The sequence below is a fragment of the Streptomyces sp. NPDC048643 genome (assembly GCF_040650615.1).
Classification (GTDB): Bacteria; Actinomycetota; Actinomycetes; order Streptomycetales; family Streptomycetaceae; genus Streptomyces.
The window spans coordinates 55,781-171,123 of the sequence record NZ_JBEZHO010000005.1 but is presented as its reverse complement, the minus strand read 5'-3'; the positions used below and the strand labels follow the sequence as shown (position 1 = coordinate 171,123).

Annotated in this window: 86 protein-coding genes and 1 pseudogene (2 of these 87 running past the window's edge); 44 read left to right on the top strand and 43 right to left on the bottom strand. The window is 72.0% G+C overall.

Going from position 1 to position 115,343, the window contains the following annotated elements; genetic code table 11:
* From AB0C62_RS07375 to AB0C62_RS07360, 4 genes are all read left to right on the top strand, one after another.
* Positions 1 to 890, top strand: the 3' portion of a protein-coding gene (locus AB0C62_RS07375) for a MerR family transcriptional regulator (RefSeq protein ID WP_362970445.1). Its footprint begins 184 nt before the window's first position; only the last 890 of its 1,074 coding nucleotides appear in the window; its start codon lies off the left edge, out of view; the stop codon is at positions 888 to 890.
* A gap of 270 nt (positions 891 to 1,160) precedes the next feature.
* A complete protein-coding gene (locus tag AB0C62_RS07370) occupies positions 1,161 to 1,580 on the top strand; it encodes a TOBE domain-containing protein (protein ID WP_362970443.1) in 420 nt (139 codons plus the stop codon).
* A gap of 113 nt (positions 1,581 to 1,693) precedes the next feature.
* On the top strand, positions 1,694 to 2,338 hold the full coding sequence (locus AB0C62_RS07365; RefSeq protein WP_362970441.1) for a molybdopterin-dependent oxidoreductase: 645 nt from the start codon (positions 1,694 to 1,696) through the stop codon (positions 2,336 to 2,338).
* Positions 2,339 to 2,443: 105 nt separating this feature from the next.
* Entirely contained in the window at positions 2,444 to 2,998 is a 555-nt protein-coding gene (locus AB0C62_RS07360) for a putative immunity protein (RefSeq protein ID WP_362970439.1), read from the top strand.
* A gap of 34 nt (positions 2,999 to 3,032) precedes the next feature.
* On the opposite strand, the gene AB0C62_RS07355 is transcribed toward AB0C62_RS07360, so the two are convergent.
* A complete protein-coding gene (locus AB0C62_RS07355) occupies positions 3,033 to 3,923 on the bottom strand; it encodes a LysR family transcriptional regulator (RefSeq protein ID WP_362970437.1) in 891 nt (296 codons plus the stop codon).
* 99 nt (positions 3,924 to 4,022) lie between these two features.
* Between AB0C62_RS07355 and AB0C62_RS07350 the strand changes: the two genes are divergently transcribed.
* The gene (locus tag AB0C62_RS07350) at positions 4,023 to 4,388 is read left to right on the top strand and encodes a nuclear transport factor 2 family protein (protein WP_362970435.1); all 366 of its coding nucleotides are present in this window, start codon (positions 4,023 to 4,025) and stop codon (positions 4,386 to 4,388) included.
* A gap of 79 nt (positions 4,389 to 4,467) precedes the next feature.
* Here the strand turns inward: AB0C62_RS07350 and AB0C62_RS07345 are convergent, their stop codons facing one another.
* Positions 4,468 to 5,265, bottom strand: coding sequence for a spermidine synthase (locus tag AB0C62_RS07345; protein ID WP_362970433.1), 798 nt, complete (start codon positions 5,263 to 5,265; stop codon positions 4,468 to 4,470).
* Positions 5,266 to 5,499: 234 nt separating this feature from the next.
* Between AB0C62_RS07345 and AB0C62_RS07340 the strand changes: the two genes are divergently transcribed.
* Together AB0C62_RS07340 and AB0C62_RS07335 are read left to right on the top strand one after the other, a co-directional pair.
* Positions 5,500 to 7,329, top strand: coding sequence for an alkyl sulfatase dimerization domain-containing protein (locus AB0C62_RS07340; protein WP_362970431.1), 1,830 nt, complete (start codon positions 5,500 to 5,502; stop codon positions 7,327 to 7,329).
* A gap of 103 nt (positions 7,330 to 7,432) precedes the next feature.
* Positions 7,433 to 8,275, top strand: coding sequence for a TRIC cation channel family protein (locus AB0C62_RS07335; protein WP_362970429.1), 843 nt, complete (start codon positions 7,433 to 7,435; stop codon positions 8,273 to 8,275).
* Positions 8,276 to 8,296: 21 nt separating this feature from the next.
* On the opposite strand, the gene AB0C62_RS07330 is transcribed toward AB0C62_RS07335, so the two are convergent.
* The gene (locus AB0C62_RS07330) at positions 8,297 to 9,214 is read right to left on the bottom strand and encodes a LysR substrate-binding domain-containing protein (RefSeq protein WP_362970427.1); all 918 of its coding nucleotides are present in this window, start codon (positions 9,212 to 9,214) and stop codon (positions 8,297 to 8,299) included.
* A 140-nt stretch (positions 9,215 to 9,354) separates the two neighbouring features.
* Here AB0C62_RS07330 and AB0C62_RS07325 point away from each other — a divergent pair, with 140 nt between their 5' ends.
* Positions 9,355 to 10,371, top strand: coding sequence for an aldo/keto reductase (locus AB0C62_RS07325; protein ID WP_362970425.1), 1,017 nt, complete (start codon positions 9,355 to 9,357; stop codon positions 10,369 to 10,371).
* Between the two features lie 34 nt (positions 10,372 to 10,405).
* The gene (locus AB0C62_RS07320; protein ID WP_362970423.1) at positions 10,406 to 10,837 is read left to right on the top strand and encodes an SRPBCC family protein; all 432 of its coding nucleotides are present in this window, start codon (positions 10,406 to 10,408) and stop codon (positions 10,835 to 10,837) included.
* A gap of 91 nt (positions 10,838 to 10,928) precedes the next feature.
* Here the strand turns inward: AB0C62_RS07320 and msrA are convergent, their stop codons facing one another.
* Positions 10,929 to 11,441 carry a peptide-methionine (S)-S-oxide reductase MsrA gene (msrA, locus tag AB0C62_RS07315; protein ID WP_081222451.1) on the bottom strand — a complete coding sequence of 171 codons (513 nt, stop codon included), beginning with the start codon at positions 11,439 to 11,441 and terminating at the stop codon, positions 10,929 to 10,931.
* Positions 11,442 to 11,761: 320 nt separating this feature from the next.
* Here msrA and AB0C62_RS07310 point away from each other — a divergent pair, with 320 nt between their 5' ends.
* Positions 11,762 to 12,625: an MHYT domain-containing protein gene (locus tag AB0C62_RS07310; RefSeq protein ID WP_362970420.1), complete on the top strand. Its 864-nt coding sequence runs from the start codon at positions 11,762 to 11,764 to the stop codon at positions 12,623 to 12,625.
* 143 nt (positions 12,626 to 12,768) lie between these two features.
* Entirely contained in the window at positions 12,769 to 13,584 is an 816-nt protein-coding gene (locus AB0C62_RS07305) for an alpha/beta fold hydrolase (protein WP_362970418.1), read from the top strand.
* 70 nt (positions 13,585 to 13,654) lie between these two features.
* Here the strand turns inward: AB0C62_RS07305 and AB0C62_RS07300 are convergent, their stop codons facing one another.
* The 8 genes from AB0C62_RS07300 to AB0C62_RS07265 form a co-directional block, all read right to left on the bottom strand.
* Entirely contained in the window at positions 13,655 to 15,967 is a 2,313-nt protein-coding gene (locus tag AB0C62_RS07300; RefSeq protein ID WP_362970416.1) for a family 43 glycosylhydrolase, read from the bottom strand.
* A gap of 16 nt (positions 15,968 to 15,983) precedes the next feature.
* Complete coding sequence (locus AB0C62_RS07295; protein ID WP_362970414.1) at positions 15,984 to 17,435, bottom strand: sulfatase-like hydrolase/transferase; 1,452 nt, start codon at positions 17,433 to 17,435, stop codon at positions 15,984 to 15,986.
* Positions 17,432 to 18,409 (bottom strand): aliphatic sulfonate ABC transporter substrate-binding protein, encoded by a 978-nt coding sequence (locus AB0C62_RS07290; protein WP_362970412.1) that lies wholly within the window; start codon positions 18,407 to 18,409, stop codon positions 17,432 to 17,434. The genes AB0C62_RS07295 and AB0C62_RS07290 overlap by 4 nt, the downstream gene beginning before the upstream one ends.
* 64 nt (positions 18,410 to 18,473) lie before the next feature.
* Complete coding sequence (locus AB0C62_RS07285) at positions 18,474 to 19,277, bottom strand: ABC transporter ATP-binding protein (protein ID WP_362970410.1); 804 nt, start codon at positions 19,275 to 19,277, stop codon at positions 18,474 to 18,476.
* The gene (locus tag AB0C62_RS07280) at positions 19,274 to 20,080 is read right to left on the bottom strand and encodes an ABC transporter permease (RefSeq protein WP_362970408.1); all 807 of its coding nucleotides are present in this window, start codon (positions 20,078 to 20,080) and stop codon (positions 19,274 to 19,276) included. The genes AB0C62_RS07285 and AB0C62_RS07280 overlap by 4 nt, the downstream gene beginning before the upstream one ends.
* Before the next feature lie 31 nt (positions 20,081 to 20,111).
* Entirely contained in the window at positions 20,112 to 21,428 is a 1,317-nt protein-coding gene (locus AB0C62_RS07275) for an ROK family protein (RefSeq protein ID WP_362970406.1), read from the bottom strand.
* 196 nt (positions 21,429 to 21,624) lie between these two features.
* Entirely contained in the window at positions 21,625 to 22,461 is an 837-nt protein-coding gene (locus AB0C62_RS07270) for a formylglycine-generating enzyme family protein (RefSeq protein WP_362970670.1), read from the bottom strand.
* A 238-nt stretch (positions 22,462 to 22,699) separates the two neighbouring features.
* The gene (locus tag AB0C62_RS07265) at positions 22,700 to 23,308 is read right to left on the bottom strand and encodes an ATP-binding protein (protein WP_362970404.1); all 609 of its coding nucleotides are present in this window, start codon (positions 23,306 to 23,308) and stop codon (positions 22,700 to 22,702) included.
* Positions 23,309 to 23,528: 220 nt separating this feature from the next.
* On the opposite strand from AB0C62_RS07265, the gene AB0C62_RS07260 reads away from it, so the two are divergent.
* Positions 23,529 to 24,125, top strand: coding sequence for a TetR/AcrR family transcriptional regulator (locus tag AB0C62_RS07260; protein WP_362970402.1), 597 nt, complete (start codon positions 23,529 to 23,531; stop codon positions 24,123 to 24,125).
* A 15-nt stretch (positions 24,126 to 24,140) separates the two neighbouring features.
* Here the strand turns inward: AB0C62_RS07260 and AB0C62_RS07255 are convergent, their stop codons facing one another.
* Positions 24,141 to 25,802, bottom strand: a complete 1,662-nt coding sequence (locus tag AB0C62_RS07255; RefSeq protein WP_362970400.1) for a sigma-70 family RNA polymerase sigma factor — start codon at positions 25,800 to 25,802, stop codon at positions 24,141 to 24,143.
* A 466-nt stretch (positions 25,803 to 26,268) separates the two neighbouring features.
* On the opposite strand from AB0C62_RS07255, the gene AB0C62_RS07250 reads away from it, so the two are divergent.
* Positions 26,269 to 27,687 carry a DEAD/DEAH box helicase gene (locus AB0C62_RS07250; RefSeq protein WP_362970398.1) on the top strand — a complete coding sequence of 473 codons (1,419 nt, stop codon included), beginning with the start codon at positions 26,269 to 26,271 and terminating at the stop codon, positions 27,685 to 27,687.
* Positions 27,688 to 27,795: 108 nt separating this feature from the next.
* Here AB0C62_RS07250 and AB0C62_RS07245 read toward each other — a convergent pair whose 3' ends face one another.
* Entirely contained in the window at positions 27,796 to 29,319 is a 1,524-nt protein-coding gene (locus AB0C62_RS07245; protein WP_362970396.1) for a methionine--tRNA ligase, read from the bottom strand.
* A 474-nt stretch (positions 29,320 to 29,793) separates the two neighbouring features.
* On the opposite strand from AB0C62_RS07245, the gene AB0C62_RS07240 reads away from it, so the two are divergent.
* Positions 29,794 to 32,157 carry a discoidin domain-containing protein gene (locus AB0C62_RS07240; protein ID WP_362970394.1) on the top strand — a complete coding sequence of 788 codons (2,364 nt, stop codon included), beginning with the start codon at positions 29,794 to 29,796 and terminating at the stop codon, positions 32,155 to 32,157.
* An 87-nt stretch (positions 32,158 to 32,244) separates the two neighbouring features.
* Here the strand turns inward: AB0C62_RS07240 and AB0C62_RS07235 are convergent, their stop codons facing one another.
* Complete coding sequence (locus AB0C62_RS07235) at positions 32,245 to 33,264, bottom strand: aldo/keto reductase (RefSeq protein ID WP_362970392.1); 1,020 nt, start codon at positions 33,262 to 33,264, stop codon at positions 32,245 to 32,247.
* A 185-nt stretch (positions 33,265 to 33,449) separates the two neighbouring features.
* On the opposite strand from AB0C62_RS07235, the gene AB0C62_RS07230 reads away from it, so the two are divergent.
* Entirely contained in the window at positions 33,450 to 34,040 is a 591-nt protein-coding gene (locus AB0C62_RS07230; protein WP_362970390.1) for a helix-turn-helix domain-containing protein, read from the top strand.
* A 295-nt stretch (positions 34,041 to 34,335) separates the two neighbouring features.
* On the opposite strand, the gene AB0C62_RS07225 is transcribed toward AB0C62_RS07230, so the two are convergent.
* Positions 34,336 to 35,112, bottom strand: coding sequence for a polysaccharide lyase family 7 protein (locus tag AB0C62_RS07225; RefSeq protein WP_362970388.1), 777 nt, complete (start codon positions 35,110 to 35,112; stop codon positions 34,336 to 34,338).
* Positions 35,113 to 35,606: 494 nt separating this feature from the next.
* On the opposite strand from AB0C62_RS07225, the gene AB0C62_RS07220 reads away from it, so the two are divergent.
* Positions 35,607 to 36,068 (top strand): SRPBCC family protein, encoded by a 462-nt coding sequence (locus AB0C62_RS07220; RefSeq protein WP_362970386.1) that lies wholly within the window; start codon positions 35,607 to 35,609, stop codon positions 36,066 to 36,068.
* Between the two features lie 9 nt (positions 36,069 to 36,077).
* Here the strand turns inward: AB0C62_RS07220 and helR are convergent, their stop codons facing one another.
* The 3 genes from helR to AB0C62_RS07205 all read right to left on the bottom strand — a co-directional run bounded on the left by helR (position 36,078) and on the right by AB0C62_RS07205 (position 41,302).
* Positions 36,078 to 38,234 (bottom strand): RNA polymerase recycling motor ATPase HelR, encoded by a 2,157-nt coding sequence (gene helR, locus AB0C62_RS07215; RefSeq protein ID WP_362970384.1) that lies wholly within the window; start codon positions 38,232 to 38,234, stop codon positions 36,078 to 36,080.
* 337 nt (positions 38,235 to 38,571) lie between these two features.
* Complete coding sequence (locus AB0C62_RS07210) at positions 38,572 to 40,152, bottom strand: cation acetate symporter (protein WP_362970382.1); 1,581 nt, start codon at positions 40,150 to 40,152, stop codon at positions 38,572 to 38,574.
* A 355-nt stretch (positions 40,153 to 40,507) separates the two neighbouring features.
* Positions 40,508 to 41,302: an SDR family oxidoreductase gene (locus AB0C62_RS07205; RefSeq protein WP_362970380.1), complete on the bottom strand. Its 795-nt coding sequence runs from the start codon at positions 41,300 to 41,302 to the stop codon at positions 40,508 to 40,510.
* Positions 41,303 to 41,546: 244 nt separating this feature from the next.
* Here AB0C62_RS07205 and AB0C62_RS07200 point away from each other — a divergent pair, with 244 nt between their 5' ends.
* The 5 genes from AB0C62_RS07200 (at position 41,547) to AB0C62_RS07180 (ending at position 44,738) form a co-directional block, all read left to right on the top strand.
* On the top strand, positions 41,547 to 42,020 hold the full coding sequence (locus AB0C62_RS07200; protein WP_362970378.1) for a carboxymuconolactone decarboxylase family protein: 474 nt from the start codon (positions 41,547 to 41,549) through the stop codon (positions 42,018 to 42,020).
* Between the two features lie 130 nt (positions 42,021 to 42,150).
* On the top strand, positions 42,151 to 43,074 hold the full coding sequence (locus AB0C62_RS07195) for an RNA polymerase sigma-70 factor (RefSeq protein WP_362970376.1): 924 nt from the start codon (positions 42,151 to 42,153) through the stop codon (positions 43,072 to 43,074).
* A 209-nt stretch (positions 43,075 to 43,283) separates the two neighbouring features.
* The gene (locus AB0C62_RS07190) at positions 43,284 to 43,913 is read left to right on the top strand and encodes a ParA family protein (protein ID WP_362970374.1); all 630 of its coding nucleotides are present in this window, start codon (positions 43,284 to 43,286) and stop codon (positions 43,911 to 43,913) included.
* Positions 43,910 to 44,152 carry a hypothetical protein gene (locus AB0C62_RS07185; protein WP_362970372.1) on the top strand — a complete coding sequence of 81 codons (243 nt, stop codon included), beginning with the start codon at positions 43,910 to 43,912 and terminating at the stop codon, positions 44,150 to 44,152. Before AB0C62_RS07190 ends, AB0C62_RS07185 begins: the two co-directional genes overlap by 4 nt.
* A 151-nt stretch (positions 44,153 to 44,303) precedes the next feature.
* On the top strand, positions 44,304 to 44,738 hold the full coding sequence (locus AB0C62_RS07180; RefSeq protein ID WP_362970370.1) for an HGxxPAAW family protein: 435 nt from the start codon (positions 44,304 to 44,306) through the stop codon (positions 44,736 to 44,738).
* Positions 44,739 to 44,752: 14 nt separating this feature from the next.
* On the opposite strand, the gene AB0C62_RS07175 is transcribed toward AB0C62_RS07180, so the two are convergent.
* From AB0C62_RS07175 to AB0C62_RS07165, 3 genes are all read right to left on the bottom strand, one after another.
* Complete coding sequence (locus tag AB0C62_RS07175; RefSeq protein ID WP_362970368.1) at positions 44,753 to 45,265, bottom strand: MarR family transcriptional regulator; 513 nt, start codon at positions 45,263 to 45,265, stop codon at positions 44,753 to 44,755.
* Between the two features lie 182 nt (positions 45,266 to 45,447).
* Positions 45,448 to 45,708 (bottom strand): hypothetical protein, encoded by a 261-nt coding sequence (locus AB0C62_RS07170; protein ID WP_164370868.1) that lies wholly within the window; start codon positions 45,706 to 45,708, stop codon positions 45,448 to 45,450.
* A 113-nt stretch (positions 45,709 to 45,821) separates the two neighbouring features.
* Positions 45,822 to 46,664 (bottom strand): alpha/beta hydrolase, encoded by an 843-nt coding sequence (locus tag AB0C62_RS07165; protein WP_362970366.1) that lies wholly within the window; start codon positions 46,662 to 46,664, stop codon positions 45,822 to 45,824.
* Between the two features lie 70 nt (positions 46,665 to 46,734).
* Here AB0C62_RS07165 and AB0C62_RS07160 point away from each other — a divergent pair, with 70 nt between their 5' ends.
* Complete coding sequence (locus AB0C62_RS07160) at positions 46,735 to 47,214, top strand: MarR family transcriptional regulator (RefSeq protein ID WP_362970364.1); 480 nt, start codon at positions 46,735 to 46,737, stop codon at positions 47,212 to 47,214.
* Positions 47,215 to 47,260: 46 nt separating this feature from the next.
* Here the strand turns inward: AB0C62_RS07160 and AB0C62_RS07155 are convergent, their stop codons facing one another.
* Positions 47,261 to 47,668, bottom strand: coding sequence for a YrdB family protein (locus AB0C62_RS07155; RefSeq protein ID WP_362970362.1), 408 nt, complete (start codon positions 47,666 to 47,668; stop codon positions 47,261 to 47,263).
* A gap of 126 nt (positions 47,669 to 47,794) precedes the next feature.
* On the opposite strand from AB0C62_RS07155, the gene AB0C62_RS07150 reads away from it, so the two are divergent.
* Positions 47,795 to 48,328, top strand: coding sequence for a GNAT family N-acetyltransferase (locus AB0C62_RS07150; RefSeq protein ID WP_362970360.1), 534 nt, complete (start codon positions 47,795 to 47,797; stop codon positions 48,326 to 48,328).
* Positions 48,329 to 48,367: 39 nt separating this feature from the next.
* Here AB0C62_RS07150 and AB0C62_RS07145 read toward each other — a convergent pair whose 3' ends face one another.
* Both AB0C62_RS07145 and AB0C62_RS07140 read right to left on the bottom strand, forming a co-directional pair.
* Entirely contained in the window at positions 48,368 to 49,561 is a 1,194-nt protein-coding gene (locus AB0C62_RS07145) for an MFS transporter (protein WP_362970358.1), read from the bottom strand.
* Positions 49,562 to 49,765: 204 nt separating this feature from the next.
* Positions 49,766 to 52,312 (bottom strand): PA14 domain-containing protein, encoded by a 2,547-nt coding sequence (locus tag AB0C62_RS07140; RefSeq protein WP_362970668.1) that lies wholly within the window; start codon positions 52,310 to 52,312, stop codon positions 49,766 to 49,768.
* A 216-nt stretch (positions 52,313 to 52,528) separates the two neighbouring features.
* On the opposite strand from AB0C62_RS07140, the gene AB0C62_RS07135 reads away from it, so the two are divergent.
* The 5 genes from AB0C62_RS07135 (at position 52,529) to AB0C62_RS07115 (ending at position 58,303) form a co-directional block, all read left to right on the top strand.
* Positions 52,529 to 53,542: a LacI family DNA-binding transcriptional regulator gene (locus AB0C62_RS07135; protein ID WP_362970356.1), complete on the top strand. Its 1,014-nt coding sequence runs from the start codon at positions 52,529 to 52,531 to the stop codon at positions 53,540 to 53,542.
* A gap of 143 nt (positions 53,543 to 53,685) precedes the next feature.
* On the top strand, positions 53,686 to 54,786 hold the full coding sequence (locus AB0C62_RS07130; protein ID WP_267051852.1) for an ABC transporter substrate-binding protein: 1,101 nt from the start codon (positions 53,686 to 53,688) through the stop codon (positions 54,784 to 54,786).
* 1 nt (position 54,787) lies between these two features.
* Positions 54,788 to 56,329 (top strand): sugar ABC transporter ATP-binding protein, encoded by a 1,542-nt coding sequence (locus AB0C62_RS07125; protein ID WP_362970354.1) that lies wholly within the window; start codon positions 54,788 to 54,790, stop codon positions 56,327 to 56,329.
* A complete protein-coding gene (locus AB0C62_RS07120) occupies positions 56,322 to 57,284 on the top strand; it encodes an ABC transporter permease (protein ID WP_362970352.1) in 963 nt (320 codons plus the stop codon). Before AB0C62_RS07125 ends, AB0C62_RS07120 begins: the two co-directional genes overlap by 8 nt.
* Positions 57,281 to 58,303: an ABC transporter permease gene (locus AB0C62_RS07115; protein WP_362970350.1), complete on the top strand. Its 1,023-nt coding sequence runs from the start codon at positions 57,281 to 57,283 to the stop codon at positions 58,301 to 58,303. The genes AB0C62_RS07120 and AB0C62_RS07115 overlap by 4 nt, the downstream gene beginning before the upstream one ends.
* Positions 58,304 to 58,420: 117 nt before the next feature.
* Here the strand turns inward: AB0C62_RS07115 and AB0C62_RS07110 are convergent, their stop codons facing one another.
* The 5 genes from AB0C62_RS07110 to AB0C62_RS07090 all read right to left on the bottom strand — a co-directional run bounded on the left by AB0C62_RS07110 (position 58,421) and on the right by AB0C62_RS07090 (position 61,893).
* On the bottom strand, positions 58,421 to 59,050 hold the full coding sequence (locus tag AB0C62_RS07110; RefSeq protein ID WP_362970348.1) for a class I SAM-dependent methyltransferase: 630 nt from the start codon (positions 59,048 to 59,050) through the stop codon (positions 58,421 to 58,423).
* Between the two features lie 154 nt (positions 59,051 to 59,204).
* Positions 59,205 to 59,789 carry a hypothetical protein gene (locus AB0C62_RS07105; protein WP_362970346.1) on the bottom strand — a complete coding sequence of 195 codons (585 nt, stop codon included), beginning with the start codon at positions 59,787 to 59,789 and terminating at the stop codon, positions 59,205 to 59,207.
* A 76-nt stretch (positions 59,790 to 59,865) separates the two neighbouring features.
* Positions 59,866 to 60,069, bottom strand: a complete 204-nt coding sequence (locus AB0C62_RS07100) for a cold-shock protein (RefSeq protein ID WP_037622929.1) — start codon at positions 60,067 to 60,069, stop codon at positions 59,866 to 59,868.
* A gap of 404 nt (positions 60,070 to 60,473) precedes the next feature.
* Positions 60,474 to 61,070, bottom strand: coding sequence for a lamin tail domain-containing protein (locus AB0C62_RS07095; protein WP_362970344.1), 597 nt, complete (start codon positions 61,068 to 61,070; stop codon positions 60,474 to 60,476).
* A gap of 370 nt (positions 61,071 to 61,440) precedes the next feature.
* Complete coding sequence (locus tag AB0C62_RS07090; RefSeq protein ID WP_362970342.1) at positions 61,441 to 61,893, bottom strand: DUF1801 domain-containing protein; 453 nt, start codon at positions 61,891 to 61,893, stop codon at positions 61,441 to 61,443.
* Positions 61,894 to 62,057: 164 nt separating this feature from the next.
* On the opposite strand from AB0C62_RS07090, the gene AB0C62_RS07085 reads away from it, so the two are divergent.
* Positions 62,058 to 62,666 (top strand): TetR/AcrR family transcriptional regulator, encoded by a 609-nt coding sequence (locus AB0C62_RS07085; protein ID WP_362970340.1) that lies wholly within the window; start codon positions 62,058 to 62,060, stop codon positions 62,664 to 62,666.
* A gap of 36 nt (positions 62,667 to 62,702) precedes the next feature.
* On the opposite strand, the gene AB0C62_RS07080 is transcribed toward AB0C62_RS07085, so the two are convergent.
* Complete coding sequence (locus tag AB0C62_RS07080; protein ID WP_362970338.1) at positions 62,703 to 63,941, bottom strand: MFS transporter; 1,239 nt, start codon at positions 63,939 to 63,941, stop codon at positions 62,703 to 62,705.
* A 361-nt stretch (positions 63,942 to 64,302) separates the two neighbouring features.
* Between AB0C62_RS07080 and AB0C62_RS07075 the strand changes: the two genes are divergently transcribed.
* Positions 64,303 to 65,811 (top strand): hypothetical protein, encoded by a 1,509-nt coding sequence (locus AB0C62_RS07075; protein ID WP_362970336.1) that lies wholly within the window; start codon positions 64,303 to 64,305, stop codon positions 65,809 to 65,811.
* A gap of 52 nt (positions 65,812 to 65,863) precedes the next feature.
* Here AB0C62_RS07075 and AB0C62_RS07070 read toward each other — a convergent pair whose 3' ends face one another.
* Complete coding sequence (locus tag AB0C62_RS07070; RefSeq protein WP_362970334.1) at positions 65,864 to 66,013, bottom strand: hypothetical protein; 150 nt, start codon at positions 66,011 to 66,013, stop codon at positions 65,864 to 65,866.
* Positions 66,014 to 66,737: 724 nt separating this feature from the next.
* On the opposite strand from AB0C62_RS07070, the gene AB0C62_RS07065 reads away from it, so the two are divergent.
* The 6 genes from AB0C62_RS07065 (at position 66,738) to AB0C62_RS07040 (ending at position 75,292) form a co-directional block, all read left to right on the top strand.
* Complete coding sequence (locus AB0C62_RS07065) at positions 66,738 to 68,027, top strand: ABC transporter substrate-binding protein (RefSeq protein WP_362970332.1); 1,290 nt, start codon at positions 66,738 to 66,740, stop codon at positions 68,025 to 68,027.
* Between the two features lie 52 nt (positions 68,028 to 68,079).
* On the top strand, positions 68,080 to 69,021 hold the full coding sequence (locus AB0C62_RS07060) for a sugar ABC transporter permease (protein WP_362970330.1): 942 nt from the start codon (positions 68,080 to 68,082) through the stop codon (positions 69,019 to 69,021).
* Positions 69,022 to 69,037: 16 nt separating this feature from the next.
* Positions 69,038 to 69,865 (top strand): carbohydrate ABC transporter permease, encoded by an 828-nt coding sequence (locus tag AB0C62_RS07055; RefSeq protein WP_362970328.1) that lies wholly within the window; start codon positions 69,038 to 69,040, stop codon positions 69,863 to 69,865.
* Positions 69,862 to 70,908: a LacI family DNA-binding transcriptional regulator gene (locus AB0C62_RS07050; RefSeq protein ID WP_362970326.1), complete on the top strand. Its 1,047-nt coding sequence runs from the start codon at positions 69,862 to 69,864 to the stop codon at positions 70,906 to 70,908. Before AB0C62_RS07055 ends, AB0C62_RS07050 begins: the two co-directional genes overlap by 4 nt.
* Before the next feature lie 71 nt (positions 70,909 to 70,979).
* Positions 70,980 to 72,914 (top strand): cellulase family glycosylhydrolase, encoded by a 1,935-nt coding sequence (locus AB0C62_RS07045; RefSeq protein ID WP_362970324.1) that lies wholly within the window; start codon positions 70,980 to 70,982, stop codon positions 72,912 to 72,914.
* Positions 72,911 to 75,292 carry a glycoside hydrolase family 3 N-terminal domain-containing protein gene (locus AB0C62_RS07040; RefSeq protein WP_362970322.1) on the top strand — a complete coding sequence of 794 codons (2,382 nt, stop codon included), beginning with the start codon at positions 72,911 to 72,913 and terminating at the stop codon, positions 75,290 to 75,292. The genes AB0C62_RS07045 and AB0C62_RS07040 overlap by 4 nt, the downstream gene beginning before the upstream one ends.
* Positions 75,293 to 75,384: 92 nt before the next feature.
* On the opposite strand, the pseudogene AB0C62_RS07035 reads toward AB0C62_RS07040, so the two are convergent.
* The 3 genes and pseudogenes from AB0C62_RS07035 to AB0C62_RS07025 all read right to left on the bottom strand — a co-directional run bounded on the left by AB0C62_RS07035 (position 75,385) and on the right by AB0C62_RS07025 (position 78,785).
* Positions 75,385 to 76,072: pseudogene (locus tag AB0C62_RS07035) on the bottom strand (M24 family metallopeptidase).
* A gap of 31 nt (positions 76,073 to 76,103) precedes the next feature.
* On the bottom strand, positions 76,104 to 76,547 hold the full coding sequence (gene cynS / locus AB0C62_RS07030) for a cyanase (RefSeq protein ID WP_362970320.1): 444 nt from the start codon (positions 76,545 to 76,547) through the stop codon (positions 76,104 to 76,106).
* A 192-nt stretch (positions 76,548 to 76,739) separates the two neighbouring features.
* Positions 76,740 to 78,785, bottom strand: a complete 2,046-nt coding sequence (locus tag AB0C62_RS07025) for a BTAD domain-containing putative transcriptional regulator (protein ID WP_362970318.1) — start codon at positions 78,783 to 78,785, stop codon at positions 76,740 to 76,742.
* Between the two features lie 208 nt (positions 78,786 to 78,993).
* On the opposite strand from AB0C62_RS07025, the gene AB0C62_RS07020 reads away from it, so the two are divergent.
* Positions 78,994 to 79,875, top strand: a complete 882-nt coding sequence (locus tag AB0C62_RS07020; protein WP_362970316.1) for an alpha/beta hydrolase — start codon at positions 78,994 to 78,996, stop codon at positions 79,873 to 79,875.
* A gap of 24 nt (positions 79,876 to 79,899) precedes the next feature.
* Here AB0C62_RS07020 and AB0C62_RS07015 read toward each other — a convergent pair whose 3' ends face one another.
* Complete coding sequence (locus tag AB0C62_RS07015; RefSeq protein ID WP_362970314.1) at positions 79,900 to 80,391, bottom strand: NUDIX domain-containing protein; 492 nt, start codon at positions 80,389 to 80,391, stop codon at positions 79,900 to 79,902.
* A 96-nt stretch (positions 80,392 to 80,487) separates the two neighbouring features.
* Between AB0C62_RS07015 and AB0C62_RS07010 the strand changes: the two genes are divergently transcribed.
* Positions 80,488 to 81,066 carry a hypothetical protein gene (locus AB0C62_RS07010; RefSeq protein ID WP_362970312.1) on the top strand — a complete coding sequence of 193 codons (579 nt, stop codon included), beginning with the start codon at positions 80,488 to 80,490 and terminating at the stop codon, positions 81,064 to 81,066.
* Between the two features lie 49 nt (positions 81,067 to 81,115).
* Here the strand turns inward: AB0C62_RS07010 and AB0C62_RS07005 are convergent, their stop codons facing one another.
* The 5 genes from AB0C62_RS07005 to AB0C62_RS06985 all read right to left on the bottom strand — a co-directional run bounded on the left by AB0C62_RS07005 (position 81,116) and on the right by AB0C62_RS06985 (position 105,739).
* Entirely contained in the window at positions 81,116 to 81,343 is a 228-nt protein-coding gene (locus AB0C62_RS07005) for a hypothetical protein (protein ID WP_362970310.1), read from the bottom strand.
* A 36-nt stretch (positions 81,344 to 81,379) separates the two neighbouring features.
* Entirely contained in the window at positions 81,380 to 81,607 is a 228-nt protein-coding gene (locus tag AB0C62_RS07000) for a hypothetical protein (protein WP_362970308.1), read from the bottom strand.
* Positions 81,604 to 83,178, bottom strand: a complete 1,575-nt coding sequence (locus tag AB0C62_RS06995) for an amidohydrolase (protein WP_362970306.1) — start codon at positions 83,176 to 83,178, stop codon at positions 81,604 to 81,606. Before AB0C62_RS06995 ends, AB0C62_RS07000 begins: the two co-directional genes overlap by 4 nt.
* 7 nt (positions 83,179 to 83,185) lie before the next feature.
* Positions 83,186 to 83,401 carry an MbtH family protein gene (locus AB0C62_RS06990; RefSeq protein ID WP_355876299.1) on the bottom strand — a complete coding sequence of 72 codons (216 nt, stop codon included), beginning with the start codon at positions 83,399 to 83,401 and terminating at the stop codon, positions 83,186 to 83,188.
* Between the two features lie 105 nt (positions 83,402 to 83,506).
* Positions 83,507 to 105,739, bottom strand: a complete 22,233-nt coding sequence (locus tag AB0C62_RS06985) for a non-ribosomal peptide synthase/polyketide synthase (protein ID WP_362970304.1) — start codon at positions 105,737 to 105,739, stop codon at positions 83,507 to 83,509.
* 189 nt (positions 105,740 to 105,928) lie between these two features.
* Here AB0C62_RS06985 and AB0C62_RS06980 point away from each other — a divergent pair, with 189 nt between their 5' ends.
* The 3 genes from AB0C62_RS06980 to AB0C62_RS06970 are packed head-to-tail and all read left to right on the top strand — an operon-like array spanning position 105,929 to position 108,954.
* Positions 105,929 to 106,954: an iron chelate uptake ABC transporter family permease subunit gene (locus AB0C62_RS06980; RefSeq protein ID WP_362970666.1), complete on the top strand. Its 1,026-nt coding sequence runs from the start codon at positions 105,929 to 105,931 to the stop codon at positions 106,952 to 106,954.
* Between the two features lies 1 nt (position 106,955).
* On the top strand, positions 106,956 to 108,068 hold the full coding sequence (locus AB0C62_RS06975) for an iron chelate uptake ABC transporter family permease subunit (protein ID WP_362970302.1): 1,113 nt from the start codon (positions 106,956 to 106,958) through the stop codon (positions 108,066 to 108,068).
* 4 nt (positions 108,069 to 108,072) lie between these two features.
* Complete coding sequence (locus AB0C62_RS06970) at positions 108,073 to 108,954, top strand: ABC transporter ATP-binding protein (protein WP_362970300.1); 882 nt, start codon at positions 108,073 to 108,075, stop codon at positions 108,952 to 108,954.
* Positions 108,955 to 109,044: 90 nt separating this feature from the next.
* On the opposite strand, the gene argB is transcribed toward AB0C62_RS06970, so the two are convergent.
* Positions 109,045 to 109,872, bottom strand: coding sequence for an acetylglutamate kinase (gene argB, locus AB0C62_RS06965; protein WP_362970664.1), 828 nt, complete (start codon positions 109,870 to 109,872; stop codon positions 109,045 to 109,047).
* 62 nt (positions 109,873 to 109,934) lie between these two features.
* A complete protein-coding gene (locus AB0C62_RS06960) occupies positions 109,935 to 110,882 on the bottom strand; it encodes a methionyl-tRNA formyltransferase (protein WP_362970298.1) in 948 nt (315 codons plus the stop codon).
* An 85-nt stretch (positions 110,883 to 110,967) separates the two neighbouring features.
* On the opposite strand from AB0C62_RS06960, the gene AB0C62_RS06955 reads away from it, so the two are divergent.
* The 3 genes from AB0C62_RS06955 to AB0C62_RS06945 all read left to right on the top strand — a co-directional run.
* On the top strand, positions 110,968 to 112,326 hold the full coding sequence (locus AB0C62_RS06955) for a SidA/IucD/PvdA family monooxygenase (RefSeq protein WP_362970296.1): 1,359 nt from the start codon (positions 110,968 to 110,970) through the stop codon (positions 112,324 to 112,326).
* 152 nt (positions 112,327 to 112,478) lie between these two features.
* Positions 112,479 to 114,173: an ABC transporter ATP-binding protein gene (locus AB0C62_RS06950; RefSeq protein ID WP_362970294.1), complete on the top strand. Its 1,695-nt coding sequence runs from the start codon at positions 112,479 to 112,481 to the stop codon at positions 114,171 to 114,173.
* Positions 114,170 to 115,343 carry the 5' portion of an ABC transporter ATP-binding protein gene (locus AB0C62_RS06945; RefSeq protein WP_362970292.1) on the top strand. It continues 677 nt past the right edge of the window, so the window shows 1,174 of its 1,851 coding nt (coding positions 1-1,174); the start codon lies at positions 114,170 to 114,172; its stop codon lies off the right edge, out of view. The genes AB0C62_RS06950 and AB0C62_RS06945 overlap by 4 nt, the downstream gene beginning before the upstream one ends.

The following is a 115,343-nucleotide window of genomic DNA, read 5'->3' as shown; positions in this document are numbered from 1 at the left end:
TGCCCCTGGCCCGCATCCAGCACGTCTGCGCGCTGGAGCCGTCCGAGGCGGTGCCGGAGATCCGGCGGTACTGGGCCGAAGTCGAGGCCGACACCGCGGCCCGGCGCGATCTCGCCTCCTTCCTCGTCGACCACCTGTCACGGAAGGACCCCGCCATGTCCGCCAACACCCAGCCCCTGAGCATCCGTTACGCCGCGCTGTCCGACACCGGCCTCGTCCGGGAGAGCAACCAGGACACCGCGTACGCCGGTTCCCGTCTGCTCGCGGTCGCCGACGGCTTCGGCCGTGCGGGCGCCACGGCCGGCGCGGCCGCCGTCGAGGCGCTCAAACCGCTCGAAACCGCGGGGTTCGCCGCGGGTGATCTCCTCAACGTCCTCGAAGAGGCCGTCGAGCAGGCCAAGTCCGCCGTCAACGGCGTAGCCGGTGATGGTTCGTCAGCAGCGGGGTCCGGCACCACGCTCACCGCGATGCTCTGGACGGGCTCGCAACTGGCCCTCGTCCACATCGGCGACTCCCGGGCCCATCTCCTGCGCGAGGGCGAGCTGTTCCAGATCACCCACGACCACACGATGGTCCAGTCGATGGTGGACGACGGGCGCATCACCCCTGAAGAGGCCGTCTCCCACCCGCAGCGAGCGCTGTTGCTCCGGGCGCTCGGTCACGGGTCCGACGGCACGCCCGACCTGCGCCTGCACGACGCCCGGCCGGGTGACCGCTATCTGCTCTGCTCCGACGGACTGTCCGCCGTCGTGGAGATCGGTGAACTGCGCCGGGTCCTCACCGAGGTGCCCGATCCCGACCACGCGGTCCGCGAACTCGTCGGCCTCGCCAACGGGTTCGGCGGCCCCGACAACGTCAGTTGCGTGGTCGCCGACGTGGTGGCGGCGTAGTCGTCGGGGCGAAGCGGGGGAGGTACGGCCGGTTGGTCTCACCGGATCGACCGGCCGTGCTTCTTCGACAGGCTGCGCGGACTCCCCGCCTCTGGCCCGGCCGACGGCTGTCCCTCATGTGCGAGGGCAGGGCAACACACAGGTGGCGGATGCGAGGCAGGTCCCGACGGGCCCCGCCGAAGCGGCTAGCTTGGGGGTGCGGCGCGGACACAAAAACCCGCAAAGCACCCGTTCTCCCGTCCCCCACCTCCCACTGTGAGGCGTTTCGTCATGAGCCTGAGCATCCGCAACCAGATTCCCGGCACCGTCACCGCTGTCACCACCGGCGAGGTGATGGCGACCGTGAAGGTGCGCCTGGACGGCGGCCGGGACCTCACCGCGGCGATCACGCTGGAGGCCGTCAAGGACCTGGGGCTCGCCGAGGGGTCGCCGGTGCGCGCCATGATGAAGTCCACCGAGGTCGCGCTCGCCACCGGCCCTGTCGAGGGCCTGTCCATCCGCAACCAGCTGCCCGGCACGGTCAGCGACGTCGCCACGGGCGGAGCGATGGCCACCGTCAAGGTCACCGTCGACGGGGGCGAACTGACGGCGGCCATCACCAAGGACGCGGTCACCGACCTGGCGCTCGCGCCCGGCTCGTCGGTCGTCGCCCTGATCAAGTCGACCGAGGTGTCCCTCGCGACCGCCTGACCCGGCCGGGGACGCGCGGTATCGGTCCGGGCCTGTGCCTCACGGCAGGTGAGCATCCAGGCCACGCGGGGAAGGCGGTCGTCACCGAGCACCGGCGACGAAAGGACACCCGCGTGGCCAGAGACCGACACAGCGCAGTCGAGGCCGCCGCCGACCTGGCCCGACGCATTCCTCCCGGTCAGCACCATGTGAACGGCTGGCCCGTCTCGCACTACGGGCCTGTCCCCCGCTTCCGCCCCGAGCGCTGGAACCTCCGGGTCTTCGGCGCCACCGCGGGCGGCGTCGAACGCACTTGGACCTTCGAGGAACTGACCACCCTGCCGCACGCGACGGTGGTCGCCGATCTGCACTGCGCCTCCGGGCCCACCTCCACCGACCACGAGTGGTACGGGATCCCCGCCGCGGCCCTGCTGGAGCTGGTACCACCCGCCCCGGAGGTCACGCACGTCATGACGTGGGCCGAGTACGGGTACACCTCCAACGTCCGTCTGGCCGACTTCACGGCACCGCAGACCCTGCTGGTCACGCACCACGACGACGAGCCCCTCACCGCCGAGCACGGGTTCCCGCTGCGTCTGGTCGTGCCGCACCTGTACGGCTACAAGAGCACCAAGTGGCTCCGCGCCGTCGAGTACCTCACCGAGGAGCGCCGGGGCTTCTGGGAGGACCGCGGCTACCACAGCATCGGTGACCCGTGGCGGGAGCAGCGCTACGCGCACCAGGAGTCGGACGGCGGCAGGACGAGGCCGAGCATCTGAACCACCACCCTCACGGGCTGCCAACGCCCCGGTAGAAGGGGCGAGTTCGGGGACCAGGTCGGCGCGGTTCCGCACCGAGGGCCGGTCCGAGGGAGGATGGCGCCCGTGCCGAACAAGCCGAACGCCCCGGAGACCATCGAGCTGTCCGAGGACGAACTCCGTGTGATCGCGGGATACGCGGCCGACTGCGCGTGCCCGGTGCTGCCGCTCTTCGAACGGGACCTTCCCTCCGACACGCGCCCCCGTGACGCCGTCGACGCGGCCCGCGTCTTCGCGGCGGGCGGACGGCGCACCGGCGCTCTGCGGCAGAGCGCCTGGGCGGCGTTCAAGGCGTCCCGCGAGCCGTCCCTCTCCCCCGCCGCGGCCGACGCGGCCCGTGCGGCGAGCCATGCGGCCGCCGCCGCGTATCTGCATCCCAAGGCGAGTGCTCATCAGGTGAAACACATCCTGGGCGCCGCGGCTCACGCGGCGAGGGCGGAAGAACTCGCGTCGGCAGCAGGCACCGAAAGCACAGGCGCCGCCGCGGAGGCCCTCGCACGGGCTCGCGATCACGCGCCGACCGCGGTCAGGACCGTGCTGGGCCGTCTGCCGGTCGCCCCGCCCGGAGGCGGGCCGGTCGGCGAACTCGTCCGGGCTCTCGACGCGGTTCTCCGCACCTGAGTGTGGCCGGGGCGGCACCCCGCCACGGAAACGCCTAGGCGGCGGCGGGCTTCCCGAACGCCCGTCGGCCGTGGACGAGGAACTCCCGTACCGACGCGTTGTCCGAGCCCCTCCAGACCAGGGCGAGCAAGGCGGGTGCCTCGACGTCGTCGATGGTCCGGGCGGTGAGCCGGTCGCGGTGTTCCGCGGCCATCGAGTCGCTGAGGACGGCGACGCCGAGCCCGCGAGCGGCCAGGTCGACGATGGCGTCCGCGGCGCTGGCCTGCAGCGCGATCGCCGGCTGGAGGCCCTGTGCGGCGCAGGCGCGGTCGAAGACGGTACGGAGGCCCGTGCCGACCGGCATGCACACGATGGGGTGAGCGGTCAGGTCGCGCAGCCTCACCCTTCGCCGTTCCGCGAGCGGATGTCCGTGCGGGACGGCCGCGACGAGCCGCTCGCTGATGATGGTCAACGTCTCCAGTCCGTCGGGGGCGGTGGTCGCGGTGCCGACCAGGGCGAGATCGACGACGCCGGCGCGCACCCCTTCGACCAGCCGGTCGGAGGTGTCCTCCAGGAGGGAGATGTCGACGCCGGGATGGGCCTCGTGGAAGGCGGCGAGGGCGTCGAAGAGCGGGGCGATCGTGCAACCGGTGACCATGCCGACCGTGAGCCGGCCCCGGATGAGCCCGGTCACCTGCCCCACCGCCTGGCCCACCGCCTCGGCCGCCGCGAGTGCGGCGCGGGCCGGTCCGAGTGCCGCCTTTCCCGCGACGGTGAGGGTGGCGGTACGTCCCGAGCGGTCGAAGAGCTCGGCACCGAGCTCGTGCTCGAGCCGGCGGATCTGAGCGCTGACCCCGGACTGGCTGATGTGTACGCGCTCGGCCGCCCGCGTGAAGTTCTGCTCCTCGGCGACCGCGACGAAGTACTCCAGCTGCCTCAAGTCCATGACTGGTAATTCTAGCTCCCAGCACATCCATCTGTTGGACTTCTGATCGCCGGGAGACCACGCTGGAGGGACACCGGACGAAACGAAGCGGAGAATCCCATGTCGGAGCATGCGAAGGCCCAGCGGCCCGAGGACCTCACCCGACTGTTCGTCGAACGGTCCAACGCCGGTGACGCGGCCGGAGTCGCCGCCCTGTACGAGGAGGGCGCGGTGATGGCCTACCCGCCCGGCGCGTTCACGGTGGGTCGCGAGGCGATCCGCGCCCTGTGGGAGAAGGTGCTGGCCGGTGGCCCGCGCTTCGAGCCGGAGCAGCCGCTGCCGACGCTGGTCAGCGGCGACATCGCACTGACCTCGACGCCACCGAGGGACGGGGCCGGTGCGCGGGCCCAGGTCGTCCGCCGTCAGCCGGACGGAAGCTGGCTGCGCCTGCTGGACCAGCCCGAGTTCGCCCCACCGGTCCGGTAGGGCGAGCGCCCACGACGTCCCGGAGAGGACCTCCGCGTCGAGCGGTGCGTCGGAGCCGGGCCGCCTGTCGGATCGGCCGTCAGTCGCGGCGGCGGGCGACGTACACGGTGTTCGCCGCGGTCCCGCCCTGGAGCGGGTTGTCGAAGTCGACGACGTGGGCGGCGGTGTCCGTGAAGACCTGGGCGAGGACGGCGCCGAACTCCTCGTCCGGCGGGTCGTTCGACCACAGCGCGAACACGCCGCCGGGATGCAGCAGGTCGGCCAGGGCCGTCAGACCGGGCACACCGTAGAGCGCGGCGTGGCTGGGGTGCAGCACGTGGCGCGGCGAGTGGTCGACGTCGAGCAGGATCGCGTGGAAACGGCGGCCGGGGTTCTCCGGATCCAGCCCACGGGGCGCGGCGTCGGCTGCGACGGCCGTGTCCTGCGTGGAACCGGCGTCTTCCGACGGCACGGAACCACCGGTCGCCGCATCGCCCGTCACCATGGCGAAGAAGTCCCCGCGCACCAGGCGGCAGCGCGGGTCCGTCGACAGTCCCGTGCCGAGCGGTACGAGTCCGCGCCGGTGCCAGTCGATCACTTGAGGCAGGGCGTCGACGACGACCAGGGAACGCACCCTGGGGTCGTCCAGCGCGGTCCGGGCGGTGTATCCGAGGCCGAGGCCGCCCACGACGACGTCGAGCGGACCCTCGGCCAGTTCCGCCAGGCCGAGCCGGGTCAGTTCGACCTCGCCCTCGGTGAAGAGGCTGGACATCAGGTACTCGTCGCCGAGCTTCACCTCGAAGACGTCCTCCCCCGACGAGGGATCGCGTCGGCGACGGAGGCTGATCTCGCCCATCGGGGTGGGCTGCCAGTCGAGTTCCTGGAAACGTGCGCTCATCCGGTGTCCTGCTCCCCGTCGAAGGTCAACTGCCGCAGGCGGGTTGAGGTACGCCGCAGGAAGGCACCGTACCGGCAGGTCAGGCCCGGATGCGCGCGGGGACCCCCGAGCGGTGCTCTTCGGGTGGAGCGGTCGCACGACCGTACGCATCGGGTCGGTCCGCCCGGAACGCACCGGCCCGGACCGGTGGGGCAGTTTGTTTGGGTTGACGCAGGTCCGAGTTATTCATGTCGTATGAGCACTCTCGACTACGCCGACAGGTCCGACTTCGACGACGCCGAGCGGGGTTTCGTCGCCGCTCTGGAGCCGGCGGTCATCCGTGCCGAGGACGGCCGGGTGGTCTGGGACGGCGACGCGTACGCGTTCCTGGACGCGGAATGTCCGGACACCGCGCACCCGAGCCTGTGGCGGCAGAGCCAGCTGTGCAACAAGCAGGGGCTCTTCGAGGTGACCGAAGGCATCTACCAGGTCCGGAACCTGGACCTGTCGAACATGACGCTGGTCGAGGGCGACACGGGTGTCATCGTCATCGATCCGTTGATCTCGGCCGAGAACGCCGCCGCCGCGCTGGCGCTGTACCGCGAACACCGGGGAGAGCGCCCGGTCACGGGGCTGATCTACACGCACTCGCACGGCGACCACTTCGGCGGCTCGCGCGGTGTCCTGCCGCACGGCCACGCGCCGGTGCCGGTGATCGCCCCGGCCGGCTTCCTGGAGCACGCCGTCGCGGAGAACGTGTACGCGGGCGGCGCGATGACCCGCCGCGCCGTGTACATGTACGGCGCCGAACTCGACAAGGGGCCCGCCGGGCAGATCAGCGCCGGGCTCGGCATGACGACGTCCAAGGGCACCATCACCCTCGTACCGCCGACGCTCGACATCACGCACACCGGGCAGGAGGAGACCGTCGACGGGGTGCGGATCGTCTTCCAGATGACGCCGGACACCGAGGCGCCCTCGGAGATGAACTTCTCCTTCCCGGACCGGCGGGCCCTGTGCATGGCGGAGAACGCCACGCACAACATGCACAACATCCTGACCCTGCGCGGCGCGGTCGTGCGGGACACCCGGATCTGGGCGCACTACCTGAACGAGACGATCGCCCTGTTCGCCGACCAGGCCGACGTCGCGTTCGCCTCCCACCACTGGCCGACCTGGGGCCGTGATCGGATCGTCGAACACCTCGCCGGGCAGCGCGACATGTGGGCCTATCTGCACGACCAGACCCTTCGCATGACCAACCAGGGGCTGACCGGCACCGAGATCGCCGAGCGGATCGAGCTGCCTCCGGCCGTCGCGAACCGGTGGGCCAACCGCGGCTACTACGGTTCCATCAGCCACAACGCCAAGGCCATCTACCAGCGTTACATGGGCTGGTTCGACGGGAATCCCGCGCACCTGTGGGAGCACCCGCCGACCGAGCTGGCCCAGCGCTTCGCCGCCGACTACGGCGGCGTCCCCGCACTCGTCGCCAAGGGTCGGGAGTACGCCTCCGCGGGCGACCTGCGTTTCGCCGCGACGCTCCTCGGACACGCGGTCTTCGCCGCACCGGACGACGCGGACGCCAAGCAGGCGCTCGCCGGCGTGTACGAGCGGCTCGGTCACGGCTGCGAGAACGGCCCGTGGCGGAACTTCTACCTGATGGGCGCGCAGGAACTGCGGGGCAGCGTCGCGCACACCACGCTGGACTCGACGAACCCCGAGATGGCCATGGCGCTGACCGTCGACATGCTCATCGACTCGCTCGCGATCCGCGTCGACGGTCCGCGCGCCTGGGACGAGAAGCTCACCATGACGTGGCACCTCACCGACGAGGGGCGCACCTGGCGAATCCAGCTGTCCAACGGGGCGCTGACGTACCGCAGTACCGAGACCGCGACCGGCGAGGCGGGCGCGGCGCCGTCGGCCGACCTCACCCTGACCCTGACGAAGCCCCGACTGCTCGCGCTCCTCGCGGGCCAGGGGATGGACGGCGTACAGGTCCAGGGCGATCCACAGGTCTTCGCCACGCTCGTGGGTCTGCTCGACACTCCGGACCCCGACTTCGCCATCGTCACCCCCTGAGCGTGCCCGTCCGCACGTGGCCCGACCGCCTCACGTCCGCTTCCGGCGAGGCGGTCGGGCCCGGTGAGAGCAGCGCCTCGCCCCAGCCGACCGGGGGAATCCTGTGAGCGCGACGCAACTGGCCCTGGGAACCGTCGGCTTCGCGTCGTTCGAGTTCACCGGCGGCGGCACCCTGATCAACCTCGTGGCGGCGACCACCAACGCGCTCAACGGAGCCCTGCTCGCCCGGCGGCCCGACCACTACAAGAACTTCACCGTGATCGGCATCCTGCTCATGGCGCTGCTCGGCGGGATCGGCGGCGGAGTGAGCCGGGACGTGCTGGTGGGCCGTGTGCCGGCCGCGCTGACGAACTCCTCGTACATCACGCTGTGTCTGATCGCCGGGGTCATCGGCCATCTCCTGGCCTACGACAAGGGGCAGTTGTTCCGTGAGGGGCTCTTCCAGTTCGTCACCTCGTTCGCGCTGCCCTGGTACGCCATCGTCGGCGCGCAGACGGGCGTGGAGGTGGGTCTGCCGGTCCTGGGTTCGCTGGCGCTCGCCGTGGTCGGCCCGACCGCGGGGCGGTTCCTCATCGACGTGTCGTGCGGTGTGCCGCCGAAGCAGTTCGTCCGGGGGGAGTGGTTCGTCGCCATCGCCGCGCTCACGGGCGCGGTGTGGATCGTCCTGGACCAGGCGGGGCTGCCCCGGGCCGCGAGCGCGCCCCTGGCGTTCCTGGTCGGTTTCGCCGTCCGGCTGACCGCGCTCTATCGCGGCTGGGAGGAGCCGCTGGCCGCCGAGCCGGCCGGTGTCTACCGGCACGACGACGGACGTCCGCTGCTCGGCCGCAAGATCGCCGGCAAGTCCGTGCGCGAGATGCGGCTGCTCGGTCTGACCGTCGAACCCGACCCGGACGCCGAGGCGCGTCCCGGTGGCCCGGCGCGCGACCCCGGTGCCGGCCGACCGTAGAGCGGCGCAGAACCGTCGGGATCAGGCCGTCGTCTCGGCTCGTGGGGCGCCGCGATCCGCGAGGACCGTCGCACGGAACTCCGCCACGACGGGCCGCAGATCGACGCGGTGCCAGGCGGCCCACAGCTGGATGGACCCTTCGTACCAGGGCAGTTCACGGACGGCGACACCGTCGGCGGTGCCGCGGACCATGCTCCGCTGGATGAGCGCGAGGCCGAGGCCGGAGGCGACCAGGCCGAGCGCGGTGAGGGGGTCGGCCGCGTCGAGTCGGATGTCCGGGGCGAAGCCGGAGGCGACGCAGGACGCGACGAACGTGTCGCGCCATGCCGGGTCCTGGGCGTCGCCGACCGCGATCCAGGGTTGGCCGTCGAGCGCCTCGGGGGTCAGGTCGTCCTGCGCCGCGAGTGGGTGCTCCGCGGGCAGGACGAGGAGCAGCGGGTCCCGGAGCAGGGGAGCCGCGTCCAGGTCCGGGTCGTCGTCGCCGGGCGGGGTGCGGACGAGCGCGATGTCCAGGCTGCGCTGACGCAGGCCCTCGAACTGTGCGGCCGACTCCTGGTCGTAGAGCGCGACATGGATGCCGGGGCGGTGTTCGCGCAGGGTCCGCAGCGCGGAGGGCAGGACGCCGGTGTGCATGGCGTCGGCGACGTAGCCGATGCACAGGCCGCCCTCCTCGCCCCGGCCGAGGCGCCGGCCGAGGTTCTCCAGGCGGTCCGCGTGGCGCAGCAGGGCGCGCGCCTCGGTCAGGAAGACCCGGCCGTCGGAGGTGAGCCGGATGCGCTGCTGGCTGCGTTCGAACAGGGTGAGCCCCAGGTTCTTCTCCAGCTGGGCGATCTGCCGGCTGAGCGGCGACTGGGAGATGTGCAGCCGCTCGGCGGCGCGGCCGACGTGTTCGGCCTCGGCCACGGCGACGAAGTAGCGCAGTTGTCGCAGGTCAAGCATGTAGGACCTCGGAGGACTCAAGTGTGTCCGAGCAAGTCTTGGACAGTCTCATGTAGGGATCCTAACCTCGAACACGCAAGGCCGACGGATCGACCATCCGGCCCCTTATCCGTCCGAACCACCATTGCGAGGATTCCTTCATGAGCATCACGTCCCTTCTGCCCGGAGCGCTCGGTTTCGGCACCGCGCCGCTCGGCAACATGTTCCGTGCCATCCCCGACGAGGAGGCCGCGGCCACCGTCGAGGCAGCCTGGGACCAGGGCATCCGCTACTTCGACACGGCCCCCTTCTACGGGGCGGGCCTCTCCGAGATCCGCCTCGGCGAGGTGCTGGCGCGGCATCCGCGCGAGGACTTCGTCCTGAGCACGAAGGTCGGCCGCGTGATCCTCGACGAGACCGAGGACCCGGGGGCCCGTGACCTCGGCGAGAAGGGCGGCCTCTTCGAACACGGCCGGCCGAACAAGATGGTCAACGACTACTCCGCCGACGCCACCCTGCGGTCCATCGAGGACAGCCTGAAGCGTCTGCGGACCGACCGCCTCGACATCGTGTGGGTGCACGACGTCGCCCAGGACTTCTACGGGGACGAGTGGCTCGCGGCGTACGAGAGCGCCCGCACCGGCGCCTTCCGAGTGCTGCAGAAACTGCGCGAGGAGGGGGTCATCAAGGCCTGGGGGCTGGGCGTGAACCGGGTGGAGCCGCTGGAGCTCACCCTGGACCTGGACGAGCCGAAGCCCGACGCGTTCCTGCTGGCCGGCCGGTACACGCTGCTCGACCACGACCGCGCCCTCCAGCGTCTGCTGCCGTCCGCCGCGGCGCAGGGCGTCGACGTCGTGGTCGGCGGCCCGTACAGCTCGGGCATCCTCGCCGGCGGCGCGCACTTCGAGTACCAGCAGGCACCCGCGCACATCGTCGACAAGGTCGAGCGGATCAAGGCGGTGACCCGGCGGCACGGCGTCGGCATCAAGTCCGCCGCGCTGCAGTTCTCCCTGGCCCACCCGGCGACGGCCGCCGCGATCCCGGGCGCGACCAGGCCGAGCCGTATCGCCGAGGACGTGGCGGCTCTCGGCGAGAGCATCCCGGCCGGATTCTGGGCCGAGCTGCGCGAGGAGCGGCTGATGGCCGAGGACGCCCCCGTGCCCGTCACCGCCGCCTGACCCACATCACCCCCACGCTTCGAAGGAGACCCCCGTGGCCACGACCACCGCGTCCATCGACATCGACGCCTCGCCCGACCGCGTCTGGCAGCTCGTCGGCGGCTTCGGTTCGCTGCCCGACTGGCTTCCCTACATCCCCGTCAGCGAGCTGAGCGAGGGTGGACGGGTGCGCCGCCTGGAGAACGAGGACGGTGAGGTGATCGTCGAACGCCTCCAGACCTTCGACGACGAGCACCGCACCTACGGCTACTCCATCCTGCGGGCCCCGTTCCCGGTCACCGGCTACCGGTCGACGCTCACCGTGCACGAGACCGGTGAGCCGGGCAGGGCCCGCGTGGAGTGGTCCGGCTCCTTCACCCCCGACGGCATCAGCGACGCCGACGCGGTGGCCCTGTTCCACGGCATCTACACGCAGGGCCTCGCCGCGCTCGTCCAGACCCTCGCCTCTGCCGCGGCAGCCCGGTAGGAAGTCCGCGACGGGACGCGAACGGACCTCTCGGAGCAGCCGAAAGCCCCCGTACCGGCAGCGCGTGCCGGTACGGGGGCTTCGGTCGGACTCAGGCCTGCGCGCGCTTCGGCAGCCGCCAGTTCGGGCGGACGAAGTGGCAGGTGTATCCGTCGGGGTAGCGCTGGAGGTAGTCCTGGTGCTCCGGCTCCGCCTCCCAGAACGGACCGGCCGGCACGACCTCGGTCACGACCTTGCCGGGCCACAGACCGGAGGCGTCGACATCGGCGATGGTGTCCTCGGCGACCCGCTTCTGCTCGTCGTCGAAGTAGTAGATCGCGGACCGGTAGCTGAGACCGATGTCGTTGCCCTGCCGGTTCTTCGTCGACGGGTCGTGGATCTGGAAGAAGTACTCCAGGATCGTCCGGTAGTCGGTCTTCGTGGGATCGAAGGTGATCTCGATCGCCTCGGCGTGCGTGCCGTGGTTCCGGTACGTCGCGTTCGGGACATCGCCTCCGCTGTATCCCACCCGCGTGTCCAGGACACCCGGGAACGTCCTGATCAGCTCCTGCACGCCCCAGAAGCAGCCGCCCGCCAGCAGCGCCTTCTCCTCGTTCCGGCTCATCGCACACACCCTTCTTCCGTCTTTCCGTCAGGCTCGCACGGCTGCCGTCGCACACACCCCCGGCGGTCGTTCTCCCCCACCGCCGCGACGACACGGCCATCGCTCTGCACAAGGCGTCGAAGCCGCACGAAATTCCCGGTCCGGGCTCTGCAGCACCCTCTCCGGACCCCACCCGGCCTCCCGTCAGGACCGTCGCTCCGACACCGAACCGATAACGATCGTGCAAGTTTCAATAACTACCGCCGGTAAGGCCTTGCTGACAGTGGCTGAAAAAGGGCTCAATGTCGTTCCTCATAGGCAGATAAAGGATCAGGGAGCGGATGAACGGAACGATCGACGGGTTCAGTTACGGGCTGGTCACACCAGTGGCGGCCTACGTCATGGCCTGCGTGGGTTCGGCACTCGGACTGCGCTGCGTGGTCCGCACGATCCACCACGAGCCCGGCTGGCGGACGGGCTGGCTCGCCCTCGGAGCCGCCTCGCTGGGCTGCGGCATCTGGACGATGCACTTCATCGCCATGACCGGCTTCTCCGTACAGCAGACATCCATCACGTACGACATACCGCTGACCATCCTCAGCCTGGTCGTGGCGATCGTCGTGGTCTCGGCGGGCGTCTTCATCGTCGGCAGTCGCGGGGCCACCCGAGCCTCTCTGGCCGTGGGCGGCAGCATCACCGGTATCGGCGTCGCGACCATGCACTACCTCGGCATGTTCGCCATGCGGCTCAACGGCGACCTGCGCTACGACACGGTCACCGTGGCGCTGTCCCTGGTCATCGCCCTGGTGGCGGCGACAGCGGCGCTGTGGGCCGCCGTCTCCGTGCAGGGCTTCCTGCGTTCGCTCGGAGCCAGCCTCGTGATGGGACTGGCGGTCACCGGCATGCACTACACCGGCATGGCCGCGGTGAGCGTCCACCTGCACAACACGTCCACCCAGGTCGCGAACGGCCAGTCCGGCGCCTCGCTCCTGCTGCCGATGCTGATCGGCCCGGTCATCTTCCTCATCCTCGCCGGGGCGATCGTCATGTTCGATCCGGTCCTGATCCTGGGCGAGGGCGAGTGGAACAAGTCCGCCCGCGAGCGCTCCAGGTCCGCGGGCGGGAACGGCCCCGACTCCCCCGTCGCCGCCGAGCAGCAGGACCTCTTCGCCTCGCACGACACGCGCCGGCCCGGCGGCCGGTAGCCACAGGGCCCACAGCCGGTCACCCCAGCCCCCGGTGCACCGGCACCGCCCCGTCGCGTCCGCCCGACACCCCGCCCGCCGGGCGGTCTCGGGACCAGGAGACGATCTTGGGTTGCGACGATCTTGAAGCTAGGGTGCGCGCCATGACCTCACTGGCGCTGCGTGGCACGACGATCCACTACGACGACTCCGGTCCGGCCACCGGACTCCCCGTGCTACTGATCCACGGGCATCCCTTCAACAGGACCCTGTGGGCACCCCAGGTGGCCGCCCTCGTCGCCGCCGGACATCGTGTCGTCACCCCGGACCTGCGCGGCTACGGCGACAGCGGGGTCCAGGAGGGTTCCGTACACCTCCAGGCGTTCGCCGACGACCTCGTCGGGCTGCTCGACCACCTGGGCATCGACCGGGCCGTGGTCGGCGGGGTGTCGATGGGCGGACAGATCGCCATGGAGATGCAGCGAAGTCATGCCGGGCGGGTGCGCGCCCTCGTGCTGTCGGACACCTCGGCACCGGCCGAGACGGACGAGGGGAAGGCCGTCCGCAACAGGATGGCCGACCGGCTCCTGGCCGAGGGGATGGACGGTTACGCGGGCGAGGTCATCGGCAAGATGCTCGCCGCGTACAACGTCACCGCGATGCCCGACGTGGCCGCTCGCGTGCTCGCCATGATGCGTTCCACCGATCCCCGGGGTGCCGCGGCTGCTCTGCGCGGCCGGGCCGAACGGCCCGACTACCGCGACACGCTCGCCGCCGTCCGGTCCCCGGTCCTCATCGTCGTCGGAGCCGACGACGCGTACACACCGGTCGCCGACGCCGAGGCCCTTCGCGCCCTCGTCCCGCACGCGGTCCTGACCGTCATCGACGGCGCCGGCCACCTGCCGGGCGCCGAACGGCCCGACCGGTTCAACACCGCGCTGCTGGACTTCCTCACGACACGGGTGACCGCCGCCGGGTGAACGACACGGTCCTACGACGGTGGCCCGCATCCCCGTGGGGAGGCGGGCCACCGTCGGCCGGACGCCCGGATCAGGGGGCGTAAGCGTAGGTGCGCAGGTAGTCGAAACGGGCCGTGGCGCCCGCCGTGTCGAGCGAGACGAGACCGATCCTCAGCGCCTGCTCCCGGGGCAGCGACCACACCCCCGTCCACGTCCAGTGCACACCGTCGGTGCTGGTGGCGGCCCGCACCTCGTGCTCTCCGCCCGCGGTGTCGGCGTGGTACGCGAGCCGCATCCAGAGGGTGTCCGCGACGGGCCCCCCGAACATCGGCCCGTAGGCCACCGCGGTCGGCGGTGTGGTGGTGGGCCGGGCACCCTCCTTGGCGAACTCGGTGACGTGGGTGACCTTTCCGGCCGTGTGGCTCAGCGGCAGCACGGCGTGCACGAGCTTGAAGTAGCGGTCGTCGTTCCCGTAGAGGACGAGCCCCGCCTGCTGGTTGCCCGGCCCGTTGGTCAGCCGCAACCGGGTCTCCACGACGAAGTCGCCGGCGGGGGCGTCCCGGGCGAGGACGGAGGCCATGTTCGTGCCGAGGTTCAGCTCGGCGTTCTGGGTGGGCCAGGACAGGGCGCCGTCGCCGGTCGTGACCCCGGCGGCCGGACCTCGTACCCAGGTCCAGGCCGAGGACAGGGCCGCCGACTCGAACTCGTCGCTGTACGCGGGCAGCGGGGCACCCGGCGACGGGTCGGCGACCCGCTGGGTGACCGGGGTGTAGAGCGGCGCCGCGCCCACGTTGTCGGCCGAGGCTCCGGCGCCCCTGGCCGCCACGCCCACCTTCCCGGACCGGGCCGCGGCGGCCGGGAGGGTACGGGTCTGGGTGGCGACGGCGTCGTGCAGCCGGTCGGCGCTGACCTCGACGGTGAGGCGGGTGCCGCGCAGTTCGGCGGCGACGTTGCGCCACGCGGTCCACTGGAAGCCGGACGGCAGTGCCGTGATCTGCTCCCCCGCACTGACGCCGTCCACGCGGACGTCGGTGACCAGGGCGTTGCGGTTCCGGTCGAGCCAGGCCGCGACGTGGTTGCCGGTGTCCTGGTACGCGAGGACCAGGCCCGCCGCGCCGCCCGTGCTCGTCACCCGCAGGTCGGCCTCGGCGCGGGTCCGGGCGGGAGCCTGCGCGGAGGTGACCAGGTAGGCGGGGTCGGTGCCGGCGGAGTGGGTGACGAAGGTGCCGGAGTCCTGTTCGGTGGCCGTGGTCCAGCCGGCCGTGCCGGAGCCCTGGGGCTGCCATGCGCCGAGCGACCCGTCGTTGAAGGTGGAGCCGGCCGCCCAGGTGGTGACCGGGGACTGCTGCGCGGTGGAGGAGGGTCCGGCTCCGGCCCGCAGGACGGGCCACCCGTCGATCCAGTCGAGCCGGTCGATCGCCATGGGCCGTCTGCTGAGGGTGCGGTCGATGCCGGGGACCGGGTCGAGGTCGGGGTCGTTCGCGGGGATGGCGTGGTAGACGAGCCAGTCCTGCCCGGCCAGGTCGGTCTGGAGGGCGTTGTGGCCGGGCCCGATCCAGCGGTCGCTGCCGCCGACGACGATGCCGCCCTTGCTGACGGGAGACATCAGGTCGACGCCCCGGTCGTCGGTGAAGGGGCCCGTCGGGCTGGTCGCGCGGCCCACCTTCACCTGGTAGCCGCTGTAGGCGCCGTCGCAGCAGCCCGCGTCCGAGTAGAAGAGGTAGTAGTAGCCGTCGCGTCGGACGACGAAGCCGCCCTCCACGCGCCGACCCTGCGCGACCTGGGTGACGGCGCCCTCGACGCGGGTGCGGTCGCCGTTCATCCGGGCGACGCAGATCGTGTCGTAGCTGCCCCAGTACAGATACGGCCGGCCGCCCACGTCGGTGAACTGGGCCTCGTCGATGTCGCCCGTGGCGCATCCGCTGTCGGCGGGCAGTACCGCGCCGCCGTCGGTCCACGGACCGGTCGGGGTGGGAGCGGTCGCCACTCCGACGGTGTCCTTGTCCGGCACGGAGTAGAAGAGGTTGTAGTGGCCGTCGGTGTAGCGGATGTCGGGGGCCCAGAGCCGGGAGCCGCCGTGCCAGGCGGGCTGGGTCTGTGGGGTGAAGACCTCCCCCGCGTACGTCCAGTGGGTGAGGTCGGCCGACTTCAGGACGGGAAGGATCCGTTCGGACGTCTGGCCCCGCGTCTGGAACACCGGGTTCTGGGTTCCGTAGGCGTACCAGTAGCCGTCCTTGCCGCGGATCATGGAGGGGTCGGGAAAGGTGTCGACGGTGCCTGCGGTCACGGGGTTCGTGTAGGTCGCGGTGGCGGCGGTGGCGGTCCCGGCGGGCGGGAGCACCGCGAGGAGGAGACCGGCGAGTGCGGCGGCGACGGCCGCGGTGCGGCTCGTTCTTCGGTTCACGGTCGGCGGGACCTCTCTACTCGAAGGCGCTCAGGGTCGGGTCGTGGTCGGAGGCACCGATGTCGAACATGGGCGTCATCCAGTGGTAGAAGTTGTCGCCGCGCTCGCGCAGCAGGTCGTAGAGCCGACGCGTCAGGCGCCGTGTCACTGGGGCGAGTTCGGGGTCCGGGTAGCGGTTGGCGAGTTCGTGCGGGTCGGCTTCGAGGTCGTACAGCTCGTTGACCGACTCGGGGTTGACGACGAGCTTGTACCGGTCGTCGCGGAGCATGCGCTGCGGGTAGGGGAAGTGGTGGCCGTGGAACTCGGCCAGCAACTCCGCGGGCCAGAACGGGTGTTCGCCGCGCACGAGTGGAAGCAGACTGCGGCTGTCGGTGGCGGGCGTGGTGTCGCATCCGGCCAGGTCGAGGATGGTGGCCGTGCAGTCGGTGAGACTGACGAACTCGTCCCGCACCTGCGGCTGCCGGCCGGGGACGCGGATGATGCCGGGGATCCGGTAGATGTCCTCGTACATCGCGGGGCCCTTGTCGTGCAGGCGGTGGGCGCCGGTGAACTCGCCGTGGTCGGCGGTGAAGAAGACGGAGGTGTCGTCACCGAGGCCGAGTTCGTCGAGCCGGGTGAGGATGCGGCCGATCTGTTCGTCGACGAGGGTGACGTATCCCCAGTAGACGGCGATGAGTTTGCGGGTCACCTCCAGCGGCATGGTGTCGAAGGTCCAGTGGGCGCTGTAGTTGCGCTGCACGGGTGGTTTGCCCTCGAAGGTCTCGGCGATCGAGGCGGGCAGTTCGACGAGTTCGGGGTCGTACATGTCGTAGTAGGTGTCGGGGAGCAGGTAGGGCAGGTGCGGGCCGAAGAAGTGGGTGGCCAGGTAGAAGGGGCGGCCGTCGGCGGCGAACGTGTCCAGTTGCTCGATGGCCCGGGTGGCGAGGTAGTGCTCGAAGGTCGCCTCGGGCGGTTGGCGGAGGCGGGCCGCGAGCAGGTTGCCGGGGTTGCCGTTGGGTGTCGTTCCCCGCACCGGATCGGTGATGCGGTACGGCGGCAGCCCCCGTTCCTCCAGGTAGGCCAGGTAGTCGGGGTGGTCGACGGGGTTGTGCCAGCCGGGCAGGTCGGGCCCCTCGAAGCCGTAGGAGGCGGCGTTGCGACGGGTGCCGACGTGCCATTTGCCGACCAGGCCCAACTGGTAGTCCCGCTCGGCGAGTGCGCCGGGGAAGGTGTAGGCGTCCTCGCGGAGGTCCTCCAGATAGCCCACGTTCCGCTCCTGGTTGGCGAGGAGCCGGTGCCGGAACGGTGCCTGGCCGGTGAGCAGGCTGGCGCGGGCCGGGGTGCAGATGGCGGTCGGGGTGTAGAAGCGGTCGAAGCGGGTTCCGGTGGCGGCGAGCCGGTCCAGGTGGGGGGTGGCGACGTGCGGGTTGCCGTAGCAGCCGAGCGTGTCCACCCGGTGCTGGTCGGTCATCAGGAACAGCAGGTTCACGAGGCGGCCTTGGTGTAGGCGGCGCCCGCGTAGAAGGAGTCGGTGGCGGGGGCCTTCTTCAGCTGGCCGGTGCTGACGAAGAAGTCCGTCATGCCGTCGAGCCAGGTGCCGACCGTGCCGTCCTTGGTCTTGGCGGCCAGTTCGGCGGTGGTGAGGGTCTTGACGTGGCTCGCGTCCGCCTTGACCTTGTCCTGCGGGACCTTGAGGAGCTTCGCGGTGAGGGCGACGGTCTCGTCGGGGTGGGCGGCCCGCCAGTCGTTGGCCTCCTGGAGCACCTTGACGACCTTGGCGTCGGTGGCCGCGTCGGCCTTCGCACCGGTGACGAAGGCGGTGGGGAAGGATCCCCCGATGTCCTCGGTGCTCGCGACCTCGACGAGGTCGGGCACCTTCTGCTTGATGGTGTCGATCAGCGGGTAGTTGATGCCGGCACCGTCGATCTGACCGGAGGAGAAGGCCGAGACGATGGTGGGTGCGTCCATGGCGACCTTCTTGATGTCGTCCATGGTCATCCCGGCCTTGCGCAGTGCGAGGTTGAGGATCATCTCGCCGGAGGTGCCCTCGGGCACGCCGACCTTCTTCCCCTTCAGTCCGGCCATGGAGGTGATCCCCGGCTTGGCGATGACCCGGTCCGCGTAGGTGAGGGTGTCGATCGCGATGATCCGGGCCTTGCCCGAGGCGGGCAGCCAGATCGCGCCGGGGCCGATGTAGCCGTAGTCGAGGTCACCGCTGCCGAGTGCCTGGATCTGGATCGGACCATTGACGAACGTCTTGTACGAGGCGGACAGGCCGTGCTTCCGCCACAGGCCCCGCTCGTCGGCGATGGCGAGGAGGCCGGCGCCGTTGTAGTCGGCTATGTAGCCGAACCGGATCTTCGCCGCGTCCCCGTCGCCGTCGTCGGAGGAGCAGCCCGTCACGGAGAGCGTGAGGGCTGTCGCGGAAAGTGACGCCATGAAGGTACGTCGGGACATGCTCATGACAGATAGGACCTTTCGAGGCGGGTGTGCTGTGCCGGGCTCGGGGGGGTGTGGTGTCGGCGCGTCAGGCCGGGGGGCCGGACGGGGTCTGGTGGTACACGGCGTGCCAGACCTCGTTGCGCAGCCGGGCGAACTCGGGCGAGAGCCGCAGCTCCTCGGTGCGCGGATAGGGCAGGTCCACGTCGACGATCCGGTGGATCCGGCCCGGCCGCGCCGCCATCACGACGACGCGTCCGGCGAGGTGGACGGCCTCGTCGACGTCGTGTGTGACGAACAGGACCGTCCGGCGCTCGCGGGTCCAGGTGTGCAGCAACTGGTCCTGGAGCTGCACACGGGTCAGGGCATCCAGCGCTCCGAACGGCTCGTCCATCAGCAGTACTTCGGGGTCGACCGCGTACGCCCGGGCGATCGCGCAGCGCTGTTTCATGCCGCCGGACAGCGTCTTGGGCAACGCGTCGGCGAAGTCGGTGAGTCCGACCAGCTCGATCGCGTGGTCGGCCTTGCGGCGGCGTTCGGCGGCGGACAGCGAGGTGAGCTTGAGGCCGAACTCGACGTTGCCGCGCACGGTGAGCCAGGGGAACAGGGCGTACTGCTGGAAGATGACGCCGCGTTCCGGTCCGGGGCCCCGTACCTGCGCCCCGTCCACCAGGACCTGCCCGACGCTCGGCTCGGTCAGGCCCGCCGCCATGTTGAGCAGGGTGGACTTGCCGCATCCGGAGGGGCCGACGACGGTGACGAACTCGCGGTCGGCGACGTCCAGCGACACCCGGTCGAGAGCGGTGAACTCCCCGGACTTGAGGCGGAAGTTCTTCCCGGCCTCGCGGAAGGAGATCTTGGTGGTCCCGGTGAGGACGCCTTCGTGGGTCATCGTCGCTCCTGCCAGACCGTCAGGTGACGTTCCGCCCAGAGCAGCAGACGGTCCATCACCAGTCCGATCAGCCCGATGGTGATCAGTCCGACGAAGATCGTCGGCAGGTCGTAGTAGGTCTGCGCGTGCATCATCTCGTAGCCCAGGCCCTTGTCCGCGGCGATGAGTTCGGCGGCGACCACCGTCGCCCAGGACGCGCCGAGCCCGATCCGCATGCCGACGAGCAGGAACGGCGACGCCGCAGGCACCACCACTTTGAGGAAGATCACGCGGTCCGGAGCACCCAGCACCCGGGCGGCGTTGATCAGGGTGGCGTCCACACCGACCACCCCCTGGAACGCGGCGACCACGCTGGAGAGGAAGGCGGCCAGGAAGATGACGAACACCTTCGGGGTCTCGCCGATGCCCATGAGCACGATCGCCAGCGGGATGATCGCCAGCGGCGGCACGGTCCGGAAGAACTGCACGTACGGCTCCAACAGGGCGCGGGCGAGCGGGTACCAGCCCATCAGGAAGCCCACCGGTACGGCGAGCAGGGTGCCGAGCGCGAAGCCGAGGAACACCCGGCGCAGACTCGCCAGCGCGTCGTCCGCGAGGGTGCCGTCGCGCAGCATCTCGGCGGCACGGGACGCCACCGACAGCGGCCCGGGGACGTCGACCAGGTGGGCCGTGGTGGCCAGGGCCCACACGGCGACGCCGACCGTGAGCGCGGCGAGGTTCAGCAGCAGCGGCCCTACGGTTCGGCGCTCCCGGCGCGGTGCGGAGGCCGGGGGCGTCTTGTCGGGGGCGGTGATCACGGCCATGTCGGGCTCGGCGGGGCTGGGGCGGTCACGTTCACTCCACGGATTCCGATGCGGGGTAGCGGGTCAGCAGGGGCGACTCGTGCAGCACGAGCGCGATGGCACCGAGCGCGCCCGCCGCCTCTCCGAGCGCTGCGGCCCGCAGGTCGAGGAGCGGCCGGGAGACCGGCATGAGGTGGGCGGCCAGGGTCCGTTCGACGGGCCCGAGGAGAGCGGGGCCGGCGGCGGCCAGTTCCCCGCCGAGGACCGTGACCTCCGGGCCGAGGGCGTTGCAGACGGCCGCGAGGACGGTGCCCACGCGGCTTCCCACGTCGTCCAGCACCCGGCGCGCGGCGGGGTCGTCGGGGAGGGTCGCGAGGAAGGCGGGCAGGTCGGCGGCCGAGGGGTGGGCGTCGACCACGGCACCGATCGAGGCGACCGTCTCCAGGCAGCCTCGCTTGCCGCAGGAGCAGGGCCGTCCGTCGGGGTCGGCGGTGATGTGCCCGAGCTCCCCGGAAAGGCCGTGCGCGCCCCGGTGCAGGGCACCGCCGACGACGAGGCCGCCGCCCACACCGTGGGACAGCCGTACGTACAGGACGTCCTGGACGCCGGCGGCGGCGCCCCAGGTGGCCTCGGCCAGCGCGGCGAGCCGGGTGTTGTTGTCGAGGAGGACCGGGACACCGAAGCGTTTGCGCAGCAGCACCGCCAGGTCGGCGTGGCTCTCGTCGGGCGCTTGCGGTGCCGCGAACGAGCCGTCCTGGAAATCCAGTTGAGGTCCGTGGTCCGTCCCGGCGGGCTGCCGGGCCGCCTGAGCCGTCCTGAGCCGGGCCTGCGACGGGACGCCCGGCCGCGGTGGTCCGGCGTCCTGAACCGTCCGCCCGGTGCCGGTCCTTCGCTCGTTCACCGGTCCCACGACGCCGACGCCGATGCCGCTCAGCGCTCCGAGTCGGAGCCGGCCTCCGGCCAGTTCGCCGACCAGCCGTTCCGCGAGGGCGACGCGCTCCTCCCGGCCGAGATCCGCCGCGTGCGGAGCGCTCGCCGAACCGATGACCTCGTGGGCGACGTTGACGGCGGCGACGTGCACCGCGCGCCGGGCGAAGTCGATGCCGATCGCCTGCCCGGCTCCCGGGTGCAGGCTCAGCGCGTCGACGGGGCGCCCGCGCCGTCGCTCGGCCGCGGCGGGCGGTGTGGCCACGACGGCGCCGCCGTCCACGAGGGCGGTGACGATGTCGTAGAGGGTCGTGCGGGACAGTCCGCTCAGCCGCCCCAACTGGCCCCTGCTGAGCGGGCCGTGCGTGCGCAGCAGGCGCAGGACGAGCTCCTCGTGGCCCCGGCGCAGCCGTGCCAGCGGGCCGTCGTGGTCGTGTGGCATGAGGCACAGGATGGAAGCGCCGCACCTTTACGTCAACAGCCCGGAAAAAATCAGGACCATGACTCCGGGCCAAGGAGAAGGAGGGAATGCCCAGGTCATCCCGGGTACGGCGGCTGCGCCGCGGTCCGGTGAGGCTTCATGAGGCTGCAATGTTCCGGTGACAACCGGCGGGCCGGCGGCGGGGTCCGGCCGCCCGTCACGCGTCCCGGGCACAGCGGAAACCGAGGTTTCCCGTACTGCTGTCGGGGGTGTTGGCGGTGCGGGCCGCGACGCGGTAGCGGTTGCAGTACGAGTGGTGGCACAGGTAGGAGCCGCCGCGCATGACGCGGGAGGAGCCCTGGGACGGCCCCTTCGGGTTGGTGCGCGGTCGCTCGGAGTGCCGGGTGCCCCAACGGTCGGCGCACCACTCCCAGACGTTGCCGGACGTGTTGTACAGCCCGTACCCGTTGGGTTCGAACGCGTCCACGGGCGCCGTGCCCCGGTGGCCGTCCTCGGCCGTGTTCCTGGTGGGGAAGGTGCCCTGCCAGATGTTGCACCGGTGCTCGCCTCCGGGGGTCAGGTCGTCGCCCCAGGGGTAGCGGCGCTGTTCGAGCCCACCGCGCGCCGCGTACTCCCACTCCGCCTCGGTGGGCAGCCGCGCCCCGGCCCAACGGCAGTACGCCGCCGCGTCGTTCCACGAGACGTGGACGACGGGGTGGTCCGCGCGGTCCGTCACCGAGCTGCCCGGCCCCTCGGGCGCGTGCCACACGGCGTCCTGGACGCCGCACCACCACGGCGTCTGCGGAGGGCGGGCGGCGCCGCGGCGCAGCGGGGCGGGCAGGAATCCGGCGAACACGTAGGACCAGCCGAACCGTTCGGCTTCGGTGAGGTGACCGGTGGCCTCGACGAACCGGGCGAAGCGGGCGTTGGTCACCGCGTGGGCGTCGATGCGGAACGGCGAGACGGTCACCTTCCGTACCGGGCCTTCGCCGTCCTCGGAGAACCCGTCCGCGTCGCTCGTCCCCATGAGGAAGGTGCCGCCCGGGAGCAGCAGGCTCGTGTCCCGGTCGTGTGGTGTCGTGGGTCGGCCTCCGGAGTGCGCGGTGTCGCCGCGTCGCCTGTCGCCGGCAGGGGCCGACAGGGAGAGGCCGGTGCCGCGCGGGCCGACCGAAGGCGCGCAACATCCCGTGGGTTCCGCCTCGTTCACCGGGCCTCCGCTCAAGAAGTGATCATCACTTCCGAGGCTACGGCACCGGTGGCGTCCCTCTCCGGCACGGGATGTGTCCGAGCTGTCAGGGGGCCTGCATCGGTATCTGGAACCACATGGTCTTGCCGGTGGCGGTGCGTGTGCTCCCCCAGGACTCGGCGAGGAGGTCCAGCAGTTCCGTGCCCCGGCCCCCTTCCGCGTCGGCGTCGACGACGCGGCGCACCGGGCCGGTGGGGTCGGTGTCCTCCACCTCGCACCGCAGGTGCGGGCCACCTCCGCACAGGTTCAGCCGCAGCGGGCCGCGCGTGTGGCGCAGTGCGTTGGTGACGAGTTCACTGACCAGGAGTTCGGCGGTGTCGGTGAGGTCCTCCAGCTCCCAGTCGGTCAGCTGGGCGGTCACCAGACGGCGGGCGCGACCGGCAGAGGTCAGCTCGCGCGGCAGGGGCCAGGAGGCGTCCCAGGCGGTGGCGCAGCCGCGTGGGGCGTCGAGCGGGCGCAGCGGTTGCAAGGTGCGGGACCAGAGGGCCTGGTTCCGGGTGATCCACGACGCCGGTCGTGCGTTCACGGTCCGTTCCGGCTCCTGGGCGGGTATCGCTCCGCCCTCGCCGATCGCCTCCTGGGATCGAAGACGGGAGAACCGTCCGAAGCGTCCGCGACGGGAGGTCGTCGCGGGGCCGATGGCCCAGGGGGCCATGAGAACCAGTCCCTTCTGAACTGCTTGCTGCCGCCGCCACCCAGGCTGCGGAGGTTCACCGCCGGCGGAGCCGGGATGAAGTGGGGGACGCCTGTGCGTGGCCTGCGCCACGGCTACGGATATACATGTAGCGCCCGCTACGGTAAATATTCGTATCAACAGTATTTAACCAGACATACGGAAACTGTCAGCTCCGCTCTCCAGATCTCCGGGAATCCCGATGCCGCGCCCTCCTGACCAGGCAAAACGGCGAGACCTTCTGGATCGGGTCCGGGATTACCTGGTCCGCAACGGTCTGGCCGATCTCTCCCTACGCCCCCTCGCCCGGGCCCTGGGCACCAGTGACCGCATGCTCCTGTACTACTTCGGGACGAAGGAACGCATGGTCGCCGAGGCCCTCGCGCTGGACGAACGGAGACCCCTCCGGCACTCCCAGGAGCTGCTGGCGGGCGCCGGCTCTCCCCGGGACCCGGCCAGGATCCGCCGTTTCATGGAGGACGTCTGGCAACGGTTGCGCACGCCCGACCTGCACGCCGCGCTCCCGCTGTACCTGGAGATCATGGCCGCGAGCCTGCTCCGCTCCGACCGGTACGGACCGGTGATGCGGAACGTGCTCACCGAGTGGACCACCCTGCTCTCCTCCGCCTTCCGGGACCTCGGCATGGCGGAGGCGCGTGCCCGGGCGGAGGCCGACCTCCTGGTCGACGCGTGCCTCGGCCTGCTCATCGCTCCGCTGGCCGACGGCGGCCAGGACCGTGCCGACGCGGCCTTCCGCACCCTCCTGGACCGCCTGGAACCCGGCTGGCGCGTCCTCTGAAGGCTCTCGGGAGCGTCACATCCTGGCGCCGAAGTCCTGCGTCCACCACGGGCCTCCCGCGCCCTTGTGCACGCCGACGCCGATGTTCTTGAACGAGCAGTTCAGGATGTTCGCGCGGTGGCCGGGGCTGTTCATCCAGGAGTCCATCACCGATTCCGGGGTCTGCTGGCCCCGGGCGATGTTCTCGCCGTACGTGGACCAGCGGTAGCCCGCGGCGGTGATGCGCTCGCCGGGGTCCGCGCCGTCGGGGTTGCTGTGGTCGAAGAAGTCGCGGGCCGCCATGTCCTCGGAGTGGTCCAGCGCCGCTTCCTCCAGGTCCGCGTTCTCGGTGAGCGGGCCGCAGCCGGCGGCGGCGCGTTCCTTGTTCACCAGCGCGACCACCTGGGCCACGGTGCCCGACGGGGCCGCCTGGGCCCGGGGAGTGGCGGAGGGCGGCCGGGTCGGCGGCGCCGTGGACGAGGAGGTGGGCGTACTCGGCTCCGCGTGACGGGCGGTCTTGGACGCCTTCGGCTTGGCAGACTTCGACGCGGAGGGCGACGGGGACGCGGACGGGGAAGTCGACGCTGCGGGCGAGGCCGAGATCCCGTCGGCGCCCGGCGCCGAGAGGTCCATGACGGGGTCGCCCGCGGTACGCGCAGCGGTCGCTCCCTCGTGCGGCGTCCCGGAGTCGATCGCGAAGTACCAGAGCCCCCCGCCCGCCACGCACGCGGCGACGACGGCGCCGCCGACGGCCCGGCGCCGCACGCGACGGCGACGGCGCGCCTCCAGGCGCGACGCCGATGCGCCACCGCGAGGGGCTCGGTGCCCGGCGCCGGCGGCATGCGAGCCGCCGCGGCCTCCGGCGTCCCGCAGCCGCGACGCCGATCCGGCGGCGACCATCCCGTCCGGGCCGGGCCGCAGCGCCGCGAGCAGCCCGGGGGACGCCGCGATCAGGGCCAGGCCGGCCAGCAGTCCCTCGGCGGGCATCAGCCCGTTCCACAGTCCTGAGCAGCGGACGCAGCCGCGGGCGTGCCGGGCTATTCGCTTGCGCCACAGCGCCGAGGGCCGGCCGTTCCAGGAGCCGAGCAGCCCGTGCAGCTCCGAACAGGGCGGCTGCGCGTCGAGGGCCCGTACGACCACCCGCGCCGTCTCCAGCTGTGCCTTCATGCGCTGCACCTGGACCGCCGCGTGCTGCGGGGAGACCTCCAGTGCCTCGGCGACCTCGGCGCGGGTCAGTTCCCCGGCGCACTCCAGCCACCACAGGGAGAGCGCCGCACGGTCGTCGGGTTCCAGCCAGCGCGTGGCGAGCGCGGTCTCCCGGCGCTGGCCGGACAGTTGGAGCTGCCACATGGTCAGGTCCACGAAGTCGGCGCCCGGGTCCGCGAGGTGTTCGGCCTCCTCGACACCGCCCGGGGCGTGCTGCCGGTCCTGCCAGTGGGCGCGCACCTGGTTCATGGCGATCGCCACGAGCCAGGAGCGGAAGTTCTCCGGGGTGCGCAGCCCGTCGAGGCCGTCCAGGGCGCGGAGCATGGTGTTCTGCACGACGTCGTCCACGTCGACCGAGCCGTTCAGCGCGCGTCCGACGACGTTGTAGACCAAGGGGAGATAGGCCCCGACCAGGGCGTCCTGAGCCTCCGAGTCGCCCGCTCGGGCGGCAGTCACCAATGCCGCCGGGTCCACCCCGTGCTGTCTCCTCATGAAAACTTCCCTGTCCTCGACTCGGAACGATGCTGCCGTCACATGGGAGACCGCCCCCGGAGCCCCGGATAACAGTTCTTCGGGGACTCGTTCCGGCAGACACTCGCCGCCTCGGCCCACCGCCCGCAATGGAGAAGGTCACATCCGGCCGCCTCGTCGAGAAAGGGCGGGTGGGTATGGCGTCCTTGCCCGGATTGCACCACGGGTCGGCGGCCCTCGGCGTCCGCTGGGCCGCCGTTCGGCGGACAGGTACGGCGTGGGTGTTCGGACGACCGCCACGTCCGCGAACCGGGGTCGGCCCGGGGGCACCGCCCGGACGGACCGGCGGATGTCCCGCGCGTGACCGGCCCGCGAAGCGCCGGGTCGGCCGCTGGTAAAATGGGCTCACGCTTCGACGTCGCCGGGGCCCGTACCCAGGGGTACGGGCCCCGGAGTGTTTCGGGCGTCGGACTGAGGAAGGTTCCCCATGAACGCGAAGCCTCCGGCTTCTGGACGGCACCGCACCGGCGAGCGGCGGCCGGTGACAGCGCCGCAGGGCGAGGTCGCGATGCCGCAGACGGTGTCCCCCGGTCTGCCTCCGGTCACGTCCTTCGACGAGCTCGGGCTGCCGCCGGAGCTGCTGACGACGCTGGCCGGCCTCGGGGTGACGGAGCCCTTCCCGGTCCAGGCGGTGACGCTGCCGAACGCGCTCGCCGGTCGGGACGTACTCGGCCGGGCGCGCACCGGTTCCGGCAAGACGCTGGCGTTCGGGCTGGCCCTGCTCGCCCGGACGGCGGGACGGCGAGCGGAGCCCAAGCAGCCGCTGGCGCTGGTGCTGGTACCGACGCGGGAACTCGCCCAGCAGGTGGACGACGCCCTCGCACCGTACGCGCAGGCGCTGGACCTGCGGCTGACGACCGTGGTCGGCGGGCTCTCCATCAACCGGCAGACAGCGGCGCTGCGCACCGGCGTCGAGGTGCTCGTCGCGACACCGGGCCGCCTCGCGGACCTGATCTCACGCCGGGACTGTTACCTGAACCAGGTGCGGATCGCGGTGCTGGACGAGGCCGACCAGATGTGCGACCTGGGGTTCCTGCCGCAGGTGTCGAAGATCCTGGAGCAGGTGCGCCCCGACGGGCAGCGCCTGCTGTTCTCGGCCACCCTCGACCGCAACGTCGACCAGCTCGTCCGCGAGCACCTGCACGACCCCGTGCTCGCGTCCGTCGACAGGATGGCGGCCTCGGTCACCACGATGGAACACCACGTGCTGAACATCCACGGCGCCGACAAGTACGCGACGGCGACCGAGATCGCCGCACGGGACGGCCGGGTCCTGATGTTCCTCGACACCAAGGCCGGCGTGGACCAGTTCACCCGTCACCTGCGGGCGAGCGGCATCCGGGCCTCCGCCCTGCACAGCGGGAAGTCGCAGCCGCAACGCACGCACACGCTCGGCCAGTTCAAGGACGGTGAGGTCACCGTCCTGGTCGCCACCAACGTCGCGGCACGGGGCATCCACATCGACGACCTGGACCTCGTGGTCAATGTGGACCCGCCGGCCGACGCCAAGGACTACCTGCACCGGGGCGGGCGCACCGCACGCGCCGGCGAGTCCGGGCGGGTGGTCACGCTGGTCACGCAGAACCAGCGCCGCGACGTGAACCGGATGATGTCCGAGGCCGGGATCCGGCCGACGGTCACGCAGGTCCGGTCGGGAGAGTCGGCGCTGTCCGAGATCACCGGCGCCAAGCGCCCGCCGACCCCGCCGAAGACAGCCACCGGCAACGCGCCGTTCCGCGGCATGGGTACCCGGCCGGGACGCCCCGCGAAGGAGACACGGAAGGCCGCCGACGCCCGCAAGGCGGCGGAGGCCCGCGCGGCGGCCCGGGTGCGCAAGAGCCGCTGACCCGCGGTCCGCGGCGCTCCCGTCGCGGCACGCACCCAGCACGTCGGCAGAGCAAGTCCCGGCGCCGAAGGCGGGATCGGCCTCCGGCACCGCGCGGTTCGCGTGGGCCTACCCGGCGTCGCGGAGCGGCGCGAAGAGCGGCGACGCGGGCGGTAGCGTCCCGTTCCCGGTGGGCCCGACCTGTTCGGAGATCCGTGTTGCGGCGCCGGGGACGAACGGCGCGAGTTCGTCGCCGAGCAGGCGGCACGCGGCCACCAGCGCGGCGAGGACGTCGTCCAGGCGCCCGCCCGCCGCACGGTCTCCGCGCCCTTCGGCGCGCGCCAGTTCCCACGGGCGCGTGGTGTCGACGCAGCGGTTGGCGACTTCCACGATCTCCCACGCCGCGCTCACGGCCCGCCGGAAGTCGTAGTCCTCCAGGGCGGCGTCGATCCGGCCGGGGGCACTTCGGCACACGTCTGCCAGCGGCTCCACCGCCGGCGCGGCCCCGCTGGACGGGGGGACCGTCCCGGCACGGTACCGGTGGACCATGGTCACGACACGGTGGACGAGGTTGCCCAGCCCGCCGGCGAAGTCCGCGTCGGCACGGGCGGTCAGCCGTTCCTGGGTGAAGTCGGCGTCCCCGACGCGGGGCACGTCCCGCAGCAGCCACCAGCGGACGGCGTCGGTGCCGTACGCGTCGGTGAGCGCGACCGGGTCGACGGTGTCCGGTCCGGATTTGCTGATCTTGCGGCCGCCGACCGTCAGGTAGTCGTGGACCAGGACGTCCGTGGGCAGCGGCAGTCCGGCCGACAGCAGGATCGCCGGCCAGTAGACGGCGTGGAAGCGCACGACACCCTTGCCCGCCAGGTGCACGCGGCGTCCGCCCCCCGCCCACCACCGCTCGTACGCGGCTTCGCCGGTGCCGTAGCCGAGGCTCGTGACGTAGTTGCCGAGCGCGTCCCACCAGACGTAGACCACCTGGCCGGGGTCGTCGGGCACGGGGATGCCCCAGCCGCGGGCGCGGGCCTGCGAGCGGGAGACGGAGAAGTCGTGCAGGCCGCTCTCGATCAGGGCGAGGACCTCGTTGCGCCGGACGGCGGGTTCGACGCGCAGCACTCCGTGCGTGATCAGCTCGTGGAGTCGGTCGGCGTAGCGCGAGAGGCGGAAGAACCAGTTCTCCTCGGCGACGCGCTGGGGCTCGGTGCCGTGCTCGGCGCAGCGGCCTTCGACCAGTTCACCGGGGGTGTAGAACTGCTCGCAGCCGACGCAGTACAAGCCCTCGTACTCCGCGCGGTACAGGTCGCCCGCGGCGGCGCAGCGGCGCCACAGCCGTTCCACCCCGACCCGGTGGCGGGGGTCGCTGCTGGTGCGGATGAAGTCGTCCAGCGAGAGGTCGAGCGGACCGCTCAGAGCGGCGAACGCGTCGGCGTTGCGGTCGACCAGCACCTTCACGTCGAGGCCCTCGGCGTCGGCGGCGAGGACGTTCTTGAGGGAGTTGTCGTCGGTGCCGCTGAGCAGGCGGACCTCGCTCCCTCTTCGGCGCCAGTGGCGCGCCAGTGTGTCCGCCTGGACGAGTTCCAGGGCGAAGCCCAGGTGGGGGCGGGAGTTGACGTAGGGGATGGTCGTCGTGACGTAGTGGCGTGATGCGGTCATCGGTCCTCCTACCGGGGGTGGGGCCGATCCGCAGCGCACGTCGGGGCCCCGTCCCGGGGCCTCGGAATGCGGTACGCGTCCGTGCTCAGCAGCCCCGTGTGCGGGGCGTCATCCGGTGCTGAGGCGAAGGCGTGATCATGGCGGCGATGCTAGCAACGGGGGCTCGGCCGGGGCATGCGGTTTTTCGGCTCTCGTCCGGAGCCGACAAGCCCGCGGATTGCCCGTTCGCCCGCGGACGCGACGCGCGGTCGACGGGTGGGGAGCCGTCGACGGGGTTCCTCGGCTCGCGGCGCAGTGTCGGCCGTTGTGTCGGTCGGCGCTCTCCGAATCGTCGGCCTCACGGGGGCCCACTCCCCGTCCGTCGATTATTTGCGGCTCTCTGTATCAATCTTGCGCACGTTCATAGACTTCCTTTGCCGTCGCTTCTAGCCTTCTTGCGTCCGCTCACCCCACGAGCCCTGAGGACGCACGCCTGTGAATTCATCCCCCAATGGCAGACCCCTGCGCCGAGGACTGGCGGCCACCGTGTCGCTGGCACTCGCCGCGGCCGGCACGGTCGTGGCCGTGGCACTCGCACCCGACGCCGTCGCGGCCGGGGTGCCGGCTCCTTCCCCGGTCGGCATATCCGGCCGCGGCGCAACCGTCCCGTTCAAGGAACAGGAGGCCGAATACGCCGCCACCAACGGCACCCTCATCGGACCGGACCGGCTCTACGGCCACCTCCCCTCCGAGGCGTCCGGCCGGCAGGCGGTGACTCTGGACGCGACGGGTGAGTACGTCGAGTTCACCCTGACCGCCCCGGCCAACGCGATGTCGTTCCGGTACTCGCTGCCCGACAACTCCGCGGGCACCGGCCGCGACGCGAGCCTCGACCTGAAGGTCAACGGAACGCAGCTCAAGAGCATCCCGGTGACCTCCAAGTACAGCTGGTACTACGGCGGTTATCCGTTCAACAACAACCCGGGCGACACCAACCCCCATCACTTCTACGACGAGACCCGCACCCTGCTCGGCTCGACGCTGCCGGCCGGGACCAAGGTGCGCCTGCAGGTGTCGTCCACCAGCGCCTCACCGACGTTCACCATCGACCTCGCCGACTTCGAGCAGGTGGGCGCGCCCATCGGCAAGCCGTCGGGAGCGCTGGACGTCGTCAGCGACTTCGGGGCCGACCCGACCGGGGCGGCCGACTCGACCGCCAAGATCCAGGCGGCCGTCGACGCGGGCAAGGCGCAGGGCAAGACCGTCTACATCCCCCAGGGCACCTTCCAGGTGCGCGACCACATCGTCGTCGACCAGGTGACGCTGGCCGGCGCCGGTCCCTGGTACAGCGTCCTGACCGGCCGTGACCCGGTGAACCGGTCGAAGGCCGTGGGCGTCTACGGCAAGTACGCCAACCAGGGCGGCAGCAAGAACGTCACGCTCAAGGACTTCGCCATCCTCGGGGACATCCGCGAGCGCGTCGACGACGACCAGGTGAACGCCATCGGTGGCGCGCTGTCCAACTCCACGGTCGACAACGTGTGGATGCAGCACACCAAGTGCGGGGCCTGGATGGACGGCCCGATGGACAACTTCACCATCAAGAACAGCCGCATCCTGGACCAGACCGCGGACGGCGTGAACTTCCACATGGGGGTCACCAACTCCACGGTCACCAACACGTTCGTGCGGAACACGGGTGACGACGGCCTGGCGATGTGGGCGGAGAGCGTCCCGAACGTCAAGAACAAGTTCACCTTCAACACGGTGATCCTGCCGATCCTCGCCAACAACATCGTCACGTACGGCGGCAAGGACATCACCATCTCCGACAACGTGATGGCGGACACCATCACCAACGGCGGCGGCCTGCACATCGCGAACCGCTACCCCGGCGTCAACTCCGGTCAGGGAACAGCTGTCTCGGGCACCACCACGGCCGCCCGCAACACCCTGATCCGGACCGGCAACAACGACTACAACTGGCAGTTCGGCGTCGGCGCGGTCTGGTTCAGCGGGCTCAACGAAGCCCTGGACGCGACGATCAACATCACGGACAGCGAGATCCTCGACAGCTCGTACGCCGCCATCATGAACATCGAGGGGGCGACGAAGGGGCTGCACTTCGAGAACGTGCGGATCGACGGGGCGGGCACCTACGCCCTGCAGATCCAGGCGACGGGCACGGCCTCCTTCACCAACGTCACGGCCACGCACATCGCCCAGTCCAACCCGATCCACAACTGCGTCGGCTCCGGCTTCGTGATCACGCGCGGCGCCGGCAACAGCGGCTGGTACGCGGACCCGCCGGCCTGCACCGGCAACTGGCCGGCCCCGCAGTGGACCAACGGCGGCGTACCCGGCGGAGGCACCACGCCGCCGACCGACCCGCCCACCGATCCTCCGACGGACCCGCCGACCGACCCGCCCACGGACCCGACCGTCAACCTCGCCAAGAACCGGCCGGTCACCGAGACGAGTCACACCGACGTCTACCCCGCCTCCAAGGCCGTGGACGGCAACGCGGACACCTACTGGGAGAGCGCCAACAACGCCTTCCCGCAGTCCGTCACCGTCGACCTCGGCGCCGCCAAGGCAGTCAAGCGCGTCGTGCTCAAACTGCCCCCGGCGACCGCCTGGGCCACCCGCACCCAGACGCTGAGCGTGCTCGGCAGTACCGACAACTCCACGTTCGGCACGCTGAAGTCGTCGGCGGGGTACACGTTCAACCCGTCGAGCGGCAACACCGTGACCATCAGCCTGACCGGCACCGCGACCCGCTATCTCCGGGTGACCTTCACCGGCAACACCGGCTGGCCGGCGGGACAACTGTCCGAACTGGAGGCCTACACCGGCTGACAGAGCCCCGTTCCGCCCATCGATTCCTGGCGGCCCCGCACCGGACCTGACCCGGGGCAGGGTCGCCAGGCCATTCCCCCGGGGTCGTCAGCGCCGGCGCAACGCCGGGTCGAGCAGCGCGGGCGGGGTGTCGAACTTCTCGTGCGCCGCGAGGTCGGTCCCCGGCGCCACGATCGCGTCGATCGCGTCGAGTACGTCCGCGGACAGCACGGTGTCCGCTGCGGCGAGTTGCGCGTGCAGGTGGTCCGTCGTGCGGGGGCCGACGAGCGCGCTCGTCACGGCGGGATGCGCGGTGACGAAGCCCAGCGCGAGCTGGATCAGGGTCAGTCCCGCCTCGTCGGCCACCGCCGCGAGCCGTTCCACGGCGTCGAGGCGCGCCCGGTTGGAGGGAACGGAGAGGTCGAAGCGCTGCGGCATGACCGCCGAGCGGCTGGTGGTGATGTCCCGGCCCGCGCGGACCGCGCCCGACAGCCAGCCCGAGGCCAGCGGGCTCCACACCAGGACACCGAGACCGTACTCCTCGGCGACGGGGAGGACGTGGGCCTCGACACCGCGTTGCAGGATCGAGTAGCTGGGCTGCTCGGTGACGTAGCGGCTCAGACGGTGTTCACGGGCGGCCCACTGGGCCTGAACGACGCGGTGCGCGGGGAAGGTCGAGGACCCGAAGTACCTGATCTTTCCGGCGCGTTGCAGATCGGTCAGCGCCGACAGCGTCTCCTCGTCGGCTGTCTCCGGGTCCCATCGGTGGATCTGGTAGAGGTCGACGTGGTCGACACCGAGTCGGCGCAGGCTGTTGTCCAGCTCTTTGACCAGCCAACGGCGGGAGCTGCCCCGGTGGTTGGGCTCGTCCCCCATGGGCAGACCGGCCTTCGTGGCGAGCACGATGTCGTCCCGGCGGCCGGCGATGGCCTTGCCGACCATCTCCTCCGACTCGCCGTCGCCGTACATGTCGGCCGTGTCGACGAGGTTGACCCCGCCCTCCAGGGCGGCGTCGACGAGGGCGGTGGCCTCGTCCTGCGTGGTGCGACCGATGCGGCCGAAGTTCATCGCGCCGAGCGCGAGCGAGCTGACCTGCACACCGGTACGACCCAAGGTGCGGTACTGCATGACCTGACTCCTCGATCGCCGTGAAGCGTGTGCCACTGCGTGGCTTGGTCGACGGGCCCCCGGTCTGCCATCATAGGCAAACGGAACCCCGTCCCGTTTGACGATACGGAACAGCGTCCCGCTTAGCAACCTCGATCCGGAACGATGTCCCGTTCCGCTCATCGGCAGTGAAGGGAACGGCGCGGATGAACGACAGCGACGAGACCGCGGGGCGGGCTCCCCGGGCCAAGCGCGCCGACGCCCGGCGGAACCAGGAGTCCCTGCTCGACGCGGCAGCGGCGATCTTCGCGGAGTCCGGCGTGGAGGCGCCCGTACGTGATGTCGCCGCGCGGGCCGGTGTCGGGACGGCGACGATCTACCGGCACTTCCCCACGCGGGCCGACCTCATCATCGCCGTCTACCGGCACCAGGTCGAAGCGTGCGCCGAGGCCGGGCCGGCCCTTCTGGCCGCCGGCCCGTCCCCGCACGCGGCGCTCGCCGAGTGGATCGACCTCTTCGTCGACTTCCTCGTCACCAAGCACGGCCTCGCGGCGGTCCTCCAGCCCGACAACACGGCCTTCGACGGGCTGCACACCTACTTCCTCGACCGGCTCCTGCCCGTGTGCACCCAACTCCTCGACGCGGCCGCCGACTCCGGCGAGATCCGGCCGGACCTGAAGGCCTACGAGCTGATGCGCGGCGTCGGGAACCTCTGCATCGGCGCGGGCAACGACCCGCGCTACGACGCGCGACGACTCGTCGCCCTCCTGATCGCGGGCCTGCGCCGACCCCAGTGAGCCGGCCGCCCCGGACTGCCGCAGCCCCACGACGGGCTGACCGGCCACACCGGACCCACCCTGGTCTGCCGCGGCTTCACACACGACAGCCGCGCCGCGCTCGCCACCCTGGACCGCATCGACGAGCTGGAGGCGACGGTCATGCTGCCCGAGCACGGCGACCCGTTCACGGGCGACCTCCGCACCGTCACCGCGCGGGGGCGGCGGGCCGGCGTCCGCTGAGCGGCGACACGGACGGACCCTGTGACGACATCGAGGTCGTCACAGGGCCGCGTACGCGGTGCGAGGTGACGCGTCAGCCGTGCGAGACGGTCAGACCGTAGAAGCCGACCCGCGCGCCCTTCGTCGTGCTGTCGGAGGACGACTGGTTGTAGGAGCCCGCTTTGAAGTACTGCTTGTACGGGAAGAACGACGACGGAATCGGGTAGTGCGTCGTGCTGCCGTTGACGGTGAGGTCGATGGTGTTCCCGCCGGACACGGCGATGGTGTACGTCCATGTCTTGCCGACCGACACGTGCCCCACCGTGTGGGTCGTCTGGCCGCCCGAGGGGGAGTTCTCGGTGCCGACGACGATGTCGCCGCTGGAGCGGTAGTAGAGCTCCACCAGCGGCTTCGTGGACGAGCCGCCCGAGCCGAGGTGGATCTGGCCGACACACACGTTGGACGTCACCGAGACCACCCTCAGCGTCGCGCTCAGCCGGTGGCTGCCGCTGAGCGACCAGTCCGCCGCGCTGCCGCTGCGGTTCATCTCCCGCAGCTCGGAACGCGCGTAGTTGGAGTTCGGTGTGGTGACACCCTTCTCCGGCGCCCAGAACGTCATCGCACCGTCGCGGGTGTCGGTGTAGAAGTACGAGTCCTGGAAGCCGTTCGCCCCCTGCAGCCGGGACGAGGAGATCGTCGTCGGCGAGCCCGGCGAACCCACCGGCTCCTGCAACTGCCAGACGGACAGGTCGAAGTTGCCGCCGGGCGCGACCTTCGGGTCGGCCGCGCCCGCGCTGGACGTGCCGAGCACGGTCACCGCGGTGACGACACCCGCGACGGTCACCGTCGCGAGAATCCTGGAACGAGTCATGTTGACATCCTTCGTCGATCGTCGGGAGGAGTGGGCGGTGCGATGGATCAGCCCACGGGGCCGGCCCGTTGTGACCGCGGCCGCCGAAAGGGAGCGCCCGGCATCCGACGGCGGCGCCACGACAAGTCCGCGACGTGCGGCGGACGTTCGGGTATGTGGTTGCCTCTTCAAGATGACGATCACGGCCTTTCGTCTGGTCGTGCCGAGCAGACGGTGGGGGAAGGCATCGTTCAGGTAGGTGAACTTTAAGTTCACCTGTGAACTACGTGTCGCGACGTTAAAGGTCTGAACCACGGCCGTCAAGAGGTCGCGTCGACGCGGCACGCGCGGCCGACCCGTCAGTGCCGCCTTCTCGCCAGGCGTCCAACGTCCCCAGGAAGAGCGGGTGTTGCCCAGGCCGGCGATCGGCTCGGAGGACGGCGGCCACGGACGCGGCGCGCACGGCACCGCCGCGCGCCGCGCCTCCTCGAGCTCTCCTCTGTAGCCTGGATCTCGTGTACACGACGCGAATGACGGGGCGCGTGAACGCCCCCCGAGCTGCTGTCTACCGGGCCCTTCTGGATGCGGACGCGGTCGCGCGGTGGCGGGCGCCCCACGACATGCGGACCGAGGTGCACACCTTCGACGCCCGCGAGGGCGGCGCGTTCCGGGTGTCGCTCACGTACGACGCACCGGACGCCACCGGCAAGTCGGCGGGACACACCGACACGTATCACGGCCGCTTCGCACAACTCGTCCCCGACGAGCGGGTGGTGGAGGTCCTCGAGTTCGAGACGGCGGATCCCGCACTGCGCGGCGAGATGGTCATCACCACGCATCTGACCGAGGTGGACGGCGGCACCGAGGTCGTCATCGTCCACGAAGGGGTGCCGGACGCCGTTCCGGCCGCGGACAACGAGACCGGAACGCGTATGGCGCTGGACAACCTGGCACGGCTGGTCGAGTCCGGGGACTGACCGACCAGGTCATGGACGCGTGAGCACCACGAGTTGCCGGGTGGCGCGGGTCATCGCGACGTAACGGTCGACAGCCCCCTCGACACCCTCGCCGAACGTCTCCGGGTCGACGAGGACGACCAGGTCGAACTCGAGCCCCTTCGACAACTCGGGAGTGAGCGAGCGGACGCGGGCCGTCGGCCGGAACGTGGCGTCGCCGATGACGCAGGCGACTCCCTCGTCGTGCGCGGCGAGCCACGCGCCGAGGATCGCGTCCCGCTCACCGACGGATCCGTGGCCGACGGGGATGCCGCTGCGGCGTACGGAGGTCGGCACGTTGGCGTCCGGGAGCACCGCGCGGATGACCGGCTCCGCCTCCCCCATCACCTCCTCCGGCGTGCGGTAGTTGATGCTCAGGGAGGCCACCTCGACCCGGTCGAGCCCGATCCGTTCGAGGCGTTCCCGCCACGACTCGGTGAATCCGTGCCTGGCCTGTGCCCGGTCCCCGACGATGGTGAAGCTCCGCGAGGGACAGCGGAGCAGCAGCATCTGCCATTCCGCGTCGGTCAGCTCCTGGGCCTCGTCCACGACGACGTGCGCGAAGGGGCCCGCGAGGGGTTCCGGGTCGGTGCCGGGCAACGCCGCCTCGTCGACGAGGGACTCCTGCAGGTCCCGTCCGCGCAGCATCCCCATCGCGCCCTCGCTCTCGTCGATCACGACGTTCTGGAGCAGGCTGTCGATGACATCCGCCCGGCGGGCGCGTTCGGCGGCGACGGAGGCTTCGTGGCGCTGCCGGCGGGCGGACGCCTCGGGGTCCCCGAGGCGTTGACGCGCCGCGTCCAGGAGCGGCAGGTCGGACGCCGTCCAGGCGTGGGCCTCCGCGCGCTGGAGCTTCCGTACGTCCGCGGGCCCGAGCCAGGGGGCGCACATCCGCAGGTAGGCGGGCACGGACCAGAGGTCTCCGACGAGGTCGGCGGGCTCGATGACCGGCCAGGCACGGTGCAGGACCCCGACCAGTTCCTCGTCGTGACGCAGCGACCTGCGGAACAGGTCGGGCGCGATGTCGTCGTCGTGCTTGTCCAGCAGGATCGTGAGCAGTTCCTCCCAGATCAGGTCCCGCGCCTCGTTGTGCGGAACGCCCGGTCCCGGTGCTTCGAACGCCTCGGCCCAGTCGTCGGCGCTCAGCCGGACGTCGGCCCAGGGCGTCGAGACCGTCATGACCCGGGTGGGCGGTGTCTCGTAGAACCGGGCGGCCTTCTCGATCGCCTTCACCATGTCCGCGGAGGACTTCAGGAGGGCGACGTCCGGGTCGGCCTCGGCCGTCGCAAAGGCGCCTTCGGGGACCAGGTCGCGCAGGGTGCAGATCTGCACGCCCTCCTCGCCGAGGCTCGGGAGGACGTCGGCGACGTAGGCCAGGTAGGGCTGGTGCGGGCCGACGAACAGGACACCGCCGCGGCGGTGCCGGCCGAGCCGCGGGTCCGCGTAGAGGAGGTAGGCGGACCGGTGCAGCGCGACGACGGTCTTTCCCGTGCCCGGTCCGCCGTCGACGACGAGCGCGCCGCGTGATCCGGCGCGGATGACGGCGTCCTGGTCCGCCTGGATGGTGGCGAGCACGTCCCGCATCCGGTCCGAGCGGTTGGCGCCGAGGCCCGCGATGAAGGCGGACTGGTCGTCGAGCGCCGCGTGCCGGTCCAGCCCGTCGGCGGCGAACACCTCGTCCCAGTAGTCGCTGATCCGGCCGTGCGTCCAGCGGTACCGGCGACGACTCGTCAGCCCCATCGGGTTGGCGTGGGTGGCCGCGAAGAACGGCTCCGCCGCCGGTGAGCGCCAGTCGGTCAGCAGTCGGCGACCTGTGCTGTCGGTGAGGCCGAGGCGTCCGATGTACAGGGGTTCGGCGTCGTCCGCGCCGACGGTGTGGCCGAGGCACAGGTCGATGCCGAAGCGTCGCAGGGCACGCAGCCGGCCGGTCAGCCGGTGGATCTCGGCGTCCCTCTCCATCGCCTCCCGGCCGATGCCGCCGGGCTCCCTCCGCAGGGCGTCGAGACGGTCGGACAGCTCCTGGACGGTCTGTTCGAGGCTCTCCACGACGGCCGCGAAGTGCCGCTCGTCGGCGGAGATCAGCGCCGGGTCGGCCTTGGGGGCGAGGTGCTCGGGCAGGGCGAACGCGCCGGCTGTCAAGGACGTCATCACATCAGCTCCGTTCCTGGGCGACCGCACCCGGTCCGTACGACCGCGCGCACGGCGACACCCCGGTCGCGCCGGCGCCGCACGGCGGTGCCCACGGTGCGCATCCCGTCCCGGGTGCGGCGCCGTCGCGCCACCCATCCACCACCACACACGAACGCACTGAGTGAGTCTCCCGTTTCCGCAGGTCTCCGGCCTTGCCGGGAGATTCTGCGGCACCACGGGGGCCTTGCCGCAAGCCCCCCTGTGCGCTATAAGTTGAAAGTGGCGAGAGGTGTGGTGTCCCTCTTCGTCCCCTTCGGCGGCCCGCTCCACCTCAGGTGTCCGACCCGGACCGCGTTCACCCCCGATGGACGAACTGTCGCTCGCGGCGCGGCTGTTGGCGCACGGTTCGGGAGCGGTCGCGGCCGACGAGACCGAGCAGGAAGCCGGCCGGGATGGTGATCAGCCCCGGTGTCTGGAGCGGGAACCAGTGGACGTCGTGGCCGGGGAAGATCGCGGTCGGCATGCCCGAGACCGCCGGCGACCCCGTGAGCAGCAGCACGATCAACGGCAGGGTTCCGTAGACCGTCCAGCGCACCCCGGTGGCCGAGTGGCCCGGCAGGAACAGTGCGTACAGCAGGACCGGAGCCAGCACCGAGGCCGCGACGGTGAACGACAGCGAGATCAGTGTGAGCCTGCCGCGGTCGGCGAGGACGGCGGAGAGCACGACCGCTGCCGCGCCCACCAGGACGATGGCCACCCGCGCGCGCCGGATCTCCCTGGCCTGCGAACCGGCCCCGGCGCCGTGCGCCGGCCGGTTCCGGAAGTCACGGGCGAGGCTGGAGGCGGCGGCCAGGGTGATGCCCGCGACGGCTGCGAGCGTGGTCGCGAACACGGCGCAGGCGACGATCGCGAAGAGCATGCTGTGCCGTGCGACGCCGTCGGCGGGGTCGAGCGCTCCCGTCACCATGAGCAGGGCTGTCGCGCCTCCCGGGTCGGCCGCCCGCAGCGCGTCCCGGCCGATCAGGGCGCAGGCCCCCAGGCCGGCGACGACGACTCCGGCGCAGACCACCGCGACGGGACCCACGGCCCAGCCGACGGCCCGCCGCGCCGTGCGGGCGTCGCGGAGCGGGTGCAGGCGCATGGTGATGTGCGGCAGACAGGCGGCGCCGACCAGCAGGGTCGCCTGAAAGCTGATCAGGTCGAGGCGTCCGGCGAGGGAAGGGCCGAAGTGGAGCCCGGGGCGAGCGTACGCGGCGCCGGCTCCGGAGTGCTTCCGGGCGGCTTCGAACAGGGCCGGCGGTGACCATCCGAACCGGGCGAGGACGATTCCGGCGACCAGCACCACGGCGGTCAGGGTCACGCCGACCTTGAGGATCTGTACGTAGCCGGTCCCGCGCATCCCGCCGAACGCCGCGTAGCAGACCATGAGGGCGCCGCCGGCCACCGTGCAGCCGGTGAGCGCTCCGTCGGGGAGGCCGAACATGGCCGCCATGATGTGCCCGGCGGTGCCGAGCTGCACCAGGAGCAGCGGGGTGAGGACGACGAGGGTCGCCACCCCCAGAGCGCGCCGCACCGTGGGATCGCCGAGCCGGTCGGCGAGGAAGTCGCCGAGCGTGAACACCCCGCCGCGGCGCAGGGGTTCGCCCAGGATGCGCAGGACCAGATAGAGCGATACGACGGTGGCGCCGGCGAAGAGCATGCCGTCGGCGCCGTCGAGGGCGACCGAGCCGGTGGTGCTGAGCAGGGTGGCGGCCGATATGTAGTCACCGGCGATGGCGAGACCGCCCCCGACCGGGCCGAAGGCCGCGCTGCCACCCGCGTAGAAGTGCTCGGGGTCGTCCAGGTCGGCCGCCGCGAGCCCGCACAGCAGCAGGGACACGGCGACGAACCCCAGGAAGACCACGACGGCCAGCGACTGACCGTCGCCGCCGCTCACGGTCTGCGCTCCGGTCCCGTGAGGACGTCCTGCGCACAGCACACGCTCGCTGACGGGGTCGGAAGTAATGATCGGGATGCGGGAGACATGCCGGGCATGGCATCAGCCGTCCGGCGCCGCGTACAGGGGGCGGAGCATTCGGAAGGCCGTCGCACAGCGGGAGCGGAGCGGTGCTGTGCGACGGCACAGCTTCACGGCTTCCCGGACGCACGGAACCCGCTGATGCCCGCGGGGCTCCTGCGGCCCGCGTCCGTGGGCGCGCGAGCCGACGAGGCCGGGCACGCGGGTCCGCGCAGCGGCCTCGCACCGGCCTCGCACCGGCCTCGCACCGGCCTCGCACCGGCGAAGGGTGCCCCTAGGGAAGGATCGAGTCGACGTAGCCGCCGTCGACCCGCACCGCGCCTCCCGTCGTGGCGGACGCCTGCCCCGAGCTGAGGTAGACAACGAGGTTCGCGATCTCCTCGGGTTCGATCAGCCGTTGCAGCAGGGACTGGGGACGGTGCTCGCGCATGAAGGTGCGCTGTGCCTCGTCCCAGGGCAGGTCACGGTCCACGAGCTCGTAGACGAAGTCCTCGACGCCGCCCGTGTGGGTCGGTCCGGCGATGACGGAGTTCACCGTGACGCCCGTGCCCGCGGCCTCCTTGGCGAACCCCCTGCTCACCGCCAGCAACGCCGTCTTGGACATGCCGTAGTGGATCATCTCGGCCGGGATGACGACCGCCGAGTCGCTGGCGATGTACTGCACACGGCCGAAGCCCCGGGCCATCATGCCGGGCAGGTACATGCGGGTGAGGCGGACGGCGGCGAGGACGTTGATCTCGAAGTAGCGCCGCCACTCGTCGTCGCTGATCTCCAGAGCCGGTTCGGCGCCGAAGATGCCGAGATTGTTGACCAGGATGTCCACCTCGGGGAGGACCTCCCGCGCTCGGGCCGCCCCCTCCTCGGTACCGAGGTCGGCGGCCACGGCGACGAGGTCGGCCCGAGGCGCTTCCTTTCGCGCCTGCGCGATGGCTTCCTCCACGCGCCCGCCGTCGCGCCCGTTGACCCCGACCCGGGCACCGGCCCGGGCGAGTCCCAGGACGATCGCCGCGCCGATCCCCTGCGTCGAGCCGGTGACGAGCGCGGTCCGTCCTTCGAGATTCAGCTCCATCAGATCACCACTTCGTTGACTGCGTGACGGGTCGGGATCCTGCTCGTGACGCGTCGGGACCGTTGCCGCGGGCCCTGTTCGATCATCACGGATGGGCCGGGTACCCGCACGGCGTCCGGCTCACGCAGCACCTGGTGCCCCCTCGGCTCGGCGAGGAGACGCGGGTCACAGTCCGCGATGTCACAGGCGGCCGGGCTGCCTCGTCTCGGGGGTACAGCCACTGACGACCAGGGAGAAGGCCACCATGGAAGCGCGACTGAACTACTTCGCCAACCCGACCGCCGGCACGTCCCTCAAGTACTTCATGTCGGCGGGCAGGTCGCTCAAGGACTCCCCGCTGCCGCCCGCGACACAGGAGCTGGTGGCCCTGCGCGTGAGCCAGATCAACGGCTGCGCCGTCTGCGTCGACATGCACACCAAGGACGCCGCCGCCGCGGGCGAGAGCGCGGTGCGGCTGAACCTGGTCGCGGTGTGGCGGGAGGCCACGGTCTTCACCGAGGCCGAGCGGGCCGCGCTGGAACTGGCGGAACAGGGGACCCGGGTAGCCGACGCGTCCACGGGTGTCGGCGACGAGGTGTGGTCGACCGCCGCCAAGCACTACGACGAGGACCAGCTCACCGCCCTGGTGATCCTGGTCGCGTTCATGAACTCGGTGAACCGGCTGAACATCATCACGCGGCAGCCGGCCGGCGCCTACGAGCCCGGACAGTTCCACTGACGGGATCGGCAGCCCCGCCCCGGACCCGGCGTCGCTACGCTGACCTGCCGACGGGCCCGGACGACCATCGACAGTCGCCCCCTCCCGCCGGTTCGGCGGGCGGGCGGGGCTCAGGCGTGAGGGAGTCGGTGTGAGCAAGGTCGAGGGGTTCGAGGAACTGCGGCCGCTGCTGTTCTCGATCGCCTACCGCATCCTCGGCAGCGTGAGCGAGGCCGAGGACGCCGTCCAGGAGACGTGGCTCCGCTACGACGGCTCCGCCACCCGCCCCACGTCGGCCAAGGCGTTCCTGTCGGCCACGGTGACGCGGATCGCGATCGACGTCCTGCGGTCGGCGCGGGTACGGCGGGAGGCGTACGTGGGTCCGTGGTTCCCCGAGCCGCTGCTGAGCGATCCGTACGAGGACCCGGCGCGTTCGGTGGAGCTGGCGGACTCGGTGTCGGTGGCGGCGCTGCTCCTGCTGGAGCGGCTCAGCCCGCTGGAACGCTCGGTGTTCGTGCTGCGGGACGTGTTCGCCTTCGAGTTCGACGAGATCGCCCGGGCGGTGGGGCGTTCGGAGGCGGCCTGCCGGCAGTTGCTCGTGCGGGCGCGGCGGCACATGGCGGACGGGCGGCCCCGGTTCGCGGCGGACCGTGAGCAGCGGCAGGAGTTGGCGACGCGGTTCTTCGACGCGCTGAAGGACGGCGACGTGGGCGCGCTGCGGAACCTGCTGGCGGCCGACGTCCAGCTGGTCGGGGACGGCGGCGGAAAGGCACCGCAGCTGTCCCGGGCCGTCGTCGGGGCCGAGAACGTGGCCCGGCTGCTGGCCTCCGTCTTCCCTCACATGGCCGTGATCGACGTGACGTTCGAGGCGTGCGAGGTCAACGGCCAGCCGGGCGCGGTCTTCCGGACACGGGACGGCGAGGTCCTGCACACCATGGCCCTCGACGTGGTCGACGGCCGGATCCTGACCATTCGCTCGGTGATCAATCCCGACAAGCTCGGCCACCTCGGACCGGTCGCGGACGCCTGGGCGGTCGACCGCGAGGTGAGGCAGGCCCGTCGGCGGACGAGCTGAGATCGGGGGCGCTGCGGTGGCTCACATGAAGGACCTACGCGTGGGGGCAGATGCGTCAGGGATCTCTCACGGGACGTCAGACCACCATCCTTGCGCGGACGTTGATCCATCGGAATGATTCGCGGGCGCCGCAGAGTGAACGACGGGGCGATGCGCCCCGCCCCGACAGCGGTGGTCCCCCGCACTCACTAGCGTCGCCTCTTGTGTCGATGAGCTATGCCTTTGTGAACCTGAAACCCGGAGTGGGCAAGACGACGAGCGCGGTGTGGTTGGCTCACGCACTGCACGAGTCGGGCTACTCCCCCCTGCTGGTGGACAGTGACCCCGCGTCCTCGGCGCTGCGGTGGAGCGAACTGGCGGGCGGCTTCCCGTTCCCCGTCTTCTCGCTGCCGGTGGGCGACGTGCACCGACGGGTGAACGACTTCCTCGGCGACCGGCGTGCCGTGGTCTTCGACGCCCCGCAGATGGAGGACCACGCCCCCATCGCGCGGAGCATCATGCGGTACGCGAGCGAGTGGATCGTGCCGGTCACCCCCTCCCCCATCGAGCTGGACCGGATGGCGCCGATCGGCGGCGAGATGGGTGACGTCCAGTCCCTGCGCGCCCAGCCGGCCCGCTCCGCCGTGCTCCTGAACCGCACGAACCGCCCCGACGCCACACGGACCGGGCCCGACGCCGATGCCCGTGAGGCGCTCACCGAGCGGGGCTTCGACGTGCTGTCCACCCACATTCCACGGCTCGACCTGTACGCCCAGTCGTTCGGCAGCCCTGTCGAGGTCAAGGGCTCGGCGTACATGGACCTCGCGGACGAACTCATCAAGCGTCAGGAATCGCAGTGAACCAGCGCAGGGACACCTACCGAGCGGCCTTGCAGCGGGAGCCGGACACCGCCGCACCGCGCCACGCCGCCACACCACGCCACTCCTCGGTCACGCACCTCGATCTGCGGTACGTCCGCGTGACGATCGAACTCGACCCCGCCGTTCCGCGCGAGGTGACGCGATGGGTCGGCCCACCGGTGTCCGCCCTGCTGCGGGTCGGCGCGGCGGTGCTGCGCCCCCTCACCGGCACCGCCTAGCGGGTCACCGACTCCGTCATCCGGGCAGGCGCAGAACGGGCCGCGTGCGAACGCGGCCCGTTTGCCGTCTCAACGGACCGCCTCTACGATGGCTGTATATATTTTAGCTCGCGAGATAAATCTTCTCGCGCCTCGCCTCTCGAGGAGCCTCATGAGCGGTCTGCACGGAAACCACGACCTGGGCCACACCGTCGCCGGATGGACGGGAACGGCCGTCGCCGTCCTCGGCTTCTGCGTCACGGGCGCGGCCCTGACGAAGGGGTCGGGGGCCGGCCTCGCTCTCGGTGCCGCGGGGATCGTCGCCGCCGCGCTGGTCACGTGGGTGCTGCACCTGAGCGGCTGGGGCAAGCCCAGCGGTCCACGCCCCGTCGGCGAACAGAGTTGGCGGACGAAGGACCGGACAGCGGCCGAGGGGCACCCCGGCTGCCTCGGGTGCCGCATGGCCGGCCGTTCCGTGGCGCGTCGTTCCGCGGCGACGGGGAGCATGCCGTTTCCGGCGTCGCGCGCGGCGGAGCAGGGCGAACCGATCCGGTCGGCCGTTCCGGCGACCGCGTCAGCGGCGGTACGGGGCGACGGCGGGCGCTGAGCCCGACCATGCCCTCAGCTCTGGGCGGCCGACGAGCCCTCGCCGCGCGGAGCGTCCCTGATGGCGTCCAGGCTCTCCTGCATCACGGTCCGGGCCTTGCCGAACCAGTCGGCCAGAACGGCCACCTCGTCGGCCGTGTAGTCGGCGAAGAGCAGCCGCAGCCGCTCGTAGAACGGGCCGTACACCTCCAGGATGCGGGCCTGCGCCGACTCGTCCATCACGACCCAGACGCGCCGACGGTCCTTCAGGTCGCTCTCCCTGCGGATGAAACGAGCCTTCTCCAGCCGGTTGAGCACACCCGTCACGGCACCGGTGCTCAGCCGGGCCCGCGCGGCCAGGTCGCTGGCGCCGAGGGACCGGCCGGCCATGGACGACTCGATCACGAATCCGAGGCAGGTCAGGTCGGTGACGTTGAGCCCGAGCCGTCCGGCGATGTCCTGCTGGCCGAACTGCGCGAGCGCGATCAGGCGGTCCATCTCGAACAACGCCTGGTCAGCGGTCGCCTGGGGACGCGCCTTGCCCTCCATGCATCACCTATGACCCACGACATCACTACGCCAAGCCGAATCGGACAGGACAAACCCTAACGTTCATCCGTCCAGGCCACGGACCATGCCGTGGGCCCGGCGCTCGACGGAGCGGGCGGGTCGGGCCGGTCGGGTGCCCGACCCCGCCGGCCGGCTCAGGAGCTCGACGGCCCGTCAGGCGCTCAGGTCTCCAGGGGGTGGCCGCCGTCGCCCTCGACCACGACCCGGTCCACGCCCGGCTCGTCGGCCCGCTCGACCATCGTGACGTCGATCTCGCCGTCGCCGGTGGTGTCGAACTGGTAGAGGTCGGCCTTGCCGTCGCCCGTGGTGTCGGTCATCCAGACGTCGGTCTTGCCGTCGCCGTTGGTGTCGGCGCTGAGGAGGACGTTGTGCTCGTCCCCCTGGGTCTCGACCGCTTCCTGCGTACCCTCATTCGTCTCCATGACGGCCGGTTGCCCCCGCCCGGGGGTCCGAAACAAGGGGCCCTCGCGGCAGTCCCCGACCACGCTGTCCGCCCCGCGCGGCGGGCGGACCGACTCGCGCCGGCCGGCCGCGGTCACCCGGCCAGGAACTCGGCCAGCACACGGTTGAGTTCGGCCGGGCGTTCCGTCGGCAGGGAGTGGTGGGATGCCTCCGGGAGGACGACGACGCTTGCCTCGGGCAGGAGCCTGCCGGCTTCCGCGGCCATCCGCCGGGCGTCGTGGGCACGGCTGCGCCCGGCCGCCAGAACCAGCGTGGGCACGGTGCAGGCCCGCACGTCCCGCCGACGCGGGCGACGCATCGCGACGACTCTCGATCGGCGCGCGCCGGCGGTGCTGCCGAGGAACGCCTGCCAGGCGGGTTCCTCGGGGACGCTGCCGGTCTCCCACGCGTGGAAGGCCCGGACGCGCTCGGCGGTGGGCCGCAGCAGCATCGGCAACGCTCGGAGCAGGTATCCGGGGTTCATCCCGGCGAAGCACTGGGTGGGGTCCAGCAGCGCGAGCCGACGGAGCCGCCGGGGGGCGTGTACGGCGTAGTTGAGGGCGATCCAGGCGCCGTAGGAGTGGCCGCACAAGTCCGCGCCGTCCAGAGCGAGTTCGTCGAAGAGCGCGTCGAGCCATGTCGTCAGGTCGTCGACGCCCCGCAGCGGTGCGCCGTCGTGGCGGCTGCGGCCGATGTCGCCCATGAGGTCGGGCGCGTGGACGCGATGGGTGGCGGCGAGGGCTCCGACGGTGGCGAACCACACCACGGAGGTGGTGCCGCCGCCGGGCAGCAGCACCAGCGGGCGGCCGTCCTCGGGACCGGCGATCTGGACCCGGGTCGTCCCGTACGGGGACGGCACGTCGACGCTGTCGACGTGCACGGGCCACCGCCGCAGCACGGCGTCGTACGCGGTGCGGAATCTGTTCTCGCCATCCATGATCGCCGCCTATGATTGCTCGACCAACGATAGTCTCGATGAGCGAGATATTATCACCGGGAGGGATGTCATGGACGATCGGGACCCGGAACTCCAACTCGTCCATCTGCTGCGCGCCGTCGCGGTGGAACTGGACCTGTTCGCGGGCGAGTTCGCCGGGCTGCACGGCCTGCATCCCACCGACGTACGGGCGCTGATCCACCTGCTGGACGCCGCGCGCGAGGAGACGCCCGCGACCCCGGGGTGGCTCGGTGCGCAGCTCGGGGTGAACTCGGCGTCGACCACCGCTCTCGTCGACCGGCTGGAGCGACTGGACCTGGTCCGCCGGGAGCGCGACACGAGCGACCGCCGTCGGGTCCTGCTGACGGTCACCGACGGTGCCGTGACCCTCGGCTGGTCGTTCTTCGGTCCGCTGATCGCGGAGATGGTCGCCTCGATGAGGTCCTTCGACGAGCGGGACCTCGCTGTCGTCCGACGGTTTCTGCTGGCCATGCGCGATGTCGCCGCGGCGGGTCGGCGGAGTCAGCGGGAGGGCGGGGAGGAGGGGTGAGGGGCAGCAGGTCGTGCCCCCGGTCCCGTACTCCGTCGGGGGTGGCTCAGACCGACGCCGGAGGCCCGGAGCGAACGGGTGGATCGCGGCGGAAGGTTTCCGCGACCGCCGTGTTCACGACCACGACGACCGCCAGGACGATCGCGGCGACAGGGTGCCCCAGCGCGTACAGGGCCACCGCGCTGCTGCCCAGCACCACCGCCTTCACCAGCAGGACAAAGGGCAGCGCCGGCTTCAGCCTGGCTTTCGGAGCGGCGAACAGGCCCCACACGACGATCGCCGCCAGCGGGACGCCCACGCCGAGCACGACACGAAGCGCCGCATTCCCTCCTGCGCTGAATCCCCACCAGCTCAGGACGGCCAGCGCGGCCAGTTCCAGCAGGAACGCCAGGACTTCGTTGGCGGCGAACCACCACGGTCCGGGCAGGACGGCGGTCTCGGGGTCCTTCGGCATGACGTCCTCTCGGCGTGCTCGTCGGTGCCAGCATGGCAGGAGACGGCGCGTGACGTGCGCGTTCACCGAACCCGATCAGGACGCCCCGGCGCTCCGGCGCCGCGTCCGTCGGGCAAGATGGAGCCCATGACCGAGATCCGCACCCCCCGCCTGCTTCTCCGCCGCTGGTACGACGACGACCTCGCCCCCATGGCGGAGATCAACGCGGACCCCCAGGTCATGCGCTGGGTCGACGACGGCTCGGTCCTCGACCTCGACGACACGGCCGAGGCGATCGAGCGGTGGGAGGACGAGTGGGACGAGGAGGGTTTCGGACTGTTCGCGGTCGAGCTGCTCGCCTCGGGTGAACTCGTCGGCTTCGCCGGACTGTCCGTGCCCGAGTTCCTGCCGGAGGTGGCGTCCGACGTGGCGATCAGCTGGCGGCTCGGCACCCCCTTCTGGGGGCAGGGCTACGCGTCCGAAGCCGCCCACGCCACGCTGGAGTTCGCGCTCCAGGACCGCAACCTCGACCGGGTCATCAGCATCAACCGCGTGGGCAACGAAGCGTCGGAGAACGTGGTCCGCAAGCTCGGCATGAAGCTGGAGCGGGAGGCGGTGCACCCGGAGTACGACTTCCCTTTGAGCGTCCACTCCATCGACCTGACCGAGTTCCAGGCCTGACGGGGACCCGGCGCTCCCCCGACAGATCCGCCCGTCCTGTCAGGCGTTCGCCGGTGCCGGTCGCCGGAGCAGATAGATGCCGGCGACGGAGACCAGCACCGCCATGCAGGCGATGAACACCAGACCCGCCCCCTCCAGGCCGATGGGGCCCACCAGCAGTCCCACCCCGATCACCGGCAGCGAGATGCCGGTGTAGGCGACCACGAACAGGGCGGAGATGACCGCCGCCCGCTGGTCCGCGGGGGACGCGCCCGCCACGGTGGACAGTGCCCCGCGGAACGCCAGTCCCTGACCGGCCCCGCCGACCAGGGCACTGAGAACCACGAGCACCATCAGGTCCCAGCGCAGCGCGCCCGCGAGCAGCGCCAGGCCGGCGAGGAGCGCGGCGCAGCCCAGGGGGAGCGACCGGGTCGGCCCGACGCGGCCGACCGCGAGCTGACCCGCGGTCGAGGCGAAGAAGGCGAGAGCGACGACCAGCCCGGTCACCGCGTGGTTCGTCACGTTCAGGGACTCCGCGAGGAACGCCGGGCTGACCGAGGTGAACACCCCGAAGAGCGCGAACCCCACGAACGCGGCGATGGCGGGCGGTCCGAACACCGCCCGTACCTCTCGGGGCAGGCGGGGTCGGTGCGGTCGTAGGCTGCTGAGCGGGCCGCGCTCCCCCACCGTCTCCCGGAGCCACAGCACGACGGCGACCGAGCAGGCCACCAGGGCGAGGTGCACGATGAACGGCAGGTACAGGGGCCACGGGGCGAACTGTGCGAGCAGCCCGGCGAGCAGTGGCCCGCAGCCCAGTCCGCCCATGTTCGCGGCGGTCGCCACGAAGGTGGCCCTGCCCGAGCCGCCGCGGGGTGCCAGTTCCATCACGTAGGCCGTGGCGGCTCCGGTGAACAGGCCGGCGGACAGACCTGACATCAGCCGTCCCGCGTAGAGCCAGCCGAGGCCGGTGGCGCACAGGAAGCAGACGGCGCTCAGCGCGGCGAAGCCCAGACCGCACAGCAGGACGGGGCGTCTGCCGACCGAGTCCGAGGCGTTGCCCGCGAGGAGCAGCACACCGATGACTCCGAAGGCGTACACCGCGTAGACCACGGTGACCATCAGCTCGGAGAAGTCGAACTTGTCCTGGTAGAGGCCGTACAAGGGAGTGGGCAGGGTGGTGCCGGCCATGCACACGGCGAACACGGCACCGCCGAGCAGGCACGCACGCCACCCTTGGCGATCATCACCTTCCATGCCGCCGACACTAACCGTGCCGACCCGCGTCGGCCCCGCCCGACGTGCCGGGCGGGGCCGAGCGGCCGTGGACCGGAGGCGTGTGTCGCGTCCGGCGCACGGTCCGCCTCCCCCCGTACCGGAGGCGGACCGTGCCGTGGTGACCCCGCGATGGGTCGGGGCGGGGCGCACACGTACTGCGGGGAGGTGTGTGCGCCCCGTCCGTCAGGAGCAGCCGGCGGGTGTCGGCTGCGACGCGTCGTGGATCAGCGCGGTGTGGGCGGCCTTCAGCCGGTTCACATCGGGCTTGACCACCTTGCGGTCGTAGGTGACGAGTCCGTTCAACTCGCCTTCCACATCGGATATCTGGGTGTAGACGGCGCCGTTGCCTCCCTTGCAGGCGAGCTGGTGCACCTCGTCCAGCCGGGCCAGATAGTCGTCCGTGTACGTCGAGGGGTCGACGTCCACGTAGGACTGCTGGACGGACCAGGCGTGTCCCGGTACCGCGAGGCCGAGGCCGCCGTACTCACCGCTGACCAGGGCCCGTTCACCGTCCGGATTCGGTGGGAGTGCCGGGCTCGGGTAGCCGTGCTCGTCGATGATGTCGCCGGTGCCTCCGTCGACGCCGAGGTTGATGCCCGACATGGAGTTGACGAGACGCGTCGGGTCCCAGGACTTGGCCTGGTCGGCGATGCGGGCCTCGTCGTACTGGCCCCAGCCCTCGTTGAAGGTCACCCACATGACGACCGACGGGCTGCTGATGTGCTCGTCGATCATCTGCTTCATCTCGCGCTCGTACTCGGCGCGGGCCGCGGCGTTCGGGTTCACTCCGGCGGTCATGGCGGGCATGTCCTGCCAGACCATCAGGCCGAGTCGGTCCGCCCAGTAGAACCAGCGGTCGGGTTCCACCTTGATGTGCTTGCGGACCGCGTTGAAGCCCATCTGCTTGTGCATCTTCAGGTCGTACGCCAGTGCCTCGTCGGTCGGCGCGGTGTGCAGGCCGTCGGGCCAGAAGCCCTGGTCGAGGGTGGCCATCATGAAGACGGGTTTGCCGTTGAGGACGGTGCGCGGGGTGCCGTTCACCTTCTCCACGGCGATCGACCGCATCCCGAAGTAGCTGCCGACGCGGTCGGCGCCCACCGAGACCTTCAGGTCGTAGAGGAACGGGTCGTCCGGCGACCAGAGATGCGGGTCGGTGATCTTCAGGGTGAGCGGCTGTCCGGTGCGGCCGGTCACGGTGGCGAACTTGCGGTGTCCCGCGTACGCGGTGGCGGTGACCGGCAGTCCGCTCTTGACGCCCTGCGGCTCGACGGTGAGCCGGCCGTTCGGCACGTCGGGGGTCAGCTTGAGCGAGTCGACGTGGTCGGTGGCCACCGGTTCCATCCACACGGTCTGCCAGATACCGGAGGACGGGGTGTACCAGATGCCGCTGGGGTCGAGGCGCTGCTTGCCGACGGGCGGGTTCTCGCCGCCCTGCGCGTCGGTGGGGTCGTAGACCCCGACGATCAGCTCCTGGGTGCGGCCCGGCTTCAGCGCGGCGGTGACGTCGGCGCTGAACTTGTCGTAGCCGCCCTGGTGTTCGGTGACCTTGGTGCCGTTGACGTACACCTCGGCCCGCCAGTCGACGGCGCCGAAGTTGAGCTGGAGGTGCTTGCCGGAACCGATCCGCCAGTCCGACGGGACGGTGAAGGTGCGGCGGTACCACATGCGGTCCTCGTGCCGCTCGATGCCGGAGATCTGGGACTCCACCGGGTAGGGCACGAGGATCTTCTCGGCGAGGTTCCTGCCCACGGGCGGCTTGTCGCCGGAGTCCGCGGCCGCGAACTGCCATGAGCCGTTCAGGTTGCGCCAGTTGTCACGGGTCAGCTGCGGTCGGGGGTACTCGGGAAGGGCGTTGCCCGGCCCGACGTCGTCCGCCCACTTCGTGCGCAGCTGGTACGTGGAGTGGTTGGGGCCGCTGCTCCAGAAGGCGTTGACAACGTTGCCGTCCTTGCCGGAGAGGCCACCCTTTCCGTCGTAGCGCAGGTCGGCGGTGCCGCGGGCCGTGCCGGTCCTGTTGCCGACGACGGGTTCCTTCAGGCCGATGATCAGGGCCTTGGGGTCGGCGGGGTCGAGTTTCGCCGTGGAAAGGGGCCACTTGGCGCCGCCGATGACCGCTTCGACGTGGTCGGTGAGGCCGGCCGGGGGTGCGGTCAGGGCCTGGGCGAAGTCGAGGCGCAGGGTGCGTCCGTCCTTCTCGACCGTGGTCGCGACGGCACCGTCGTAGGCATAGCCGTCGGGCAGCCGGAGAGCCGACTGCGGTACGGCGGTCTTGGTGCCGCCCGGCGGGGTCCAGCGCAGGTGGAGGTTGGAGCCGCCGAAGTGCTCGAAGTACTCGACCTTGATGTCGTAGGCCTGTCCGGCGGTCAGGTCGATGGGCTGGGAGGTCTGTTCCTTGTCCCAGTCGTCGACCCAGTGGTCGATGGCGAGGTGTCCGTCGATCCACACCCGGAAACCGTTGTCGCCGATGACCGAGAAGGTGTGGGCGCCGGTCTTCTCCGGCACGAGTCGGCCGGTCCAGCGGACGTTGACGTCGTCGGACTGTCCGGTGGCGAAGGCGAGGCGCGGCTCCAGGTTGTCGAAGTCGAGGTTGGTGTCGAGGCCGGTGGCCTTGAGCTCGTGGAAGTCGAAGGCGCCGGGGGCGGACTGGGTGTAGTACTCGCCCTTCAGGCCGTGGACCTCCACGGGGTCGTCGGCGGCTGTGGCGGCGGGGACGGCCGTGAGACCGGCCATGCCGAGCAGCACGACGAACAGGAGTGTCAGATGAGTTCGGAGTCTGCTGATGCGCACGGATCCTCCTTGGCTGAGGAAGGGTGGCGGCTCGTTGCTTCAGTCTGTACAACGTTGGAAGGAACGGGAGTTGGCATCACAGCACGGGTCCCGGCCGCTGTCCAGGGTCATGACAAACACCCAGGTGGCTGCGGCGCACATCGATGAAGAGGAGATCCCTTGCGGGTCAGCCTGAAGGACGTCGCCGAGCGGGCCGGCGTCTCGATCAAGACGGTTTCGAACGTCGTGAACAACTATCCGCACGTCACCCCGGCCATGCGCGCCCGGGTCCAGGAGGCCATCGACGAGCTGGGCTACCGGCCGAACCTCACGGCCCGCCACCTGCGCAAAGGCCGCACGGGCATCATCGCCCTCGCCATTCCCGAGCTGGGCAACCCGTACTTCGCGGAGCTGGCCGGAGCCGTCATCGACGCGGCCGCCGAGCACGAGTTCACCGTGCTCCTCGACCACACGCGCGGCGACCGCGAGCAGGAGGTGCTGGTCAGCCAGGGCTTCCGGGCCAACGTCATCGACGGCCTGATCCTCAGCCCGCTGGAGCTGGAGGCGGAGGACCTGCGGTCGCGGACCGACGACGTGCCGCTCGTCCTGCTCGGCGAGCGGGAGTACGAACTGCCCTACGACCACATCGCCATCGACAACGTGGCCGCGGCGCGGAGTGCGGTACGCCATCTGCTGAGCCGCGGACGCTCACGGATCGCCTACCTGGGCGCCCGCACCGACTCCGCCAACCGGCCGGCCCATCTGCGGCTCGCGGGCTGGCGCGAGGAGCTGACGGAGGCGGGGATTCCGGCACCGGACGACCTGGTCGTACCGGTCGGCGGCTGGGACCGGGACGAGGGCGCCCGGGGCATGGCCCACCTGCTGGATTCCGGGGTGCGTCCGGACGCGGTCTTCGCGTACAACGACCTGGTCGCGATCGGTGCGATGCGGGTGCTGCACGAGCGCGGGCTGCGGGTGCCGTGGGACGTGGCGGTGGTCGGTTTCGACGACATCGAGGAGGGGCGGTTCGGCGCCGTCACCCTGACGACGATCTCGCCGGACAAGCAGGCGATCGCACGGATGGCCGTGGCCTCCCTGCTGCGCAGTCTGTCGGGTCGCACGGAGCCCGGCGGACGTGAACTCACCGCGGATTTCCGGCTGGTGGAACGTGAGAGCACGCTGGGCCGACGCTGACGGGATTTCGGAAGGGGGGCTTTACAGCCCTCTTCCAACGATGTAAAAACCTCCCCGGAACGCCAAGTACGCAGAGTTGACCGCAAGAGCCGATCATCCCCGGAAGCGCACTCAGCGCCGGGGCCGCGCCGTTTGGGGACTCCATGAAGCCGCTCACACCTCGCCATCGCACCGCCGCAAGGACCCTTCTCGCCACCGGCCTCGTCACGAGCCTCGCGCTCGTCTCCGGATGCGCGAAGTCGGAGGACGACTCGTCCGGCACGGACAAGAGCTCCGCGAGCCAGGACGACCAGGGGCAGGTCGTCGCCTCGCCGTCGACGGGCTCGGGGCCGACCTGCACCATCGACGCCTACGGCGCGAAGAAGATCGACCTGAAGTCCGCCACCGTCGGCTTCTCCCAGTCCGAGAAGGAGGCCAACCCCTTCCGGATCGCCGAGACCGCGTCCATCAAGGCCGAGGCGAAGAAGCAGGGCGTGAAGCTCCTGACGGCCAACGCCCAGTCGCAGTTCTCCAAGCAGATCAGCGATGTCCAGGACCTCATCGCCAAGGGCGCCGACCTGCTGGTCATCGCGCCGCTCAACTCGGACGGCTGGGAGCCGGTGCTGCGTTCGGCCTCCGCCAAGCACATCCCGATCGTCACGATCGACCGCAAGATCAACGCCACCGCGTGCAAGGACTACGTGAGCTTCATCGGCTCCGACTTCCTGGAGCAGGGCAAGCGGGCCGCGGACCAGATGATCGAGTCGACGGGCGGCAAGGGCGAGATAGCCATCCTGCTGGGCGCCGCGGGCAACAACGTGACGACCGAGCGCACCAAGGGCTTCGAGGACCGCATCAAGGAGAAGGCCCCCGGCCTGAAGATCGTCTTCAAGCAGACCGGTGACTTCGCCCGGGAGAAGGGCCAGTCGGTCACCGAGAACCTCATCCAGTCCAAGCCCGGCATCACCGGCATCTACGCCGAGAACGACGAGATGGGGCTCGGCGCGGTCAACGCCCTCAAGGGAGCGGGCAAGCAGCCGGGCAAGGTGAAGATCGTGACGGTCGACGGCACCCGCAACGCCGTCCAGGGCATCGTCGACGGCTGGATCGACGGGGTCGTCGAGTCCAACCCGCGCTTCGGTCCGCTCGCCTTCCAGACGCTGGACACCTTCACCAAGGGCGAGAAGGTCTCCCAGGACATCGTCATCCAGGACAGCGCGTACACCAAGGACAACGCCAAGGCCGACCTGGGCAAGGCCTTCTGACATGTTGTCGGTTGCCGGTCTGTCCAAGACCTTCCCCGGCGTGAAGGCCCTGTCCCAGGTGGACTTCACGGCCCGCGCCGGGGAGGTGCACGCGCTCATCGGAGAGAACGGCGCGGGCAAGTCGACCCTCATCAAGGTCCTCACCGGCGTGTACCAGCCGGACGAGGGCGAGGTGACGTACGACGGCGCCCCGGTCCGCTTCGCCACGCCGCTCCAGGCTCAGCACGCGGGCATCTCCACGATCTACCAGGAGGTCAACCTCGTCCCGCTGATGACCGTGGCGCGCAACCTCTTCCTCGGCCGTGAGCCCCGGAACAGGCTGGGACTGATCGACTTCCGGCGTATGCACCGGGAGGCGGACACGGCGCTCCGCGACCTCGGTATCCGGGTGGACGTGCGGCGCCCGCTGCGCGAACTGGGCGTCGGAGCCCAGCAGATGGTCGCGCTCGCCCGCGCCGTCTCCGTCGACGCCCGTGTGGTCATCATGGACGAACCGACCTCCTCGCTCGAACCACGCGAGGTGCGGACCCTGTTCGGCGTGATCCGGATGCTGCGCGAACGGGGCATCGCGGTGATCTACGTCAGCCACCGGCTCGACGAGCTGTACGAGATCTGCGACGCGGTCACCGTGCTGCGCGACGGCAAGGTCGTGCACACGGGTCCCATCGCCGAACTCGACCGGCTCCGGCTGGTGGCACTGATGCTGGGCCGGGAGATCTCCGACGTACGGCAGGACGGGCTGACCAAGTTCGCCGGCAGCCACGACACGGAGGCCGAACCGATCCTCCGCGCCACTGGACTGACGGTCCGCCACCAACTGGACGGGGTGTCGGTGTCGGTCCGCCCAGGAGAGGTGGTGGGGCTCGGCGGGCTGCTCGGTTCCGGCCGCAGCGAGACCGCCAAGGCCATCGCGGGGGCACTGCCCACCGACTCGGGTCAGGTCGAGGTGGCGGGGGTCCGGGTCCGCACCGGGTCGACCCCCGCCGCCATCCGCGCGGGCATCAGCCTGCTCCCCGAGGACCGCAAGGCCGAGGGCATCGTGCCGGGCCTCTCGGTCCGCGAGAACATCGCCCTCGCCGCCCTGCCCGGGCTGTCCCGCTTCGGGCTGGTGGACGAGGCCCGGATCGACCGGATCGTCGACACCTTCATCAAGCGGCTGCGCATCAAGGCGGCGAGTCCGCACCAGAAGGTCGGCGAACTGTCCGGCGGCAACCAGCAGAAGGTGCTGCTGGCCCGTTGGCTGGCCATGCAGCCGAAGGTCCTGCTGCTGGACGAGCCGACCCGGGGCATCGACGTGGGCGCCAAGGCCGAGGTGCAGAAACTGATCGACGAACTCGCCGACGACGGACTCGGCGTGCTGCTCATCTCCTCGGATCCGGAGGAACTGATCGAGGGCAGTGACCGCGTGATCGTCCTCAAGGACGGCGCGGTGGTGGAGGAGCTGACCGGCGACGCCGTCACCGAGGACCGGCTGATGCGCGCCATCGCCGCCGCGCCCGCCGCCACCGCCGTCGGCACCGGCCCGGGAGGCCACGATGACTGACCTGACGCTCGGCCGGCCGGCCGCCGACCGCGACCGTCTGCTGCACCTTCTCCAGGAGTACGGCGTCTACCTGGGCGTCGTGGTCCTGCTTCTGGTGAACACCGTCTTCACGCCGCACTTCCTGTCCACGGAGAACTTCCGCACCCAGGCGGTCCAGGTCGCCCCGGTGCTGATCGTGGCTCTCGGCATGGCGCTGGCGATCGGCAGCGAGGGCGTCGACCTGGCGGTCGGTTCGGTGATGGCCCTGTCCACCTCGCTGCTGTCCCTCTACCTCGGGTACGGGCCCTGGCTCGCCATCCTGATCGCCCTGGTGGGCGGGGTCGTCGTGGGGGTGGCCAGCGGGTCGCTCATCGCGGTCGTGGGCGTGCAGCCGATCGTCGCGACACTCGCCCTGATGGTCGCCGGGCGGGGTCTCGCCCTGGTGCTCCTCCCCCAGCTCAAGGACGTCCGCGACCCGACCATGGCCGACCTGGGCTCCGGCGACGTGCTGGGCATCCCGTACCTCGTGCTGATCGCGGCCGCCCTCGCGCTGCTCGTCGCGTTCGTCGTGCGACGCACCACGTTCGGCCGCCAGCTCCTGGCGATCGGGGACAGCCGCCCGGCGGCCAAGCTCGCCGGACTGCCGGTACGGCGCGTCCTGATCCTCGTGTACGTCTGCTCGGGAGTCCTCGCCGCGATCGCGGGCGTGCTGGCCACCGCGCGGCTGACCGCGAGCGACCCGACGTCGCTCGGCAACCTGATGGAACTCTCCGCGATCACCGCGGTCGTCGTCGGCGGCACCCCGCTGAGCGGCGGCCGGGTCCGGATCGGCGGCACGGTCGCCGGCGCCGTCCTGATCCAGCTGCTCACCACGACGCTCATCAAGCACGATCTGCCGCCGTCGTGGACCCAGATCGCCCAGGCCGTGGTGATCGTCCTCGCCGTCTACGCGGCACGGGAACGAGGAAAGCGATGACGACCGACGTGGACACTCCGGTAGGCGACAGGACCACGACCGAGGAGGAACCGCTGGGGGCCACCCGCTCCGAGCGGCTCAGCGCCCTCGCCCAGCAGCACGGCGCGCTGGTCACGTTGATCGTGGCCATGATCGCCGCGACCCTCAGCTTCGACACCTTCCTGACGTCGGACAACCTGGAGAACATGGCGCTGTCCTCGGCGTTCCTCGCCGTGGTCGCGCTGGGCATGACCTTCGTCATCGTCACCGGCGGCATCGACCTGTCGGTGGGTTCGCTCTTCGCGCTCGGCGGCGTCCTGGCGGCCTGGGGATCCCAGTACGGGACGGTGGTCGCGCTACTGCTTCCGCTGGCCGTCTGCGGGCTGATCGGCCTGGTCAACGGACTGCTGATCGCCCGTTCGCGACTGGCCCCCTTCATCGTCACGCTCGCGTCCATGCTGGGCGCCCGTGGCATCCTGCTCTCGGTCACCGACGAGGGGTCCACGACCTATCTGGTCGACAAGGGGTCGTTCTTCGCGAAGCTCGGGCAGGGCACCTTCCTCGGCATCGGCGTCCCCGTGTACATCACGCTGGCCCTGTTCGTGCTGGGCGCCGTCGTACTCCGGCGCACCCGCTTCGGCCAGTACGTGTACGCGGTCGGCGGGAACGAGGACGCTGCGGCGCTCATGGGCGCCCCCGTGGCCCGTACGAAGATCTCCGTCTACCTGCTCTCGGGACTGTGTGCCGGGCTCGCCGGGGCGCTCAACGCGGCCTGGCTGGTGTCGGGCGTGACCATCCTCGGCTCCGGTATGGAACTGGAGGCGATCTCCGCGGTCGTCATCGGCGGGACGCTGCTCACCGGAGGGTTCGGCTTCATCAGCGGCTCCCTGGTCGGCGTGCTGCTGCTGAAGGTCATCCAGAACGTCATCAACCAGATCGGCTCCCTGGACTCCGCGTACCAACAGGTGGTCAGCGGGGCGTTCCTGGCCGTCGTCGTGATCGCGCAGACCTGGCTGGGACGCAGACGCCGGGTGCTCTGAGGGTCGTGTCGTGTTACCCCGGCCCGTCGGACGCGTGCGACGCGGGAGTGCGGGCGCGTCGGCCGGGCGGGCGTCAGCGGTGTTCACCGCTGACGCCCGTTCGTCGTCGGTGCCGGCTCACACCCTCGTCATGGCCACGCGCCAGGCACGGATGCCCACCTCGTCCAGGGTGATCTCGATCGTCGCCGGCTCGATGACGTCGACCCGCAACGCGCCCTCGAACGCCTCCGTGATGTCGTCCCGCGACAGCCGGTGCGGGCCCCTGCGGCCCGAGTCCGGTTCCCGGTCGCTGAAGCAGAGCATGAAGTAGCGCCCGCCCGGGCGCAGGGTCTCGTGCAGTCCGCTCGTGAAGGCGGGGCGGTCGTCCGGGGCGAGGAGGTGGAACAGTCCGGAGTCGAGCACGGTGTCGAAGCGCTCTCCCAGATCGGTGAGCCGCCGGGCGTCGTGGTGCAGGAACCGCACGGCGGCCCCGCGTCGCTGTGCCTTGTCCTCGGCGGTCCGCAGTGCCGTGGCGGCGAGGTCGATGCCGGTGACGTCGAGCCCGAGGCCGGTGCACATGAGGGCGTGCTCGCCCGTCCCGCAGCCGACGTCCAGCACCCGTCCCCGGATGGCGCCCGACCGGGCGAGATCGAGGAAGGCCGGCTGCGGACGCCCGATCTCCCAGGGCGGCCGGACGGTGTACAGATCGTCCAGTTCCTGCCAGGGGTTGGGCACTTCGGGGTCTTCGGGCGGGGGCTGTGCGGTCATGCGATCGACCTTCCACCGCTGCCGCCGCCCGGCTCCGGCCCCGGCGCGTGTCACGGCAGCGCTCCGGCGGCCGACTCTACGCCGAGGATGCCGGTCGTGCCGGTCGTGACCGTCGAGTGGCGCGGGTCGGCGCCTGCCGTGGGGAGGGGACGCCTCAGGGGCGCGTGATGACCGGCCGGCCGGTCGTGCCGTGGTCCTGAGTCGTGGCGGGTCGGGTTCCGGTGGCCGGGCCGAGGAGGCCCCGCAACCGGTCGCAGACCCGCTGCACGTCGGACGCCTCGGGCAGCTCGCCCGCCTCGCCCATGGCCAGTTGCAGCGCGGGTCCGAAGGTGTCGAAGCGGTCCATGTCCTCGCGGGTGACCGGCTGGACGACGAAGTGGATGTGTCCCGGTACCCCACCGACGTGCGACCACAGGCACACGTACACCTGTTCAGGGTCCATGACGGTGGTGACAGCGGCGCTGATCCGCTGCAGCAAGGGGCCCAGTTCGGCGGACTCTCCCACCGTCAACTCGGCGAGGTGCAGGACGTGTCGCGCCGGCTTGACGACGACGGTTCCCAGGCCGAAGGGGCCGACGCAGTGCTCGACCACCCATGCGTCCGTACGCAGGACGGTCCCGCCCGGCAGAGGGGCGTCACCCGTCATCAGGTCGCACGCGAGACAGCCGCGCACCGGGCCGGACCCTTCGCCCGACGATGCTCCGACCATCCCGTACCCCGGCCTCTCGCGCCTGGTCACGTGCGTGGTTCCCGGCCGGGCACGGTGTCTCGGGCGTGAACGCTCCATGAGACACCGTGCCGGTGTTGTGCCGGGATCAGGCGGGGGTGATGTTCTCCGCCTGGGGGCCCTTCTGGCCCTGCGTGATGTCGAACGTCACGGCCTGGCCCTCCTGGAGCTCACGGAAGCCGGTGGCGTTGATGTTGGAGTAGTGGGCGAAGACGTCGGGGCCGCCCCCGTCCTGCGCGATGAAACCGAAGCCCTTTTCGGCGTTGAACCACTTGACGGTTCCGCTGGCCATGCCAATGCCTCTCAATTCAATGACGGATCCGCACCACGCGGACCCGGAGGTGGTCGTCCTGGTCCTCGGGCACTGCACAGCAAAACGCCCGCACCAAAGCGCGGGCGAGGACTGCGAACCACGACATCTGCGGGAGACGTTACACGGAGACTTCACCCCTCACCAGAGAGCAAGGACCCTCAGGTGAAACAGTGTTGCCCGGGGTTGGGGACATTTCGGCGTGAGCCGCCACAGGAGCCCGCAGACGCGCCCGTACGCCCGAACGGGGAAGACCCGCACCCCGGTGGGTGCGGGTCTTCCGAGGCGAGGCCGTCGACCGGGTTCCGGTCCGGTGGGCGCGGGGCCTGGCAGAGCCCTGACGGTGTCGGACGGTATCCGTGGGCGGCCTCGCTGCCAGGAGGTGCTCAGCGGCCGTCGTGCCCGCGGCCGCGGTCACGGTCGTGGTCGTGACCGTGGTCCTGACCACGCCCGGTGTTGCGGTCGTGGTCGCGACCGTGGTCCTGGCCGCGGCCGGTGTTCCGGTCGTCGTCACGGTCGTGACGCTGACCCCAGGAGACGCTGTCGACGAAACGGCCGCGGTCGGTCTTCAGCGTCGCGACGTCGGAGCGGTTGTCCCACACCTCGCGGCGACGGTCCTGGAACAGGTCCTTCGAGGTGTCGTGGCCGACTCCGGTGTGGACGCGGACGGTCGAACGGGCCGCCAGCCGGTAGTGACGGAACGTGTAGCGGTTGCCGTCCCGGTCCGAGAGCGTCCAGCCGTTCAGGCTGACGGCGCGCCACGTGGAGTTGGTGACCTCCACCCACTCACCGTTCAGCGAACCGTTCGAGCGGCTGTCGACGCCGGGCGCGTCGCTCTGCACCCGGCTGATGGCGACGGGCGACCGCTCGGCACGCGGTCCCGGGGCGGCGGAGGCCGAGACCGCGGCCGAGCCGACCAGGGCGCCGGCTGCCAGCGCCGCGGCCACCAGACGGCGGACCGGGACAGACGTGTAAACAGACATGAACGCTCCTCAAGGTGCGAGAGCCGGTCACACCCCCGGCATCACCCCTGAAAGAAGGGCTGAGTTGAAGGGTGCGACCTGTGCGGATCCCGGCCCCGTTGGCCGAGGACCCACAACTTCCTCCTCGCACCCGCCGCACGACGGGCGACACGGGAGCGCTGTTACCAATTGCGCACATATCGGTTACAGAAGACTGCATCGTCAATTTATGCAATGAATAAGGATGAATAGCCCACTCCGGGCGTCAACTCCCGTACGCCTCAGGTCATCCGGTCACCGCCGGCTCGGCCCGCTCCCCCAGGCCCGTCCCGCCGCCATCCGAAAGTGGGTAACAGCGCCCGGCGCCGTCGCGGGGCGCCGTCGGCGGGTCTCAGCCCACCGCCTGCTTCACGAGGGCCTCGATGCGCTTCTCCACCGCGTCCGTCACCTCGGTCAGGGCGAAGGCCGATGCCCACATCGCTCCGTCGTCCAGCTTCGCCTCGTCGCTGAACCCGAGCGTCGCGTAACGGGCCTTGAACTTCTCCGCGCTCTGGAAGAAGCACACGACCTTGCCGTCCAGTGCGTAGGCGGGCATTCCGTACCAGAGCTTCGGCGCGAGGACCGGCGCACTCCTCGTGACGACGGCATGGACGCGCTCCGCCATGACCCGGTCGGCGTCCGGCATCTCGGCGATCTTCGCGAGCACGTCGCGCAGCGCCTCGGCCGCCTTGTCCGCGCGCGACCCGCGGCGCGCCGCCTTCTTCAGTTCCTGGGCGTGATCCTTCATCGCGGCCCGCTCCTCGGCCGTGAATCCCTCGTGCTTACCGCTTTCGGTGCTGCTCATGGCAGATCTCCCCCTTGAGAATCCGGCGAGGCGGGATCGCGGGCGTCCGTCGTGCAGACGCACCGCCGTTCCGGCAACGACACGCACCGTGCCGATCGAGACTGAATCTTGCTCGCCGCGGCCACCGTTGTCAACGGCACACCCCGTGTCGATAGAGTGCCGGTATGACCGACACGCCTGCCACACCACGGCGCCGCGGCTCCGTTCGCACCGAGGAGCTGCTGGAGGCGACCCTCGACCTGGCGGCGGAGGTCGGCTACGCGGGCCTGAGCATCGAGGCGGTCGGGCGACGGGCCGGGGTCGGCAAACACACGATCTACCGGCGGTGGCCCTCGAAGGCCGCGCTGTTGCTCGACGCGCTCAGCCGGGTCTGGACGAGCGACCTGGACTACGGCGACACGGGGAACGTCCGCGCGGACCTGCGGGAGCAGTTCCTGCGCTCCGGGAAGGCACTCTCCAGCCCTCCGATCGGCCCGGTGTACCGAGCGGTCATCGCCGAGGCGCAGGCCGACGCCGCTCTGCGGGCGACGCTGCACGAACGGTTCCTGGTGACCGTCGAGCGGAGCACGCTCGACCGGATCGCGCGTGCGCAGGACACGGGTGAACTGGCCCCGGGCGTGGACCTGGAGTTCGCCGCCGAGGTGCTGTGCGGCGCCCTGTACTACCGCAGCCTGCTGTCGGCTCGACCGATCGACGAGGCCGCGGTCGATGGCCTGTTGGACATGTTCATGGCCGCGTACGGGATGGCGGGCCGGGCATCCGGCGGCGCGTAGTGGCCCTGCCCGCCGCCGCCTTGGACACGGCGGGCGTCAGGCGGCGCGGGTCGTCCGCGCGCGGGTGAGGGGCGACGGGCGGCCGCTCCGGTGGTGGTGGGCCCGTCGGACGGCGAACGGCGCGGACAGTCCCGTCAGCGCGAACAGCACCCCCACGACGTACCAGCCGGGACGGCCCCAGGTGATGCAGAGCGCGATGAGGAGCCCCGGGCCGAGGGCCTCGGCGAGCCCCGCACCCAGGCCGAAGACTCCCAGGTACTGGCCGGTGGCGTGGGATGGAGCGAGGGCGAAGGAGACTTCGAACCCGGCTGCGGAGTGCCACAGTTCGCCGAGCGTGTGGACGACCACGGCGGCGATGAGCAGCATCGCGGCGGCCCGTGCCGGTACGCCGGCGGCCAGCGGGACCATCGAGCAGGAGACGAGGAACGCCACCCCGGCCCGGCGGTAGGCGTGGCCGCCCGCGGTCGGGGAGTCGACGCCGCGGCCGACCCGCACCTGGAGGGCCACGACCATGACCGTGCCGGTGAGCATGGTGCCCGAGATGAGCCAGTGCGGCGCCTCGGTGGCATTGACCAGCCAGAGCGGGATGGCGACGGTGAGCACCTTGAACTGGATGGCCATGACGCCGTCCACGGCGGTGAGCAGCAGATAGGGGCGGTCTCGCAGGGCGCCCCAGCGGGGCCCCGCGACAGGCTCGGCGACGGGCGCGACCGGCGGGAGGAGGAACAGGAGCGCGGCGGCGACCAGGAAGGCGACGGCGTTCCCGACGACCATGAGCTGGTACGCGGTGACGGTGCCCACCTGCACGACCCAGCCCGCGGCCAGGGCCCCGAGCGAGACACCGACGTTGGTCACGGCACGGAGGTAGGCCCGGAACGCCTGCGGCCGGGCCCCGCCGTAGTGCCGGATGAGCGGGGAACGCGCGGCCGTTCCCGCGGCCTTCGCGCCGGTGGCCGCGCAGACGGCGAGCACGAACGGCCAGAAGCTGTCGGCCAGGACGAAGGCGGCCGTGGTCAGGGCCTGGATCAGGAGGGTGGCCAGGTAGACACCGCGCGCTCCGTACCGGTCCGCCAGATGGCCCACCGCGACACCCAGGGCCAGCGCGACGATCCCGGCGATGCCGAGTCCGAGTCCCACCCGACCGGCCGGAAGGTGGACGGCCTGCGTGAAGTACAGGACGCCGGCGGTCAGGTAGAGGCCGCTGCCGACGGTGTAGACGAAGTTCGAGGACGCGAGGACGCGCTGCGGTCCGGTGTCCGGGATCAGGCGGGGCATGGCGGAACTCCACGTCACGGGGCAGGAGGTGCAGGAGGTAAGGACCCCTAGAGCTTGTTGCATATTACTTGCAAGAGCAAGAGGCTCGCCGCGAACGGAGGGATCTTTGGGTCCACCCCTGTCCGCCCCGGCTTCCCGTTCGACACGAAGGGGCCCTGAATCGTCGGGCAGTTGTGACGTTCGGGGCGGGCCGCCGGGGTGGTCGGCGCCAGGTGAAGCGCGCACGCGGTGAAATACCCTCTGTCGCCGCTCGCCGACTGACCGTACGCTGACAAGTCCTGGAACTTCGGGCGTGATTGACGGGGGGAACGTCATGTCCTGGGATCAGCACGGATCAGGTGACCACTTCGTGGTTCCACCGATGCCGACGGCACCGCCACCCGCTCCGGCGGACCCGTGGCGGGCCGTCGCGGTGGCACTGCTCAACCTCTCGGGACTCGGACTCGGGTACGCCGTCCTGCGGCGCTGGGTTCTGATGGCCGTGTGCTGGGTCGCCACGGCCATCCTGCTCCTGGTGGCCCTGCCGGCGGACCCGGACGGTGTCCCGGGCGCTGCGGTCGTGATCTACGTTCTCTTCCTGCTGCTCGCCGCCGCCCACGGCGCCTCGGTCGGCCTGCGGACGCGCTTGGCGCTGCTGCCCGGTGCCCTGATCGCGGCGGTGCTCGGCATCGTGCTGCTGGCCGTCCCTGCCGGTGGAGTCGCCCTGTACGGCGACGCTCGCGACGAAGCCACCGAACAGATGCTGCTGGACCGGCTGGAGCGGGCGGACCACCTGGTCGAGCAGTCCGGGAAGCAGCCGTTCCGCACGGTCGAGGCCGACTACCGCCGGGCCCTCGCCGTCTACGACGGGCTCAGCGACGACCACGCGGGCTCACGCGCGGCCCGGCAGGTCCCCGACCGGCTCAGGACGTACTACTCCACGGTCGCCGCGCCCTACGAGCAGAAGGACTACTGCGCCGCCGTACCTCCGCTGAAGTACCTCCGTACGGTCCCGCGCGCGATCGCGAAGAAGGAGCTGGGGAATCTGACCACCTGGCCCGACGACCGGCTGGCCACCTCGCTCTACAGCTGCGCGGCGGCGTCGCTCAGTGCCGGGGCGGGCGACTGGACGACGCAGTTCGGCGAACTCCTGTCGACGTTCCCGGAGTCCGAGCAGGCGGGCAAGGTGGAACCCGCCGTGCGGGACGCGGTCGACAAGACGGTCAAGTCGGTGGGCGGTGACGACCCCTGTGCGGCGGTCGCCCGGTTGGAGACCCTCAGTACCCAGGTGCGGGGGCTGCACGGTGAGCAGGCCGGGCTGGACGACACTTTCGGCAAGGACGCCGACAGGGCGGCGCGGAGCGCGAGTTCGGGTACGTACGCCTGCGGGGTGGACCAGTACAAGGGCGCGAAGTACGCCGAGGCCGTCACCACGATGAACGACTTCGCCAAGAGCAACCCGCACGACAGGAACCGGGCGCGCGCGCGGAAGATCGCCATCGCCGCCGAGGTGGCCCAGACGGTACCCGCGGCCGGCAAGCGGCTGCCGGGCACGGCCTCGGGCGGCAGCATCGCCGTGACCGTCAAGAACGACAGCCCCGACGACATCACGGTCCTCTACACCGGACCCGTGACCGGCAGCTTCACCCTCAAAGGCTGCGGAAAGTGCTCCACCTACTCGCTCGGCAGCACCATCACCATCGGCTTCAAACCGTGCAGCGACAGCGGCAGGAACTACCCCCAGAAGACCATCCGCCTCCCCGTCGGCACGACCTACTTCGTCCACAAGTCCCACACCGCGACGGGCAAGACCCCGGCCTCGGACACGGCGAAGCTGCGGCCGGGCTACGTGTACACCGAGTGTGCGTATACGACGAGTTACGGGTACTGACTCCGGGCACCGACCGGACTCGGGCTCCGAGCGCCTCAGCCTCTCTGTCCCCTCAGAGCTGCCGCGAGGCCCATCGCGAAGTGGCGGCCACTCCGGCGGTGGCGGCCGGGGCGGCGGCCACTCCGGGAAGCGCGCTCAGGACCGTTGCCCCGAGCCCGGCCGCCAGAGCCGCACGCCGGGCCGGTCCGCTGCGTCGCGGCATGCGTTCATCCATGGTGCGCCCCAAGTCCGGGAGAAGTGCGGGTGATCGAGCGGGGCGGACATACAGGGTGAGGCGCCCGGCGGATTCGCCCCGGACGGGGTACGCGGCCGCCCGCACGGCGCGCAACAGCCCCGGAGCACGGCAGCCCGGTTCCGTAGCCCGCCAGACCCGCAGACCCTCCGCACCTCGGGCACGCCGGGCACGCGACCCGCCGCACGCGCAGCACCGGAAGCACCTCCGACGCGCCGCACTCACCAGGCATGTTCGTGTCCGCGCGGACCGCCGAAGCCAGCAGCGCGGGAGCACTCTCGCCCTATACCCGGATCATGCCAGTTCACGGCGAGTCGAACGCTTTGGGTAGTTGGCCTGCAACGCGTCGGTACGCACCAAGCAGAGGGCAGCCGGTACGCCGCCTCCCTCGATCTCTTTCTCGGTGGCCGGGCACGCGGTGGGCCGAGCGGTTCCGCCGTCCGATCGCTTCACCCCTCAGCCGCGGAGCCCGTGAAGTCCGGTCACGCAAGAGGCACTTGGGGGAGGGCAAGGGCGCGCGGGGCCATGCCTCTCCGTCCGTCCTCTCGGCACGAACCACCTCGGGGCGTCGTCATCAGCCTGTCCGCGTGATCGCCCCACCCTTGACCCCGGCCTGTTCGCCTCCTAAAGTCCTCGCACCTTTTGAGGTACATCGATTAACCAGTCGTTAACCGCTTGGTTGGAGACAACCGCTGTGCGCTCTTCGCTGACCCGGCGCGGCCTTCTCGCCGCCGGCTCCGGCCTGGCTACGGCCGCCGCCCTGCCCGCTCTGTCCGGCTGCTCGTCACTGGCCTCGGCGGACTCCGATCCGGACACCCTCGTCATCCACACACAGCTCGGCACGACCGCGCCGGGCTCCCCCACCTATCTGTCGGCCCTGGACCGGTTCCGCAAGGAGAACCCCGGGCTGAAGGTCAAGAACCTCGTCAACGGCGACGACCTCGGCCAGGTCTACGAGACCTCACGGCTGGCCCGTAAAGAGGCCGACGTCGTCATGGTCAACCTCTACGACAAGACGCTGGCCTGGACGGACGTCGACGCGACCGTGGACGTGGCGCCGTACCTCGACTCCTGGGGGCTGCGCGAGCGCGTCCTGCCCACCGCGCTGTCCGCCTGGACCGACGGCAAGGACCGGCTGCGGGCCTTCCCCTACTTCGCCACGAACTGGCCGGTCGCCTACAACCGCGCGCTGCTCGACCGGGCCGGCGTCGACGAGATACCCGCCACGGGCGACCAGCTCGTCGCGGCCGCCCGCAAGCTGCGGGCCAAGGGAATCGCTCCGGTCACCGTCGGCGGCAACGACTGGACCGGGCAGAAACTCCTGGCCCAGATCATCCAGACGTTCCTCTCCCAGGACGAGGCCCGGCACGTCTACACGACCGGCGACTTCTCCGGCCGGGGCGCCCGCGAGGGCATCCAGTACTTCGTGGACCTGCGGGACGCGGGCGTCTTCGCGGACAAGGCCCAGGGGCTGACGTCCGACTCCATGACCACGCAGTACAACACCCGGTCCGCGGCGATCCAGTCGGCGATGTCCTCCGCCCTGGCGAAGGTGCCGGAGGCCGTGGCGCGGCACACCGAGGTGGGCGGCTGGCCGCTGGCCGAGCGGTCGGCCCACGAACGCCCCACCATCATCCGCGCCTTCACCCTCATCGGTTTCTGGATCAGCCCGAACGGCGTCCGCAAGATCGAGCACGTGGAGAAGTTCCTGCGGTTCATGTACCGGCAGGACACCGTGGCGCGCTTCGTGAAGGAGAGCGGCCGCGACATGGCGCTGCGCACGGACGCCGTCAGCGGTGACTTCCCGCTGGTCGCGGCGGCGCAGCGGCTCGGCTCCGAGGTGAGTCAGGTGCTGCTGCCCGACGTGTACGTGCCGCCGGCCGCGGCGCAGCCGCTGATCACCGCGACCAGTACGTCCTTCACGCGCGGCACGAGCGCGGCCCGGGTCCGCGCCACGCTCGAAGCCGCCTACCGGTCCGCATGAGCCGGCCGCCCGCCTCCATCGTTTCCGCCGAGCAGTTCCCGGGAGTCACCGCATGACGACGCTGACGACGACACCGGACGGTACCGCGGTCCGCCGCTCCGCACCGCCCGCCCCTCCAGCCGCGGCAGGCCGCGCCACCCGGCAGGGCGGCACCGTGCTCGCCGTGCCCGCGCTGGTCTGGTACCTCGTGTTCATGGTCGGGCCGATGATCGCCATCTTCGTGATCGCGGCGTTTCACTGGCCGGGCATGCTCCAGCCGGTGTCCTTCGCGGGACTCGGCAACGTCCGTACGGTGTTCGCCGATCCCGTGTTCTGGGACGCCACGCGCAACACGGCGGTCCAGCTCGCCGTCGCGCTGCCGGTGATGATCGTGTGCGCCTACATGCTGGGCTACTACGTGGCGCAGCGGCCGCCGGGGCACAAGGTCATCCGCTATCTGCTGTTCATACCGGGGCTGATCTCGACCCCGGCGAAGGCGATGGTGTTCTACGCGGCCCTGTCGCCGGACGGTCTGGCCAACGGCGCGTTGCAGGGGATGGGCCTCGGTTCGCTGACCGACGCGTGGCTGGCGTCGCCGTCGACTGCCCTCGGCTGTCTGATCGCCCTGGACGTCTGGGGCGGAATCGGTTTCACCGCGGTGCTGTTCGCCGCCCGCCTCGGCAGCGTGCCCGACGAGCTGGGCGAGGCGGCCCAGTTGGACGGAGCGGGGCACTGGCGCACCATGTGGGCGGTCCACTTCCCCGTGATCCGTGACTACGTGGGTGTCGTGACGATGCTCCAGTTCCTGTGGACGCTGTTCGGCTCGGCGCAGCACGTGCTGCTGCTCACGCAGGGCGGCCCGGGGACCTCGTCCACCACCCTGTCGTTCCTCGTCTACCAGAAGGCGTTCATCGCGGCGGACCTCGGCTACAGCCAGACCGTCGGTGTCGTCCTCTTCCTCGCCGGGCTCGTCGGCCTCCTGGCGATCCGCCGCGTCTTCCGCCAGACCTACTGATTCGGAGCAGCACAGAATGAAGCTCGGCAAGCGCTGGCTCCCGGCCCATGTCCTGGTGTGGACGTACGCGGTGCTGCTCGTCATCCCGCTCTACTACTTCCTCGCCTCGGCCTTCAAGACCAACGACGAGATCTTCGCGCACCCCCTGGCGCCTCCCACGTCCTTGGGTCTCGGCAACTTCCGGACCGCCTTCGACAGCGCCGACCTGGGCCTGTCGGTCGTCAACTCGGCCGTGGTGACGCTGTTCTCCCTAGCCCTGACCCTGCTGCTCGCCGTGCCGGCCGCGTTCGCGATCGCCCGGTCGACGGGGCGTTCGGCCGCGGTGATCGAGCGGGTCTTCTCGCTGGGGTTCCTCATCCCCACGTTCGCCGCGCTGTTCCCCACCTTCCTGCTCGCGGCGGCGACCGGGCTGTTCCACACCCGGACGTTCATGGTGCTGTTCCTGCCGGCGACGGCGATGCCGCTGTCCGTGGTGATCCTCGTCCAGTTCATGCGGACGATCCCCCGGGAGATGGAGGAGGCCGCACGGCTGGACGGGGCGTCGACCTTCGCCGTACTGCGGCACATCTACACGCCGATGTGCCTGCCCGGTATCGCCACCGTGCTGCTGCTGAACTTCCTGACCTTCTGGAACGAGTACCTGTACTCGCTGGTCATCATCGGCCCCGACCCCTCGCAGCGCACGGTCCAGGTCGCGCTGCCGACGCTGAAGTCGATCACCGGCACGGACTACGGGGTGCTGACGGCGGGCACCGTCCTGACGCTGATCCCGGTCTGGGTCGTCTACACGATCCTCCAGAAGCGCATGCAGCAGGCCCTGGTCAGCGGGGCGGTGAAGATGTGAGCGCCTCCACCGAGGAGACGGGCCGGCGTCCCACCATCAAGGCGGTCGCGGCGGCGGCCGGTGTGTCGACCGCCGCGGTCTCCCAGGCCTTCAACCACAAGGGCCGCCTCTCGGAGGCGACGCGGCGACGGATCCTCGACGCGGCGCTGGAACTGGGCTGGTCGCCCAGCGCCCCCGCCGCCGCCCTGCGCAACGCCCGTACGCGCAGCCTCGCCCTGGTGGTCCGGCGGCCCACCGACGTGCTCGGCGCGGACCCGCACTTCAGCGAGCTGATCACCGGCATAGAGGGCGAACTCGCGCCGCGCGGCTACGGGTTGCTGCTGCACCTGGTCAGCGGCCCGCAGGAGGAGCACGCGCTGTACGAGCGGCTCGCCGCCGAGGGCCGGGTGGACGGTGCGGTACTGACCGACGCCCGCGACGACGACGCGCGGCCCGCGCTGTTGGCCCGGCTGAAACTGCCGGCGGTCCTGCTCGGATCGCCGGACGGCAGGGCCGTCCTCCCCCGGGTCGGCCTGCTCGACCAGGGAGCGGGCATCGAGGAGGTCGTCGCGCATCTGCTGGGGCTCGGGCACCGGCGTGTCGCGTACGTCGCGGGACCCGCGGAACTCCAGCACACCCGGCTGCGCGGGGCCGCCTTCGAGACGGCGTTGCGCGCGGCGGGGCTGCGCCCCTTCGCCGTCCTGCACACCGACTTCACCGAGCGTTCCGCGGTCGCGGCGACGCAGGCCCTGCTCGACGCCGACGGCCGCCCCACCGCCGTCGTCTACGCCAACGACTCCATGGCCGTCTGCGGCATCGGCACCGCGCAGCGTGCCGGGCTGAGCGTCCCGCGCGACCTGTCGGTCGTCGGCTACGACAACCTGCCGCTCGGCCGCTGGCTGCACCCCCGCCTGACCACGGTGGACCAGCGGGTCCAGGAGGTCGGCGCGGCGGCCGCCCGCATGCTGCTCGCCCTGTGCGGCGAGGCGGTCGAGGACACCCCGCTGGCCGGACGCCCCCGTCTGGTGGTCCGCGAGTCCACCGGGCCCGCGCCCGCCGGCTGACAGCACGACCCCGCTCCGCCGCCCGTGGGCGGCGGAGCCGCACCACGCACCCGCAACCATTGAGAAGGACCATGCGACGCCACAGCGCCCAGCTCACCCACGACTCCACCGTCCTGCCCTGGCTCGGTGCCAACTTCTGGTCCCGCACCGGCGGTCCGCTGATGTGGCGGAACTACGACCCGAAGATCGTCCGTGAGGAACTCGGTGTGCTCCGCGAGCACGGGCTGACGATGACCCGGTCGTTCTTCTACTGGCCGGACTTCCACCCCGAGCCGCACCGGATCGACGACGCACTCTGCGAGCGTTTCGAGGACTTCCTCGACGCGCATCGGGAGGCGGGCATGGGGACCGTGCCCACATTCATCGTCGGGCACATGTCCGGGGAGAACTGGGACCCGGTCTGGCGGGGCGGCCGCGATCTGTACGAGGACGTGTGGATGGTCGGCCGCCAGGCGTGGTTCGTGTCGCGGATGGCCCGCCGCTTCAAGGACCACCCGGCGGTCACCGGCTGGCTGATCACGAACGAGATGCCCGGCTACGGACGTGTCTACCAGGTGGACCCGCCCTCCTCGGACGTGGTGACGGCGTGGGCGCAGGCCATGTGCAACGCGGTGCGCGCCACTGGCGCCACGCAGCCGGTGTCCCTGGGCGACGGCGCCTGGGGCATCGAGGTGACCGGTCGCGACAACGGCTTCTCGCTGCGGGACACCGCCGAGTACGTCGACTTCGTGGGCCCGCACGTGTACCGCTCGGACACCGACCGGCCGCGCCAGCACTACCGGGCCGCGTTCGAGTGCGAGCTGGCCGCGGTGACCGGACAGCCCGTCGTGCTGGAGGAGTTCGGCCTCTCCACCGACACGGTCTCGGCGCGCAACGCGGGCGTCTACTACCGCCAGACCCTGCACAACTCGCTGCTCGGCGGGGCCACCGGCTGGATCGCCTGGAACAACACCGACTACGACGACCTCTGGGACCAGTCCCCCTACGACCACCACCCCTTCGAGATGCACTTCGGCATCACCGACTCGACCGGCGCCCCCAAGGAGCCGCTCCGCGAGATCGCCACCTTCGCCGACGTGTTGCGCGCCGTGGACTTCGCGGGCTGCTCCCGCGCCGACGCGGACGCCGCACTGGTCGTGCCCGCCTTCCTGGAGCGCGGATACCCCTACAGCCGGGCCGCCGACCGGCCGCTGATCTTCACGTCCCTGCACCAGAGTTACGTCACCGCGCGCGCCGCCGACCTGCCCGTGGCGTTCACCCGCGAGGCCGACCGCCTGCCCGGGGACGCGTCGCTGTACCTGCTGCCGGCCACCCGCCAGCTCACCACCCGCACCCGCCGGGAACTCGCCCGACGGGCAGCGGCGGGCGCCACCGTGTACCTGTCGTTCTGCTCCGGCGAGCACCCCGCGACCCGCGGCCCCTGGTTCGACGACCTCGACGGACTGTTCGGCGTTGAGCTCCAGTTGTCGTACGGGGTGGCCGAACCGATCCTCGACGACGTGCTGGAGATGACGTTCACCGAGGACTTCGGCGGACTGCGCGCGGGCGAGGTGCTGCGCCTGCCGGTGGCGGGGAACGAGGACAGCCGCGCCTATCTGCCCGTCGAGCCGCGCGGCGCCCGGGTCGTCGCCGTCGACGCCCACGGCCGTCCCGCGCTGCTGGTGAACGAGACCGGCACGGGCCGCACGGTCCTCGCCACCTATCCGCTGGAGCACATGGCCGCCCGCACCGCGCACGCGAACCCGGACGCGACGCACCGGCTGTACGCGGCGCTCGCGCAGGTGGCGGGGGTCCACCGTCCGGTCACGGTCGCCGATCCGCACGTCGCGGCGGACGTCCTCGCGCACACCGACGGGCGGCGTTTCGTCTGGCTCGTCAGCCAGAGCCCCGAACCGCTCACCGTGTCCCCCGTCAGCGACGGCACGCTGCACGACCTGCGGTCCGGCGCTCAGGTGTCGGACGTGACGATCGACGGCTACGGCGTCACGGTCCTGGAACTGCGATGACCCCTCCCCCGTACCGCGATCCGGTGTACCGCGATCCGTCGGCCCCGGTGCCGGAACGCGTCCGCGACCTGCTGGGACGGATGACGCTGCCGGAGAAGGTCGGCCAGGTCAACCAGCGCCTGTACGGCTGGCACGCGTACGAGCGCGCCCCGGGCGGCCACCGGCTCACGGACACCTTCCGCGACGAGGTGAGCGCCTTCGGCGGCATGGGCGCGCTGTACGGACTCCAGCGCGCCGACCCGTGGTCCGGGGTCGGATTCGAGGACGGTCTCGACGCGCGCGACGGCGCCCGGACGGCCGAGACGGTGCAGCGGCACGTCCGGGAGAACACGCGGCTCGGCATTCCGGTGCTGCTGGTCGAGGAGATGCCGCACGGCCATCAGGCCCTCGACGGGACGGTGCTGCCGGTGAACCTGGCGGCGGGTGCCACCTGGGATCCGCCGTTGTACGCGGAGGCGGTGGCCGGCGCCGCCGCGGAGCTACGGGCCCGTGGTGCGCACCTCGCCCTGGTCTCGGCCCTCGACGTGGTGCGGGACCCGCGCTGGGGGCGCACCGAGGAGTGCTTCGCCGAGGACCCGTACCTCGCGGCCCGGATGACCGAGGCGGTGGTCGAGGGCGCGCGGGCGTCCGGGATCGGCGTGGTGCTCAAGCACTTCGCGGGGCAGGGTGCCTCGGTCGGCGGACGCAACAGCGCCGCCACGGAGTTGGGGGCCCGGGAGCTGCACGAGATCCATCTGGCGGCGGCCCGGGCCGGTGTGTCGGCGGGCGCGGCCGGGGTGATGGCCGCCTACAACGAGTTCGACGGTCTGCCCTGTGTCGCCAACCGGTATCTGCTCACCGAACTGCTGCGTGACCGCTGGGGGTTCGAGGGCGTCGTGATGGCGGACGGCGGCGCGATCGACCGGCTGGTCCGACTGACGGGCGATCCGGTGGCCGCGGGGGCCCGTGCGCTCGACGCCGGCTGTGATCTGAGCCTGTGGGACGCTTCGTTCGCGCGTCTCGCCGAGGCCCTCGACCGCGGGCTGGTCGCGGAGGAGCGGCTCGACGCGGCGGTGACGCGCGTACTGTCGTTGAAGTTCCGGCTCGGACTGTTCGAGGACGCGGCGTCGGCCTTGACGGAATCGAGTGGCGGGACCGCCGGCACCGCCTTCAAGGGGCGGGTTCACAAGGGAAGTTCGGCCGGACCAAATGGTCTCCCCGATCCGGGTGACGTGTCCGACCTCGTCGACCTGGCCGGTCTCGGTGAGCGCATCGCGCGCGCCTCGGTCACCCTCCTCGTGCACGAGGGCGATGTCCTGCCGCTGTCCCCCGGCACGAGCCGGATCGCCGTGCTCGGCCCGAACGCCGATGCCGTCGCCCCCCTGCTCGGCGACTACACGGCACCGCAGCGGCCGGGCACCGGTGTCTCCATCCTCCAGGGGATCCGCGCGGCGGCCGCACCGGGAACCGAGATCACGTACACCGAGGGGTGTGCCCTGGTGGGGGACGACGTCTCGGAGGTGGCCGCGGCGGCCGGTCTCGCGGCCGCCGCTCAGGTCGCCGTACTGGTCCTCGGCGGGTCGAGCGCCCGCTCCGGGGACACCGTCTTCGACACCAACGGCGCGGCACTCACTGGGTCGGGGCCGCCCTCCGGCATGACGTGCGGCGAGGGCGTCGACCTCGCGGACCTGGCGCTCCCGGCCGGCCAACGGGCTCTGCTGGACGCCGTGTCCGCGACGGGGACGCCCGTCGTCGTGGTCCTGGTGCAGGGCCGCCCGCACGCGGTCCCCGCTCCCCGGAGCCGCACGTGGGCCCTGCTGAGCGCCTGGTACCCGGGCCCTCGCGGTGGCCGCGCGGTGGCCGACGTACTGTTCGGCAACGCCGAGCCCCGGGGCCGGCTGCCGGTGTCGGTGCCGCGTTCCGCCGCGCACCTGCCCGTGTTCTACAACGGCAAGGACCACCGGTACCGCGGCTACGTCGACCAGAGCGCCGAGGCACGGCACGCGTTCGGCCACGGCCTGTCGTACACCACTGTCGAGTACGGGATGCCACGGCTGTCCCGGGACCGGGTCACCGCGGGCGCGCCGCGGCTCGTCTGCCGGGTCACGGTCCGCAACACGGGCGCCCGGACGGCCCACGAGACGGTGCAGTTGTACGTGCGCAGGCTGTCCGGCGGCACGGCATGGCCGCGGGTCCGGGAGCTGCGCGGTTTCGTGCGGCTCGACATCGCACCGGGGGCGGAGGCGGAGGCGGTGTTCGCGATCGGCCCCGACACGCTGGCCTCGGTGGGCCGGGACCACGAAGGCGTGGTCGAGGCGGGGGCGGTCGCCCTGGAGACGGGGCCCGCCTCCGACCGGACCCAGGCGGCTCGGCTGGAGATCGGCCCCTCCTCGGGGTGACGTCGGGCGGCGTGCGGTGGGCGGAACCGGCGGGTGCCGGAGAGACAGGCGCCCCTGGCGCGGATACCCCACAACGCACGCCGCGACGGCGGTCAGAGGTCCGGCAACTCCTCGTAGAAGCCGCCGAAGCCACGGTCCAGGTCGACCAGGTGGATCTCCAGGATCCAGTGGAGGAGTCGTCCCGCCTCGTCCGTGCGGCGCAGGGGCCTGTCGTTGGCGGGCACGATGTGGGAGTCGACGTCCTGCCAGTCGTTGTGCTCGGGCGGGAACTCTCCGACCAGGTGGCCCGCGTGCCGGCCGCCCAGCGTCCAGCCCGCCTCCACGGCCAGCCGTTCGACCTCGGCGTAGAGCTGTTCGCCGGTGATGTCCGGGTCCGCCTCGAAGACCCGGCGCCCCGCTGCGAAGACGGTGGCCAGGTCGTCGCACAGGCGGTGCTTGACCGGGTCGTCGCCGAGCACGAAGGTGCGCCCCGAAGTCGGCCTCGAACTCCTCGAAGATCGGACCGAAGTCGGCGAAGACGATGTCGTCGGCGCCGATGACCAGGTCCGGCGGGTTCTCCCGGTAGGGCAGCAGGGTGTTCGGTCCGGACCGCACGATGCGCCTGTGCCAGTAGTGGGTGGTCCCGAACATCTCGTTCGCCAGGTCGCGGATCCTGTCGCTCACCGCGCGTTCGCGCTGCCCCGCCGCAACCAGGCGCCTCGTCTCGATCTCCGCGAACAGGGCCGCCGCCTTGTCCTGGGCGTCCAGCAGCCGCGCGGCGCGCGTGGGTTCGTCCGTCACGTCGCCCACGGTGGGAGGTCGGGCCCGGTGGCTACCACTGGTACGGGAGGTACTTTCCGTCGAGGGTGACGACGACGCGGTCACCCGCGGGGTCGGGAACGCGGCGGACGTCGAGACGGAAGTTGATGGCGCTCATGATGCCGTCGCCGCACTGCTCGTGGATCAGTTCCTTGATGGTGGGTCCGTAGACCTGGACCACCTCGTAGAGGCGGTAGATCGTGGGGTCCACGGGGACGGCCGCGTCCAGGGCTCCCCTGGTCGGCTGGAGCTGGAAGGCGAGGGCGGCGTCGTCACCGAGTTCGAGGAGTGCCGCGGCCGTCGACGCCGAGTCCTTGTCCATGGGGTGCTGGCCGAGCAGGGCCGCCGTGGTCCAGGCGAGCGGTTTGCCGACGGCGTCGGCCAGTTGCGCCCAGGTGACTCCCGTCCTCACCTTGGCCTGTCGGACGGCTTCGGCGGCTTCGTGCTTGCTGAGCATGCATGTCTCCGTTCCCGGACCGCGCTCCTCGCGACACGCCGCCCAGCGTAGGAGTTCGCTCCCGGCCCGACAATGGCGCGCACGGAAGGGGGACTTCGGGACCCGGCCGTTGAACTGGCCCTTTCCACGCGTCACTTGTCGTCGTCACCTGCTGCTGACATCTCCGGCCGCGCGCACGACCGTGCACCTCGGTCACCCGCGTCCGTCGAGGTCCCACAGTGCCGACTCCGCGGCGCGCAGGTGCCGTTGGACCGGGCCGAAGGAGATCAGCCCGCTGCCGGCACCCGCGTACTCCCCTGTCGCGCGGGCGAGTTCGTCCCTGGACCGGCGCAGCACGCTCTCGTGTCCGACGGCCGCCGCCGCCCGGGCCAGCAGACACCACAGGGCCTCCTGGAGCAGGTCGTGGGGCGGCCTGGGGACGGAGGCGAGCGCCCGGCGGGCCTGCTCGGTCGCGCCCTCGCCCGCCAGCAGCAGGGGCCGCACCCACGGTTCGTACGGGCCGGGGTCGATGCGGCGGAGGCTGCCGGGTCGGGGGAGCTCGTCACCGCGCAGGACCGGGACGAGGGCGACCAGCGCGGATGCGCCGAGGGCGAGGCCGGGCATGCCGCAGTCCGCGGTGGCCGCGAGCGTCTGCGCGTAGTGCGGCCGGGCCGCTTCCCAGCCGTCGGTCTCACAGGTACGCAGGGACCGGTACCAGGAGGTGAACACCGTTGCCAGCGGGCGTTCGTGACGGTGCGCCAGGCGGTCGACCGCGTCGGCCTCCTCGTCGGCGGTCGTCAGGTGGCCCAGGGCACCGAGCGCCTGGACGCGCACGAGGCGCCCCAGGATCTCGTGGCTGGGCAGGCCGTGTCCGGCGGCGAGGGTGGTCAGTTCGTCGCCGAGGGACGCGCGCCGCGCGGCCAGGCCACAGCTGCCGAAGGCCTGCATGAACGCGCCGTTCAGGGCGAAGGCCAGCAGGGCGGGGTCGCCCAGCCCGCGGGCGAGCCGGACCGCCTCGTCGGCGGACCGTTCGGCGCGCGTGCGCCAGGGTTCGGCCGCCGGCTCCGTACCGGCGAGCGGGAGCGGTCCGTCGGCGGCCGCGTCGCCGCGCGACTCCACCGCCACGACCGACAGCAGCCGCGCCCGTAGCGCGGGCGACGTGTCGGCGCCGAGCTCCGCGGCACCGCGTGCGGCGGCCCGCACCAGCGCGGCGGCGTCCTCCGGGTCGTCGGCGCGGGTCCACACCGCCGGGACGTCGTAGGAGCCGATGACGCGGGCGGCCAGGTCCGCGTCGCCGGTGGCGCCCGCCGCCGCGACGACGGCTCCGCGGTGCTCGCGCGCCTCCTCCAGTCCCTCCGCCCCGGTCACGGCCAGCTCGCGCAGCAGGCCGGCGGTGGCGTGCAGCCGCGCCCGCGACCGGGCCGGTACGGACCGCTCCCACGCGGCGGCCGCCCGCCCCCACACCCCGTCGGTGACGCCCGAGCCTGCCGGGTCCGCGGTCCGGGCGTCCGCCGCGCCCTTCAGGATGCGCTCCTCCGCCCGGGCCAGCGCCGGGCCGGGGTCCATCCCCAGGTCGTCGGCGAGGGTCTGCCGGGCGCGTCGCAGCACGGCCAGCGCGTCGCCGCGCCGCCCGGAGCGGTCGAGGGCGGTGGCCAGCAGGACCCAGCCGTCCTCCCGCCAGGGGTGTGCCGCGACGTGGGACTCCAGGTCCGGAACCGCGTCGCGGGCGGCCCCGGTGGCGATCAGCGCGTCGGCCCGTCCCTCGATCGCCCGGAGCCGCAACGACTCCAGCCTCGCCCGCTCCGGCGCCGCCCAGCGGGCCTGCGGGAAATCGGCCAGCGCGGGTCCCCGCCACAGGGAGAGCGCCTCGTCCCAGACGGCGACCGCGGTGTGCGGGGCGGCGGCGCCGGCCCGCGCCGCCGTTTCCTCGAACCGTCCCGCGTCCACCGCGTCACGGCTCACGCGCAGCACGTATCCGGGGCCCTGGGTGACGAGCAGGGTCGGCGGCCGGCGCGTGGGGCGCTCGGGTTCCAGGGCGCGGCGGAGTGCGGCGACGAAGGTACGTACGGCTCCGACGGCACCCTTGGGCGGACCGTCCTCCCACAGGTCGGCGACGAGCCGGTCGACCGGTACGACGCGGTTGCGGGCCACCAGGAGCCTGCCCAGCACCTCACGGTGGCGCGGGGCGCCGAGCGGCATCGGGGCTCCCTCGTCGTCCCAGGCCGCCACCGGCCCCAGCAGTCCGAACTGCACACCCACCGCACGGCCCTTCCGCGAGCCCGCGGCCCCGAGGCCGGGAACTCACTCATCGATCGCTGATCCGGCGCCCGCAGCCTGGACGACGTCCGGGAGATCCCGGACGGACCGGCAGCCGGCGGACCGGTTCGGGCCGATCGGCGCGGGGCGCGTCCGTGCCCGGTCGTCCGGCCCCGGACCACCAACCCTGCCACGAGCACCTGGAGCAGTTGTGACATCCCTGAGCATCCCCGGATTCGCCCAGCACCGCGTGCGGGTCGACGACGGCGTCTCCCTGCACGCGGCGGTCGGCGGCAGCGGGTCGCCGGTCGTGCTGCTGCACGGCTTTCCGCAGACGCACCTGATGTGGCGGCACGTCGCCGCCGACCTCGCCGCCGACCACACGGTCGTCTGCCCCGACCTGCGCGGCTACGGCGCCAGTGACAAGCCCGCCGAGACCGGTCCCGAGGTGTACTCCAAGCGCACCATGGCGAGCGACGTCGTCCGCCTCGCGGCGGAGCTCGGACACGAGCGCTTCGACCTGGTCGGCCACGACCGTGGCGCCCTCGTCGCCTTCCGCGCCGCCCTGGACCATCCGAGGACGGTGACCCGCGTCGCCGTCCTGGACGTGCTGCCGACCCTCGACATGTGGGACGCGCTGCACGGCGTGTCCGCCGCGGTCGGTTTCCACCTCTACCTGATGGCTCAGCCGCCCGGTCTGCCCGAGCGGATGATCGAGGGCGCGCCCGACGCGTTCTTCGGCCACTTCCTCGACGTGTGGGCCGACGACCCCGGCGCGGTCCCCTCCGACATCCGGCGCCACTACCTCGACGCCTGCGCCGCGGCGGTGCCGTCGATCGTCGCCGACTACCGGGCCTCCGCCGGCGTCGACGTCGACCACGACCGTGCCGACCGGGCGGCCGGGAACCGGCTGGCCCTGCCCGTGACCGTGCTCCAGCAGGACTGGGGTGCCGCGCTCGGCTTCCAGGCCGAGAAGCTCTGGAGCGCCTGGGCACCGGACCTGCGCCATCGCACGGTGGACTGCGGGCACTTCATGGCGGAGGAGGACCCCGAGCTGATCTGCGCCGAGATCCGCGCGCTCGGCGAGCGCTGACGCCGGGTCACGGGCACGGCGCCGTCAGCCGGGATCCTGGGGCACGAAGCCCAGGTCGACGGGTGTCGTGGGCGGGCCGTCGCGTCGTACGGCCGCCAGCAGGTCCGGGAGTTGCGGCGGCCACAACGCCTCGGTGGCCGTCGACAGCTCGTCCGGCGACCACCATCTCCCCCGGAGGATCCCGTCGGCGGCGTGCGCCCCGCCGAGTTCGCCGGACAGGTCCCGGCGGGGGCCGCGGCTGAGGAAGATGTGTTCGTGCTGCCGCACGGGGACACCGATCCTGGTGAAGTCGTGCTCCCACAGGCACAACAGCGTGCCGTCGAGGGGGATGTCGTCCCAGCCGGTCTCCTCGCGCAGCTCGCGCCGCGCCGCCTGGAGCGGGGTCTCGCCGGGGTCCAGTCCGCCTCCGGGCAGCGCCCAGTGGACGCCGACCTCCACGTTGTCGTACCGGAACATGAACACAGCACCGGCGGGATCCAGCACCACAACTCTGGCCGCCTGCCTGGCAATCCGCATCGGTTCACATTGTCAGAAGGCGCGAGCCGTGTCGATCGACGCCTGGACGACACCTCGATCTATATACTTAGGTGAGGCTAACCTCATATTGCCTGGGTGGATGAAGCGACCGACACCGATACCCGGTTGGCGGCCTGGGCCGACGACGTCCTGGCACACCTCGACGCGCAGGCCCGGCTCGACCAGGACCTCCTCGTCGCACTCGGGCGTGAGCCGAACCTCCGCGAGGAGACCCTGAACCGCATGGCGGAGGCCGTGCGGGCTGCCGCCCTGGGGATCGACGCCGCCGGATGCGCCGCGGCCGCCGGCATTCCCGAACGCCTGCTGCTCAACTGGCAGGCCCTGGAACCCTCGTTCGCGGACGCCATGACCGCGGCGACCGCCCTGAGCCGGTCGAACGGGCACGGCGAGGAGAAGCCGCTCCCGCTGACCCCGCTCGAACTGCGCACGCTGCTCACCGTCATCCGTGCGGGTGCCGCGCTCGGCGCCGCGGCCGCACGCGTCGGTGTGTCACGCCGCCGTCCGGACGAGGCGCGCATACGCCGTCCGGAGGTGAACGCGCTCATTCTCGCGGCCCGCCGCGCCCGGGCACCGAAGTCCGCGCGCCGGAGCGGATCCTCGCCCGGGCACGGTTATCGCCTCCTTCAGGTCGACGGCGACCCGTTCATCGGATAGCCGCCGCGTCGGCGCCCCGGTCGGCGCCGACGCCGGTGGGACCCGGCCCTCACTCCTCGTCGCCCTCCCGCACGGGCCGGGTGAAGTCCGTCACGACGGCGGCGAGTTCTCGTCTGAGCCACAGCGGGAGCTGGTCGCGGTGACGGTCCTCTCCCGCGGTGCCCCGGTCGACGCGGGCGCCGACCTCGGCGCGGCGGACCACGTCATGGTGCCGGGCTGGGTGGCGCGCACCGGCGTCGTGTGCACCACCGACCGGATGCTCCGCGAGCAGCCGCACGGCAGGACGTCACAGGGTCTGAGGGGTGCCCCCGGTTCAGGAGCAGGGGCGGCCCGGATAGTCGTCGCTCTCCGGTACGCCCGCAGCGCGCATCCTGCGGAGGACCTCACACAGGACCGCCTCATCGTCGATGCCGAGCGGGCCGTTGACGTCCCGGTCGAAGACCAGCGTCTCCGTCGCGGTGTGCCAGATCACCCACCTCAGCGGGTCCGGTGACGCGCCCAACTCCGCCTGGGGATCGGTGCCGTGGGTTCGTACGCTCATGCCGTCGCCTCCGCGGTGTCCTGGCCGGCGACGTACGTCGCGACCACCTCGATGTCGCCGATGCGCGAGACCTCCACCGACCGCGGATCGTCCGCGAGCACGGCCAGGTCGGCCCACTTCCCCGGCGTCAGACTGCCCAGACTGTCCTCCCAGCGACAGGCGAAGGCCCCGGCGACGGTGTACGCGCGCAGCGCCTCGTCCACCGTGACGCCCTCGTCCGGGCCGATCGCCCGGCCCGACCCGGAGACCCGCTCGACCATGAACTGCACGGCCCGTAGCGGTGATCCGTCGGTGACGGGCCGGTCCGAGCTGCCCACCAGCGTGATCCCGTGCCGCAGGAAGCCTCTCCCCCGGTAGAGCCAGGGGGCCCGGCCCGCCCCCATGATCGCGGCGTAGTCGTCGCCGAAGGAGCGCAGGAAGTTCGGCTGGACCACGGCGATGACCCCGAGCCGGGCGAACCGCTCCAGTTGGTCGGGCCGGATCAGGCCCGCGTGCTCGATGCGGTGCCGTGCGTCCGGACGCGGCCGCAGGCGCTGGGCGCGTTCCAGGGCGTCCAGGGCGACATCGGCCGCCCGGTCGCCGATGGCGTGGACGGCGAGCTGCCACCCCGCGAGGTGTCCGTCGACGATGGTCGCGGCGAGCACCTCGGGATCCTCCTGCAACTGGCCCGCGTGGTCGAGGCCTTCGTAGGGGGCGCTCAGGGCGGCGGTGCGCGCCATCATGCCGCCGTCGGTGTAGATCTTGAGCGCTCCCACGGACAGCCACGCGTCGCCGAACCCGGTGCGCAGGCCGAGGTCGAGGGCGCGCGGGATGCCGTCAAAGGCGTGAGCGGCGACCTCGTGCAGCCGGTCGGCGGCCACCATCAGCTGCACCCGCAGCGGCAAGGCACCCTTCTCGCGGGCGAGTTGGTAGGCGCCGAGCTCGACCGGACTGTGTCCGAAGAGCGCGCCGCCGATGCCTGCCTCCGCGACAGCTGTCACCCCCTCCGCGAGACACTCCCGGGCGGCGTGGGCTATCGCGCCGGCCAGTTCCTCCTGGGAGTGGGGCAGCCGCAGGGCCCGGGCCGCGCCCATCGCCCCCTCGGCGAGGAAGCCGTCCTCGTGCGCGATGTGGGCGGGGAGCAGGTCGAGCACGGCGGTACTGACCACGCATCCGTGGCCCGAGTCGTGCGTCAGGAACACCTTGCGCCCGGCGCCGGCCTTGTCGAGTTCCACGGCGCTCAGATGGCGTCCCAGGACCCGCTGGTCGTACCCCGCGAGATGCACCCAGCCGTCGTCGGGAACCTGCGCGGCGACCCCGGCGACGACGGTGAGCACCTCCTCCACGGTGGTGCAGGAGGCGATGCTCGGCGTGCCCGACTTGAGACCGGTCCAGGCCAGATGGACATGGCTGTCGACGAACCCGGGCAGCACGGTGGCCCCTTGGAGGTCGACCACCCGGCGTGCGGGCAGCGAGGTCACCTCCTCGTCCAGGCCCACGATCCGGCCCCGCCAGATGCCGAGGTCGTGGGCGACGGGACGGTCGGGGTCCATGGTGACGAACCGCGCGTTCGTCAGTCGCGTACAGAGCATCGCCGGGTCAGCCCGTCCGCCGCATGCTCTCCACGAGGCTCTTGGGGCGCATGTCCGTCCAGTTGCTCTCGATGTGGTCCAGGCACTGACGGCGCGGGCCGGGGCCGTGCACGACGGTCCAGCCGGCGGGCACGTCGACGAAGTCGGGCCACAGGCTGTACTGGCCCTCGTCGTTGACGAGCACGCGGTACAGGCCCTCGGGGTTCTCGAACGGGTTGGTCATCAGGTCTTCCTCACGGTCTCTCGGGTCGGTCCTGTCCGGTCGGCAGGTCGTGTCGGCAACAGAGATGGCTGGGCTTGAGGGTCGAGGTGGCGGGGGCACGGTCGGTCAGGGCGCCTCCACGGTGTCGCCGGGCCGCTGCCCGGCGCCCGGTGCGCCGGCGCGGGTCACCAGGGCCCGCAGTGCGCGGAACCAGGTCTCCGCAAGGTCCTGGACCGACTCCTCGGGCAGGACGCCGGGGGCGAAGGTCCAGTGGGCGGAGAGTTCGGGACCGGTGGGAAGGTCCTCGGTCAGGGCGTTGACGGTCAGGGCGTGGGACAGCGGCATGTCCGGATCGCCGTCCAGGTCGGCGGCGTCGTCCTCGGGGGCGTACGACCAGTCCGTGGCCTCGGGCACACCGAACCGGCCCATGTAGTTGAACTCGACCTGTGGCGAGCCGAGTCGGGCGAGCGCGGGGCCGGTGGCCGGGTTGAGGTGGCGCAGCAGGCCGTGGCCGACGCCGGCGGCGGGCAGAGCGGCGAGGTGGTTCCGCACGCGTGCCAGTGCCGTGTCGAGCGCGGGTCCGCCCGCGAGGGCGTCGGCCAGGTCGACGGGCCCCGGGTCGAGCCGTACGGGCACGACGCTGGTGAACCAGCCGACGGTGCGGGACAGGTCGGCGTTGCCCGCGAGTTCCTCCTCGCGGCCGTGGCCCTCCAGGTCCACGAGCACCCCGCCGGTGCCGTCGCCGTCCTCGCCGCGCCGGGTGCGCCAGTCGGTGACGGCCACCGCCAGGGCGGTCAGCAGGACGTCGTTGACGGTCGCGCCGAGGACGCTCGGCACCCGGCTGAGCAACGGCGCCGTGACGTCGGCGGGAAGGGTGAGGGACAGGTTCCGTGCGGTGGCGGTGACGTCGAGACGAGGGTCGAGCGGGCGGGTCGTGGGAAGCGGCGGGGCGTCGGCCAGGATCGAGGTCCACAGCGGGAGTTCGTCCTCGCGGGCCGGGTCGGCGGCCCGTTCGGCGAGCAGCCGCGACCAGCGGCGGAACGACAGGTCGACCGGTGCGAGGGCCGGGGTGCGGCCCGCGGAGGCGTCCTGCCAGGCGGCGGCGAGGTCCGGCAGCAGGATGCGCCAGGACACACCGTCGACGACCAGGTGGTGGACGAGCAGGAGCAGCCGGCCGGGGGCGCCGGGTCCGGCGTCGAACCAGACTCCCTGCACCATCCGCCCGGCGTCCGGGTCGAGCCGGTCCTGGGCGGCGCGGGCGTGCTCGCCCACCGCGGCGCGCAGGGCGGTCTCGTCGGCGCCCGCGACATCCGCCCGCACGAGCCAGGAGGCAGCGTCGACACCGCCCGGCGCGGGCACCTGGAGCGACCACGTCTCGGCGCCGGCGGTGGTGGTCCGCTCCAGTCGCGCCCGCAGCAGGTCGTGCCGGTCGGTCACCGCCTGGAGGACGACGTGGAGCGTGGCCAGGTCCAGGGCGGCGGGCGTCTGGACGAACGCCACCTGGTGGTAGCCGGCCATCGGGCCGCCCAGTTCCCGCAACGCGTGCATGATCGGCGTCAGGGGTACGGTGCCCGAGCCGTCGTCGTGGGCCGGACGGCCGGCATCCGGGCCCAGCTCGACCGCGACGGCGGCCAGTCCGGCGACCGTGCGGTGCTGGAAGACCTGGCGCGGGGTGACCCGCAGCCCGGCGGCGCGCGCCCGGCTGACCAGTTGCATGGCGACGATGCTGTCGCCGCCGAGGGCGAAGAAGTCGTCCTCGGCGCCGATCGTGAGAAGTCCGAGGACGTCGGCGAAGTGGGCGCACAGCGTGCGTTCCACGTCGTTCTCCGGCCCCCTGCCACCGGCCGCGCGGGTGAACTCGGGGGCGGGCAGGGCCTTGCGGTCGAGTTTGCCGTTGGAGAGCAGCGGCAGTTCGTCGAGGACCAGCACCGCGGCCGGGACCATGTAGTCCGGCAGCGCGGCGGCCACGTGGGCGCGCAGACCGGCCGGGTCCGGGGCGGGGGCGCCCTCGGCGGGAACGACGTAGGCGGCCAGTTGCTTCACCCGGGGGCGGTCCTCGCGTGCGACGACGACGACCTGTCCGACCCGCTCGTGACGGTCCAGTACGGCCTCGATCTCGGCGAGTTCGAGTCGGAAGCCGCGGATCTTGACCTGGTCGTCGGCGCGCCCGAGGTAGTCGAGCTGTCCGTCCTCGCTCCAGCGGGCGAGGTCGCCGGTGCGGTACATCCGGGTGCCGGGCGGACCGAAGGGGTCGGCGACGAACCGGTCGGCGGTCAGGTCCGGGCGCCCGAGGTAGCCGCGGGCCAGTCCCTGCCCGGCGAGGTACAACTCGCCCGGAACGCCGGGCAGTACGGGACGCAGTCCCGCGTCCAGCACGTAGGCGCGGGTGTTGCCGACCGGGCGGCCGACGAGCGGTCGGTCGCTCTCGCCGACACGGGCGGCGAGCGCGTCGACGGTGGCCTCGGTGGGCCCGTAGAGGTTGAACGCCGTGGTGGACCGCAGGGCGGCCAGCTCGCTCCAGAGGGCGTCGGGTACGGCCTCGCCGCCGACGCCGACGACCGCGAGCGGGCACGCGCCGTCCTTGATCAGGCCGGTGTCGGCCATCTGGGCGAGGAAGGAGGGCGTGACCTCGATGAAGTCCAGCTCCTGGGAGCGGATCGCCGCGGCCGTCAGCTCGGGGTCGCGCCGGGTCTCGTCGTCGAGGACGTGCAGGGCGTGCCCGTCGAGCAGCCACAGCTGTGGCTGCCAGGAGGCGTCGAAGGAGAACGACCACGCGTGGCCGACGCGGAGCCGGCGCCGGCCGGTGGTCTCCTTGGCGAGGTCGTGCAGGGTGCGCCGGTGGCTGTGGAACAGGTTGACGACGCTGCGGTGGCTGACGACGACTCCCTTGGGACGGCCGGTGGAGCCGGAGGTGTAGATGACGTAGGCCGGGTGGTCCGGGTCGGGTCCTGACGCCGGGTCGCCGGCCGGCTGGGCCGCCGTCCGGGCGACGGTGTCCGCCGCGTCCAGCGCCAGCCGGGGCACGTCGCTGTCCGGGAGGTGCGCGGCCAGTGCCTCGGTGGTGAGGACGAGGCGGGGCCGGGCGTCGTCGAGCATGGCGAGCGCGCGTTCGGCGGGCAGGTCCGCGTCGACCGGGAGGTAGGCCGCGCCCGCCTTCATCACCGCGAGGATCGCGAGCAGGAAGTCCGCGGTGCGCGGCAGGGACAGGGCGACGAACTCCTCGGGTCCCGCGCCGTGTTCGGCCAGTACCCGGGCGAGCCGGTTGGCGTGCTCGTTCAGTTCGGCGAAGGTCCAGGTGACGGGTCCCGAGACGACGGCGATCGCGTCGGGTGCCTCGGCGGCCTGCGCCTCGAAGAGGGCGGGGACGGACGCCGGCGTGCCGGGGGCGACGGGCAGGGCGGTGTCGTTCCAGGTCTCCAGGACGGTGCGACGGTCCTGCGGGGTGAGGAGATCGACCTGCCCGAGGGGCTGGTCCACGTCGGCGGTCATCGCCTCGAAGAGGCGAACCATCGCGGCGCAGATCCGCTCGACCAGCGCCGCGGTGAACAGGTCGGTCCGGTACTCGGCGGTGAGGGTGAGCCGCTCCGCGGGCTCGACGGCCCAGGTGAACGGGTAGTGCGTCGAGTCCTGGTGGTCGCGCATCGCGGCGCGCAGCCCGTCGTCGGCACCGAGCCCGGGCCCGTCGGCGTCGGGGTAGGACTCGAAGACGACGAGACTGTCGAACAACTCGCCCAGGCCGGAGCGACGTTGGATGTCGGACAGACCGACGTGCTGATGCGCGATCAGCTGCGACTGCTCGTCCTGGAGGCGGTCGAGGAACGCGGCCGCCGGCTCCCGGTCGTCGACCCGGACCCGTACGGGCACGGTGTTGATGAACAGGCCGATCATCGACTCCACTCCGGCGAGTTCCGGTGGCCGCCCGGAGACGGTGGCGCCGAAGACGACGTCCGTGCGTCCGGTGAGCCGGGACAGCAGGACGCTCCAGGCGCCCTGGGCCAGCGTGTTGAGGGTGAGGCCACGTGCGCGGGCGAGGGCACTGAGGGCGTCGGTCAGTGCCGGGGTCAGCAGGGTGGTGCGGGTCGCGGGCACCGCCGGCGTGCGGTTGGGGTCGGCGGGGACGAGATGGGTGGGCTCCTCCAGCCCGGCGAGCGTCCGGGTCCACGCGGCGGCGGAGGTCTCGGCGTCCTGGCGGCCGAGCCAGGCGAGGTAGTCGCGGTACGGCGCCGGGGCGGGGAGTTCCCTGCCCGCGTACAGCTCGGACAGTTCGCGGGTCAGCCGGGGCACCGACCAGCCGTCGAGGAGCAGGTGCTGGTGGGACAGGACCAGCCGGTGCGCCTCGGGGCCGACCTTGACCAGCATCAGGCGCACGAGCGGCGGCTCCGCGGGGTCGAAGCGGCGCCGCTCCTGGGCGAGGCAGCGGGTCCACCGTTCCTCGCGAGCGTTCTCGTCCAGTTCTGAGAGGTCGACGTGGCGCCAGGGCAGCACGACCGTGCGGGGCACGACGGCGACGGGGCGGCCCGAGGAGAGGTAGCGGAAGCCGGCGCGGAGGTTGCCGTGCCGGTCGAGCAGGGCCTGGCCGGCGCGGCGGAGCCGTTCGGTGTCGAGCGGGCCTTCGAGGTCCTGGGAGACCTGCACGGTGTAGACGTCGGGTCCGTCGTCGCCCGAGTCGAAGGCCGCGTGGAACAGGAGGCCGGCCTGGAGCGGCGACAGGGGCAGCACCTCGGCGGCGCCGAGCGCCGCGAGTTCGGCACGCTCGGCGTCGGTGAGGGCGGTGAACAGCTCGGCGTCGGAGGCGGTGTGCGCCGCGCCCTCCAGGTCGGCGGCGACGGCGGCCAGCGCGGCGGCCGTCTTGTGCCGGAACACGTCGCGGGGGCTGATCGCGAGGCCGGCAGCCCGAGCCCTCGCGACGAGTTGCATGGCCACGATGCTGTCGCCGCCCAGACCGAAGAAGTCGTCCTCGACACCGACCCGTTCCAGGCCGAGGACGGCGGCGACCAGTGCGCACAGGACCTCTTCGCGCGGGGTGCGCGGCCGGGTGTCGGTGGTGGCGGCCGCGAAGTCGGGTGCGGGAAGGGCCTTCCGGTCCAGCTTGCCGTTCGGCGTGAGGGGCAGCGCGTCGAGCGGGACGACGGCGGCCGGGACCATGTGCTCGGGCAGTACGGCGGCGGCGTGGGCGCGCAGCTCCGCCGGGTCGAGCGTCCGGCCGTGAGCCGGGACGGCGTACGCGACGAGGCGTTGGTCACGGGCGACGACGGAGGCGTGGTCGACCGTGTCGTGGCGGGCGAGCACGGCTTCGATCTCGCCGGGTTCGACGCGGAAGCCGCGGATCTTGACCTGATCGTCGGTACGTCCGAGGTATTCGACCTCACCGGCCGCCGTCCACCGGGCGAGGTCGCCGGTGCGGTACATGCGGGTGCCGGGTGCGCCGTACGGGTCGGCGACGAAGCGTTCGGCGGACAGGCCCGGACGGTCGAGGTATCCGCGGGCGAGCTGGACGCCGGCCAGGTACAACTCCCCCGCCACGCCCGGTGGTACGGGGCGCAGCGCGTCGTCGAGGACGTACAGGCGCGTGTTCCAGACGGGGCGCCCGATCGTGACGGTTCCCGCGCCCGGCTCCACTTGTGCGGCGGTGACGTCGACGGACGCCTCGGTCGGGCCGTACAGGTTGTGCAGTTCGGCGGGGAGCAGGGCGTGGAAGCGGTCGGCCAGGTCGGCGGGCAGGGCCTCGCCGCTGCACAGGACACGGCGCAGTCCGGTGCAGCCGGCGGCCGCGGGTTCGTCGAGGAAGGCGCGGAGCATCGACGGGACGAAGTGGGCGGTGGTGACGGCCTGTTCCTCGATGAGTGCGGCGAGGTAGGCCGCGTCCCTGTGTCCGTCCGGGCGGGCGACGACGAGGGTCGCCCCGGTGATCAGGGGCCAGAAGAACTCCCACACCGACACGTCGAAGCTGGAGGGGGTCTTCTGCAGGACGCGGTCGTCGCCGGTCAGCGTGTACGTCTCCTGCATCCACAGCAGACGGTTGACGATCCCCTCGTGCGGCACCACCACGCCCTTGGGGCGGCCGGTGGAGCCGGAGGTGTAGATGACATAGGCCGGGTGCAACGGGTCGTAGGAGTAAGGCAGTTCGCCCTCGGGCCCGTCGGGCAGGGCACCGTCGACGACGTACACCGGGCGGGCGTCGTCCAGCATGAGGGCGAGGCGTTCCGGCGGGTGGTCCGCGTCGAGCGGCAGATAGGCCGCGCCGGTGCGGTGGACCGCCAGGAGGGCGACGACGAGGTCCGCGGAACGCGGCAACGCGACCGCCACCGTGCGTTCGGGTCCGGCGCCCAGACCGGCGAGGACGCGGGCGGAACGCTCGACCCGCTCGTCCAACTCGGCGTAGGTGAAGTGCTGTTCGCCGAAGACCAGCGCGGGCGCGTCGGGTGTCCGGGCGGCCTGGGCGCGGAACAGCTCCGGGAGGGTCGTCGGCGGTACCTGGTGCGCGGTGTCGTTCCACCGCTCGACGACGAGGGCACGCTCGGGTTCGTCCAGCACGTCGAGGTCCCGGATCGGACGGCCGGGGTCGGCGGCGACCTGGTCCAGCAGCCGGACCAGTCGCCGGCCGAGCTGTTCGGCGGTGCCGTGGTCGAAGAGGTCCGCGCTGTACTCGATCCAGCCCTGGATGCCCGCGCCCTCGCCCTGTTCGACGAAGTCGAAGCTGAGGTCGAACTTGGCGCTCTGCTGTCCGAGCGGTTCGCGGCGGACGGTCAGGCCGGGCAGGTCCGGGGTGCTGCCGGGCTCGCCGAGGTGGACGACCATCACCTGGAAGAGCGGGTGACGGGCCAGCGAGCGCTCCGGGTTGAGTGCCTCGACGAGCTTGTCGAAGGGCAGGTCCTGGTGGTCGTAGGCCGCGAGGTCGGTCTCGCGTACCCGGCGCAGGAGTTCGGTGAAGCCGGGGGCGCCGGAGAGGTCGGTGCGCAGCACCAGCGAGTTGACGAAGAAGCCGACCAGGCCCTCCAGTCCCTCGTCGGCGCGCCCCGAGACAGGTGCGCCGAGCGGGATGTCGTCGCCCGCGCCGTGCCGGTGCAGCAGCGCGGCCACAGCGGCCTGGACGACCATGAACATGCTGGCGCCTTCCGCGCGGGCCAGGTCCCGCAGGGACCGTTCCAGTTCCGGGGAGAGGGCGAAGCCGACGGTGCCGCCGGCGTGACCGGACTCGCGGGGGCGCGGCCGGTCGGTGGGCAGGACGATTTCCTCGGGCAGGCCACGCAGCCGCTGGGTCCAGTGGTCGAGCAGGCCGGCGCCGTCGGCCGCGAGGAGTTCCTCCTGCCAGAGGGTGTAGTCGGCGTACGTGACCGGGAGCGGCGCCCGGTCGGGCGCGTGCCCGGCGGTCCGGGCCGCGTAGGCCGCGCCCAGGTCGGCGAGCAGCGGCCGGTCGGACCACTCGTCGGTGGCGATGTGGTGCAGTACGAGCAGCAGGATGTGCTCGTCCGGTCCGGTCTCGGACAGGGTGACGCGCAGGGGCGGTTCGGTGGCCAGGTCGAAGGGCCGGGCGGCGGCTTCGGCGAGGCGGTCGGCGGGTTCGGTGGCGATGGTCACCCGCGCCTGCGCGGGTTCGAGGATGTGCTGGTGGGGCAGGCCGTCGGCGTCGGCGGGGAAGACCGTGCGCAGGGTGGCGTGCCGGGCGACGACGTCGTCCAGAGCGGCTTCGAGGGCGGCGCGGTCGAGGGTTCCGGTGAGCCGCCAGGCGGCGGGGATGTTGTAGGCGGGTGTGGCTCCGTCCACCTGGTGGAGCAGCCACAGCCGGCGCTGGGCGGAGGACAGGGGCAGCCGCTCGGGCCGGGTCCGGTGGGCGGTGAGGGCCGGACGGGTGGCGTTCCCCGCCTCGTCCAGGAGGGCGGCGAGGCGGGCCACGGTCGGCGCGTCGAAGACCGTGCGCAGCGACAGCTCGGCGTCCAGGGCTGCGCGGACGCGGCTGACCAGGCGCATGGCGAGCAGTGAGTGGCCGCCGAGTGCGAAGAAGTCGTCGTCGATGCCGACGCGGTCCACGTCGAGGACGGCGGCGAACTGTTCGCAGAGCACCTCCTCGCGGGGGGTGCGCGGCAGCCGGCCGCCGGTGGTCGCGGCGAGGTCGGGTGCGGGCAGGGCCGCGCGGTCCAGCTTGCCGTTGATCGTGCGGGGCAGCGCGGCGAGGGGGACGAAGGCCGCGGGCAGCATGTGCTCGGGCAGTCCGGCCGCGAGGTGGGCGCGCAGCTCCGCCGGGTCGGGGGTGGCGGACGCGGCGGGGACGACGTACGCGACGAGCCGTGGTGTGCCGGGGGTGTCCTCGCGGACGACGACGGCCGCGGCGGCGACGGACGGGTGGGTGCTGACGGCGGACTCGATCTCGCCGAGTTCGATACGGAAGCCGCGGAGCTTGACCTGTTCGTCGGCGCGGCCGAGGAACTCCAGTGTGCCGTCGGAGCGGCGCCGGGCGAGGTCTCCGGTGCGGTACATACGGGTGCCGGGCGTGCCGTACGGGTCGGCGACGAAGCGTTCGGCGGTGAGGGCGGGACGACCCAGATAGCCGCGGGCCAGGCCCTCGCCCGCGAGGTACAGCTCGCCGGGCACACCCACGGGGGTGGGGCGCAACCGGTCGTCGAGGACGTGGGCGCGGAGGTTGTCGAGCGGCGCGGCCCAGGCGGCGCGGCCGGTTCCGCCGCCGTGCCGGCCGTACGCGTCGACGGCGCACTCGGTGGGCCCGTACAGGTCGTGCGCGGCGGTGCCGGGCAGGGCGTCGAGCCGCTGCCACAGGGCGGCCGGGGTGGCCTCTCCGCCGACCGCGAGGACGGCGGGGAGGCGGTTGCCGGGGGCGAGGAACCCGTGGTGGAGCAGTTCGCGCAGATAGGTCGGGGTGAGGTCGACGAAGTCGATGCCGCGGTCGTCCAGCAGGGCGAGCAGGGCGGCCGGGTCGAGCAGGGTGCTCTCGTCGGCGACGTGCAGTTCGTGGCCGGCCAGCAGCCAGAGCAGCGGTTCCCAGGAGCCGTCGAAGCTGAAGGAGGCGGCGTGGACGGCGCGCAGGACCTCGCGGCCGGTGTTCTCGACGGCGGGTGCGATCAGGTCGCGCAGATGGGAGGCGAACAGGTTGCCCAGCCCCCGGTGGGTGCCGACGACTCCCTTGGGGGCGCCGGTGGAGCCCGAGGTGTAGATCGTGTACGCGGCGGACTGGGGGTGGTACGGGGTGGCCGGGGCTCCGTCAGCGGACGGCAACGGGCCGTCGAGGAGCAGCCGTTCGAGCCCGGCACGCTCGGGGATCCGGTCCGTCAGCTCCGCGGTGGTCAGCAGGCAGACCGGTGCCGCGTCGCCGAGCATGTACTCCAGCCGGTGGGCCGGGTGGTCGGGGTCGAGGGGCAGATAGGCGGCGCCCGTGCGGAGCACCCCGAGGATCGCGGGCACCATCGCGTGCCGGGGCAGGGCGAGGGCCACCACGGCGTCCTCGCCGGCGCCGTGCGCGCGCAGCAGGGCGGCCACGGCGTCGACGCGGGCGGACAGGTCGGCGAAGGTCAGGGAACCGGCGGCGGTGACCAGGGCGGTCCGGTCGGGATGTGCCGCGACCGTGGCGGCGAGGATTTCGGGCACGGCCCGCGTCTCCACCGGGTGGGCGGTGTCGTTCCAGGCGCCGGTGGCGGCCGACCTCTCGTCCTCCGTCAGGAGGTCGAACGATGTGAGCGGCAGGTCGGGGGCGTCGGCGGTCCGGCGCAGCAGGAGCAGGAGCCGCTCCGCGAGGAGTGCGGCGCTGTCCGGGTCCACCAGATCGGTGGCGTACTCCAGGAGCAGGGTCACCCGCCCGCCGGTGCCCTCGTCGACGAAGGTGAAGTCGAGGTCGAACTTGGCCGTGCCGGTGTCCAGGTCGGACCACTCGGTGGGCAGGCCGAGCAGGTCGGGGTCGCCGTCGGGACGGTGGTGGTAGCCCAGCATGACCTGGAAGAGCGGGTTGCGGCCGGCCACGCGGGGCGGGTTGAGGGCCTCCACGACCCGGTCGAAGGGCAGGTCCTGATGCTCGAAGGCCGCGAGGTCGGACTCCTTGACCCGCGCCAGCAGTTGACGGAACGTCAGGTCCGGCCCGGACACGTCGGTGCGCAGGACGAGCGTGTTGACGAAGAAGCCGACCAGGTCGTCGAGCGCGCTGTCCGTGCGGCCCGCGATGGGAGCGCCGAGCGGGATGTCGTCGCCCGCGCCCAGCCGGTGCAGCAGCGCGGCGGTGGCGGCCTGGAACAGCATGAACATGCTGGTGCCGGTCGTCCCGGCCAGTGTCCTGAGTGCCTCGCCGACCTCGCCGGGCAGTTCCCGGCGCAGGGTGGCGCCGCGCCCGGTGGGCTCGGCGGGGCGTGGCCGGTCCAGGGGCAGGGTCAGTTCCTCGGGCAGGCCACGCAGGGTCCGGGTCCAGTGGTCGAGCTGCCGCTCGCCGACCTGCGCCAGGAGGTCGGCCTGCCAGAGCGTGTAGTCGGCGTACTGCACGGGCAGCGGCGCGAGGCCGGGCTCGGCGCCGGAGGTCCGGGCCGCGTAGGCGGCGTCGAGGTCGGCGAGGAACGGCCGGTCGGACCACTCGTCGGTGACGATGTGGTGCAGCACGAGGGCGACCACACAGTCGTCGTGCGAGCCACCGGCCGTGCCGTCCGCGTCCCCGGCCGGCCCCGGTACGGGATGCGCGGCGTCCGCGGCACCCGCACCCGGCGTGTCCGACGTGAGGCGGAACACCGTCGCCCGCAGGGGGAGTTCGGTCGCCAGGTCGAAGGGTTCCCGCTGGGCCGTCTCGATCAGCGCGGGCAGTTCGGCCTGTGCGCAGTCGGTCACGGTGAACGGGAACCGTGCCTCCTCGACAGCGAGGACGCGCTGGTGGGGCTCGCCGTCGTGCTCGCCGAAGACCGTGCGGAGCGACTCGTGGCGGGCCACCACGTCGTGCAGCGCCCGGCGCAGCGCGGTGATGTCGAGGGTGCCGCGCAGGCGGAAGACGAGCGGGAAGTTGTAGGCGACCCCGCCGCCGGTGATCCGCTCCACCAGCCACAGACGGCGCTGGGCGGAGGAGAGCGGGATGCGGTCGGGCCGGTCCGCGACGGGCGTGACGGCCGGGCGGGCGGGACGGCCGCTGTCCGCGCGGGCGGCGAGCAGCGCGGGGGTGGGCGCCTCGAAGAGGTCGCGGATCGCCAGTTCGGCGCCCAGCTCGGTGCGGGCCCGGCTGATCAGCCGGGTGGCGAGCAGGGAGTGGCCGCCCAGGTCGAAGAAGGCGTCCTCGGCGCCGACTTCGGGCAGACCGAGCACCTCGACGAAGAGGCGGCACAGCACCTCCTCCTGCGGGGTGCGCGGGCCGCGTCCGGTGCCGAGCGCGACGGCGGGCTCCGCGTCGGGCAGCGCGCGCACGTCCAGCTTGCCGTTGTCGTTCATGGGCAGCCGGTCGAGGGTGACGAAGGCGGCGGGGACCATGTAGTCGGGCAGCCGCGTCTTCAGGTCCTCGCGCACCCGCCGGACGAGGGCGTCCGCGTCCCGGGCGGCCGTCGGGGCGTTGGCGTACGGCGGTTCACCGCCGCCGGGCCGGTACAGCCCCGCGGTCACCCGGGCGGGCCGGGCCGCTCCGTCGGATCGGGTCTCCCGCTCGTCCGCGTCCGCGTCCGCACGATCGTCTGACGTCTCGCGGACGAACACGGCTTCGTAGTGGCCGAGTTCGCGTGACCAGGTGGTGAGCACCCGGTATCCGAGCGAGGCGCCCAGCGCGTGCAGTTCCTCGGGATCCACTCCCCCGTCGGTGGCCGGGCGGCCGGGGAGGCGACCCTGATCGAGGGCGCGCTGCGCGGCCAGCTCTCCGGCCGTACGGGCATCCGGCACACCGGTGACCCGCAGGCGCTCCGGGTTCTCCTCCCGCAACCGTGTCCCCACATCGGCGGAGGACCAGTCGACGGCAGGGGCCGCCCCGAGGTCGAGCGGTTCGGCTCCCTCGCGGTGGAGGACGGCGTCGTAGCGGTGGCGGGTCAGTTCGTTGTGGTGGTGTCCGCGCTTGGTCCGCAGGTCGACGCCGAGTCCGAGCGTGGTGAAGTAGTCCGGGTCGACCAGGAGTTCCTTCTCCAGCCGCAGACCGCGCTCTGCGGCCTTCCGTACGGTCTCGGGGTCGGCGTCGGCGCCGGCCCGGGTGAGCTGGATCGCGGTGTGGAAGGTGCGGGCGAGCCGTGGGTTGCGGACGTCGCCGACGAACAGCGCACCGCCGGGCGTCAGCAGCCGCATGGCGCCTTCGACGACCTCGGTGAGGTAGTCGATGTCCGGGAAGTACTGGATGACGGAGTTGATGACGACGGTGTCGAAGAAGGCCTCGGGCAGACCCTCGGTGTCGTGGGCGGGCCGGCAGCGCAGCTCGACCTTCGCGGCCAGCTCGGGGGCGCGCAGCAGGTCCTCGCCGAGCTTGCGGATCACGGGGGCGGCGAAGTCGGTGGCCCAGTAGGCCTCGGCGTCGGGTGCCAGCCGGGACAGCAGCAGGCCGGAGCCGACGCCGATCTCCAGGACGCGGCGCGGGCGCAGTTCACGGATGCGGGCGACGGTCTGCTCACGCCAGTCGCTCATCTCCTCGAAGGGGATGGGCTGTCCGTCGTAGCTGCTGTCCCAGCCGGCGTAGTCCTCGGTGAAGAGGGCGGTGCTGATCCGCTCGTACTCGTCGGAGTAGACGTCCTGCCACTCGCCGACGTGTGCCGCGGCGACGGACCGCTGTTCCGCGCCGGAGCGTTCGGCGGGCACGACGTAGCCGATCAGGCGCTGGGTGCCGGGGGCGGTCGAGTCGTCGCGCGCGACGACGGCGGCCTGGGCGACGCGGGGGTGCTGGGCGAGGGCGGTCTCGATCTCGCCGAGTTCCACGCGGTAGCCGCGGATCTTGACCTGGTCGTCGGTGCGGCCGAGGAAGTCCAGGTTGCCGTCCGGGGTGCGGCGGACGAGGTCGCCGGTGCGGTACATGCGCTCGCCGGGTTCTCCGAACGGGTCGGCGACGAAGCGCTCGGCGGTCAGTCCCGCCCGGTCGAGATAGCCGCGGGCCAGGCCGATCCCGGCGATGTACAGCTCGCCGGGCACGCCCTCGGGCACCGGCCGCAGCCAGGCGTCGAGGATGTGGGCCCGGGTGCCGCGGATGGGGCGGCCGACCGTCGGGGTGGCGCTGTCGAGGGTGCCGCCGCCGAGGGTGTTGATCGTGTACTCGGTCGGGCCGTACAGGTTGTAGCCGTACGTGCCGTCGGTGTCGCGCAGCCGGTTCCAGACCGTCTCCGAGACCGCTTCGCCGCCGAGCAGCACGAGCGGCGGCCGGTGCCCTTCCAACAGGCCCTGCTCCATGAGGAGGTGGGCGTAGGTGGGAGTCACGTTCACGACGTCGACGCGGTGCGCCTCGCAGTACGCGACCAGTGCCTCGGCGTCGCGCCGCAGCTCCTCGTCGCAGATGTGCACCTCGTGCCCCTCGACCAGCCAGAGCAGTTCCTCCCACGACATGTCGAAGGCGAAGGAGACCGTGTGGGCGATCCGGAGGCGCCGGCCTCCGGCCGAGGCGATGGCGGGGGCGAAGATCTCCCTCTGGTGGTTGAGCTGCATGTTCGTCAGTCCGCGGTAGGGCGTGACGACACCCTTGGGCCGGCCGGTGGAACCGGAGGTGTAGATGACGTACGCCGGGTGCTCCAGGCTGAACGCGCGGCGGGTGAAGTCGGCCGGGAGGGAGACCAGTTCGTCCGCCACTGCGGGGTCGTCCAGCAGCACGCGGGCGGTGTCGGGCGCGGCCCCGGTGAGGCGGGCGGAGACCGCGGCGGTGGACAGCAGCAGGGCGGGCCGGGCGTCGTCGAGCATGGTCGCGAGCCGGTCGTCCGGGTAGTCGAGTTCGAGCGGCAGATACGCGGCACCCGTGCGCAGGACGGCGAACAGGGCGACGACCATGTCCAGTGAGCGGGGCAGGCCGAGGGCGACGACCTGCTCGGGCGCGGCTCCGCGGGCCACCAGGAGCTGGGCGGTCCGGTTGATGCGGGTGTCCAGTTCGGCGTACGTGAGGGTGGTGTCGCCGAAGACGAGGGCGACGGCGTCGGGGGTCGCGGCGGCCTGGGTGGTGAGGAGGTCGGAGACGGTGTCCTCGGGCACCGGGACCCGGCTCGCGGCGCGTTCCCGGGTGAGCGCCGCGTGCTCGGCGGGCAGGAGCGGGTCGAGGCGGCCGACGGGGGCGTCCAGGTCCTCGCCGAGCCGTTCGAGCAGGAGCGTGAAGCGGTCGAGGAGTGCCTCGGCCCGCGGGCGGTCCACCACGTCGGGGCGGTGGGCCAGCATGACCTGGATGTGCCGCCCGGGGGTGACGACGAGGTTCACCGGGTAGTGCGTGGCGTCGACGTTGGCGACGGCGGTGGCGCCGTGCCGCTCGGCCAGTTCGGCGAGCCGTTCCTCGGTATCGCTGTTGCGCAGCACGAAGAGGGTGTCGAAGAGCCGCCGGTGGCCTGTCTCCGCCTGGAGGACGCCCAGCCCCAGGTACTCGTAGGGCATCACCGCGAGGCGCTCGTCCTGGACCCGGCGCAGCAGGTCGAGGACCGGCTCGGCGGGGTCGTAGGCGATGCGGGCGGGGACGGTGTTGAGGAACATGCCGATGACGTGCTCGATGTCCGGCACCTCGCTCGGGCGGCCGGCGACGGTGGTGCCGAAGACGACGTCGGTCCGGCCGGTGGCGGAGGCGAGGGTCAGGCCCCAGGCGGCGGTCAGCACCGAGTTGAGGGTCAGGCCGTGTCGCCGGGCGGCGTCCCGCAGCCGCTCGCCGAGTTCCGGCGCGAGGACCGCGTCGAGCCGCTCCGGGACGTCCGGTTCGAGGCCCTGGTCGGCGGCGGCGAGGAGCGTGGGCTCGTCGAGTCCGGCGAGAGCGGTGCGCCAGGCGGCGGTCGCGACCTCGGTGTCCTGCGCCTCCAGCCAGGTCAGGTAGTCGCGGTAGGAGCCGGGCGCGGGCAGGTCGGCGGCGTCGCCCCCGGACGCGTAGAGGGCGAAGAGCTGGTCGAGGAAGATCCAGGCCGACCAGCCGTCCCACAGCAGCAGGTGACGGCCGACGACCAGGCGGTCGCCGCGGCCGGCGCCGAGCCGGACGATCAGCATGCGGAAGAGCAGCGGGCGGGTGAGCTCGAAGCGCCGGGTGCGCTCGGCGTCCATCAACTCGGCCAGCCGGACGTCCTGTTCGGCGGCGGTCAGCCCGGAGAGGTCGACCTCTTCGAGGGGGATCTCCGGGTCGCGGACGATGAACTGCACCGGCTGGCGCAGTCCGTCGCTGGTGAATCCGGCGCGCAGGCTCGGGTGGCGCTCCAGCAGCACGCGGACGGCGGTGCGCAGTCGCTCGGCGTCGAGCGGGGTCGCGAAGTCGAAGGACTCGTGGACGGTGTAGACGTCCAGTGCGCTGTCGTCGTACGTGGAGTGGAAGAAGAGACCTTCCTGGAGCGGGGCGAGCGGCCAGATGTCCTCGACCGGGCCGGGGCTGAGCCGGTGGACGCGCTCGGTCTCCTCGGGGGTGAGGGCGAAGGCGGAGTGCAGCGCTCGGGCCGGCTCGGCGCTGACGGCCGCCGCGGCGAGCGCGGCGGGCGTGCGGTGTTCGAACACGTCCCGGGGGTTCAGCTCAAGGCCGGCCCGGCGGGCGCGGCTGGAGACGCCGATGGAGGAGATGCTGTCGCCGCCGAGCATGAAGAAGTCGTCGTCGATGCCGACCGCGTCGAGCCTGAGGACCGCCGCGAAGATGTCGGTGAGGGCGCGCTCGCGCTCGTCCCGCGGGGCGCGCACCTCCGCCCGTACCGTTCGCGGGGCGGGCAGTGCGGCCCGGTCGAGCTTGCCGCTCGGTGTCAGCGGCAGGGTGTCCAGGACGACGCAGGCGCCGGGCACCATGGGCGCGGGCAGCGAGACGGCGAGCGCGGCCAGCAGACCGGAAGGGTCCGGGGCGGCACCGCGGACGGGGACGACGTAGGCGACGAGGGCGGTCCCGGCGACGGTGACGGCGGCCTGCGCGACGGCGGACTCACGGGTCAACGCCGCCTCGATCTCGTCGAGTTCGACGCGGTTGCCGCGGATCTTGACCTGACGGTCGGTGCGCCCCAGGTACTCGACGACGCCGTCGGCGCGGCGGCGCACCAGGTCGCCGGTGCGGTACATGCGCGTGCCGGGACCGCCGTAGGGGTCGGCGACGAAGCGTTCGGCGGTCAAGGCGGGCCGGGCGTGGTAGCCCCGCGCCAGTTGGACGCCCGTCAGGTACAGCTCGCCGGGGACGCCTTCGGGAACCGGTCGCAGGCAGCTGTCGAGCACCCGGAGTCCGGTGTTCCAGACCGGGCGGCCGATGGGCACGGTGGTGCCGGGCGTGCCGTCGAACCGGTGGTGGGTGACGTCGACCGCGGCCTCGGTGGGCCCGTACAGGTTGTGCAGAGGTACGCCGGTGAGGTCGTGCCAGCGGGCGGCGGCCGCGCCGGGCAGCGCCTCACCGCTGCTGAACACCTGGCGCAGGGAGGCCGCCCAGCCGGGGTCGGCGGTGATCTCCTCGGACTGGAGGAATGCCTCCAGCATCGAGGGCACGAAGTGCAGGGCGGTGACGCGCTGTTCGCGGACGAGGGAGGCGAGGTAGGCGGGGTCGCGGTGGCCGTCGGGCCGGGCGAGCACGACGGCTGCGCCCTCGCACAGCGCCCAGAAGAACTCCCAGACGCTGACGTCGAAGCTGGCCGGGGTCTTCTGGAGCACCCGGTCGTCGGCGGCCAGACCGTACTGGCCCTGCATCCAGGCGAGGCGGTTGACGATGGCCCGGTGGGTGACCACGACGCCCTTGGGCAGGCCGGTGGAGCCGGAGGTGTAAATCAGGTAGGCCGGGTCGTCGGGGCCCGCCGGTGCCGGCGGGCCCGCTGGGGGCACCTCGGCCGGGTCGTCGACGAACAGCTCGGTGAGACCGGACACCGCCGGCAGACGGGGTGCCGTGCCGGTGGTGGTGACGACCGTGGTGGCCCCGGAGTCGGCGAGCATGTGCGTGACGCGGTCGGCGGGGTAGTCCACGTCGACCGGGAGGTAGGCGGCGCCCGACTTGAGTACGCCGAGCAGGGCGACCATGAGGTCGGCGGAGCGCGGCACGGCGACCGCGACGACATCGCCCGGCGCGGCGCCACGGGCGCGCAGCCGGTTCGCCATCTCCGCTGCCCTGAGATCGAGTTCGCGATAGCTGAGGGTCTCGTCCTCGAAGACCACCGCGACGGCGTCGGGGGTGCGGGCGACCTGGTCCTCGAAGGCGGCGGCGAGCGTGGTGTCCGGGACGTGGACGCGTGCGCCGGCCGGGTGCGCCTCGTCCAGCTCCCGCGCCGACAGCAGGTCGAGGGCCGCGACGGGCTGTCCGGGGTCGGTGGCGAGGGCCCCCAGGACACGGGTGAGCCGGTCCGCGATCCGCCGCACGGCCTCGGTGTCGAGGCGCTGGGTGTGGTGCTTGAGCCGCAGGTCGAGCCGACGGCCCGGCTTGACGATGAGGGCGAGCGGATAGTGGACGGTGTCCTGGAAGTCGTGGCCCGTGAGGCGGACGGTGCCGGACGGGTCGGCGAGCCCGGTGGCCGCGGGGTAGTTCTCGAAGACGACGAGGGTGTCGAAGAGTTCCCCGGCGCCCGCGTGCCCGGCGAGCCGCTGGATCTCGGCGAGGCCGAGGTGCTGGTGGCCGAGGAGCCGGGACTGCTCGTCCTGGAGCCGGCCGAGCAGCGCGGCGAGGGTGTCGGCGGGCTCCCAGCGGAACCGGGTCGGCAGCGTGTTGATGAAGAGGCCGACCATGGACTCGATGCCCTCGACCTCGGCGTCGCGGCCGGAGACCGTGGTGCCGAACACGACGTCCTGGCGCGCGGTGAGCCGGCCGAGCAGCAGCCCCCAGGCGCCCTGCACGACGGTGCCGAGCGTGACGCCCAGTTCGCGCGCACGGGCGTTCAGCCGGGCGGTGACCTGTTCGGACAGCTCCACGCGGACCTGGGCGGGTTCGACGGGACGGCCGTCGGCGGGCGGGGCGACCAGACGGGTGGGTTCCTCGATCCCGGCCAGGGCGGTGCGCCAGCCCTCGCGGGCCGCTTCGACGTCGGCTCCGGCCAGCGTGCGCAGATACGAGCCGTAGGGCGCGACCTCGGGCAGGGCGGCCGGGGTGTCTCCGTAGGAGGCCATCAGCTCGCGGTGCAGCACGGGCAGGGACCAGCCGTCAGCAACGATGTGATGAAAGGTGAGCAGCAGCCGGCTGCGGCCCCCGGCGAGGCGGACGAGCGCGCAGCGCATCAGCGGCGGTCGGGCGAGGTCGAAGCGGCGGGCGCGCTCGTCGGCGGCCACGGCGTCGGCGAGCGGGGCGGCGACCTCCGCGTCCTGGGCGGAGAGGTCCACCTCGCGCCAGGGGAGATCCACTCCGGTGGCGACGACCTGCACGGGCCGGCCGTCCGGGAGCGGGCGGAAGCAGGAGCGGAGCGGGGCGTGGCGGTCGAGGACGCGCTGGGCGGCCCGGCGCAGCAGGTCGGTGTCGACGGGGCCGGTCAGGTCGAGGGCCTGCTGCACGACGTAGGTGTCGGGGCCGTTGCCGTCGACGACCGAGTGGAAGTAGAAGCCTTCCTGGAGCGGGCTCAGCGGGAGCGTGTCCTCGACGGCGAGGGGGTGCTCGCCCTGGAGTGCGTCCCGTTCGCTCCCGGTCAGGTCGAGCAGCGGCGCGTCGTCCGCTTCGGCGGTACGGTCCGTCCGCTCGACGGCGGCCTCGGCGAGCGCGGCGACGGTGCGGTGCCGGAACACGTCGCGGGAGCTGAGACGCAGTCCCGTCCTGCGGGCCCGGACGAGGAGTTGGATGGCGGTGATGCTGTCGCCGCCGAGGGCGAAGAAGTCGTCGTCGATGGTGACCGCGTCCAGGCCCAGGACGTCGGCGTAGGCGGCGCACAGCGACTCCTCGCGGGCGTCGCGCGGAGGGCGGCCCGAGCTGAGGGCGGCGTAGTCGGGGGCGGGCAGCGCGGCGGCGTCGAGTTTGCCGCTGGGGGTGACCGGGAGGCGGTCGAGGGGGACGAGTGCGGCGGGGACCATGTACTCGGGGAGTTGCCCGGCGACGTACGAACGCAGGCCTTTCATGAGGGAGTTCACGTCGCGGAAGGGGGCCGGACGGTTGGCCTGCGGGACGGTTCCTGCGGGCTCGTAGCGTCCGACGAGCGGGGCCCCGTCGGGGGCGATCAGGACGTCGAGGCTGCCGTCGGTGGAGGCGCCGTTCCAGGTGACGGCGACGCGGTGGCCGTACCGGGCGCCGAGGGCGTGGAAGGCCTCCGGGTCGGGGGCGTCGGTGGGTGCGGGGGTGCGGCTGCTGTCGTCGAGGGCCGTCAGGGCGGCCAGGTCCTCCGTGAGGCGGGCGTTGGGCACGTCCGTGACGCGGAGCGGTGCCCGGCCGTCGGCGATCAGCGCGTCGAGGGCGTCGAGTCCGCGCAGCTCGGCCCAGGCGACGGCACGCGGCGGCGCGACGGCGTGACGCGCGTCCGGTCCGGCCGTCGCTACGGCGTCGGACGGCTTGCGCAGCACGACGTCGTAGCGGTACCGGGTCAGTTCGTTGTGGTGGCTGCCGCGCTTGACGCGGATGTCGGCGTCGAAGCCGTCGAGTGCGGCGAAGAAGTCGGGGTCCAGGAGGAGTTCGCCCTCCCAGGCCATGGACCGTTCCACGGCGGTGCGCAGGGCCTTGCGGTCCTGGGGGTCGGTGGCACGTCGGGTCTCCACTGCGGCGCGCAGGCAGCCCAGCAGACGGGCGTTGCGGACGTCGCCGACGAAGAGGCTGCCGCCCGGCGCGAGGAGTTCCCTCGCGGCGCGGAGCACGTCGGCGAGGTAGTCGGCGCCGGGGAAGTACTGCGCGACGGAGTTGAGGACGATCGTGTCGAAGTGGTCGCGGGGCAGGCCGGTGGTGTCGTGGGCGGGGCGGGCGTCGAGGCGGACCCGGTCGGCGAGGCCGTCCACCGCCTCCACCTGGGTCCGCAGGGCGCGAACCGCCTCCTCGGAGAGGTCGGTGCCCCAGTACTCGACGCAGTCGGGTGCCACGCGGGAGAGGATCAGTCCGCTGCCGACACCGATCTCCAGGACGCGGCGGGGGGCCAGTTCGCCGATGCGGGTGATGGTCGCCTCGCGCCACTCCCGCATCTCCTGGACGGGGATGGGAAGTCCGTCGTACATGCTGTTCCAGCCCGCGAAGTTCTCGCGCAAGGCGGCGGACGGATCGACGCCCGCCGTGGCGGTCTCCCGGTCGCCCTCGGACCCCGCCGCGGAGTAGAGCAGTTCGTGGAGGTCCTTCCACTCCTGGACCTGCTCGCTGCCGTCCCCTCCGGTCCCGTTCTCCAGGGAGGGCACGACGTAGGCGGCCAGCCTGCGGTCGCCGGGCCGGTCCTCGCGGATGACGACGGCGGCCTGGTCGACCGCGGGGTGGGCGCGGAGCACGGACTCGATCTCGCCGGGTTCGATGCGGAAGCCGCGGATCTTCACCTGGGAGTCGGCGCGCCCGAGGAACTCCAGGCGCCCGTCGGACTTCCAGCGCACCAGGTCGCCGGTACGGTAGAGCCGTCCGCCGGGTTCTCCGAAGGGGTCGGCGACGAATCGCTCGGCCGTCAGGTCGGGTCGTCCGAGGTAGCCGCGGGCCAGTCCGGCGCCGCCGAGGTACAGCTCGCCCGCGACGCCGGCCGGGACGGGCTTCAGCCGGGCGTCCAGGACGTAGGCGCGGGTGCCCGGGTCGGGGACACCGATGGGCACGATGGTGCCGGCGGGGGTGTCGGGGTCGCAGAGGCCGAGGGTGGAGTTGGTGGTGGCCTCGGTGGGGCCGTACGCGTTGAACATCATCCGGCCCCGCGCGTAGCGGCCGACGAGTTCGGGCGAGACCCGCTCGGTGCCCGCGAGCAGGGTGGCGGGCGGGAGTTCGACGTCCTCGGGCATGGCGGCGAGCAGGGCCGGCGGGAGGATCATGAAGGTGACGCCGTGGGCGTGGGCGTAGTCGGCGAGCGGGGCGCCGGGCACCCGGAGTTCGGTGGGGACGACGACGAGACGGCCGCCGGAGAGCAGGCCGAGGCACAGGTCCCAGAAGGCGACGTCGAAGCTCGGTGAGGCGAACTGGAGGACCCTGCTGTGGGGTCCGATCCCGAACCGTTCGGTCTGGGTGGCCACCAGCTTGGCGACGCCTGCGTGGGAGAGCACCACGCCTTTGGGGCGGCCGGTGGATCCGGAGGTGTAGATGACGTAGGCGGCGCCGGTGGCTTCCAGGGGTCCGCGGTCGGCGGTCCCGGGGTCGTGGACCGGGCTCGCGCCCAACTCCCGCACGGTGGATGGCTCGTCGAGTACGAGCCGGTCCATGCCCTCGCACGGCGGGATGTCGGCGGTCACGTCCGCGGTGGTGATCAGGCAGGCGGGACGGGCGTCGGCGAGCATGTACGAGACGCGGTCGGCCGGGTAGTCGGTGTCGACCGGGAGATAGGCGGCGCCCGCCTTGAGCACCGCGACCTCGGCGACGATCAGTTCGGCGGAGCGGGGCACCGCCAGCGCCACGACGCGCTCGGGTCCCGCGCCCCGTGCGATCAGGGTGTGGGCCAAACGGTTGGCGCGCTCGTCGAGTTCGGCGTACGTCAGCCGGGTGTCCTCGAAGACGAGCGCGACGGCTTCCGGGCGCTGGCGCACCTGTTCGGCGAACATCTCCGGCCAGGTGCGGATCGGGACGTCGTGGCCGGTGTCGTTCCACTCCTCCAGGACGCGGTGGCGCTCCTCGGCGCCGAGCAGGCCGAGTTCGCCGACGGGCGTGTGCGGCCGTGCGAGGGCGTCCGCCAGCAGGGTCGTGAAGTGGCCGGCGAGGCGCTGCGCCGTGCTGTCCTCGAAGAGGTCGTGACGGTAGGTCAGCCTCAGCTCACCCGCGGCTTTTTCGAGTGCCAGGTCCAGCGGGGCGCCCGCTCGCTCGGCCGGCGTCGCCCGCCGGCCCGCCGTCGCGCCGGAGTCCGTGCGGAACTCCGTGTTGAACAGGAGGCCGCCACCGCGAGTGGGTTCCGGGTGCAACTGGGCGACGACCGAGCGGAGTTCGACGCGGTGGGCGCGCGCTTCCGTGATCGCGGCGGCCACCCGCCCCACCAGCGTGGAGAAATCGATACCGCCGTCGAGCCCGACCCGGACCGGAAGTCCGTCGTACCCGACGGTGATGTCGTGCGCTCCGCCGTAGCGGTGCAGCAGGGCCACGAAGGCGGACAACAGGGTCGCCTCGTCGGCCGTGCCGTCCAGCGCCCGGCTCAGGACGCGCCGCTCGCCGCCCGAACCCGCCGGGTAGGGGAAGTCGACGGGCAGCGCGGCCTCTTGGGGAAGCGGGTCGAGCCGCCGACGCCAGTACGCCGCCGCCACACCGTCGTCGACGCCAGACACACGATCTTCGATACCGGACACAGGTGACCGTGCCTTCCGAATGCGCGGAACCGGCTCGAGCCGGAGGACCGCGGCCATACTAAGGTAAGGATTACCTAACCAAAAGGCCCTGGTCTCGGCGATCGTCGATTTGCCCACTACGATTAAGGCCCGCCTAACCTAAGGGAGTTGGCCGTTGGAGACCGCAAGGTGACCGGGGGCAAGCACGTCCGCCCGGTCCTTCTCGTGGCGTCGCTGAGCACCGTGCTGATCGTGCTCTGTCTGCTGTCGGTCGCCGTCGGCGCGGCCGGCATCCCGCTGGACGAGGTGGTCCGGGCGCTGTTCGGCCACGCGCCCAGCCGACTGGTCGACAACATCGTCTGGACCGCCCGCGTCCCCCGCACCACGCTGGGACTCGCCGCCGGTGCCGCACTGGGCCTGGCGGGCGGGTTGATGCAGGCGCTGACGCGCAACCCGCTCGCCGACCCGGGCGTCCTCGGCGTGAGCGCCGGCGCCTCTTTCGCCATCGTGGTGGCCGTGGGGGTCCTCGGGTTCGGGTCGTTCTACGGATACGTCTGGTTCGCCTTCGCCGGGGCCCTCGCGGCCAGCGTGCTGGTGTACGTCCTCGGCAGGCTGGGCCGGTCCGGTCCGACCCCGGTGAAACTGGCGCTCGCCGGAATCGCCGTGACCTCGATGCTGTCCTCCCTGACGAGCGCGATCGCGCTCACCAACCCCGACGCGCTGGACCGCTACCGCTTCTGGTCCGCGGGCTCCATGGCCGACCAGGACGCCGCCACCGTCTGGCGGATCCTGCCCTTCCTCGCGATGGGCACACTGCTGGCGCTGGCCTGCGCACCGGCGCTCAACAGCCTCGCGCTCGGCGACGACGTGGCGGCCTCGCTCGGGCGCCGGCTCGGTCTCGTCCGGCTCCAGGGCGTCGCCGCGGTCACCCTCCTCACCGGCGCTGCCGTCGCCGTCATCGGCCCCGTCGTCTTCATCGGACTCGTCGTGCCGCACATCGCCCGGGTGCTCGCCCGCTCCGCGGGCCTCGGCCCCGACCACCGCTGGCTGCTGCCGCTGTCGGCGGTCCTGGCCCCGTGCCTGCTGCTGACCGCGGACATCGTCGGACGGATCGTCGCCCGGCCCACCGAGGTCCAGGCCGGGGTGATCGTCGCCTTCATCGGAGGCCCGTTCTTCATCGCCCTGGTCCGACGCCAGCGCCTGGCGGAGGTGTGACATGACCGAGCCCGCCGCACGGACCGTCGACTCCCGCTCCGGAAAGGCATCCTCTCCCCCGCCACAGCTCGCTTCCGCGTTCCGCGCCTACCGTCTCGCCGTCCCGCCCGTCTCGGGGATCGTGCGGCCCCGGCTCGTCGCCCTGTGCGTGGTCCTGGGCGTCGGCACCTTCCTGCTGTTCTGCTGGGGCCTGACGATCGGCGACTATCCGATCGCCTTCACGGACGTCGTACGCGCCCTGGGCGGTGCCGGCGATCCCGGCACCGTGCTCGTCGTCCAGGACCTGCGGCTGCCACGGGCCCTCGTCGGTCTGCTCGCCGGCGTCGCGTTCGGCATCTCGGGCGCGCTGTTCCAGACGATGACCCGCAACCCGCTGGCCAGCCCCGACATGATCGGCCTCACCCAGGGAGCGGGCACCGCCGTGGTTGCGGGACTCGTGCTCGGCTGGGACGCCGGACTCGGCACCCAGTCGCTCGGCCTGGTCGGAGCCCTGGCCACGGCGCTGCTCGTCTACCTGCTGGCCTGGCGGCGCGGCACCACCGGATACCGGATCATCCTGGTCGGCATCGGCGTCTCCTGGATGTGCGCGAGCGCTACCGACTACCTGATGGCCAAGGGCGGGCGCTTCGAGGCACAGGCCGCCCTCGGCTGGCTGGTGGGCAACCTCAACGGCCGCACCTGGGAGGAGACCCGTCCCCTCGCCGTCGCCCTGGCGGTCCTGCTCCCGGCCTCACTGCTGCTCGGCCGGCTGCTGCGCACGCTCCAGCTCGGCGACGACGTCGCCACCGGCCTCGGCACCCGGGTCCAGTCCGTCCGCCTCGCCATCCTGCTCACCGGCGTCGGCCTGATCGCCTTCGCCACCGCGGCCGCCGGTCCCGTCGCCTTCGTCGCGCTCGCCGCCCCGCAGATCGCGCAGCGCCTGGCCCGCACCGCCTGGCCGCCCACCGTCGCCTCCGGACTCACCGGCGCCCTGGTGGTCCTCGGCAGCGACCTCATCGCCCGCACGCTCATCTCCGGCACGGAACTCCCGGTCGGCATCGTCACCGGCGTCCTCGGCGCGCCGATCCTGCTCTGGCTGCTCGTCCGCGCCAACCGCGCGGGCTCAGGAGGTTGATCCCATGTCGGCTGATTCCCTGTCGGCGACGTCCCCGCCGACCGACCGAGCACCGGGCGCGGGCCCGGACCTGCGGGCGACCGGCCTGCGGCTGGCCTACGACGGCCGGGCGGTCGTCGACGGACTGGACCTCGTCGTGCCGCCGGGCCGGATCACCGCGATCGTCGGCGCCAACGCGTGCGGCAAGTCCACCCTGCTGCGCGCGCTGGCCCGGCTGATGGCACCGCGCGCGGGAACCGTCGAGCTGGACGGGCGGGCGCTGCACTCCATGCCGTCCAGGGAACTCGCCCAGCGGCTCGGCATCCTGCCGCAGAGCCCCGTCGCGCCCGAGGGCCTCACCGTCATCGACCTGGTCAACCGGGGCCGTTCGCCCCACCAGACCTGGTGGCGGCAGTGGTCGCGGGCGGACGAGCAGGCCGTGGGGCAGGCCCTGGCGGCCACCGGCATGACCGACCTCGCGGACCGGCCGGTCGACGAACTGTCCGGCGGGCAGCGCCAACGCGCCTGGATCGCCATGGCGGTCGCGCAGGGAACCGAGGTGCTGCTCCTCGACGAACCGACCACCTATCTGGACCTGGCCCACCAGATCGACGTGCTGGACCTGATCACCGATCTCAACCGCCGGGAACACCGGACGATCGTGATGGTGCTGCACGACCTCAACCAGGCCTGCCGGTACGCCGATCACGTCGTGGCCATGAAGTCGGGGCGGATCGTGGCCGAGGGCTCCCCCGCCGAGGTCATCACGGTGAAGACCGTCGAGGACGTCTTCGATCTCAACTGCCGCATCACCACGGACCCGGTCAGCGACACCCCGCTGGTCATCCCCGTGGGACGGCACCACGGAGCCCCCACCCTGGAGTCCGCGGCACAGGGCGCCGACTGACCACGCCCCCTCCTCCGTCGAGGGGGAGGCAAAGGCGGACGTCCGGTCGCGCGGGGCACCGCGCCTCGCGCGACCGGTCCTCGCGCGTCCTTACCGCGTCCCGTCCGGCACGATCGTCGTGCCGATCCCGCGGCCGCCCGACAGGCCGTCGAGCAGGGCGTGCGGCACCCGGCCGTCGAGCACCCGGGCCGCTCCCACTCCGGCGCGCACGGACCTCAGGCACGCCTCCATCTTGGGCACCATCCCGCCGCCGAGCCGGGGCAGCAGCCCCTCCAGCTCGCCCGCGGTGATGCGGTCGACGACCCGTTCGCTGTCCGGCCAGTCGGCGTAGAGGCCGGGCACGTCGGTCAGGACGACCAGCGCGTCGGCTCCGAGCGCGGCGGCGACCGCACCGGCGGCCGTGTCCGCGTTCACGTTGTAGACCTGGCCGTCCTCCCCCCGGCCCACGGAAGAGACCACCGGAATGTGCCGGTGCTCCAACAGCAGCCCGAGAACAGCCGTGTTGACCTGCGTCACGTCGCCGACGAGGCCGATGTCCACGCGCTCACCGCCCACGTCGGCGAACCGCTTGACGGCGGTGAGCGTGCGCGCGTCCTCGCCGCTGAGCCCCACGGCGTACGCGCCGTCCTCGTTGAGCAGTCCGACCAGCTCCTTCTGGACCTTGCCGGAGAGCACCATCCGCACCACGTCCATGGTCTCCGGCGTGGTGACCCTGAGCCCGTTCAGGAAGGCGGACTTAAGGCCCAGCCGGTCCAGGTGGGCGCCGATCTGCGGGCCGCCGCCATGCACCACGACGGTCCGGACACCACTGCGGCGCAGGGTGAGGACGTCCTGCGCGAAGGCCCGCCGCAGCGGCTCGTCGGCCATCGCGTGGCCGCCGTACTTCACGACGACGGTGCGGCCCTCCAGGCCCTCCAGGCCCTCCTGGCGTTCCTGGCGTTCCTCCGGCGCGGCCTTCTCGGCGAGCCCGAGCAGGCCGCTCACGGACGGGCGGTGAGGTAGCCGCCCATGGTCCGGAAGTAGTCGGTGGCCGCGTGTTCGGCACCGTCCTCGGTGCGCACCCGTCGGACCAGCAGCCCGCGCAGCCGGCCGTTGCGGGCCTCCGCGCCGGCAACGATCACGATCCCCTCCTCCTCGCGGATGAAGATCCGCCCCGGGGTACCGCCGTAGCGGCCCTGCGACACCGACGCCTCGACGATGCGCAGGCGTTCGCCCCGGTGGTGGGTGAAGGCGTTGGGGTACGGGTCGGACTGGGCGCGCACCAGCCGTTCGAGGTCCTCGGCGGGCCAGGTCCAGTCGATCCGGCTGTCCTCCAGGGACCGCTTGTGGAAGAAGCTGGCGCGGCTGCGGTCCTGCGGTATCCAGTGGGCCCGGCCGGACGCGATCAGGTCGAGGGACTCGGTCACCACTGGTGTGATCAGGTCCACGGTGCGGTGGAACAGGTCGGTCACGGTGTCGGCGGGTCCGACCGGGACCGCCCGCTGCAACAGCACGTCCCCGGCGTCGAGTTCGGCGTTCATCCGGTGCGCGGTGACGCCGACCTCGCGCTCGCCGTTGATCAGCGCCCAGATGAGGGGCGAGAAGCCCGCGTAGGCCGGCAGCAGGGAGTCGTGCACGTTGAGCGTGCCGTGCGGGGGGAGGTCGAAGACCTCCGGCGGCAGCACGGTGCGCCAGTTGTTGGCGACGATGATGTCGGGCTCGGCGTCCCGCAGGGCGGCGAGGAGTTCCGGGTCGTCGGGCCGGTTGCGCAGCAGCACCGGGATGCCGTGCTTCTCGGCGAGGTCGGCCACGGAGTCGTCCCAGATCTTCTCGTAGGCGTGCTCACTCTTGGGGTGGGTGACCGCCAGAACCACCTCGTGGTCGGACTCCAGCAGAGCCTGGAGCGTGCGATGCCCCCAGGTCTGGTAGCCGAACATGACGACCCGCATAGTCGATCCTCTCTTGGAGACCACCATTGCAAGGTAAGGCTAACCTTATTTACCATCAGGGGCGCCCAAGGGAAGGGAAGTTGCGGTGAACGCACTGCACGACGAACCTGACGCCATACATGACGTGATCGGGATCGGTTTCGGACCGTCAAATCTCGCACTGGCCATCGCCATTGAGGAGCACAACGCCGGGGCATCACCCGAGGACCGGATCCGCGCGGAGTTCCTGGAGCGTCAGCCATCCTTCGGCTGGCACCGCGGCATGCTGATCGACGACGCGACGATGCAGGTGTCCTTCCTCAAGGACCTCGTCACGATGCGGAACCCGACAAGCGACTTCACCTTCCTGTGCTTCCTGCGGGAACGCGGCAGGCTGGTGGACTTCCTCAACGCGAAGACGCTCTTCCCGTTGCGGATCGAGTTCCACGAGTACTTCGAGTGGGCCGCCGCCCGGCTCGCGCACCTCGTCGGCTACGACTGCGAGGTGCTCTCGGTGGAGCCGGTGACGTCGGACGACGGCGAGGTCCGCTGGTTCGACGTGACGAGCCGGGTGCCCGGAGCACCGGAGCACACGGTGACACGGCGGGCCCGCAACATCTCGGTGGCCGTCGGCCTTGAACCTCATCTGCCCCCGGGTACCGCGCTGTCGGACCGCGTCTGGCACAACAGCGAACTGGTGCCGCGCGTGGCCGAGCTGACCAGCTCGGGTGCCCCGGTGGACCGCATCCTGGTGCTGGGCGCGGGACAGAGCGGCGCCGAGGCGGTCGACTACCTGCACCGGTCCTTCCCGGACACCGAGATCTGCGCGGTCTTCGCCAAGTACGGCTACACCCCGGCCGACGACAGCCCGTTCGCCAACCGGATCTTCGACCCGGAGGCGGTGGACGTCTACTTCCGGTCCGCCCCCGAGGTGAAGCAGTCACTGGTCGACTACCACCGGAGCACCAACTACTCGGTGGTCGACATGGACCTCATCGAGTCGCTGTACGCCACCATGTACCGCGAGAAGGTCCTCGGCCGGGAACGGCTGCGCCTGCGCAACGTCTCCCGCATCCGCGACGTACGGGCCAGGGAGGACCGGCTGGACGTGACGGTGGAGTATCTCCCCACCGGGGAAAGGGAGATCATCTCTTCGGACCTGCTCGTGCACGCCACCGGCTACCGGCCCCGGGATCTGGACGCGCTGCTGGGCCGGGCCTCGAAGCTCTGCCTGCGCGACGACAAGGACGCCGTCCTCGTCGGCCGGGACCACCGGGTCGAGTTCACGTCCGAGGTGACGGCCGGCATCTACGTGCAGGGCGCGACCGAGCACACGCACGGCCTGACCTCCACCCTGCTGTCCACCACGGCCGTGCGTTCGGGCGAGATCCTCGACTCGCTGCTCGCCCACCGCGCGGGCGACGCGGTGGCGCGGACCGACTTCCCCACCCGAACCGCCCTATAAAAGAGGGCAGTTGGACTCGGGAGGGACGGCATCACCCTGTGTGCCGACCCTCCCGGCGCGGGGACGGACCCTTTCGCCCTCACACCGGACCCCGAGTCCAAACTTAAGGTAGCCTCACCTAAGTTTCGACGTCCTTTCCCGGAGGGGTATGGATGAGTGCTGCATATCCAACGGGGCGCAGCGTCCTGAGGGACTCGGTCACGGGACAGCGCGGACGGGTGGCGCTCAGCGCCCTCTTCGGTTCCGGGCACCAGATCGGCGAGGCCCTGGTCCCCGCTCTCATCGGCGTCGTCATCGACCGCGCCGTCACCAGGTCCGACACGGGCGCCCTCGTCCTGTGGCTCGGGGTCCTGGCCGCGGTCTACGCGGGACTGGCCCTGAGCTTCCGGATCGGCGCGTGGTCGGGCGAACTGGCCGCCGTCCGTGCCGAACACTCCCTGCGCGTCAATCTCGTTCGCCGGGTCCTGCACCCCGGCGGGGGTGCCGAGAAGGGACGGCTGCCCGGCGCGCTGGCCAACATCGCGACCGAGGACGCCAAGCGGGTCGGCGCCGTCAACATGGCCCTCACGCTGGGGATCGCCGCACTGGTGGGCATCGCGACCTGCGCGATCGTGCTGCTGCGCACCTCGGTCACCCTCGGCCTCGTCGTCCTGGTGGGCACGCCGGTCCTGCTGGGGCTCGGGCACCTGCTGAGCAAGCCGTTGGAGACCCGTAGCGAGGCCGAGCAGGAACAGGCCGCGCACGCCTCGGCCATCGCCGCCGACCTGGTGACCGGGCTGCGCGTCCTCAAGGGCATCGGCGGCGAGCCGGCGGCCATCGAGCGCTACCGCGCCACCAGCCGCGACTCCCTGCGGGCCACCCTGCGTGCCGCCCGGGCGCAGGCCTTCCAGAGCGGCATGGTCCTCGCGCTGACCGGCTGCCTGATCGCCGCCGTCGCCCTGGTCGGCGGACGGCTGGCAGCCGAAGGCAGCATCAGCCTCGGCCAGTTGGTCTCGGCGGTCGGCCTCGCCCTCTTCCTCATCGGCCCCCTGGAAGTCCTCGCCTGGGTCAACGCCGAACTCGCCCAGGGCCGTGCCTCGGCCACCCGGATCGCGGAGGTGCTGGCCACCGCGCCCACCGTCACCGCCGGCCGGGGTACGCTGCCGAACCCGGTACGCGGCGCCGTACGGCTGACCGGGCTCCGGCACGGCGGTCTCCAGGGCGTCGACCTGGACATCGTCCCCGGAGAACTCCTCGGCGTGGTCGCGACCGACCCGGCCCACGCCGCCGATCTGCTGCGCTGCCTGAGCCGCCAGGTCGACCCCGACGCCGGATCGGTCGAACTGGACGGGGTGTCCCTGCGCGACCTGGACCCGGCCGGGATCCGTACGGCCGTCCTCGTCGCGGAGCACGACGCGGACCTCTTCCAGGGCACCGTCCGCGGCAACGTGACCGCCGCCGCCTCGGAGGCGGCGACGCCCGAACCGGCGATGAGCGCCGCCGGGGTGACCCAGGTGTCCGAGACCCTGCCGGACGGCGAGCACACCGCGGTCAGCGAACAGGGCCGCTCCCTGTCGGGCGGCCAGCGCCAACGGGTCGCCCTCGCGCGCGCGTTGGCGGCGGACCGGCCGGTCCTCGTGGTCCACGAACCGACCACGGCGGTCGACACGGTGACCGAGGCCCGTATCGCCTCCGGCATCCGCGACCTGCGCAAGGGCCGCACCACCGTGCTCGTGACGACGAGCCCCGCCCTCCTCGCGGTCACCGACCGGGTGGCGCTTCTCCACGACGGCCGGGTCACGGACACGGCCCCGCACGCCGAGCTGGTGCGGCGTCACGAGATCTACCGCTCGGCGGTGCTGGCATGAGCGGCACCCCGGCGGACCGGAACGAGGAAGCGATGACCGCCCGAGAGCTCCTTCCCACCGCGACCCCGGCCAGGACACGCGCCGCCGTGCGTGAACTCACGCGCCCGTACGGCCGGTTGGCACTCGGGTCCTTCGTGACGATGGTCGCGGCCACCGCGGTGGGACTGCTCGTCCAGCCGCTGCTCGGACACATGGTGGACGTCGTGGCCGACCGGCGGCCGTCCGGGGATCTCACCCTCCCGGTCGTCCTGCTGGTCGTGGTCGCCCTCGTCCAGGGCGGCACCACCGCGCTCGGGCTGTCCCTGGTGTCGCAGCTCGGCGAGAGCGTGCTCGCCCGGCTGCGCGAACTGTTCGTGGACCGGGCCCTGCGCCTGCCCCTGGAGCAGGTCGAGAAGGCCGGCACGGGAGACCTCACCGCCCGCGTCACGCGGGACGTGGCCCGGGTGGGCGAGGCCGTCCGCTCCGCCCTGCCGGAACTGGCCCGCTCGGTGCTGGCCATCGTGCTCACGCTGGCGGCGATGGCCGCACTCGACTGGCGCTTCCTGCTGGCCGCGCTCGTCGCCGTTCCCGTCCAGGCGCACACCGCGCGCTGGTACCTGCGCAACGCCGTGCCGTTGTACGCCCGCGAGCGCATCGCGATCGGCGTCCAGCAGCAGCAGTTGCTCGACACCATCTCCGGGGCCGGCACCGTGCGGGCGTACCGGCTGGAGGAGGAGCACACCGGGCACGTGACCGAACGCTCCTCCGCGGCAGTCGAGTTGACGATGCGCGGGGTCAAGCTGGTCCTGAGGTTCTACAACCGGCTGCACATCGCGGAGTACTCGGGACTCGCCGCCGTCCTCGTGACCGGGTTCCTCTTGGTCCGCGCCGGATCCGTGTCCATCGGTACGGCGACCGCCGCCGCGCTCTACTTCCACAGCCTGTTCACGCCGGTGAACTCCGCCCTGGTGCTCCTCGACGACGCCCAGACCGCGACGGCCGCGCTGAACCGGCTGGTCGGGGTGGCGGACCCGGCGCCCGTCGACGCCGAAGACGCGGCCGCCGTTCCCGGGCAGCCCGGACCCGCCGACGACGAACCCGGCACGGTCACCGTGACCGGCCTCCACCACGCCTACGAGCCCGGAAGGCCCGTCCTGCGGGACGTGAACCTGACGCTGCGCACCGGGGAAC

Excerpts from the sequence above, each read along its gene's own strand:
- AB0C62_RS07370 (WP_362970443.1), top strand. The coding sequence starts at position 1,161 with ATGAGCCTGAGCATCCGCAACCAGATTCCCGGCACCGTCACCGCTGTC.
- AB0C62_RS07355 (WP_362970437.1), bottom strand. The coding sequence starts at position 3,923 with ATGGACTTGAGGCAGCTGGAGTACTTCGTCGCGGTCGCCGAGGAGCAG.
- AB0C62_RS07350 (WP_362970435.1), top strand. The coding sequence starts at position 4,023 with ATGTCGGAGCATGCGAAGGCCCAGCGGCCCGAGGACCTCACCCGACTG.
- AB0C62_RS07345 (WP_362970433.1), bottom strand. The coding sequence starts at position 5,265 with ATGAGCGCACGTTTCCAGGAACTCGACTGGCAGCCCACCCCGATGGGC.
- AB0C62_RS07340 (WP_362970431.1), top strand. The coding sequence starts at position 5,500 with ATGAGCACTCTCGACTACGCCGACAGGTCCGACTTCGACGACGCCGAG.
- AB0C62_RS07330 (WP_362970427.1), bottom strand. The coding sequence starts at position 9,214 with ATGCTTGACCTGCGACAACTGCGCTACTTCGTCGCCGTGGCCGAGGCC.
- AB0C62_RS07325 (WP_362970425.1), top strand. The coding sequence starts at position 9,355 with ATGAGCATCACGTCCCTTCTGCCCGGAGCGCTCGGTTTCGGCACCGCG.
- msrA (WP_081222451.1), bottom strand. The coding sequence starts at position 11,441 with ATGAGCCGGAACGAGGAGAAGGCGCTGCTGGCGGGCGGCTGCTTCTGG.
- AB0C62_RS07310 (WP_362970420.1), top strand. The coding sequence starts at position 11,762 with ATGAACGGAACGATCGACGGGTTCAGTTACGGGCTGGTCACACCAGTG.
- AB0C62_RS07305 (WP_362970418.1), top strand. The coding sequence starts at position 12,769 with ATGACCTCACTGGCGCTGCGTGGCACGACGATCCACTACGACGACTCC.
- AB0C62_RS07290 (WP_362970412.1), bottom strand. The coding sequence starts at position 18,409 with ATGAGCATGTCCCGACGTACCTTCATGGCGTCACTTTCCGCGACAGCC.
- AB0C62_RS07285 (WP_362970410.1), bottom strand. The coding sequence starts at position 19,277 with ATGACCCACGAAGGCGTCCTCACCGGGACCACCAAGATCTCCTTCCGC.
- AB0C62_RS07280 (WP_362970408.1), bottom strand. The coding sequence starts at position 20,080 with ATGGCCGTGATCACCGCCCCCGACAAGACGCCCCCGGCCTCCGCACCG.
- AB0C62_RS07275 (WP_362970406.1), bottom strand. The coding sequence starts at position 21,428 with ATGCCACACGACCACGACGGCCCGCTGGCACGGCTGCGCCGGGGCCAC.
- AB0C62_RS07265 (WP_362970404.1), bottom strand. The coding sequence starts at position 23,308 with ATGGCCCCCTGGGCCATCGGCCCCGCGACGACCTCCCGTCGCGGACGC.
- AB0C62_RS07260 (WP_362970402.1), top strand. The coding sequence starts at position 23,529 with ATGCCGCGCCCTCCTGACCAGGCAAAACGGCGAGACCTTCTGGATCGG.
- AB0C62_RS07255 (WP_362970400.1), bottom strand. The coding sequence starts at position 25,802 with ATGAGGAGACAGCACGGGGTGGACCCGGCGGCATTGGTGACTGCCGCC.
- AB0C62_RS07250 (WP_362970398.1), top strand. The coding sequence starts at position 26,269 with ATGAACGCGAAGCCTCCGGCTTCTGGACGGCACCGCACCGGCGAGCGG.
- AB0C62_RS07245 (WP_362970396.1), bottom strand. The coding sequence starts at position 29,319 with ATGACCGCATCACGCCACTACGTCACGACGACCATCCCCTACGTCAAC.
- AB0C62_RS07235 (WP_362970392.1), bottom strand. The coding sequence starts at position 33,264 with ATGCAGTACCGCACCTTGGGTCGTACCGGTGTGCAGGTCAGCTCGCTC.
- AB0C62_RS07230 (WP_362970390.1), top strand. The coding sequence starts at position 33,450 with ATGAACGACAGCGACGAGACCGCGGGGCGGGCTCCCCGGGCCAAGCGC.
- AB0C62_RS07225 (WP_362970388.1), bottom strand. The coding sequence starts at position 35,112 with ATGACTCGTTCCAGGATTCTCGCGACGGTGACCGTCGCGGGTGTCGTC.
- helR (WP_362970384.1), bottom strand. The coding sequence starts at position 38,234 with ATGACGTCCTTGACAGCCGGCGCGTTCGCCCTGCCCGAGCACCTCGCC.
- AB0C62_RS07205 (WP_362970380.1), bottom strand. The coding sequence starts at position 41,302 with ATGGAGCTGAATCTCGAAGGACGGACCGCGCTCGTCACCGGCTCGACG.
- AB0C62_RS07200 (WP_362970378.1), top strand. The coding sequence starts at position 41,547 with ATGGAAGCGCGACTGAACTACTTCGCCAACCCGACCGCCGGCACGTCC.
- AB0C62_RS07190 (WP_362970374.1), top strand. The coding sequence starts at position 43,284 with ATGAGCTATGCCTTTGTGAACCTGAAACCCGGAGTGGGCAAGACGACG.
- AB0C62_RS07180 (WP_362970370.1), top strand. The coding sequence starts at position 44,304 with ATGAGCGGTCTGCACGGAAACCACGACCTGGGCCACACCGTCGCCGGA.
- AB0C62_RS07175 (WP_362970368.1), bottom strand. The coding sequence starts at position 45,265 with ATGGAGGGCAAGGCGCGTCCCCAGGCGACCGCTGACCAGGCGTTGTTC.
- AB0C62_RS07170 (WP_164370868.1), bottom strand. The coding sequence starts at position 45,708 with ATGGAGACGAATGAGGGTACGCAGGAAGCGGTCGAGACCCAGGGGGAC.
- AB0C62_RS07165 (WP_362970366.1), bottom strand. The coding sequence starts at position 46,664 with ATGGATGGCGAGAACAGATTCCGCACCGCGTACGACGCCGTGCTGCGG.
- AB0C62_RS07160 (WP_362970364.1), top strand. The coding sequence starts at position 46,735 with ATGGACGATCGGGACCCGGAACTCCAACTCGTCCATCTGCTGCGCGCC.
- AB0C62_RS07155 (WP_362970362.1), bottom strand. The coding sequence starts at position 47,668 with ATGCCGAAGGACCCCGAGACCGCCGTCCTGCCCGGACCGTGGTGGTTC.
- AB0C62_RS07150 (WP_362970360.1), top strand. The coding sequence starts at position 47,795 with ATGACCGAGATCCGCACCCCCCGCCTGCTTCTCCGCCGCTGGTACGAC.
- AB0C62_RS07145 (WP_362970358.1), bottom strand. The coding sequence starts at position 49,561 with ATGGAAGGTGATGATCGCCAAGGGTGGCGTGCGTGCCTGCTCGGCGGT.
- AB0C62_RS07140 (WP_362970668.1), bottom strand. The coding sequence starts at position 52,312 with ATGGCCGGTCTCACGGCCGTCCCCGCCGCCACAGCCGCCGACGACCCC.
- AB0C62_RS07130 (WP_267051852.1), top strand. The coding sequence starts at position 53,686 with ATGAAGCCGCTCACACCTCGCCATCGCACCGCCGCAAGGACCCTTCTC.
- AB0C62_RS07125 (WP_362970354.1), top strand. The coding sequence starts at position 54,788 with ATGTTGTCGGTTGCCGGTCTGTCCAAGACCTTCCCCGGCGTGAAGGCC.
- AB0C62_RS07120 (WP_362970352.1), top strand. The coding sequence starts at position 56,322 with ATGACTGACCTGACGCTCGGCCGGCCGGCCGCCGACCGCGACCGTCTG.
- AB0C62_RS07115 (WP_362970350.1), top strand. The coding sequence starts at position 57,281 with ATGACGACCGACGTGGACACTCCGGTAGGCGACAGGACCACGACCGAG.
- AB0C62_RS07110 (WP_362970348.1), bottom strand. The coding sequence starts at position 59,050 with ATGACCGCACAGCCCCCGCCCGAAGACCCCGAAGTGCCCAACCCCTGG.
- AB0C62_RS07100 (WP_037622929.1), bottom strand. The coding sequence starts at position 60,069 with ATGGCCAGCGGAACCGTCAAGTGGTTCAACGCCGAAAAGGGCTTCGGT.
- AB0C62_RS07095 (WP_362970344.1), bottom strand. The coding sequence starts at position 61,070 with ATGTCTGTTTACACGTCTGTCCCGGTCCGCCGTCTGGTGGCCGCGGCG.
- AB0C62_RS07090 (WP_362970342.1), bottom strand. The coding sequence starts at position 61,893 with ATGAGCAGCACCGAAAGCGGTAAGCACGAGGGATTCACGGCCGAGGAG.
- AB0C62_RS07085 (WP_362970340.1), top strand. The coding sequence starts at position 62,058 with ATGACCGACACGCCTGCCACACCACGGCGCCGCGGCTCCGTTCGCACC.
- AB0C62_RS07080 (WP_362970338.1), bottom strand. The coding sequence starts at position 63,941 with ATGCCCCGCCTGATCCCGGACACCGGACCGCAGCGCGTCCTCGCGTCC.
- AB0C62_RS07075 (WP_362970336.1), top strand. The coding sequence starts at position 64,303 with ATGCCGACGGCACCGCCACCCGCTCCGGCGGACCCGTGGCGGGCCGTC.
- AB0C62_RS07070 (WP_362970334.1), bottom strand. The coding sequence starts at position 66,013 with ATGCCGCGACGCAGCGGACCGGCCCGGCGTGCGGCTCTGGCGGCCGGG.
- AB0C62_RS07060 (WP_362970330.1), top strand. The coding sequence starts at position 68,080 with ATGACGACGCTGACGACGACACCGGACGGTACCGCGGTCCGCCGCTCC.
- AB0C62_RS07055 (WP_362970328.1), top strand. The coding sequence starts at position 69,038 with ATGAAGCTCGGCAAGCGCTGGCTCCCGGCCCATGTCCTGGTGTGGACG.
- AB0C62_RS07045 (WP_362970324.1), top strand. The coding sequence starts at position 70,980 with ATGCGACGCCACAGCGCCCAGCTCACCCACGACTCCACCGTCCTGCCC.
- AB0C62_RS07040 (WP_362970322.1), top strand. The coding sequence starts at position 72,911 with ATGACCCCTCCCCCGTACCGCGATCCGGTGTACCGCGATCCGTCGGCC.
- cynS (WP_362970320.1), bottom strand. The coding sequence starts at position 76,547 with ATGCTCAGCAAGCACGAAGCCGCCGAAGCCGTCCGACAGGCCAAGGTG.
- AB0C62_RS07015 (WP_362970314.1), bottom strand. The coding sequence starts at position 80,391 with ATGCGGATTGCCAGGCAGGCGGCCAGAGTTGTGGTGCTGGATCCCGCC.
- AB0C62_RS07000 (WP_362970308.1), bottom strand. The coding sequence starts at position 81,607 with ATGAGCGTACGAACCCACGGCACCGATCCCCAGGCGGAGTTGGGCGCG.
- AB0C62_RS06995 (WP_362970306.1), bottom strand. The coding sequence starts at position 83,178 with ATGCTCTGTACGCGACTGACGAACGCGCGGTTCGTCACCATGGACCCC.
- AB0C62_RS06990 (WP_355876299.1), bottom strand. The coding sequence starts at position 83,401 with ATGACCAACCCGTTCGAGAACCCCGAGGGCCTGTACCGCGTGCTCGTC.
- AB0C62_RS06975 (WP_362970302.1), top strand. The coding sequence starts at position 106,956 with ATGACCGAGCCCGCCGCACGGACCGTCGACTCCCGCTCCGGAAAGGCA.
- AB0C62_RS06970 (WP_362970300.1), top strand. The coding sequence starts at position 108,073 with ATGTCGGCTGATTCCCTGTCGGCGACGTCCCCGCCGACCGACCGAGCA.
- AB0C62_RS06960 (WP_362970298.1), bottom strand. The coding sequence starts at position 110,882 with ATGCGGGTCGTCATGTTCGGCTACCAGACCTGGGGGCATCGCACGCTC.
- AB0C62_RS06950 (WP_362970294.1), top strand. The coding sequence starts at position 112,479 with ATGAGTGCTGCATATCCAACGGGGCGCAGCGTCCTGAGGGACTCGGTC.